The organism is Bacillus aquiflavi (assembly GCF_019915265.1).
GTDB lineage: Bacteria > Bacillota > Bacilli > Bacillales > Cytobacillaceae > Bacillus_BT > Bacillus_BT aquiflavi.
The window spans coordinates 2,537,543-2,652,885 of sequence record NZ_CP082780.1 but is presented as its reverse complement, the minus strand read 5'-3'; the positions used below and the strand labels follow the sequence as shown (position 1 = coordinate 2,652,885).

Below are 115,343 nucleotides of genomic sequence, written 5' to 3'. Positions count from 1 at the left end.
CTTTTCTACATCAACAGAAAAGATTAACCGACCTTAGCTTAACAAATACAGCCACTTAAATACATTTTTACAGGTGGCGGTTTATAGCAGTATTGTGTGTAGGGGTGTGTGGATTACTAGATAAAGTGTGTCGTGGCTATTTAAGCTAGTTGTTTCCACAATTTGAATCAATTCCTTTTTTTACTTTCTAATTTATCCCCGTCAATAAACATTATCTAAACTCTCGGATCACTAACTGTTTATACAGGTAATATCAATAAAATTTCCACATAACTTCCATACATCGTTCTTTTCAGGCGCTTACTATAGTTCTGTTGTTAATATTTAGAGTGGTAGTGGAATGGGATGGTTTTTCCGAATGAGCATAAGGAGTGAAACAGCAACGATCACTTTACTTGATCTAACACTTATGGAATAGTACTTATTATTTCATGAGCTAAAAGAATGAAAGTGTTTATTAACAGTCTGCAGTGCTCAAACGAGCGCTTCTTTTTTTTTTATGAAAAGCATATAATAAAAAAAGTTATGTAAATGGGGGTGAATGCAATCAAAAGTCGTTATATTATATGTTGTTTGCTAGCGGCGTTGATGATTTATTATGCAGTACCGCGTATTTCGATTTTTTCACCTGGTTTAGGGGGGTACTTTGCGATTGCTTGGATTACCTTTGCGTTATTTGTTATCGCAGGTAATTTAACTGGAATCTTATTTGGCACTTCAAATGTTCCGAACAAAAGAGTGAAAACTGAAAAATATGTAAAGAAAAAAATTTATTTACATGATTAACCTTCATTTTTACAGTCTTTTTTTATCGTACGTTGCTTGATACAACTATTCACCTTATAATATAAGGTAACCGAGTGGAAATAACTAATAAAGGGTGAAAGTGTTGGCAACAAAGCATGAACAAATTATACAATATATTGACCAACTCCCTGTAGGTGAAAAAATCTCAGTTAGGCAAATTGCTAAGGCTCTGAATGTAAGCGAAGGAACAGCATACAGAGCAATTAAAGATGCAGAAAATCAAGGATATGTTAGTACGATAGAACGTGTAGGAACAATTAGAATCGAACGTAAAAAAAAGGAAAACATAGAAAAACTTACTTTTGCAGAGGTTGTCAATATTGTTGATGGTCAGGTTCTCGGGGGACGAGCAGGTCTTCATAAGACGCTCAATAAATTTGTAATCGGCGCAATGAAGCTTGATGCGATGATGCGTTATACTGGTGCAGGTAATTTACTGATCGTTGGTAATCGAACGAAAGCTCATGAGTATGCATTAAATGCAGGAGCAGCGGTGTTAATTACAGGTGGTTTCGATACGGAGGAACATGTTAAAAAGCTGGCAGATGAACTTCAGCTTCCGATCATATCAAGCAGTTACGACACCTTCACGGTAGCGACTATGATTAATCGAGCTATTTATGACCAATTAATTAAAAAAGAAATTGTGTTGGTTGAAGATATTTTAACACCTTTAGAGCAAACTGTTTATTTAAAAACAGAAGACATCGCTTCCAAATGGTATAAGTGTAATAAAGAAACAATACACAGTCGTTTTCCTGTCGTTGATAAAAACATGAAGGTTCAAGGAGTCGTAACATCAAAAGATATAGTCGGCTATGACAAGGACACCCCAATCGAGAAATTAATGACAAAACAACCAATGACAGTTGGAGGAAAGACGAGTGTCGCATCCTCAGCACATATGATGGTGTGGGAAGGGATCGAAATGCTGCCGGTTGTTGATGATCATAATCGATTGCAAGGGATTATTAGTCGGCAAGATGTACTAAAAGCATTACAAATGATTCAGCGTCAACCACAAGTTGGCGAGACGATTGATGATATTGTTACAAATCAGCTCGTGCTAACACGTGGAAAAACAAAAGGAGACGATGTTTTTTGCTGCGAAGTAACACCCCAAATGACAAACCATCTGGGAACAATTTCTTATGGAGTTTTAACGACGATCGTTACTGAAGCGGCAAACCGTATGTTAAGAGGTTACAAAAAAGGTGATTTAGTTGTTGAAAATATAACAATTTATTTTATTAAACCAGTTCAAATTGATAGTATTTTGGAAATTTACCCTAAACTATTAGAGGTTGGACGGAAATTTGGGAAGGTTGACGTCGAGGTTTTTAATGAAGGAGTTCTAGTCGGTAAAGCGATGATGATGTGCCAATTAATTGATAGGCAATAAAAAAGCCATTCTCTTTTCAGAAAACGGCAAATTGGGACTAGTCTAGCTCCAACGCTTGTTGATAAAGTTGATTTAAAGCGACTTTCTTAAAGACTTTAATCGCCCCTCAGTCCGAAGTGCGAAGCACGTGGCGGTGGCGGAAGAAGAATAGAACCTTTTGTTCATAAGCTGATAATGAAAAATGCGGATGTGTCTGAGGAACTGGTGTAAACGACCGGTTCCTTTTTTACTTTTACTGTTCTTCTAATTTTTCAGCTTCTTCAATTGCATATGGCAAGTAGTGCTTGTAGGCTTTATATCCAGCCCAAACATTAATAACCCCAAGAAAAATAAATATAGCGGAGACGATATAAGTAAGAACTGTTTGAAATAAAAACAGTTGATTAATCCCAAACAATAATATAAAAAAACCAAGAGCCATGCCTGATTTAGAAGATAGCCACTTTTTTTCAGCAGGAAGTCTGCTTCTAAAAAACCTCATTTTATAAAATAGGTAAAGAGCAAGGGATATTCCGATTAAAACAACAAGTACAAACATTATACAATTCCCCCAAATATTTGTAATAAGACGATTTTTAACTCACTTTTACGCTAGTGTTACTTTTCTTATTTTACCGATTTTTAAGTTTCATTACCACAAAGTACTACGAATTCTTTTTCTTTTTGAATAAATTATGATAATAATTAAGTATGTATAATAAAAAGAGAGAACAATGATAGAAAAAATCTTAACAACAATTCAACAATACCATACGATAATTATTCATCGCCATGTTCGGCCTGATCCCGATGCTTACGGCTCTCAAGGAGGCTTGGCGGAAATTTTAAAAGCTTCCTTTCCAGAAAAACAAATTTTCGCTGTTGGTAAGGAAGAGGAATCACTTCATTATTTACGTCGTCTAGATAAAGTTACAGATGAAGTATATAAAAACTCGCTCGTTATCGTTTGTGATACAGCTAATACGGCGCGAATTTGTGATGAACGTTATAAATTAGGAGATAAGTTAATTAAAATTGACCACCATCCAAATGATGATCCGTATGGAGATATCATATGGGTTGATACTGAAGCAAGTTCAACAAGTGAAATGATTTATGAATTTTATTTATACGGGAAAAATAAAGGTTTAAAATTAACCGATGAAGGTGCACGTCTTTTATATGCTGGAATTGTTGGTGATACCGGCAGGTTTCTTTTTCCTAGTACTACGAAAAAAACGTTTCTATATGCCGGGGAATTAATCCATTACCATTTTTCACGCTCTCAATTGTATGATCAAATGTATGAATTAAAACGTAACGTTGTCAAATTGAGTGGATATGTATTACAAAATTTTTCTATTCATTCAAACGGAGTTGCTTCTATGATGATGACAAAACAATTACTGTGTGAATTTGATGTGAATCCATCTGAAGCTTCTCTATTAGTAGGTACCCTTGGTAATGTAGAAGGAATCAAGGCATGGGTATTTTTTATAGAAGAAGAGGATCAAATCCGTGTTAGAATTCGTTCGAAAGGTCCAATTATTAACGAAGTTGCTAAAAAGTATCATGGTGGAGGACATCCTTTAGCAGCAGGAGCCTCAATTTTTTCTTGGGAAGAAGCGATTAATGTATTACATGATTTAGAAAAAGCTTGTCAAAGTAATTGAGGCTGATGAAATTCAGCCTCAATTACTTTGCGCCTACGCCGCTTCTTTACCTTGTATATTGTTAACTTTTGGTTTACCTTTTAATGATAAATACGTCCACATACGAAGTATTTTCTCGAAAGGGCCCATTCGAAAATATTTTAAGTATAAAGTACTTCCAGCCACTTGGATAGCAAAAATAAAAATAGCTAAAAAGAATCCAGCTATCACTCCCAACTTTTCAAATAATCCAAAGCCGTATCCGTAAAATATCATTGTACAAAGGATTGTTTGCATTAAATAATTTGTCAAGGATAGCCTTCCTATACTTTCGAACCAACTTAAAAAGCGTCTATTTTTGGTGTCTCTATATAGGGAAGCAAATGCAAAAATATATCCAAGAGCTAACAAGCTTGCGCCAAGCGTAAGGGTGATATTTGTATATAGATTATCAGGAAAAAAAACTTATAACATTTTCAAAATGATTCCCGATGGGATGAGGAGCAACATCATCTTTCGATAAAATGGCAGTTCATTTTTAGGATGGTGAAACCACTTATTTTTTGCAGCATACATACCGATTAAAAAGAGTGGTGCACCAATAAAAGGAGTTAAGATTAATAAGAGCAAATATTCCAGCTCATCTATTTCTAGCGGGTCACTATTATTTCGATCATCATAAATCTCGCTATATGTACCACTGCTGTATATGGTGATCGATTTTTCTATATAAGTGATGATATTTTCGTTCACTTTATTTTTTTTATCTATTTCTTTAAAATCAAGTAATAATAAGGGAGATAGTATAAACAATGTGATGCCCCATACGAGAATTGTCTTTTTTTTTCGATTTATAAATAGGAGAAGAAATAATCCGATTGAACCATAAAGGGTTAAAATATCGCCTTCCCATAAAAAAGTTGCATGCAACAAACCTAAGCCAAGTAGAAGAAAGAATCTTCGCACGAGGTGTCTCTTCACCCCCAGCTCTCTCCGTTCTAAACTTTCTTTCATTTTAATCATTCCATAGCCAAAGAGAAACGCAAAAATAGGTACAAAGCTTCCTTCTACTAATATTTTAATGAGATCATTTACAACTAAATCTGCCGTTGTCAACTGAAATAGTTGAAGATGTTCTTTCCCATAAATTCAGAATTGAAAAATAAGCATATTCGCTACTAAAATGCCAAATAGACTTAACCCGCGTATCCCATCAACTGTGTTTATCCTATGTTTGTTTGTATTCACTTTGTTTAACCACCTTTAATGTTGTCTCATTAAATTTTAAGAAAGGAGTATTACATTGTTCGAAACTGTCCCTTACGATTTAATAAATTTAGGAAAGGTTGTTAAACTATTGTTAAGGTTTATATGCTAGCATAAACGAGGGGTGGATTCATATGAATAAAGCAAACATTTTACTTGTTGACGATGAGAAAGCAATTGTAAAAAAAATGATGAAACAGTCCTAAAAAAAGAGGGATTTCGTAATATATTTACGGCACATACTGCACAGGATGCTCTTGATTTAGTTACTAAAAAAAATATGGATATTATCGTTTTAGATGTGATGCTTCCTGATCAAAGTGGTTTTGATATTTGTCCAAAGATAAGGGAAATATGTGATGCGCATATTTTATTTTTAACAGCTAAAGTATCTGATCTAGATATATTAACAGGGTTTGCAATCGGTGCGGATGATTACGTTACAAAACCTTTTAATCCGCTTGAAATTGCAGCTAGAATAAAAGCAAGACTACGGAGAGGAAATTTAACTCAAATAACGCAAAACAATGAAACTACTAAAAAGCGTTATGATTTTGGCAGATTTATTGTTGATGAAATAGCCGGTGAGTTAATCGTCGAGGGGAAAGTAGTTCCATGTCCAGCCCAAGTGTTTTTGTTACTCCTTCATTTTTGCAAAAATCCAAATAGAGTGTTTTCAAAAGCACAATTATTCGAGCAAGTATGGGGGTTTGATAGCTTAGTAGACGATAATACAGTTATGGTACATATAAGGAGAATACGGGAGCGTATAGAGCCAAATCCAAGTAATCCTTATTATCTCTTAACGGTAAGAGGGCTTGGATATAAACTTGTGAAGGAGAGATAGAAAATGAAATCTATAAAAAGAAGGATAGCTTTTCATTTCTCACTTCAGTTTATTTTTGTTATTTTATTTGTAGCTTTTGCGTTTCTCTTTTTAATTATCTATATTATCAGTTCTATCATAAATAACGATTTAGAAAAAAATTTTCCTGCGGGTGTATTAGATGCAATCAGTAGTGAAACAACGATTCAAGATGGTGTTGTATATGTTTTTCCTAGATGGGAAAAGCATTTGAAAGAAAATGAAATGTGGCTGCAAATTATTGATAAAAAAGGAAAAGCGATTTACTCTTTTGCTACTCCGCCTGAGATTCCTTCTAGCTATAAAATTAATGAAATAATTGAGATAGAAGAAACGAAACGGTATCATGATTTTTTTTTACATATCCAGTTAGATACAACTTATGATGATCCATATCTTTTTATTATTGGCTATAAGAATGATTTAGTTCATCAGTTAAACTCAATGGCTGCCAGCTATGGGGAATCTGGTCTAGTTCCTGAAGGATCAATAGGTAAAGTAGAAGAAAAGCTGCAAACACTCGGCGGTTATTTGCATATTATTGATATGGACGGCCGTATCGTCCAGTCAATCGGTGATGATCAAGGAGAGAAGCAATATGCAGCTCTTGAAAAAACAGAAAGTCGTCTCATGCCCGGTGTCTATTCAAATTTTGTTGTACACTATGACTCAGAATCAGAACGAACATGGGTTTTACATAGGTTGAACGAAAAGGAATTAATGAAAAAGCCGGCAATCATGAAAGAAGTGATTATTACATTACTTATTTTAAGTCTCGTTATATTAATACTTGGAATTTTGTTTTCTGCCTGGCACGCATTTCGATATGGCCAGCCGTTGTTACTATTTGTTACTTGGTTGGAAAGAATGGGTCAAGGAAACTATGACTTTATTTTAACCGAAAAGGATCGAAAAAAAGTATATAATAAAAAAAGCAAAATTAAAGCACGGTATCGCTTATATCGGGAAGTGATAAATGCTTTTTACGATATGGCGGAGAAGCTGGATCAATCGGTAAAAGAAAGAACACAGCTTGAAAAAACAAGGGAAGAATGGATGACTGGCATCTCTCATGATCTGAGAACACCATTATCTACAATTCAGGGATATGGACATTTATTAGAAAGTGGCAACTATAATTGGACAGCAGAAGAGCTTCAAGAAATGGGAAAAACAATTCGGGATAAAGGAGCATACATGCTTGATTTAGTTCAAGATTTTTCTCTATCTTTTCAACTAAAAAATAATGCCCTTCCTTTGTCAAAAAAGAAGATGAATTTAAATCAGTTTGTACATCATACTGTATTACGATTTGTAAATGATGCCACGATTAAGGATGTTTTATTTTCCTTTCAAAATGACACCTCAGATATATGGATTGAAGCTGATGAAAGATGGTTAGGCCGTATGCTTGATAATCTCATTTATAATGCAATTAAACATAATCCACTTCCATTGGAGATTGCTGTTACTGTCAAAAAAGATCACCAATATGGGATTGTAATGATTAAGGATAATGGGATCGGAATGGATGAAGAAACGGTTAATAACTTATTTGAACGATATTATCGCGGCACGAATACCGAGGAAAAAGCAGAAGGAGGAGGCCTTGGCATGAGTATTGCAAAAGCTATCGCTGAAGCTCATCGTGGCGAGTTGACGGTTGAATCCGCAATTGGTAAAGGGACAGTCATTACAATAAAATTTGAAATTTGATGAATGATCAAGACCCACCTACTTATCTCAAATTAAAATGAGATGAATAGGTGGACATACTTATCCATCTAAATGAATCACCAATTGAATGAGTAGGCTTGTATACACAACAATCTCTTTTACTTCAAGCCGATATCGCTTATCATTTACTTTAATGACTTTATTTTCTATCATTTTTTTAAATAAATCTCTGCTTTTATAAACAGTATCTAAATCTTTTGCAATCATAATACTAACATCTTCTTTAATTTTCTCCTCAATTTCAAAAATACTAAAAGAATCTAATTTGTATTTATGACCATTCACCAATTGAACTTTAATATCTTGTACTGTAAGTTTTTGCTCATTTTTTTTATTTAATGCTTTAAACTCCTCCTGCCATATTTTAATATTTTCTTTTAAATCACGAATTTCATCCTCCTGTTGCCTAATTAATTTCGTTTGGTTTTCTTGAAGGGAACCGTAAATAAATAAAAATACAACCCAACTAATAATACTTCCTAACACAATTCCTGTTAAAAAACGTTGCCAAACTGGATTGTGATAAAAGGGAGGGATTCTCATTATGAAATATGCTCCTGAGTCAGCCAATTAATAAGTAATGCACCAGTTTGTGCCCCTCCTAAAGCAGCTAAAATTAATAAAAGCTGCTTTACAATATCTCTTGTCTCGCCTTGAAGTAATCCCCTTTCAAAACTATATACTGCGTCAAACGTTCCCCCGATTGCAGCGACAATTGCCCAAATACGAAGTGCGTTAGAAAGTCGAAAAATTTCAGTTAAGGGTGGCTTTCCTGTTAAAAAGGCAGCTAGTCCACCAATTAGTGAACCTCCTAATAAAACACCGAGAGCGATAAAATAACTATCAAATAATGTTGAAAAAAAAGGTGATTCTCTCATTATTCCCCATCCTTATAAAGCATATTGGGTTGTAGTGATCATCAACTAATTATTTTCTACTTTCATCATATGGACAAACAAGCTAGATTATGAGCAGAATGATTTATTGTCATAGATTAAGTTAATCTTGCTTCGTGATAGTGAGAACATATTTTCTTTTTAAAAGTCGATTATCTATAATAAGCTTAAGAAATGTTTATAAAGGTGGGAGTAGAAGTGTCGTTTATTCACCTTCATGTATACAGTGCGTATAGTTTGCTAACAAGTACGGCTACTGTTGAAAAATTAGTAAGTGCTGCAAAAGAAAAAGGTTTTTCGGCGCTTGCACTAACTGATCGCAATGTGATGTATGGATCAATCGCTTTTTATAAAGAGTGTTTAAAACAGTCAATTAAACCGATCTTTGGGATAACAGTTGATGTGATGGCTGAAATGAATGGTAAAGAGGCTAGTTATCCGCTCGTTCTACTGGCGAAAAATAATGAGGGCTATCGTAATTTATTAAAAATTTCTAGCTTAGTTCAAACGAAGTCACCACTAGGTATTCCCACAAAATGGTTAAAACGTTATTCGAAAGGTTTATTTGCATTAACGGCAGGAAAAGCGGGAATTGTAGAGCAATATTTATTAAACCATCAAACAGATCAAGCACTTGAGACTGTAAAACATCTCTCTAGATTATTTGAACCGCAGTCTTTTTTTCTTGCATTACAACAGCACGGAACGAAAGAAGAAAAAATGTTAATGGAACAAGTCATCCATCTTTCGAAAGAAACAGGACTAAATGTAGTGGCGACAAACGAAGTTCATTATTTGGCCCGAGATGATGCTTTTGCTCACGAATGTCTTCTTGCAATTAAAAACGGACAAAAGCTTCGAGATGAAAATCGAGAAAAACTTGATAGTGATCAATATTATTTAAAAACTGCTGATGAAATGGCTCAACTATTTTCAGACTATCCTCATGCAGTAGAAAATACGCTGCATATTGCAAAACAATGTAATGTAACAATTAAATTAGCGGAACAACTGTTACCAAAATATCCTGTTGCAACTGGAAAAACTGCTGATGGCGAGCTTGAATTCCTATGTCAAAAAGGTTTGAAGGAAAGGTACAAGCAACCGAATGAAGAGCATCAAAAGCGTTTGCAATATGAGCTGGATATTATAAAGAAAATGAATTTCAGTGATTATTTTTTAATAGTTTGGGACTTTATGATGTTTGCTCGAAAACGGGGGATTTTAACAGGTCCTGGAAGAGGGTCTGCTGCTGGATCGCTTGTTGCTTATGTTTTATATATTACAGACGTTGATCCAATTAAACATCAGCTTTTATTTGAACGATTTCTAAATCCTGAGCGAATTTCAATGCCAGATATTGATATTGATTTTCCTGATCATCGTCGCGACGAAGTTATACAATACGTTGTGCAAAAATATGGTGCACTTCATGTAGCACAAATTATTACGTTTGGAACGCTTGCGGCAAAAGCAGCTATTAGAGATGTAGGCAGAGTGTTTGGTTTTAATACGAAAGAGCTGGATCAATTATCACGTTTAATTCCGTCAAAGCTTGGTATTTCATTAAAAGATGCCTATAGCCAATCTGAGAAATTGAGATCATTTTTAAAAGAATCAAAAATGAACCATCGTCTTTTTGAGACAGCATTAAAAATAGAAGGACTCCCGCGCCATACATCAACACATGCTGCTGGAGTCATTATTAGTGAACAGCCATTAATAAACAGTGTTCCGATTCAAACTGGACATGACGGGGTTTATTTAACGCAATATTCGATGGATCATCTAGAAGATTTAGGTTTATTAAAAATGGACTTTCTTGGATTAAGAAATCTTTCTTTAATAGAAGCAATTATTGCCTCCATTTACAAAAGAACAGGGAAGAAAATTGATATTCGTGAAATACCTTTTGATGATAAACGAACTTATGAACTATTAAGTCGCGGAGAAACATTTGGAGTTTTTCAACTTGAGTCTGAAGGGATGCGGAATGTTTTAAAAAGACTAAAACCAACGAGATTTGAAGATATTGTTGCTGTAAATGCTTTATATCGTCCTGGTCCGATGGAGAACATTCCCTTATTTATTGAAAGAAAGCATGGCCTGACGGAAATTGAATATTTACATCCAGAATTAAAGCCAATATTAGAAAACACATATGGGGTAATCGTCTATCAAGAACAAATTATGCAAATTGCTTCAAAAATGGCTGGTTTTACGTTAGGAGAAGCTGATTTGTTAAGACGGGCTGTGGGAAAGAAGCAAAAGGAGGTACTAGATAAAGAAAGAGTTCACTTTGTTATCGGGTCAAAAGAAAAGGGCTATGACGAACATACTGCTAATCGAATTTACGATTTAATTGTTAGGTTTGCAAATTACGGTTTTAACCGGAGTCATGCTGTTGCATATAGTTTTATCGCATACCAATTAGCCTATTTAAAAGCTACGTATCCTTTAGATTTTATGGCGGCTTTACTTACATCTGCTATCGGTAATGAGGTGAAAATTAGGCAATATGTTCAGGAGTTAAGAGAAATAGGCTACAATATTTCTCCCCCGTCGATTAATTTAAGCGGTTACTCTTTTTATCCTGAAAATACTCAGGTTCGTTATAGTTTAGCAGCGATAAAAGGAGTCGGGGCTGCTGCATTAAAAGAAATTTTTAAAGCAAGAAGACAAAAGCGCTTTGAAGATTTATTTGATTTTTTTATAAGGGTATCACCTAAAGCTGTTAATCGAAAAACACTTGAATCACTTGTTCATTCTGGAAGCTTCGATGAATTTGGCAAGGATCGTGCAATTCTTCTCGCAAGCATTGACGTTGCGGTTGAACATGCACAACTGCTTCAGCCAAATGAAGGGGAACAATATGACTTCTTTGCAGCGGATGAGTTTTTTATAAAGCCTAAGTATGTCCAAGTTGACCCAATGAGGATTGAAGATAAACTTTTATTAGAAAAAGAAGTACTTGGATTATATTTATCGGATCATCCTGTGTCAATTTATGAAAAAGCATTACAAACAATAGGTGCTAAGTTATTAACAAAAATAACAGTGGATCATAATCAAGAAAAAGTAGGAGTCTATATTTCTAAAGTTAAGGAAATTCGGACAAAGAGAGGAGATTCAATGGCCTTTTTAACGATAAGCGATCAGAGCGAAGAGGTAGAAGCAGTCGTTTTTCCAAACGTATTTCGCAGCTTATCAGTTATCTTAAAAGAGGGAAATATTGTGCTTTTGCAAGGTAAAATGGAATACCGCGAAGGGAGAAAGCAGTTTATCGTTCAAGTTGGAAAAAATATTAAAGAAGCACTTAGTGAGGCAGCAGCAAATAAACGAACATTATATTTGAGAATTACAAAAGAAAAACAATCTAATGAAAATTTACAGCAATTAGAGAAAATCTTAAAAAGTTTTAGAGGAAAAACATCAGTCGTCCTTTACTATGAAATCGAAGAAAAGGCAATACTCCTTTCTAAAGACTACCGGGTTAACCCTAATTCGCAATGTTTACAAGAGTTAATAAACTTTTTAGGTAAAAATAACGTTATTTTAAAACATTAAATCTTTACATTATTCACAGTTCTAATGTATATTGGATAAAGAGACAGATGTGGTCAGACCACCAGAATGGCTTTTTATTCGCCCGAAAGAGTGAGAGGGCTTAAGGTGCTGTTTGTGAAATTTTGAAAGGGTGAACGATTTGACTTTACGTGAAGAGGCTTTACATATTCATCGCATTAATAAAGGTAAATTAGAATCAACGTCAAAGGTACCGGTTAGAAACGCACATGATTTAAGTTTGGCTTATTCTCCAGGCGTTGCTGAGCCTTGTAAGGTAATTCATGATAAACCTGAAACTGTTTATGAATTTACGATGAAAGGAAACATGGTAGCAGTCGTTTCAGATGGAACAGCTGTTCTTGGGCTTGGGAATATTGGACCTGAAGCTGGTTTGCCTGTCATGGAAGGAAAAGCCGTTTTATTTAAAAGTTTCGCTGGTGTAGATGCATTTCCTATTTGTTTAAATACAACAGATGTAGAAAAAATTATTGAAACAGTGAAATGTCTAGAACCAAACTTTGGCGGGATTAACCTAGAAGATATTGCTGCTCCAAATTGCTTTGTTATTGAAGAAAGGCTTAAGAAGGAAGCGAATATTCCTGTTTTTCATGATGATCAGCATGGTACAGCAATTGTAACTGTTGCTGGTTTAGTTAATGCATTAAAATTAGTTGGCAAAAAAATAACAGAAATTAAAGTGGTTGCAAATGGTGCTGGAGCTGCTGGTATTGCAATTATAAAGCTTTTATACAGTTATGGTGTGCGTGATATCATTTTATGCGATTCTAAAGGAGCGATTTACGAAGGTCGTTCATATGGTATGAACAAAGTTAAGGCAAAAGTAGCTAAATTTACAAATAGGGAAGATGAACAAGGAGATCTTGTGGATGCTATTAAAGGTGCCGATGTATTTATTGGTGTATCAGTAGCTGGAGCATTAACTGAAGAAATGGTTCGTTCAATGAATCCTAACCCAATCATTTTTGCAATGGCTAATCCAGAACCTGAAATTATGCCTGATATAGCAAAAGCAGCTGGTGCTAAAGTTGTTGGTACTGGCCGGTCTGATTTTCCGAATCAAGTAAATAATGTATTAGCCTTCCCGGGGATATTCCGTGGTGCACTTGATGTACGTGCTACACATATAAACGAAAAGATGAAAATTGCCGCAGTTGAAGCAATTGCAAGCTTAATTAGTGATGATGAACTTAACGCTGATTATGTTATCCCGGCTCCATTTGATCCGCGGGTGGCTCCTGAAGTTGCGGCTTCAGTAGCAAAAGCAGCAATGGAAACAGGGGTAGCTCGACTAAAAATAGATCCGAAAGAAATAAAGGAAAAAACGAGAAAGCTCGCAATTATTGGAAAAAGTGAGTGAAATAAAAGTGAATTCTTCACAAAGAAATTCAAAAGTTTATTTAGAAATTGTGAAACAGCTTCGAGATATGATCAAAAATGACGATTTAATTGCTGGGGATAAAATCCCATCTGAACGAGAACTTTCAGAGCGTCTAAATGTCGGTCGATCTTCTGTCCGTGAAGCATTGCGCGCTTTAGAATTATTAGGATTAATCGAAACAAGGCGTGGGGAAGGAACTTTTATCCGTGATTTTCGTGAACATCATCTTGTCGAGGTGTTAAGTACTTTTATTTTGCAAGATGACCAAGCGGTTAAAGATGTATCGGAGACAAAGAATTTACTTGAAATGGATAGTATCCGTCTTGTTATTAAAAGAGCAGAAAAAGAAGAGCTGTTTTCATTTAAAAAATGGGCCGAGACAACAAGCTTTACTGATGATGATTTTTTTAAAAAAATTGTCATGCTGTCGAAAAATAGATTAACATTGAGGATTTGGCTTATATTAAAAGAATATTATAACTCATTAAAATTACATAATAATGAATATTCAAAACTGTCGTATATTCAATTAATTGAAACACTCCTATCTAGAAGTGAAAATGAAGCTGTTTCATACTATCAAAATAAAAATGAGGAAATTGTCGATTGATTAGCGACAATTTTAAACAACATTTGTGTAATTTTTTTATAAATTGTTAGGACAAGCTTTTTGAAAAAAATTTAGTCCGATTGTTTTCGAACGAGGGAGGATTCACCTTGCTTAAAGAAATTTTTTCAAAATCTAAAAAGAAAAAATATGCAACTATTCCTACGGAGGCAGCGAAACAAGATTTGCCTGAAGGAATTATGACGAAATGCCCTAATTGTAAAAAAATCATGTATTCAAAGGAATTATCAAAAAATATAAAAGTCTGTCTTCACTGTCATTATCATCATCCGATGAAGGCATATGAAAGAATCGATAGTTTTTTAGATGAGAATAGTTTTAAAGAAATAAATAGTGACATGGTTTCAAAAAATCCACTGAATTTCCCTGATTACTTAGAAAAGCTTGAGAAAGATCAAAAAAGCAGCAGTTTACACGAAGCGGTTGTTACTGGAACTGGGAAAGTAGATGATCATGAAATTGTCATTGCTGTTATGGATTCCACGTTCAGAATGGGCAGTATGGGTTCAGTTGTAGGAGAAAAAATTACGAGAGCTATTGAATTAGCTGATGAATTATCGATTCCATTTATCATTTTTACCGCCTCTGGTGGAGCACGGATGCAAGAGGGTGTTTTAAGCTTAATGCAAATGGCTAAAACAAGTGCTGCTCTAAAAAGATTTAGTGATAATGGGGGATTGATCCTCTCAATTATGACACACCCAACTACTGGCGGGGTTTCAGCTAGTTTTGCCTCTCTAGGAGATTATAATTTAGCAGAACCTGGTGCATTAATCGGCTTTGCAGGACGGAGAATTATTGAACAAACAATACGCGAAGAGCTTCCTGAAGATTTCCAAACAGCAGAATTTTTATTAAAGCATGGACAGCTTGACGCAGTCATTCCGAGATTAGAATTAAAAAAGCAAGTTTCAAATATTCTCGATATACATGAACAAGGTGGTGAGTCGAATTGGTAGGGGAGCTAGAATTTGAACGGCCAATCATTGAATTAAGAGAAAAAATTAATGAGCTAAAAGAATTTACAAAAAATGCAGATGTAGAATTAACTTCTGAAATTGAAAAGCTTGAAGCGCGACTTGAAAAATTAGAAAATGATATATACGAAAAAACTGAAACCGTGGGATCGATTTCAAATTGCTCGTCATACTAACCGACCGACTACGTTAGACTATATTTCCTATCTGTTCAATGATTTTTTTGAATGTCATGGAGATCGAACGTTCCGTGATGATGAAGCAATAGTTGGAGGAATTGGAAAGTATCATGGTTTACCTGTAACGGTAATTGGTCATCAAAGAGGAAGAGACACGAAGGAAAATATTCGCCGAAACTTTGGGATGCCGCATCCTGAAGGGTATCGGAAAGCTCTTCGTTTAATGAAACAGGCTGAAAAATTCAACCGTCCAATTATTTGCTTTATAGATACAAAAGGTGCATATCCTGGTATAGCTGCAGAAGAGCGTGGTCAAAGTGAGGCAATAGCTAGAAATCTCTTTGAAATGGCAGGATTAAAGGTACCTGTAGTTTGTATCGTTATTGGTGAAGGAGGCAGTGGCGGGGCTTTAGCATTAGGAATTGGGAATCGCATTCACATGCTTGAAAATTCAACTTATTCTGTTATTTCTCCGGAAGGGGCGGCTGCATTGTTATGGAAAGACGCTTCTTTAGCAAAACGTGCTGTTGAAACTATGAAAATAACTGCACCAGATTTAAAAGAGCTTGGTGTTATCGATGAAGTGATTCCAGAAGTTAGAGGAGGAGCACATAAAGATGTCGAGAAACAAGCAGCGGCAATTGACGTCGTGTTAAAATCCTCATTAAAAGAGCTGATTAAAATGTCAAAAGATGAATTAGTGAACGAGCGGTATCATAAATTTAAAGCAGTTGGCGAATATGGATTTGTCAATCAATTAATTAATGTAAAATAAAAAGAGTTATTATGCCATTTTTAATACTTTTTAATGAGGATCAATTAAGGTGTGTTCAATTAAGGGCACATCTTTGCTAATAGAAACAGTCAATATTTGAAGCAAGTTGCCTTCTAATGATTGAAAATGCTTGTCAGTCTAGGCGCCAAGAAACGAGACGGTAGTGGATAGAACAGTACTTCATGCGCTTGCAAAGAAGAATGCGAACGTTTATTAACAATATGAGACGTGTTCAATTTAAGAGCACGTCTTTTTTAATGTAAAATAAAAAAATAGTCTATGTAACTTAAATACCATAAAAGCCGAAATGGATAAAACTTCCGGAAAATTGTATCTTTTGATTTCATTTAGATTATGTTGAGATAGAGGATTCTTCGTGTTATGTTAGAAGTAATTAAGAGAGGTCTTACATCTTAAAGGCGATTTCATTAAAGTTTAAAAGACAATGAGGTGAGATAATGAGAAAGATCGGTGTCTTGACAAGCGGTGGGGATTCACCTGGTATGAATGCTGCAATACGTGCGGTTGTACGAAAAGCGATTTATCATGATTTCGAAGTATTTGGCGTATACGGTGGCTATGCAGGGTTAATTACTGGAAATATAAAACAGCTTGAACTTGGTTCAGTAGGAGATATTATTCATCGCGGCGGTACAGTTCTTTACTCAGCTAGAAGCAATGAATTTAAAACAGAGGAAGGCCAGCAAAAGGCAATAGAACAATTAAAGCGTCTAAATATTGAGGGATTAGTTGTAATTGGCGGTGATGGATCCTATCGGGGTGCAAAAGCATTAACGGATAAAGGATACCGCTGTATTTGTGTCCCAGGAACAATTGATAATGATATTTCAGGTACTGAATTTACTATCGGATTTGATACTGCATTAAATACAGTCATCGATGCAGTCGATAAAATACGTGACACGGCAACTTCACATGAAAGAACATTTATTATTGAGGTAATGGGAAGAGATGCGGGTGATATCGCGCTTTGGTCTGGACTTGCCGGGGGGGCCGAAACAATACTAATTCCTGAAGAAGACTACGATATTAATGATATTGTAGCACGGTTACATAAAGGTCAAGAGAGAGGTAAGAAACATAGTATTATTATTGTGGCTGAAGGGGTATGCAGCGGTGTAGACTTGGCAAGAAAATTAAAAGAAGCAACAAATCTTGATACTCGCGTCTCGGTGTTAGGCCATATTCAACGCGGTGGTTCTCCTACAGCTTTTGATAGAGTACTTGCAAGTCGATTTGGAGCCCGTGCTGTTGAACTTCTTCTAGAAGGAAAGGGAGGACGAGCTGTAGGGATTAAGGAAAATCTACTCGTTGACTACGATCTTTCCAAAGCCTTCGAAAAAGATGTTACTTATGATTTAAGTTTAATTAAACTTTCTAAAGAGTTGTCAATTTAAAAACTTAAATTTTTTTAGGAGGTAGCTGTACATGCGGAAAACAAAAATTGTTTGTACCATTGGACCAGCAAGTGAAAGTGTTGAAAAGTTAACACAATTAATGGAGAACGGAATGAACGTAGCCCGCCTTAACTTTTCTCATGGTAATTATGAGGAACATAAGGAACGGATTAAAAATATTCGCGAAGCTTCTCAAATAACGGGCATAAATACTGCTATCTTACTTGATACAAAAGGCCCTGAAATTCGTACTCATACAATGGAAAACGGTGAAATCCAACTAATTGAAGGTAATCGGATTACTATTTCGATGAAAGAAGTAATAGGCACTTCAGAGAAATTCTCCATTTCTTATTCAGGACTGATAAATGACATTACAATTGGTTCAAAAATATTATTGGATGACGGATTGATTGCTCTTGAAGTAACAAAAATTGACAAAATCGAGCAAGAAATTGAAACGAAAATATTAAATAATGGAATATTAAAAAATAAAAAGGGTGTAAATGTTCCAGGTGTTTTTGTAAACTTACCAGGTATAACACAAAAAGATGCGAATGATATTTTGTTTGGAATTGAGCAAAAAGTAGATTTTATTGCTGCTTCATTCGTTAGGAGAGCTTCAGACGTATTAGAGATTCGTGAATTGCTTGAAAAAAATAATGCCCCTCATATTCAAATCATTCCTAAAATTGAAAATCAAGAAGGTGTCGATCATATTGACGAGATTTTAGAGGTTTCTGATGGAATAATGGTTGCACGTGGTGATTTAGGAGTTGAGATTAAAGCCGAAGAAGTTCCGCTCGTTCAAAAAATGCTTATAAAAAAATGTAATACTTTAGGAAAACCAGTTATTACAGCTACCCAAATGCTTGACTCTATGCAAAGAAATCCTCGACCAACACGAGCTGAGGCGAGTGATGTAGCGAACGCTATATTCGATGGTACTGACGCTATTATGCTTTCTGGAGAGACTGCAGCAGGGAAATATCCGGTTGAAGCTGTCCGTACAATGCATAACATTGCTTCTCGTGCTGAACTTGCTCTAGATCATAAAGGTATTTTACAAAATCGAAGCAAGCATAGTGAGCGTGCTATTACCGATGCAATTGGACAATCAGTCGCTCATACAGCATGGAATTTAGGGGTCAACGCAATTATTACACCGACTGAAAGCGGCCACACTGCTAGAATGATTTCAAAATATCGTCCAAAAGCTCCAATTGTTGCTGTAACATCTAATGAGCCGGTTTCGCGGAGACTTGCACTTATATGGGGTGTCTATCCATTAAGCGGACGAAAAGCAACGACGACCGATGAAATGCTTGAAATAGCTGTTTCGGAAAGTTTGAGGAGTAAAATTGTAAAGCATGGTGATCTTGTCGTCATTACGGCTGGTGTTCCTGTTGGAGAAGCTGGCACAACTAATTTAATGAAGATACATGTCGTTGGTGACATTATTGCTAAGGCACAAGGAATTGGACGGAAAACCGCTTACGGAAAAGTCGTTATTGCTAAAAACGCTAAAGAAGCTCTTGAAAAAGTAACTGAGGGAAGTATTTTAGTAACAGTAGGAACTGATCGTGAGATGGTTCCGGCGATTGAAAAATGCAGTGCTTTAATTACAGAAGAAGGAGGATTAACAAGCCACGCTGCAGTCGTAGGATTAAATTTAGGAATCCCAGTAGTTGTGGGGGTTGCGAACGCTACGGATATCTTTAATGATGGTCAGGAGATTACAGTCGATTCTGCTCGTGGCGTTATTTATAATGGGCATGCGAGTGTCTTATAAATGCAATTTTATTTATCACCGCCTCTTACAATATAATTTAAGGTTCAACTCTATATTTTTTATCATTAGTATTACACACAAAAGAAGCTAATAATAAAGGGGCAATATGTCAAGTTTTTTTAGAGGTGTGATATAGTGAGAGTTTTTTTATTATTGTTTATTACTGTTCCGGCTATAGAAATTGGTATTCTTCTTTTGTCAGGTAAAGCGATTGGAGTATTACCGACAGTTTTACTGATTATTTTTACGGGAGTATTTGGTGTTTACTTGGCTAGAAAGCAAGGCCTGGAAACGATGCGAAATGCATTAACACATTTAAAATACGGTCAAATCCCTAATGATGTACTATTAGATGGCATATGTATCTTTATCGGTGGGCTTCTGTTAATAACACCAGGATTTATAACTGATTTGACCGGATTTTTATTGCTAATTCCAGTTACGAGAGAAAAATTTAAGGCTATAATTAGAAGATTAATGCGAAGATGGATTCGCTATCGTTAAATGAGAAATCAACACTTATTGTAAAAGTGTTGATTTTTTTAGTGATTCATATCATTTTTTCTAAATGCTATACTGGGTTTTTTCCGTCTTTCCCTTTAATAAAGTCCCAAATATCATGAAAGACATTTGCACGATGAAGAGTCGTTAGTAGGACGAGGGAAACAGGACCAATTATTAATCCTAAAAAGCCAACCAGTTTAAATCCGACAAAAAGAGCAATTAACGTGGCAAGCGGATCAAGACCGATATTAGATGAAAGAATTTTTGGCTCCATAATTTGGCGTTGAACGATAACGAGCAGATAAATAACCCCTAAACCGATAGCAAGGTTCATTTCACCTGCAATCATTTCATAAATAATCCATGGGACAAATACAAGCCCTGTACCTAAATACGGAAGTATATCGACTAAACCTATTAAAATAGCGATTGTAATTGCATAATCAACTCGTAAAATGAGCAAGCCAATTAAAGTAATGACTGTCGAAATAGAAATTAAGGTTGCTTGTGCTTTAATAAAACCAAATAGGGCCTTTTTTAAATCTGTAAAAACAGTCTTTCCACTTGTTTTCGCTCTTGCAGGTAAGAGACGGCCTCCAAGTTGTGACAGACGGTACCAATCTTTACTAATAAAGAATGTGGCAAGAAGCGAAAAAACTAAAACAGTTGCTGCATTTGGGAACCATGATAATACTGCTGGAATTTTCCCGAAGAAATTTTGAAGAAATGTGCCAACAGTTGTCCCGATTTTTTTACCGACACTCTCAATATTTGACATAATGGTATCTTGCTGTCCCGCATCTAAACTGCTTAATAAGTTTGACAGTTGATTATAAAGCGGGATGATTTGTGCTGCAAAAAACTGTTCAATATAATCAATCACTGTTTCAAGGTGTTTTGGAACAACCTTTGCTAAATAATCAGTACCTGAAACTATTTCTACAACTAATAGAGTAATTAACCCTGCAAAAACTGCGAAAATAATAATTAGCGAGACAAATACTGCAAGCGCCCTTGGCATTCGTCCTTTTTTTTCAAAAAAATTGACGACAGGGTTCATCATAAAAGCAATAATTAAACCGATAATAAAGGGATATGTATACTTTGATAACAAATAAATAGCAACGAGGCTTAAAGCAACTATCCCAATTACAATTAGAAAACGGATCGAGCGGTGTATATACGTCGGGTTCAACTAGTTACCTCCCTTTTAAACAACATTTAAAGATAAAAGTTCATAATAGACGTAAGAGAATGATCCCTTATCTAAACTTTATTTTACCAAATTAAACAAAGAAAAGCATTTAATTTTATATTGAATTACTTTAAATTATATTCTAGAATCCCATGAAAACGCGGGTGAATTTTTAAGTAAATTGTTGCTTGTAAATATAGATTGTAACATTCATAAGGATGGATTTTACCAATATTTTTCCTGAATGGGTTCAGACTGTTAACAAAGAACTTATAAATGCTTGTTCTATTCGCTTTCGCATCAAGTAATTTTTCGAGCAGTTCACAAATATTTACTTTATCAGTATCTCATTTCAAATTAGTTTCTTCAGTATGAATGTTCCATCAATTCCGAATTCCAATTTTGTGAGCTTATCTTTAGTAGAAAAATAAATATTTTGGTACAATAATATTACTTATAGGAGGGCAGTTAGATTGCTAAATCAACCTATTGTTTTCTTAATTTTATTATTATGTGTCGGTTTTTTAGCAAAAAATCAGTCGCTTATAATAGCTGTTTTGTTTTTATTACTAATGAAAGCGATGGGTTTAGATGAAAAGATTTTTTCCTTGTTACAGTCAAAAGGTATTAATTGGGGTGTAACAATTATTACGATTGCTGTGCTGGCTCCTATTGCAACAGGACAGATTGGTTTTAATGATTTATTTACTGCCTTTAAATCACCTTATGCATGGATTGCCTTAATTTCAGGAATTGCAGTCGCATTACTTGCAAAAGGTGGGATTATATTATTAGCTGAAGATCCTCATATTACTACAGCACTTGTATTAGGGACAATTTTAGCCGTATCCTTATTTAAAGGAGTTGCTGTTGGACCGCTGATTGGTGCGGGAATAGCATATTTTGCAATGAAAATTTTACAAATGATAAAATGATCTTTTTTTTGTAAAATAATTTTCGGATTTTATTCACAAAAATCTGATAATTGATTATAATAGGACTTGTAGTCTGGCCAAAAAATATTTAGGGGTATAATATAGGTGAAAATTTCATTTTTAAAGGAAAATGAAAGCATTTTCTTTTATGCAAAATTACCGAGCACTCGCTCAATTATTAAATAAACGATATAGTTAAGTCGCTAAATTTAGCTAGCTTCAAGAATAAATGATAAAATAAATATTTGACTAGCTATTTTAATAAAAAAAAAAAAATCACTAAAAAAATGGGTAATGGGGAAATTATTTTGTAAAAGGAGAGGTTCATTATGACAGTTACACGCGGTCTAGAAGGAGTAGTTGCTACAACATCCTCAATCAGTTCCATCATCGATGATACACTCACATACGTAGGCTACAACATTGATGACTTAGCAGAAAACGCTACTTTTGAAGAAGTTATTTATTTATTGTGGCATCGAAAATTACCTAACGAAGCAGAATTGGAAAATTTAACAAACGAGTTAGCGGAAAATGCTACTTTACCTCAAGAAGTCATTGAGCATTTTAAAATGTATCCAATTAATAAAGTACATCCAATGGGTGCACTTCGTACAGCTGTATCATTATTAGCATTATATGATGAGGAAGCAGATATCATGGAGCCGGAAGCAAATTATCGTAAGGCGATTCGTTTACAAGCGAAAATGCCAACGATTGTAACTGCTTTTGCGCGGATTAGAAAAGGTCTTGAGCCAGTTGCACCTCGCAAAGATTTAGGTTTTGCTGCTAACTTTCTATACATGTTGACTGGCAAAGAACCAGAAGCAATTGCTATTGAAGCATTTAATAAGGCGCTTGTTCTTCACGCAGATCATGAGCTGAATGCCTCTACATTTACTGCACGTGTTTGTGTAGCAACTTTATCCGATGTTTACTCTGGTATTACTTCTGCTATTGGAGCATTAAAAGGTCCTCTTCACGGCGGTGCAAACGAAGCTGTAATGAAAATGCTTTCAGAAATAGGATCATTAGAAAATGTTGAACCATATGTTCGAGAAAAATTAAATAATAGAGAAAAAATTATGGGCTTCGGACACCGTGTTTATCGTAAGGGAGATCCACGGGCAAAACATTTAAGAATAATGTCAGAAAAACTAACAAAATTGACTGGCGAACCTCATTGGTACGAAATGTCTAGAAAAATTGAAAGCATTGTAACTGGTGAGAAAAAATTACCGCCTAACGTTGATTTTTACTCGGCTTCAGTTTACCACAGCTTAGGTATCGATCACGATCTATTTACACCAATTTTTGCTGTTAGCCGTGTATCAGGCTGGTTAGCTCATATTCTTGAGCAATATGATAATAATCGTTTAATTCGTCCACGTGCTGAGTATACAGGACCTGGAAAACAAACTTACGTGCCAATTAGCGAACGCAGTTAATTTTTTGAATTACATTTTTCGCGAAATTTGTTGTAATATATATATGTATGAAACAAAGGTTAGGGGTTTTTTTACTTCTAACCTTTGATCATGTAAAATAGTGAATATGAAGAAATAGTGTCATTTTTGAACAAAATTTCTTCATTGATCATCTTTCACCTTTTTTATGGTGGGGGATGACTAAACTAAAATAAATGGTTTAGTCAAAATAGTTTCATTTAATTGGAGGGAGAAAGACATGAGTCAAGGTGAAAAAATCAAGGTGGAGAGTGGAAAGCTAAACGTTCCAAACAATCCGATCATTCCGTTTATTGAGGGGGACGGAACTGGTCCGGATATTTGGGCTGCAGCTTCAAAAGTTTTAGATGCTGCTGTAGAGAAAGCCTATAAAGGCGAAAGAAAAATTGTTTGGAAAGAAGTGCTAGCTGGTGAAAAAGCATTCAATCAAACAGGTGAATGGCTGCCAGCAGAAACATTAGAATCAATTAACGAATATTTTATTGCAATTAAAGGACCGCTTACAACTCCGATTGGAGGAGGTATCCGTTCTTTAAATGTTGCCCTTTGCCAAGAATTAGATCTATACGTTTGTTTGCGTCCTGTTCGCTGGTTTGAAGGAGTACCTTCACCTGTAAAACGACCACAAGATACAAATATGGTTATTTTCCGTGAAAATACTGAAGATATTTATGCTGGTATTGAATATGAAAAAGGCTCTGACGAAGCTAAAAAATTAATTGACTTCCTGCAAAATGAAATGGGTGTTACAAAAATTCGCTTCCCAGAAACTTCTGGAGTTGGGATTAAACCTGTTTCAGAAGATGGAACAAAGCGCTTAGTACGTGCAGCAATTAACTATGCAATTAAAGAAGGACGTAAATCCGTAACGCTTGTACATAAAGGAAATATTATGAAGTTTACGGAAGGTGCATTTAAAAATTGGGGTTATGAACTAGCTGAACAGGAATTTGGAGATAAAGTGTTTACATGGGCTCAATACGACGAAATTAAAGAAAAAAAAGGCGTTGAGGCTGCAAACAAGGCACAAGCAGACGCTGAAGCACAAGGAAAAATTATTATTAAAGATGCGATTGCAGATATTTTCTTACAACAAATTTTAACTCGTCCGCGTGAATTTGATGTTGTTGCAACGATGAACTTAAATGGCGACTATATTTCAGACGCATTAGCAGCACAAGTAGGCGGTATCGGTATAGCTCCAGGAGCTAATATTAACTATGAAACTGGACATGCCATTTTTGAAGCAACACACGGTACAGCACCTAAATATGCCGGTTTAGATAAAGTAAATCCGTCTTCTGTGATCCTTTCAGGAGTACTAATGCTTCAACACTTAGGCTGGGACGAAGCTGCACAATTAATTTTCAAATCAATGGAGAAGACAATTGCTTCGAAAGTTGTTACTTATGATTTTGCCCGCTTGATGGATGGAGCAAAAGAAGTTAAATGCTCTGAATTTGGTGATGAACTAATTAAAAATATGGATTAATCCCTAATTTATTTTAAGGGCTGTTCATTTGAACTTGAACAGCCCTTAAATAAAATTTTATAAGGAGGGGTTATCATGTCATTAAAACGTAAAAAAGTTTCCGTAATTGGAGGCGGTTTCACTGGAGCAACAACTGCATTTTTACTCGCACAAAAAGAATTAGGAGATGTAGTTTTAGTTGATATTCCACAAATGGAGAATCCTACTAAAGGAAAAGCGTTAGATATGCTTGAAGCAAGCCCCGTTCAAGGCTTTGATGCTAATATTACTGGTACAGCAAACTACGCAGATACAGCTGACTCAGATATCGTAGTAATTACTGCCGGTATTGCACGTAAGCCTGGAATGAGTCGTGATGACTTAGTTCAAACAAACCAAAAAATTATGAAGTCTGTTACACAAGAAATTGTTAAATATTCACCAAACTGCTATATTGTTGTTTTAACAAACCCTGTAGATGCGATGACATATACGGTATATAAAGAGTCAGGCTTCCCTAAAAACCGTGTAATTGGTCAATCAGGTGTACTTGATACTGCTCGTTTCCGTACATTTATTGCCCAAGAACTAAATCTATCTGTAAAAGACATTACTGGATTTGTTTTAGGTGGTCATGGAGATGACATGGTACCGCTTGTTCGTTATTCATATGCAGGTGGCATTCCGTTAGAAACGTTAATTCCAAAAGAGCGCCTTGATGAAATTGTTGAACGTACTCGTAAAGGTGGGGGAGAAATCGTTAACTTATTAGGAAACGGAAGTGCTTATTATGCCCCAGCCGCTTCTCTTGTAGAAATGTGTGAAGCGATTTTTAAAGATCAACGCCGTGTTCTTCCTTCAATTGCTTATTTAGAGGGCGAGTATGGTTATGAAGGGATTTACCTTGGTGTTCCTACAATTTTAGGCGCGAATGGAATTGAAAAAAACATCGAGTTAGCATTAACAGAAGAAGAAAAGGCAGCTTTAGAGAAGTCAGCACAATCTGTTCGTAATGTAATGAAAGTTTTAGCATAAGCTTTTTATTTTATATTATTCGGGGGACAGCCCCCGAATTTTTTCAATGATTTGACGGAGGTGCCCATACTTCATGTTACTTGGGAAAAAAAGAAAGCTTGGTAGACAGATTGAAGAAATATCAGTTGGAGAAAAGCTAACATTAACTGAACAAATTGAAGATAAAGATTTATTGCTTTATTTAGGATTAACAAACGACGCAAATCCACTTTTTATTCAACACGACTACGCATCACAAACCCCATATGAGAAGCCGATTGTACCTAGTTTAATGTTAACAGGTATTATTACTTCAGCTATTTCTAAATATTTACCGGGACCAGGAAGTCATATTTTAAAACAAGAAATTCGTTTCTTAAAGCCTGTATTTCATTATGAAACGATTCAGTTTTTGTTCGAAGTTACAGCAGTAAATATAGACAAACATTCAATTGATATCGATGTATTTGGTACTAATGAAGCAGAGGAAAAAGTAATTGAAGGAAAATTAACGGCTATTCCTCCATACAAAATTGAAGAAATTGATGGGAATTCCTTAGAAAATTTTTTAAATCAATTTAAAGGCTTTGGGTGGCTCAAAGCCTTTCTATCGCCTCTCAAAGATCATGAGAGTAGCAGTGAAAATGGTGAATCCTTCGTAGTTTTATTGTCCTCAAGTTATACTTGTCATTTTCCACAAAAAACGAGATATTTTAAATAGGATCATTTTTAAAAATAATTGCTCTTTAGTTAGTAAATGATATGATAGGGCTAAAACAGTAGTGAGAAGAGATAATGGAGGAAATTATGGAGACAAAAAAAGTACTTGTTGTAGATGATGAACAATCAATCGTTACATTGCTCAGCTATAATCTAGAGCAAGCAGGCTTTAAAGTTGTAACAGCTATGGATGGAGAAGCAGGAAAAAGAATGGCGCTAGAGCAGAAGTTAGATTTAATCATTTTAGATCTGATGTTACCAAAGTTAGATGGAATAGAAGTATGTAAGGAACTTCGTCAGCAAAAAGTTTCGACACCAATATTAATGCTGACTGCAAAGGATGATGAATTTGATAAAGTTTTAGGCCTAGAACTTGGTGCAGACGATTATATGACGAAGCCTTTTAGTCCTAGAGAACTAGTTGCACGTGTTAAAGCAATCTTGCGAAGATCTCACTTCAAACAAGAAGAGTTGGAAAATGAAGGTGAGGAAGGCAGTATCATGATAGGCAAGCTGAAAATTTATCCTGAACAATACGAAGCTTATTATGGGGATGAACAGCTTGAATTTACCCCAAAAGAATTTGAGTTACTTCTCTTTTTAGCGAAAAATAAAGGGAGAGTTTTAACGAGAGATCAATTATTAAGTTCTGTTTGGAACTATGATTTTGCAGGGGATACGAGAATAGTTGATGTACATATTAGCCATCTTAGAGAAAAAATAGAAGAGAATACGAAAAAGCCAGTTTATATAAAAACGATACGTGGTTTAGGATATAAATTTGAGGAGCCTAAAGGGGAATGACAAAATTACGCACGAGGCTTCTTTTTGCACTCATTACGCTTATTATTATCGTGTTAATAAGTTTGGGTCTTATTCTTGGTCAGCTATTTAAAAATTATTATATAAACATTTTTAATGAAAGGGTAGAAAAAGAAAATAGCCTTGTAGCTTTACATATTGAGGAAAATGGCGGTATTCAACAAATAAATAAGACTAAAACAAATGAAATTGGCGAGATTCTTCAGGCTCGAGTGACAATTGTTACAAAGGCTGGTGAGGTTTTACATGATAGCGGCGAGTTTGGCGGTACTAGCTTAACAAAACATAAAGAACTTATCAATAGGATTATTAGAAATAAAGAGGAGCCAATCGTAGAGGTTGCTAATGATGACCAGTATTTACACTATTACTGGACTCCAATATATAAAGATGATACACATGAAGGATATCTTATTATTAGTACAAAGATGGATGAGTTAAAAAAATCTTACAGCCAATTATGGTGGTTATTAATTATTAGTCTTGGTTTGGCTTTATTTGTGATCATTTTATTAGGTACAAGTATTACTACCCGCTATACGAAGCCAATTGAATCGGCAACTAAAGTAGCAATAGAGTTAGCAAAAGGAAACTATCGTGCTAGAACGAATGAAGACAATAAAGAAGCTGCAAGTATGCTTAGTAAGTCAATTAATATTTTGGCTGGTAATCTTCAAGATTTGGCGAAAACACAAGAAATGCAGCAGGATCGGCTTACAACCCTTATTGAAAATATGGGAAGCGGTTTAATTTTAATTGATGGTCGCGGCTTTATTAACTTAGTAAATCGTACATACAAAGAAGTTTTTAATGTAAGTTCTGATCAGTTTCTCGGAAAGCTTTACTATGAGGCTATTGAAGACAAGGAAGTCAGTTCTCTTGTTGAAGAGATTTTTATGACTGAACAAAAAGTAAGAAGGCAAATGCTTTTAACACTAAAAATGGAACGACGTCATTTTGAAGTCTATGGTGCACCGATTATTGGGACAAATAATGTATGGAAAGGAATCTTACTCGTTTTTTATGATATAACCGAATTAAAGAAACTTGAACAAATGAGGAAAGACTTCGTCGCAAACGTTTCCCATGAGTTAAAGACACCTATTACGTCGATAAAGGGTTTTTCTGAAACACTTTTAGATGGGGCAATGAAAGATGAGCAAGCATTACAAGCTTTTTTATCAATTATTTTATAAGAGAGCGACAGACTCCAATCGTTAGTTAAAGATTTACTAGATCTTTCAAAAATAGAACAAGAAGGTTTTACTTTAAATACTCAACTGTTTAATTTTAACTCTCTTCTCGAAGAGATTGTGACACTATTAAACAAAAAGGCCGACGAAAAGATGATCCAGTTAAAATTTGAGTCTAGTGATAAGGAAATAACGATGAATGGAGATATTGATCGATTAAAACAAGTATTTATTAACTTAATTAATAATGGAATTACGTATACACCTCAAGGCGGGGTAGTCAAAGTTAAATTAATTGATGAAAGGGATCAGGTCATTATTGATGTAATCGATACAGGGATCGGCATTGAGGAAAAAGAGTTACCGCGGATTTTTGAACGATTTTATCGGGTTGATAAAGCAAGAAGTCGAAATTCAGGGGGTACCGGATTAGGTTTAGCTATCGTTAAGCATATAGTTGAAGCACATAAGGGAACGATTATCGTTAGGAGTAAAGTTGGAGAAGGCACTGTATTTTCTGTAAAATTGCCAAAATATTAACGTAACAAGGAACCTTTCGCCTATTAAATCGTATAAAAATGTAGGAGTATTTTTAGAAGGGGAAGGTGAGCGGAATGATTAGTTTAAAAAGAATTTATATCATAACCGGCTTAAGTGCACTTGTTATTCTTTTAGGTGTTACAGCTGTTTCCACTTGGTATACAGTTGATGAATCAGAACAAGCTGTTATTTTAACCTTCGGTAAGGCCGGCGAGGCTATTAATGAACCAGGATTACATTTCAAACTGCCTTGGCCGATTCAAAAAGTAGAAAAACTATCTAAGGAAACGTTTAGTTTAAAGTTTGGAAATAATGAGAAAGAGGATGCAGATTTAAAAGGGAAAAAAGCTGATACAAAAATGATTACTGGCGATGAAAACATCGTTTTCGCTGATTTAGTTGTTCAATGGAGAATAACAGACCCTGCAAAATTTTTATACAATACTAACAATCCCGAAGAGATATTAACTGACGCAACATCTGCATCATTACGCAGTATTATTGGCAGTTCGAAAATCGATGATGCATTAACTTCTGGGAAAGCTGTCATTGAGGCAGAAGTTCGAGACCTTTTATCATCGTTAATTGAAAAATATGATATGGGAATATCAGTATTAGCCGTAAAATTAAAGGATGTTGAACTTCCTAATGACGATGTTCGTAAAGCTTTTACAAATGTAACGGATGCTCGCGAAACGATGAATACAAAAATAAATGAAGCTCGTAAGTATCAAAACAAGCGAACAAACGAAGCTCAAGGTGAAAAGGATGCGCTTATTTCACAAGCCCAAGGAGAAAAGGCTGCTCGAATCGAAAGATCTCGCGGAGATGTAGCCGTTTTTAATAAGCTTTATGAAGAATATCGAAAAAACCCAGATGTTACGAGACAACGGCTTGTTCTTGAAACAATCGAACAAGTATTACCTCAAACCGAAATCTATATTATGAATGATGATGGAAACACTATGAAATACTTCCCAATTCGTCCATTGGAGAAAGAGCAAACAAAGCCAACAGAAGAAGGAAGTGAAAAAAATGAGTGATAACATCATTGATATGGATAGGAAAGAAAGAGGTAGTTTTCCTTATAGAAAATATGTTAAGTTAGGGGTATTTATAGTTGGATTGCTTGTTGTATTAAGTTTAACTTTTTCAAATGTGTTTATTGTAAAAGAAGGAGAGTACAAGGTCATACGTCAATTTGGGGAAGTTGTTCGAATCGATAGTTCACCGGGACTCAGCTATAAAATTCCGTTCATTCAATCTATTACAACATTGCCTAAATATCAAATGACATATGATGTTTCAGAAGCAGAAATTAATACGAAAGATAAAAAGAGAATGTTAATTGATAATTATGCAGTTTGGCGAATAGAAGACCCAAAAAAAATGATTTCAAATGCCCGTAATCTCGAAAATGCAGAGTCACGGATGGAGGAGTTTATATACTCTGTTGTGAGGACTGAGCTTGGGCAATTAAACTATGATGAAATTATTAATGATGAGAAGTCTTCAAGAGGCTCATTAAATGACAGGGTTACAGAAAAAGTGAATGAGTTATTAGAGAATGATAAATATGGTATTAAAGTGGTTGATGTGCGGATGAAGCGAACAGATTTACCAGAGGAAAATGAACAATCAGTTTATACGCGAATGATTTCTGAACGTGAATCTAAGGCACAGGAATATTTATCAATGGGGGATGCCGAAAAAAACCGAATTATCCGAATTATCGCAGAAACAGATCGTGAAGTAAAAGAAATGTTATCAAAAGCAAAAGCGGATGCAGAAGCTATTCGTGCAGAAGGTGAAGCAGAAGCCGCACGAGTTTATAACGAATCTTTTTCAAAGGATCAAGACTTTTACCAACTATTTAGAACTCTTGAGTCTTACAAAAAAACAATTAATGGAGAAACAGTAATTGTACTTCCATCCGATTCTCCATATGCCCGCTTGTTAATGGGACATACAAATTAACGAATAAAGTCGTTATTTTCCTTTCTAAACAGTGTCATGCTAAAATAAAGAGAAGGGAAATGGCGACTTTTTATTTTTTAGCTATGTTAAATAATATTGTTGTTTTGCGCTACGGTATGAAATGGAGAAAGTAAGCTCATTTTCCTGTCCGTTTCATAATGATCGAAGGGAAATAAGCCAATAAAAATTTACATGGCCATTTTTTGATAGGAGGTTTTTTGGTGAAAAAAAAGCTAGTGTTAATTGATGGAAATAGTATTGCATATCGTGCATTTTTTGCTCTGCCATTATTAAATAATGATAAAAGTATTCATACAAATGCAATATACGGTTTTACAATGATTTTAATGAAAATACTTGAGGATGAACAGCCTACACATGTGCTTGTTGCATTTGATGCTGGGAAAACAACATTTCGTCATAAAACTTTTAGTGAGTATAAAGGCGGGAGACAAAAGACTCCTCCTGAGCTTTCTGAACAATTCCCGTTTATTCATGAGTTACTGGATGCATACAATATTTCACGTTACGAGTTAGAAAATTATGAAGCGGATGATATTATCGGCACGCTGTCACAACAAGCAGAACAAGATGGCTACGAAGTAAAAATCATTTCCGGAGATAAAGATTTAACACAATTAAGTTCAAAAAATACGACAGTATGTATAACGAGAAAAGGAATTACGGAAATTGAAGAATATACTCCTGCTCATATAAAAGAAAAATATGGACTATCTCCAGAACAAAAAATAGATATGAAAGGACTTATGGGGGATAACTCAGACAATATTCCCGGTGTTCCTGGAGTAGGGGAAAAAACAGCGATAAAACTTTTAAAAGAGTTTGAGACGGTTGAAAAGCTTCTGGAATCGATTGATCAAGTAAGTGGAAAAAAGCTAAAAGAAAAGTTAACGGAGTTTAAGGATCAAGCAATAATGAGTAAAAATTTGGCAACGATTGAACGTAAAGTCCCGCTAGAAATAAATATTGCAGATATTGAATATAAGGACTTTAACAAGGAAAAAGTGATCGCTCTTTTTAAAGAACTTAATTTTAATTCGTTGTTAGATAAGTTTGATCATGGTGGAGAATCAGCAGAAAAGCAACAATTAAAAGCAATTGAATTCACAATTGTTGAGGAGATTACTGAAAGTATTTTTGCAAATGAAAATGGATTTTACGTTGAAATTTTAGAGGATAACTATCACCATGCAAATATTGTTGGGTTTTCAATTGTTAATGAACACGGTTGCTTTTATCTTCGAGCCGATTTAGCTTTAAATTCAGATATCTTTAAAAGATGGGCTGAAGACGATCAAAAAAGAAAAATAGTGTATGATGCAAAGCGATCAATTGTTTCTTTAAGACATCATCACATCCATTTACGGGGAATCGATTTTGATTTACTATTAGCTTCGTACATTAATAATCCATCCGAAACAATTGATGATGTTGCATTTATTACAAAGCGACACAGACTTAACATCGTTCATACAGATGAAGCTGTCTATGGTAAAGGGGCAAAGCGAAAAATACCTGACGAACCTATTTTAGCTGAGCATTTAGTACGAAAAGGTAAAGCTCTTATGTATTTACGAGAAGAGCTTGAGGGGGCTTTGAAGGAAAATCAACAATACGAGCTGTTTAAAGAGCTTGAAATGCCTCTATCTCGTATTTTAGCAAGTATGGAATCACAAGGTGTAAAGATTGATATCGAGCGTCTTCAAGAAATGGGACATGGATTACAAGAGAAGCTTACAAAAATTGAACAGAAAATTTATCACCTTGCTGGAGAAACATTTAATATTAATTCTCCTAAGCAGCTCGGTGTTATTTTATTTGACAAGCTAGGCCTGCCAGTCATTAAAAAGACAAAGACCGGTTATTCTACTTCTGCAGATGTGTTAGAAAAGCTTGAGCCAATGCACGAAATTATTCGAGAAATTTTACATTATCGTCAATTAGGAAAGTTGCAATCAACATACATTGAAGGTTTGTTAAAAGTTGTGTCAACAAAAACAAATAAAGTTCATACAAGGTTTAACCAAGCGTTAACACAAACAGGAAGACTTAGTTCGACAGATCCTAATTTACAAAACATACCAATTCGTTTAGAAGAAGGTCGGAAAATCCGTCAAGCATTTATCCCTTCAGAAGAAGGATGGGTGATTTTTGCAGCGGATTATTCACAAATTGAGCTAAGAGTGCTTGCGCATATTTCCGGTGACAAAAAATTAATAAAGGCGTTCAAAGAGGATATGGATATTCATACAAAAACAGCTATGGATGTATTCCATGTATCTAAAGAAGAGATTACACCAGATATGAGAAGACAAGCAAAGGCGGTTAATTTTGGAATTGTATACGGAATTAGCGATTACGGTTTATCACAAAACCTTAAAATTTCTAGAAAAGAAGCAGGAAATTTTATTGACCGATATTTTGAAAGTTATCCTGGAGTCAAAGAATATATGGAGGAGATCGTTTATGAAGCAAAGCAGAAAGGATTTGTTTCTACGTTGCTTCATCGAAGAAGATATATCCCAGAAATAACAAGCCGCAATTTTAACGTCCGCAGTTTTGCAGAACGAACAGCCATGAATACTCCAATTCAAGGGAGTGCCGCAGATATTATAAAAAAAACGATGATTGATATGGCTGCAAGATTAGAAAAAGAGAATTTGCAGACGAGATTATTGCTCCAGGTACATGATGAGCTTATTTTTGAAGCACCAGAAGATGAAATAGCTGTATTAAAAGAAATCGTTCCAGATGTAATGGAAAATTCGATTGAATTGTTAGTACCATTAAAGGTCGATTTTGCCTATGGACCAACATGGTATGATGCAAAATAATTAAAAGCACGAGGGGGGATAGCGTGCCGGAGTTACCAGAGGTAGAAACTGTTCGAAAGACATTAATTCAGTTAGTCGTTGGCAAAACAATTACTGCAACGACTGTATCATGGCCAAAAATTATTAAGCATCCAAGCGATATCGTACAATTTACTGATGCTTTAAAAGGTGAAACGATCCAAGGGATTGATCGAAGAGGTAAATTTCTCCTCATTTATACAGACAATTATACGCTAGTTTCACATTTACGAATGGAAGGAAAATATGGACTTTTTAGTCAAGAAGAGCTTGTTGAAAAGCATACACACGTTATTTTTCACTTTCATGATCAAACTGAGCTGCGTTATAAAGACGTTCGGAAGTTTGGGACAATGCATTTGTTTAAAAAAGGTTCAGAATTTCATCAACTTCCTCTCTCACAGCTTGGACCGGAACCTTTCTCAGATGACTTTACAGCTGAGTGGCTAGAAGAGAAGTTGTCAAAAACTAAACGGAAAATTAAACCTGTATTGTTAGATCAAAAAGTGATTGTCGGTCTTGGAAATATTTATGTTGATGAAGCTTTATTCCGTGCAAACATTTATCCTGAGAAAATAGCAAATACTTTAACGAAAGAAGAAATTGCAAAGCTCTATCGAGAAATTATTGCTACATTATCAGAAGCAGTTGAAAAGGGAGGCAGTACAATCCGTTCTTATGTAAATAGTCAAGGACAAATAGGTATGTTTCAGTTAGAGCTTTACGTTTACGGAAGAGAAGGTGAACACTGTAAATTATGCAGAAGCCAGCTTGAAAAAATAATTGTTGGCGGAAGAGGAACTCATTTTTGTCCAACATGTCAAGCAAAAGAAAGTTCAATTTAAAAAGGAGCGCTCAGTTGTTCTAGGAATCCCTACACTTATCACCCTTTTTACAACTAAAGACGACGATCATAAAACGCAGCGAAAATTGTGATTTTCAAATTAACAATGGATAGGCTTTTTCCATATACTATCGTAGATTTAACAGGAAGGAGCCCTTTCGATGTTAGTAACGCTCTCAATTTTATTGCTTGCATTCGCTGTTAGTTTAGACAGTTTTACCGTCGGATTCACGTATGGGTTAAGAAATATGAGGATTCCCTTAAAATCGCTTGTGATTATTGCTACATGTTCAGCAATCTCAATGACAGTTGCGATGACAATCGGACATGTCATTGCAACGATTTTTTCTCCTGTATTAGGGGAGCGGGTAGGCGGATTTATTTTAATACTAATTGGAACTTGGGTTATATACCAGTTTTTTCAACCTGAAAAAACTAAAGATCAAGCTCCGCTCGCTCATGAAAAAATGATCGTTAAGTTTGAAATCAAATCCATTGGATTAGCGATTCATATTTTAAGAAAGCCGATGTCAGCTGATTTTGACCGTTCTGGAACGATTACAGGTATGGAAGCTTTTCTTCTAGGAATTGCATTGTCTCTCGATGCATTTGGAGCTGGTATTGGAGCAGCAATGTTGGGGTTTTCGCCTATTTTTTTAGCGGCTTCTGTAGCGATCATGAGTCCCTTTTTTGTTTTTTTAGGTATTAAAAGCGGATCGGCTTTTTCAAAATATAAATGGGTACAAAAGCTTACATTTATTCCTGGAGTACTATTAATTTTAATCGGGGCATGGAAAATATAAAAAAATTAGAAAGGTATGTCAAAATGAGTATAATCATTGGATTAACAGGCGGCATCGCAAGTGGAAAAAGTACAGTTGCGAATATGCTGAAAGAAAGAGGAATGACAGTTATAGATGCAGACATCGAGGCGCGGCTTGCTGTGGAAAAAGGCGAAAAGGCTTATGAAAGTATTGTAGAGCAATTTGGAAAAGATATTTTACAACAAGATGGTGCTATTGATCGAGTTAAGCTAGGATCCATTATATTTCATCATGAAGAAAAACGAAAACAACTTAATAGTATTGTTCATCCAGCAGTAAGAAAAAGAATGATTGAGAAAAAAACATTAGCTGAGACAAGGGGAGAAAAAATAATTGTTATGGATCTCCCGCTTTTGTTTGAAAACAAATTAATGCATATGGTTGATAAAACAATACTTGTTTACGTTAATGAGTCTGTTCAGTTGAAAAGATTAATGGAGCGGAATCAATTATCAAGGGAAGAGGCAATCGCTCGAATTCAATCTCAAATGCCATTAGATGAAAAAAAACATCTTGCGGATGCGGTAATCGATAATAATCAAACTCTTGAGGAAACAGAGCATCAACTAGTAAACATACTGCATCAATGGGGATTAGTTGAAACCCAGGGAGCATAACTCGCTCCTTTTTTTTATTTTTAGGGAGGATCAACTTCCTTGTATAAAAGTCCACATTCAGATTGGTAAATAATTTAAAGTCATCTTATTTATTATTTGTAATAAATAAACACAGACTATAATGAACTTATCTCACAAATAATTGTTCTCATAACTGATGAATTAAGGGAAAAAATCGCACAAATTTGAAGTTTTTCTGTATTTAAAAGATAAAATATAAAAATTCATAATTTAGTTAGCACATTCAATCCGGAATATGCTATACTAATTACTGAAAATGACATTAAGAGTATAACATTAATGTAGGAGGAGCCGTATTATGAAGGCAAAAATAGCAATTAACGGTTTTGGAAGAATTGGAAGAATGGTTTTTAGAAAAGCCATCTTAGAAGATAGTATTGATGTTGTGGCGATAAATGCCAGCTACCCAGCTGAAACATTGGCACATTTAATAAAATATGACACAAATCATGGTAAGTTCGATGGAATTGTGATTCCTGAAGAAAATGCAATTATTGTTAACGGAAAAAGAGTTCAACTATTAAGTGACCGTGATCCGAAAAATCTTCCTTGGAAAGATTTAAATATCGACATCGTGATTGAAGCAACAGGAAAGTTTAATTCTCGTGAAAAGGCAAGTCTTCACCTTGAAGCTGGCGCCAAAAAAGTCATTTTAACTGCTCCAGGGAAAAATGAAGATATAACAATTGTAATGGGTGTAAATGATAGTGAATTAAAGATAGAAGAACATAACATTATTTCGAATGCTTCCTGTACAACAAACTGTCTTGCTCCAGTAGCAAAAGTCCTTGATGAAAACTTTGGAATTGAGAATGGATTAATGACAACTGTTCATGCTTATACAAACGATCAAAAAAATATCGACAATCCGCATAAAGATTTACGTCGCGCTCGTGCATGTGCACAATCAATTATTCCAACTACAACTGGTGCGGCAAAAGCATTGTCACTAGTTCTTCCTCAACTAAAAGGAAAGTTGCATGGTATGGCATTACGTGTACCAACACCAAATGTTTCATTAGTTGATTTAGTTGTGGATGTAAAACGTGATGTAACAGTCGATGAAGTAAATGAAGCGTTCATCACTGCATCAACTGGTTCATTAAAAGGCATTTTAGACTTTTCAACTGAACCGCTAGTATCAATTGACTTTAATACAGACGAACATTCTGCAATTATTGACGGATTATCTACGATTGTAATTGGTGGAAATAAAGTAAAAGTTCTTGCATGGTATGATAACGAATGGGGTTATTCTTGTCGTGTTGTTGATCTTACTAAATATGTTGCAGAAAAGTTAAAAAAAAGCGTTCCAGTTGAAATAGGCTAATTGTTTACGGTATCACTTAAAAACAATTTAATATATTTTTTTTTTTTAACAGAAAGGGAAAATGTTTTCTTTCGGCTTACTAAAATTTTAGTAAGCCGTTTTTCTTTTTAGTCATAAACTGAACAATTGAATGATAAACTCTACAGACTGTTGATATACGCTCGCCTTCATCGTTACTTGCACTTCGCTATAAACTCATGAATTATAGATGTTCTATTCGCTACCGCTATGTGTGGCGCGACTCGACTGAACAGCGTTTTCAAATCTTGTGAAAATCGATTTAATAATAATTTATCTACGAGGTTAATAATAAAATCTATTTAATGAGCCTTAAATTTAATCTCTGATTTTTAAAATTCTCCTAATAAAAAACACTTTAAAATCATATTGCAAAAAAAATTTAAACAAAGTATACTATTTTGCGTAAACTTCTTTACAACGGTATCGTAACTACTTAAAGGGTTAGGACCTCATTGGACTAACTTTCCCCCGTGGTAGTTATGTGCTAAAAAAAATGAGAATTTGGATTTAAAGGGGGAATTTGAATATGGAAACTATGGGAAGGCATGTGATTTCCGAATTATGGGGTTGTGATTTTACTATATTAAATGATCAGGAACAGATCGAACAAATTTTCGTAAATGCTGCATTAAAATCTGGAGCAGAAATTCGTGAAGTCGTATTCCACAAATTTGCACCTCAAGGTGTAAGTGGAGTTGTTATCATTTCTGAATCACATTTAACGATTCATACATTTCCTGAACATGGGTATGCAAGCATCGATGTTTATACATGTGGGGATTTAGATCCTAACATTGCTGCTGATTATATTGCTGTAGCATTAGACTCTAAAGCTTGTGAAAAAATTGAACTGCCCCGTGGCATAGGACCAATTCAAATAAATCAAAAGAAGACGAAGGTACTTTAAGAATAAACGTAACATTCTGAAAGCGATAAAATAAGGGTGTGCTGTCTTTAATAACGGATTCTGCTTTGAAACGCAAATATCTAATAAAGTACATCAAATCGCTTGCTTCATAACTAGTCTGAGGAAATCGATTATAATATTGACTTTATCTATAAAACGCTGTTGATCCCCAACCGCGTTTTTCTTTATTTTTTCCACCATTCTTCGGCTTTCCTTAAAATTTTTATTTTTACAACAGTATTATCTTTATTAAATTCTAAAACATCGCAGGCTAATTTACATCTATTTTCGTATGTTACTCTCGATATGCAACAAGTATTATCACACCCAAAAAACTTTATCTGAATTCAATGATCATTTTATAAAAAAAACATTAGCGTTGATTTATCAACAAAAATAATTGCCTAAAATTAAAGCTAAAAAATTTTGCATCCCCGTGTTGGAACCAGTTCCGTCTTTAGTAAGCTTTTATTAATGACAAATTATCTATTATACACTTGTACTATAATAAGCTTTTTAATAAGATATTAATATGGGTTTCAATTTAATATTTAAAAGGATTATACTAGTGAGCCGAAAGACTTTCATTTTTAAGCAAAGATTCACGAAAAAATCGTTAAGTTTAAACTAACATTTTTAGTGAAATCTCCGCTGATTCAAGTTTCACTATATTCGTTTATTTAAAAAACATACAAAGAAGATGATTCGGAGCTGATTTTAAATGAAATGCCCGGCATGTCAAAATAATAGTTCGCGAGTACTAGATTCAAGACCTGTTGATGAAGGAAGATCTATACGCCGCAGGCGAGAGTGTGAAAGTTGCGGATATCGCTTTACGACTTTTGAAAAAGTCGAAGAAATCCCGTTAATTGTTGTAAAAAAAGAAGGAACACGAGAAGAATTTAGTCGGGAGAAAATATTACGCGGCTTAATTAGGGCTTGTGAAAAACGACCAGTTGCTTTAAAGCAGCTAGATGAAATAAGCTATGAAATCGAAAAAGAGCTTCGCAGCCAAGGAGTTGCGGAAGTAAAAAGCGAAGTTGTCGGAGAAATGGTTATGGATAGACTTGCAAAAGTTGATGAAGTAGCGTATGTAAGATTTGCTTCGGTTTATCGACAATTTAAAGATCTAAACGTTTTTATAGATGAATTAAAAGAAATTATAAAAAAAGAAAAATCATAACGGAGCTAAAAAGATTTATCTTTTAGCTTAAAGCTTATAGACAAAGTAAATATTTCCTCAGACTGAATGAAAACGCTTGTCAGTCGAGGCGCGCCGCATGAGGCGGAAGCGAATAAAACATATCGTTTATGAGCTTACACCGAAGTGCAAGTAACAAAGAATGCAAGCGTTTGTCAATAGTCTAAGAGCTAAAAGACTTATCTTTAGCTCTTTTTTTAGCTAAGAAAGGGTATGAGTGTATATATGACACAACATTGGCAGGAGCTATTACCAGTTGATCATTATCTCGTGTCTTCAGACGGTCTTCTTCATGATTACGATCGGAAAGTATTATCATTTTTATATCAACCGTTAATTGGCTCGACATGTTTTAGTTTATACATGACTTTATGGGCACAGCTCGAGGAAAATCGATTATATTCAACTCCTTCCACGCACCATAGCCTGATGAATTTAATGGATATGAATTTAAAATCAATTTACAATGCTCGATTAAAGCTAGAAGGAATCGGTTTACTAAAAACCTTCGTACGTACTGAAGATGATGTTCGCTCATTTGTATATGAGCTCCGCCCACCGCTTACACCAGAACAATTTTTTTTAGATGGGATGCTAAACATTTATTTATATAAAAAAATTGGTAAAAATCAGTATATGCGTTTAAAACAATTTTTTAGTGATGAAAAAATAAAAAAAGATAAACATTATAATGAAATAACAAAACAATTTCAAGATGTGTTTGCCTCAGCTAATTTACCAAGTATTCAGCATAAAGAAGAAATGATCCAAAAGTTACATTATGAACGGGATATGCAATTTATTGGAAGAAACGAACAAAAAAGTGTGAAAATCACTGAATCTGTTTTTGATTTTGACTTATTATTAGCTGGATTAAAAGAATCACTCGTTCCAAAAAAAACTTTTCATCCAAAGGTAAAAGAAGCGATCAGCAAGCTTGCTTTTTTATATGGAATTGATCCAATCCAGATGAAAAATATTGTAGTTAGTGCTCTTTCCATTGATAATGAAATAGATATTGAGGAGCTCCGTAAATCTGCCCGGGATTGGTATCAGTTTGAGTATCAGGATAATCTCCCGAGTTTAGTAGATCGAATACAGCCGGTTGTTCATCATACACAAGCGAACGAACCAAAGACAAAGGAAGAAGAACTCATTCATTATTTAGAAACAACATCACCACGCCAACTATTGGTTGATATATCAGGAGGAGCAGAGCCGTCAAAAACGGACTTGCAAATGATTGAAAATGTTATGTTTAATCAAAAGCTCCTTCCAGGCGTTGTAAATGTGCTTATTCAATATGTAATGTTAAAAACAGATATGAAATTATCAAAAAGCTATGTTGAAAAAATCGCCAGCCATTGGTCTCGTAAAAAAATTAAAACAGTAAAAGAAGCAATGGAATTAGCCAAAAATGAACATCGCCAATATATGGAATGGGCACAAGGGAAAAAAGAATCAAGAGGAAACAATAAAAAAACTCCAATTCGTATAGAAAAGCTTCCAAGTTGGTTTATTAAACAGAAACAAGAAGTTGACCAACAACAAAGTGTACAAAATGATGAAGCTGACTTTGAAATGAAAAAGCGGAACCTTGAAAAAAAATTAAAAAAAAATAAAAGTGGAGGTGAATCATGATGCAAAAGATTAATGATACGTTACGGAAACTAGCAAATAAAAAGGACTTTCAGCAACGGTATGAAGTAATAAAAAAAAAAATAATGACCAACGAAGAGATTCAATCTTTTTTGAGAAAAAATCAACGTGAAATATCTCAGGAAATGATTGATAGGAGCTTAGGAAAATTATATGAGTACACCGCTCAAAGTAAGGAATGTAACCGGTGCCCAAGTCTCGATGGATGTGTAAATATGATGAAAGGCTTCCACCCTCATATTGTAATTCACGGAAATAATATTGATTTACAATATGAACGGTGCCCTCGAAAAGTTCTGCATGATGAAAGAAGGAAACATGAGCGGTTAATTCAAAGTATTTACGTGCCAAAGGAAATTTTAAATGCCTCTCTAGGCGAAATAGAGCTAAATAAAGGGAGAATAAAGGCTATTGAGCTTGCGGCAACATTTGTAGATAACTTTAATAAAAATGAAAAAGAAAAAGGATTATATTTTTATGGTAAATTTGGAGTAGGAAAATCTTATATACTTGGGGCAATTGCAAATGAACTTGCTAAGAAGGGAGTTTCTTCTTTAATCGTTTATGTACCAGAATTTCTACGAGAGATGAAAAGCGCTATTGGCGATCAAACTATAGATGTAAAGCTGGAGACGATAAAAAAGGCTCCAATTTTAATGCTCGATGATATTGGGGCAGAGACAATGAGCAGTTGGGCTAGAGATGAAGTACTGGGAACAATTTTACAATTTAGGATGTTGGAAAGCCTACCTACTTTTTTTACGTCGAATTTTGATCTTGAAGAGCTCGAGCATCATTTAACATATAGTCAGCGTGGGGAAGAAGAACGATTGAAAGCTGCCCGGATTATGGAACGAATTAAATATTTAGCTAAACCAGTTCATGTAGATGGACCAAATCGTCGCCTTTAAACTAAATTAAAGGACAAATGAATAATAGTAAGGCAGTGATCAACCGCCCTTAACAAGTTTCACTTTATGGCAGGTATTCGATTATTAGATTACCTGTTTTTAATTTGGCTCTGTTTAGCAATGTTATATCGCATAGCTTTAATTAACAATAGTAAAATTTCACACTGAAGTGCTAACCATTAAAAAAATATAAAATAGGCATAAATCTTTCACAAGCTGTTATAACAAGGAAACAACCTGTTATTAGGTGTTTCATTTTGGAAAAGCAACTATATAACTCACTTCTATTTTAAACAAGTCCCCCATATATATAAAATCAGAGATTTAAAAGGGGGGATTTGATTGATCGAGATCACCTTTCAGCATAAAGAGGATGCAAAAAAACTATATAATCAACTTTATAAAAACTTTTCAGCTTTGCAGCAAAAAGATTTTCTTCTTTCAATAGAAGATTCCCATATAGTGAAACTAACAGGACCCCGACCGTTACGAGGAGAAGATTTAAAGCTTGTTAAAGAAACATTTCGAAATTTCATTCTTTATGAAAAGCGAGATGATTGGTTTCGCAACATGATAAGTGAGCTGTTTTTATTTCATGACCCGGAAGAACAACGGCAAATTTTGGAGATTATTTACTCATTGTTAGAAGGGGATCGGGAGGAACTGTTTCCATTTTTGGTGGATATCGGAGTTGAAGAAAATGTTACTGCAACAATTGATGGGATGTTTGAAGACAATATTTCTTTTTCTTTTGATTCATTTATTAAATTTCGGATGCGTTCATTTATGGCTAATTTAGAAAAATACGTAGAAGTTGCGATAGATGAATATAAAATGGAGCAGGAATATCAAATGTTTATCCAAACATTAAGAGACTTTTTAAGTGGACGAGGGGCGAAGCTGACTGAACTGCATCTGTTTATTGATGAAGGTGTAACATTTTTTGATGAATATTTAAATGAAATAAAACGAAGTGTACTTACGAAAATGATTGATCGCAAGCTGCTCTCAAATCATCCAGTTTATGTTGATTCGATAACAATTGCACCATTACTATCGATTGCTCCTCATGTCATTTATGTTTATACAACAGACTCTGAACAACCACTTGTAAGAACGATCCAAAACATATTTGAAGAACGGGTTACAATTCATTCTTACGAAGCATTTTATCAAAAAAAATTTTATTTATCTAAAGTGGAAGAAAATTCGTAAATGCACCCCCTTGATTTTCCTTATTTAAAGAACTATAATAACCTACATAATAAACATTGATTAAATTAAAGGTTATGATAAGGACAAGGGTATTCTTTTACGGTTTTCAGAGAGGGGAGGCATGGCTGAAACCTTCCTAACACGAGATGAATGCCTACCACCTTTAAACTTCAGCTATGAACGTGAAACGAAAGCAAGTATACAACGTGAAACAAGTATTGGCTGACGGAAAAAACCGTTATCTTAGCTAGGAGTCATTAATTGTCGAGCATAAGCTTAAGAAGCCGCTTGAGAACCTAGAGCGTGCCAATAGCACGTGAGGCTTGATCGATTTCAAGCAAGGCAGATCGTCGCTCATTCATATCCTGTCGCCTTTTTGTCGAATGAGAAGCAAGAAGATCAAGGCGCGCAGGAGGAGAGCAACCGGAGCGTGCCAATAGCACGTGAGGTTTGATCGATTTCAAGCAAGGCAGATCGTCGCTCATTCATATCCTGTCGCCTTTTTGTCGAATGAGAAGCTAGAAGATCAAGGCGCGCAGGAGGAGAGCAACCGGAGCGTGCCAATAGCACGTGAGGCTTGATCGATTTCAAGCAAGGCAGATCGTCGCTCATTCATATCCTGTCGCCTTTTTGTCGAATGAGAAGCAAGAAGATCAAGGCGCGCAGGAGGAGAGCAACCGGAGCGTGCCAATAGCACGTGAGGTTTGATCGATTTCAAGCAAGGCAGATCGTCGCTCATTCATATCCTGTCGCCTTTTTGTCGAATGAGAAGCTAGAAGATCAAGGCGCGCAGGAGGAGAGCAACCGGAGCGTGCCAATAGCACGTGAGGCTTGATCGATTTCAAGCAAGGCAGATCGTCGCTCATTCATATCCTGTCGCCTTTTTGTCGAATGAGAAGCAAGAAGATCAAGGCGCGCAGGAGGAGAGCAACCGGAGCGTGCCAATAGCACGTGAGGTTTGATCGATTTCAAGCAAGGCAGATCGTCGCTCATTCATATCCTGTCGCCTTTTTGTCGAATGAGAAGCTAGAAGATCAAGGCGCGCAGGAGGAGAGCAACCGGAGCGTGCCAATAGCACGTGAGGATTGATCGAGTTCAAGCAACGCAGATATTCGCAGCTTATCATTCGACAAAATGAGAACTAGGGTGGAACCACGTGTTGAACCAATAATACAACCCGTCCCTTTTATAGGGACGGGTTTTTTTAATTTTAGAAACTTAAAAGGAGGAGCAAAAATGTCACAAATTATCAACATTTCATTTCCAGATGGGGCAGTAAAGGAATTTCCTAAAGGAACAACAACTGAAGAGATTGCTGCATCTATTAGTCCTGGATTGAAAAAAAAGGCGATTTCTGGAAAAATAAATGGTGAAATGTATGATCTTCGTCGGCCAATAAAAGAAAATGGTGCACTCGAAATTATCACGCAAGACCGAGAAGAAGCTTTAGAAATACTGCGCCACAGCACAGCTCATTTAATGGCACAAGCAGTGAAGCGACTATATAAAAATGTAAAGCTTGGCGTAGGTCCGGTAATTGAAGGTGGTTTTTATTATGATATTGATATGGAAGAATCTTTAACACCAGAAGATTTGCCACTAATTGAAAAAGAAATGGCGAAAATTATAAACGAAAATATAGAAGTTATTCGCAAAGAAGTATCTCGAGAAGAAGCAATCCAACTTTTTGAAGAGATTGGAGATGAATATAAACTTGAATTAATTGAGGCAATTCCCGAAGGAGAGGTAGTAACCGTATACGAGCAAGGGGAATTTTTTGATCTTTGCCGGGGAGTTCACGTTCCGTCAACTGGAAAAATTAAAGAGTTTAAACTGCTCAGTATTGCTGGGGCTTATTGGCGAGGCGATAGTAAAAATAAAATGCTTCAGCGCATATACGGTACTGCATTCTTTAAAAAGGCTGATCTTGAGGAACATCTTCGTCTTCTTGAGGAAGCAAAGGAAAGAGATCATCGTAAACTAGGCAAAGAGCTAGATCTCTTTATGATTTCACAAAAAGTCGGGCAAGGATTGCCTTTATGGCTACCGAAAGGAGCAACAATTCGACGCATAATAGAACGTTATATTGTAGACAAAGAAGTTCGCCTCGGTTATGATCACGTTTATACACCTATTATGGGAAGTGTTGAGCTTTACAAAACATCGGGACATTGGGATCATTATCGGGATGACATGTTTCCTGTTATGGATATGGATAACGAACAGCTTGTTCTCCGTCCAATGAACTGTCCACATCATATGATGTTGTATAAAAAAGGTATCCATAGTTATCGTGAATTACCAATTAGAATTGCTGAACTCGGGACAATGCATCGTTATGAAATGTCAGGTGCATTAGCAGGGTTGCAGCGTGTTCGTGGAATGACCTTGAATGATGCTCATATATTTGTTCGTCCAGATCAAATTAAAACAGAGTTTAAACGTGTCGTTCAACTGATATTGGACGTATATAAAGACTTTGAGATAAATGATTATTCATTCCGTCTATCTTATCGTGATCATGAAGATACAGAGAAATATTATGATGATGATGAAATGTGGGAAAAAGCACAAAGCATGTTGAAAGAGGCGATGGATGAATTAGGGCTTGAATATTTTGAAGCTGAAGGAGAAGCGGCATTTTACGGTCCTAAGCTTGATGTTCAAGTAAAAACAGCTCTTGGCAAAGAGGAGACATTGTCAACTGTTCAACTTGACTTCTTGCTTCCTGAGAAATTTGATCTCACATATATAGGGGAAGACGGTAAACAGCATCGTCCTGTCGTGATTCATCGCGGCGTCGTTTCTACTATGGAGCGTTTTGTTGCCTTTTTAATTGAAGAGTATAAAGGTGCGTTTCCAACTTGGCTTGCACCTGTTCAAGTTCAAGTTATTCCTGTTTCACCATCTGTTCATTTTGATTATGCAAAAGAAGTAGAAAGTAAATTAAAAGCAGAAGGTTTTCGTGTTGAACTAGATAGTCGTGATGAAAAGATTGGTTATAAAATTCGCGAGGCACAAATGCAAAAAATCCCTTACATGCTCGTTGTCGGAAATAATGAAGTAGATGAAAAAACTGTTAATGTTCGTAAATATGGAGAGAAAAAATCTGAAACAATCTCGTTTGCAGATTTCGTTACAGCTTTAAAAGAAGAAGTAACGTTGTAAATGCATATTGTTGTCGTATGTTATAATATGATGTGAAGGAATATCCTATTTGACATTGTCTCAACAATTATGTTATATTAGAAAAAGTGAAAATGGAATACGGGTTTGAGGAAAAGAAGAAGCACCCGCTTCTCACCTGATTAACGCAAAGATTGCAGTTGGCAGGTTCTACGTGAGCAAACTATTATTAATTTCTGTTCGCAAAGTGTGGGTGTTTTGACATCTGCACTTTTTTTATTGATGCGGCTGTCCAACTATAATACGGTGATTCTTAACCCAAACATGTATTCGTTATATAAAACTTGGAGGTGTCTAACTATTAGCAAGGACATGATGGTAAACGATGGTATTCGTGCAAGGGAAGTTCGTCTCATTGATCAAAATGGCGGGCAGCTTGGAATTAAATCCAAACATGAAGCTCTGGAAATTGCTGCACGAGCTAATCTTGATGTAGTGCTTGTTGCTCCAAACGCAAAACCGCCTGTAGCTCGGATTATGGATTACGGAAAATTTAAATTTGAGCAACAAAAGAAGGACAAAGAAGCACGTAAGAAACAAAAGGTTATTAACATAAAGGAAGTTCGCCTCAGTCCAACAATCGAAGAGCATGATTTTAAAACGAAGCTTCGCAATGCTCGTAAATTTATAGAAAAAGGCGATAAAGTAAAAGCATCTATTCGTTTTAAAGGTCGTGCAATTACTCATAAAGAAATTGGTCAACGTGTATTAGACCGTTTTGCAGGGGAATGTGCTGATGTGGCGATGATAGAATCTTCTCCTAAAATGGATGGTCGCAGCATGTTTTTAGTTTTAGCACCTAAAAACGAAAAGTAATAAGGAGGAATACGAAAATGCCAAAAATGAAAACTCACCGTGGCGCTGCAAAGCGTTTCAAAAAAACTGGAACTGGTAAATTAAAGCGTGCTCATGCTTATACAAGCCATATGTTCGCAAATAAAACTCAAAAGCAAAAACGTAAGCTTCGTAAAGGAACACTCGTATCAAAAGGCGATTTCAAACGTATTCGTCATTTATTGGACAACATTAAATAATCTTGAACGATTTGATTTTTAAATAGGAGGGAATTAACATGCCACGTGTAAAAGGCGGTACAGTTACTCGCAGACGTCGTAAAAAAGTTCTTAAATTAGCAAAAGGTTATTACGGATCAAAGCATGCATTATATAAAGTCGCAAATCAACAAGTAATGAAATCTTATATGTATGCTTATCGTGACCGTCGTCAGAAAAAACGCGATTTCCGTAAGCTATGGATTACTCGTATCAATGCAGCAGCACGTATGAATGGTCTTTCTTACAGCCGTTTAATGCATGGTTTAAAGCTTGCTGGGATTGAAGTAAACCGTAAAATGCTTGCCGATCTTGCAGTAAGTGATGAGAAAGCATTTGCTAATTTAGCAAACGCTGCAAAAAGTCAATTAAATAAGTAATGAAAATATTTAGCCATTCTTTTAAGGTAAGGATGGCTTTTCTTATTGATCAGGAATATAAAATCACAATTTTGAATCATGCTCGTAAACGTTCAGATAAATTCAGGGTAGGAGTTCAGATGAATGGGCTATAAAACAGTGGTGTGATTAAGGTGTATTTTAAAGGATCTGATACTTAATTGTTGCAAAACTTTTATCATCTTAACACTTAAGCTTTTACTCTTGTCCTTCAGATAACTTTCATTATCTCTAAATGCTCTCAAAAAACAATGAGATCTCTTATGGGGGGAATCCTCATATGAAATTAATATACAATGTGATAGATTAAATAAATAATAGATAATGAACGTCAAATAAATATTAAAATGCCTCCATATGAAATATCATCTATAATATTTTATGCCTTCGAAAAATTGGTTATAACTCCACTTCTTTCATACAAAAAAGGTTAAAAATCCCTTGAAAGTAATAAAATTTACACTTACTATTAATATACATATATAAAAAATAATTCTATAGATAAATTTTCTATCAAAAGTGGGTGAAATTGAACGTGCTGTTGAAGGAATTATCCAACTAGAAGATTCACTTAAAGGAAAAGGCGGCGAAGCGATTACGTGCTTTTTTTAATACGTACATAAGCCTCTCCTCTTATATCTTCAAGCATTCATTACTGATTATGATACAATTTTAGCAGAAATTAAATATTTGCTTCAAGCGTTTGAGCCAGCAGAAGATGGCTTTATTCACGAAAGTTTTTTAGAAAATGATGTCGCAAATGGATTAGATCGTCTTGAGAGACGAGTTACATCAATAACGAGTGAAATCAACAATGCAATACATAATGTACAAGATATCGTCAGCTTGCCACCTATCCAAGCTGATGAAACAATCTCCCATATCAATCAAGCACGACAACATAATCAACTGACGATCGAAAACCTCCATTCCTTTGATGAGCAAGCAAGTCGTTTACTTGATCGGATCTTAGATGATTTACTAATGATGGCCAGCTTTATGAAAGAAATAGAAGCGATGACTCAAAGTGGTCAATTACCAATTTCTCATTACAGTGTATCAAAAATGATGACAAGCGAGGCTTATCGCAAGCTTTTAGGTAGCTTAGTGCAAAAGGTCGGACTTGAGCCAATCAATACGGTCAAAAGAGATGCATATGGAAATGACAACAGTATCAAATATCACGTATATGCAGACGGCTTGATTGTAATGGAAGCCGATAGATCTGGCAAAAATCATTATGAAGTTGTTCCAGCAATACCCGAAGAAATAAGGGATGGTGCCATTACTTCACCCGTTGATCGTGCATTTGAAGGTGTCATCGATGGAGCGGGAAAAGCTCTTGGTGACACGATAGACGGTCTCGTATCTCTATACAAGTTTGCCGAGAAAAATTTACAACCTGGTCATATCAATTATATTGAAAAAGCCATCTTTTCCTATCAACTCATCCATGACCCAAAGAAAAAGCTAGGGGAAATGAAGGATAAAGCAATCAATTTCCCAAAATATATGTGGGAAGGGATGAAAAACGCCTGGAATCAAGACGTCATCAACGGTGATGCCCACAGCCGCGCTGAATTCTTCTCCTATGGTTTAACAACAATTGGGATTGGCGTAATCGGAGATAAAGGATTAAGTAGAGCAGGTCAGCTTGGAAATGCGGCAAAACTCGGTAATGTTGAAAAGATCGGAAATGTTGTAAATAAGATCCCCCCACCGATACCGATTAATAAAGGATTAACTCCCGCTTTTGCAACAGGCAAAGTTGACAATATTCCATACAACGTCATGGATAACTTGTACAATCGAATCCATCAGGCGAGTAAGGAAGCGTTTGGAGACAGTCGTGGTGGGAAAGCGTCGGTGAGTGTTGGGGGGACTGGTAAAGGAGCCAGTGGTCTCATTAATAAACTTGAAACTGGTGCTAGACAAATTGATCCTTATGAAGAATTTTTGAGGTTTGAAAAAGCTGAGGAACGATATGGGAAAATTAGGGCTAACAATAATGATATAGAGAAAATTGCTGCTAATATCGGTTTACCTAAGTGGAAGATTGCTAGAATTAAAGACCATCTTTTTTATAAAAGTCATAAAAAAGATAATGGAGTAGGTAGATTTGATGCTGATCCTGATATGGCTGACGCATGGGAGAGATTAATTGAGGGGAAGAATATAAAAAGTAATGATATAGATTTATTAAATCATGAATTTTTTGAGTCTCGTTTTGAAGGAATATTTAAAACTAATTATAGAACAGCTCACGATAAAACTATTGAATCTGGTCGAGTATGGTTTCCACCGAAAGGAGAAGAATAATGGCTATATATGTAATGATGAAAAAAATTTTGGAAGATGACAATAAAGTGACTTACTATTTTGGACCTAATGAGTCAACTTTGGGTATACTTGAGTATGATAAAAATACAAAAAAAATCACTATTCATGAGCAAGTAAATGATGGAATTATCCCGAATGAAGCTTATGAGAAATGGGTTGCTCAAAGAATTGGTCAAATAATCTTTAAAGAAGGTGGATTTTTTCCAGAAAAAACGACAATAGAAAGATAGCAAATCACTAAAAAATAATATTTTGACAAATGCTTATATCTTCTTAAAGAAATAAATCTAGTTACTCATTCACATAATAAAAATGTTAAAGGGGCTGGGACAAAACTAGCTTCAAATAGTGGGAAAGGTGAATTTAAGCGTACTCAAATTCACCTTTCTCTATTTTTACGTATATATTCTTGTTGGCAGTGAATTTTCTTAAATTCACTGCCATTCATGCGAGACCCATTTTGTTTTCTACCTTCGATTTTCCTCGTATAGAAAATCGAGCGAAACGCAAATTGGTCTTCAATAATCCCAAAAACCGGATCCACGTCGATTTTGCATTTCCGATAGCTGGCACTCGTTTTCTCTTCTGAAAGCTTCACTCTTACATATTATTTTTGCTGTTCCCATTTTTTATTCACTATTAATTTGCGGTTTTTACCATCTTTTGCTTTTGTACATGATGTACGGAATGGGCATCCAGAACAGTCCTAGCACTCGTAGATTTTAAAAGAGATAATCAACTTTTAAAGGAGAATCTAAATACAATATTTATATAGAATATTCTAAAATGCATGTTAAATTGGAGTTTAAAACATTTTTTAAAAAAATATAAAATTCCCCAATTACGCATGGGCTGTTAATAGATTTCATAGACGTTTAATAATAAAACGTACCATGCGTTTAATGTTCTGTTGAAGAATAAGAATCAACCAAAGGTTTTGTGAAGACCAAAAAGCTTAGGTGTATCCAGTTTTCTCGGGTACTTGTTAAAATACATGCAGAATAAAACAGTAGATAGTTACTTTTAGGAATGTAGTGGGCTATAGATTGCTTTTATTATTAGAGGCGGGTAGATTTTCGAGATTGTTTCAGATCTTAATGTATTAGAGGTTTTAGAGAATGTAATCGAGGAAATAACAAAACCATATATAGATTTTCATCTCGCTAGTTGATCGTGCATTTGAAGGTGTCATCGATGGAGCGGGAAAAGCGCTTAGTGACACGATAGACGGTCTCGTTTCTTTATACAAATTTGCCGAGGAAAATTTACAACCGGGTCATATCAATTATATTGAAAAAGCCATCTTCGCTTATCAACTCATCCATGACCCAAAGAAAAAGCTAGGGGAAATGAAGGATAAAGCAATCAATTTCCCAAAATATATGTGGGAAGGGATGAAAAACGCCTGGAATCGAGATGTCATCAACGGTGATGCCCATAGCCGTGCTGAATTCTTCTTCTATGGTTTAACAACAATCGGAATTGGCGTAATCGGAGATAAAGGATTAAGTAGAGCAGGTCAGCTTGGAAATGCAGCAAAACTCGGTAATGTTGAAAAGATCGGAAATGTTGTAAATAAGATCCCGCCACCGATACCGATTAATAAAGGATTAACTCCCGCTTTTGCAACAGGCAAAGTTGACAATATTCCATACAACGTCATGGATAACTTGTACAATCGAATCCATCAGGCGAGTAAGGAAGCGTTTGGAGAAAATCGTGGTGGGAAAGTGTCGGAGGATGTGGATGTAATTGGTAAGGGAACGGGTAAAGATCTTCTAGCTTCCAAATGGGAGATTTATAGATTCAAATTTAGAATCTAATTATGTAAAATATCTTTCCCGTAAAGCAAAAGAAGGAAAAATTCCGAGTGATAGCTAGAATGGAAAGAAGCAAGAGATTATTGGTTAAACGATTCTCCTATGGCAAGGGGAAACAAGTTTAATAAGACTGTTAGAAAGAGACGTATATATAATTATCATGAGATTCATTTAGAAAATGGGAAAAGATTAGATTCATATGATCATCCTATTGCTAAAGAAATAATTTCAAGGAAAGCAACGGATTTAGATATGATTGATGAAAAAACTTATAGGGCATACCTAAAAGAAATGAATCAGAAATATTCTGCCGGCACGAAAATACATTCAAATCGCTATCCAGAGTTAAATGGTAAGCTATTAGAAAGAAAACTAATATTGGAAATACCAGCGATAAATAAAAATATAACTGATATCGAAAGATACAAACAAATAGCAAAAGAATATGAAGTAGAATTAAGGTTTATGGAGGAATAGAGAATGAGTTTTGAAATGAAACCCGAAATTAAAGCTACCTTGAAAAAAATCGAATTTATAGACAGGTATAAGGAAATGTCTAATCGTTTTAACGGTAATCCCGATGACAGTTTTGAAAACTATGAAATAGAGAAGGTTATTGAAATAATTAATACTTTAGGTTATGATGCATCTTTTGATAAGAAAGAAAATTTTATCAAAGTAGGGGTTGTAGATAATTCACCGAATTATATGATATGGTTTAATATAATTTTAGAATATGGAATGACAGAGTTTATTTGGGTTGTTTATCATAATAATGAGGTAAGATTAGGGAGTCCTTGGAGTGTTTACTCAAGGTTATTAATTGATCCAAGTGAAAGAATACTAGAACCGGTTTTTCGAAATTATATAGAATTAGAAGAGATATTAAAAGAAGCATTTTTAATGTATGAAGATTTTAAATGTGAGTTAATCAATTTGTATAATGAACAATAATATTACTGTACAATTAGATTAAAAAAATACCTTGATAGGCTAAAGTCCTCTTGAGGTATTTTTGTTTTAGGTAATAGCCAATATTTATCGCCCTCTAAATACAACGTATGCACTTTCACAAGATTGTAAATTAAAAACTAGGTATTTATTTTCTCTTCATTCAAGTAAAGAAAAGATCTAACTCTGCATTTGAATGAAGAGGTCGCCAGGCGAAGGCGCGATAGAGAAAAAACTTAAAATAAAGTAACCTTAGTTTGGTGTTGCATTTCTCTGCTAGGGGTTTGTTCAGTGCTACTTTTGAAGTGTTTATGAAATTTCAAGTTTGTGTTCTCGGACGTAATTTTTCACAGAAAAAAGCAATATATCATTATGATTATTGTTAAATAATATAGCCTTGACTAGTCAGCGCAAACTAACGGCAAGTACAAAAAGTATTAGCAAGTTTATAGTGAAAAATATTAAAAGGTTTTTTTGTACTATAAAATGCTGTTGAAGGTTATTGAAACGTATTAATAAAGAATATTGATCCCGTTTTCTTGTTGATCGAGAGTTGATCTAAAGAGATATTTTTTGCTGTTTTTGTCATAACGTTTTGTCCCTTTTTATAAGCTTTAATATCGTGTGAAGCAGTATTTAAGAGGGTGAAATGATGAATGAAAAGCTGTTAATTGCTTTTTATTATGTTGAAGCTGGGGGATTTTTGGCACCAATTGCTTTTATTTTGTTTCATCTTTTAAGACAATTTTTATTTATTCCCGTTGCTATTGTAATCATCTCTGGCGGAGTGCTGTTTGGAACATTATGTGGGACGATATACTCGCTCATTGGATTAATGCTAGTGAACTTATTGTTTTATTTTATGATAAAAAAAATGCCAAATATTCATAAGAAGCTTTTAAAAATTAAAAAAAGATGGTTCGGAGAGTATCGAAATTTAACTGTTTCACAAATTACGATATTAAGACTTATCCCTTTTATTCATTATCATTTATTAAATTTTTGTTTGATTGAACGTAACGGCAGTTTGAAAGAATATATGAAAGGTGCATTGATTTCAAACGTCCCGCTTATCCTCTTTTACACCGTGTTTGGTGAATTTATTAGCAGATTTACCCCGACAATGATTTTAATTATATTGTTTGCTCTCGTTGTCCTCGTCTATGCGTTAAGGGAGAAAGTAACAGTTATTAAATGGCAAGACTTTTTTAAAGCAACTGTTTAAAGTACGTGTTTGCTTGTTTCTTGGCTTATTCCTTGTGAGATTCGGTCTCACACGAATAAGCCAAGAACAATAATACTAAAATCGATCTTTAGGGAATCTGCTTTTTTCCATGAATTCCTTAACCGGGCTTTTCCAATCAATTTTTGCATTATGATAATGTTCATGAATTTTGTTTTCGATAAATTGGAAGTCTTCTTTCACCATTCCTTTTAACTCTGCTGTATTCCGCGGCCATATAAAGATTGAAACAACTTCAAATGCATGGTCTGTAGTTCCTAAATACTTTTCTCCTTCAAATAGCGCTCCTTTATATGTGAGGAAGAAATTTTTTTGGACGTTTTCTTGATAATCTAAAAAATAATATCTTTTTTGCTCATGGGCAAGTTCTAATTTTCTTTTTGGATTCAAAATATATTTTATGATACTGTAAATGAGGAAGATGATGAGTGCAAATATTGTTAAGCGCAACAGCCACATCATAAATATGCCCTCCATATTTCAAGTTTATTATCAACTATACGAATGGGATTCAAAAAGGTTTCACTTTTTTGAAATTTCTTTGTTACATTTTTTAAAACTATTTTCAAGAATTTAAGGATGATACACTTTATGTATTAATTATTTACTACAATAGGGGGATAAATGTGGATTTTAACGAGCTTTTTAAAATGCAGCAAAGCTTAGATAAGCATATTGAAACGCAACATAATCTAACAAAGGAGGATCTGTTCGATCGAAAAGTCCTTGCGTTACTTGTTGAGTTAGGCGAACTCGCAAATGAAACGAGATGCTTTAAATTTTGGAGCCTAAAAGCACCGTCGGCGAATAATGTTATTCTTGAGGAATTTGTTGACGGAATACATTTCATGTTATCTTTAGGTCTAGAACTCGGATTTGAAACCCAAAATAATATAAAAGTAGACGGTCAAGTAAATCAATCTTTAAGTGAACTATTTTTAAATGTGTACGAGGCAGTAGGAGAATTTAAAAGAACCCGACACTTAACAGCATATGAGAATATGTTTAATCAATACATATTGCTTGGAAAAAAACTTGGTTTCAATAGTAATGACATAAAAAAAGCATATATTGAAAAAAATGAAGTTAATTTTGAAAGACAGCAACAAGGATATTAATGAAGTCTTTTATGGAAAATGATGTCAGAATGTTGATCACGTTCGCATTTTTCGTAGTAAACACAAGAACGCTTGTCATACTCGAAGCCTTGAATGACAAGCGTTAATTAGTTTAAAGCGAATGGATTGTCATCTTAACTTTATCTACATCTAAATTTTTTTGTAAAAAATAATGTTCTTTTATATAATAAGTAAGTAATTAATTATTAGGGAGGCGAAATAAATGACGAAGTTAGATGAAACATTGACAATGTTAAAGGATTTAACTGATGCCAAGGGAATTCCAGGAAATGAACGCGAAGTTCGTGAAGTCATGAAAAAATACATAACTCCTTTTGCTGATGAAATCACTACAGATGGATTAGGCGGTTTAATTGCAAAAAAGGTTGGAAAAGATGGCGGTCCAAAAGTCATGGTTGCTGGCCATTTAGATGAAGTTGGTTTCATGATTACTCAAATTGATGAGAAAGGATTTTTGCGTTTCCAAACGGTTGGAGGCTGGTGGTCACAAGTTATGCTTGCCCAACGTGTGACAATTGTAACGGCCAAAGGAGAGATTACTGGAATCATTGGTTCTAAACCACCGCATATTTTATCTCCTGAAGCTCGAAAAAAACCAGTAGACATTAAAGAAATGTTTATCGATATTGGTGCTTCAAGTCGTGAAGAAGCACAAGAATGGGGAGTAAGACCTGGTGATATGGCAGTGCCTTATTTTGAGTTTACTGTCATGAATAACGATAAAATGCTTTTAGCAAAAGCATGGGATAATCGGATTGGCTGTGCAATTGCCATCGATGTATTGAAACAATTAAAAGGTGCGGAACATCCGAATGTTGTATATGGAGTTGGTACAGTTCAGGAGGAAGTAGGGCTGCGCGGAGCTCGGACGGCTGCACAAACAATTGAGCCTGATATCGGATTTGCAGTTGATGTCGGAATTGCTGGTGATACCCCAGGGATATCTGAAAAAGATGCGCTTGGAAAAATGGGAAAAGGTCCACAAATCATTCTTTATGATGCTTCAATGGTTTCTCATAAAGGATTGCGTGATTTTGTTACTGGGGTTGCAGATGAGCTTAACATCCCATATCAATTTGACGCTATTTCCGGTGGGGGAACAGACGCAGGGTCAATCCATTTATCTGTAAAAGGTGTTCCATCACTAGCGATAACAATTGCTACTCGTTACATTCATTCCCCTGCGGCAATGCTTCATCGGGATGATTTTGAAAATACAGTAAAACTGATTACAGAAGTTATTAAACGTTTAGATAAAGATACTGTTAATAGCATTACCTTCGATTAATGTAAAAAAGACTGACTCATCTCCTGTGCTAAAGGAGTTCTATTATTAGAGTCAGTCTTTGTTGTTTGTATTAAAATTGCCGAGCACTTTTTAATGTTTTAAACCATTCTGTAATGTCTCAAGCATTGCACTTTTTTCGTTATTATCAGCATTTTTCCAAATTACTTCAAAAAGTACACCAAGACCAGGCAGCATTTTTTTCTCTCCACTTTGAATCGCATCTACAATTGTATCTTCTAGCTCTGCTTGTGAATTTCCGGAAACATTTTGAATAATGGCCTTACGTAAGTTTAAGTTCATAGTTTGGACTCTCCTTTTACGATGAATAATATTTTTTTGCAAAAGATAGTAGAAGTGTTTGATAATATTTTGACGTCTTCTTTAATTATTATGTACAATGTTTTAAGCGATCATTAATTAATGTAAAAGGAGAATCAATGTTGAATTATATTCACTCGATAAAAAACCCGCGAGTTAAACAGTGGCGAAAGTTACTTGGAAAAAAAGAACGGGATAAAACAGGCACTTTTTTAATTGAGGGCTTTCACCTTGTCGAAGAAGCATTACATGAAGGAAGGATCATTGAAATTATCATTAATGAAAAAATCAAAATACGAGAAGAGTGGAATGTTCAATCGATTCCAGTTTTTATTGTAAGTGATGAAATTATAAGCTTATTAACTGAAACTGAAACTCCTCAAGGAATTTGTGCTGTTTGTAATCAAGATCATCATAACAATTCAATCGAAGATGGCAACACTTTTTTTTTGATCGATGCGGTTCAAGATCCGGGAAATTTAGGTACAATGATTCGAACAGCAGATGCTGCTGGAATTGATTGTGTTGTTGTAGGAGAAGGAAGTACAGATATTTATAATCCAAAGGTAGTTCGTTCAGCCCAAGGAAGTCATTTTCATTTACCAATTGTAAGAGGAAATTTAACCGAGTGGATAAAACAATTAAATCGTCAAAACATCCCAGTATACGGTACAGCACTTGAAAATGGGATGATATATTCTGACATTAAGCGTACTCATTCATTTGCATTAATTGTTGGGAATGAAGGAAACGGAGTAGACAAACAATTATTAACAAAAACAGATTCAAATTTATATATACCGATTTACGGAAAAAGTGAATCTCTTAATGTTGCGGTTGCGACAGGAATACTGCTATATTACTTAAAGGGCTATTAGTTGAATCCTGCTAATCGTGGAAAAACCAATTTGAAACAAAAGATAAAATGTAATATAATAAACATCAAATTGAAAAGATAAAAGCAATGACAGAGGAAAGTAGTTTGTTTCTTACCATGCAGGGAGAAAGTGCCATAGACTGAAAGCATTTTTATGGAAGCACAAATGAAGTTCACCTCTTGAGTTGGCATCGGGACCATTTTAAATGTAATGATGCGCCGGCTTAAAACCGTTATCAGAATGAAGTTAAGCTCTTTCTTGAGCTAAAAAGGGTGGTACCACGACGATATCCTCGTCCCTTTCTATAGGGGACGGGGTTTTTTATTTACAAAAAATCATCATTAAAGGAGGATATAATAATGCAACAACGATTAAAAGAGTTAGAAATGGAAGCACTTCAGAAAATTGAAGCTGCCGAAAACTTAAAACAATTAAATGAGATTAGAGTAGCCTATTTAGGTAAAAAAGGACCTATAACTGAAGTGTTAAGAGGAATGGGCAAGTTATCGGCCGAAGAACGTCCAAAAATTGGCGCACTGGCAAATGAAGTCCGTGGAGTCATTGCAACGAAAATCGAAGAAACGCAAAAAAAACTTGAAGAAGCTGTAGTGCAACAAAAGCTCGCATCTGAAAAAATTGATGTTACATTACCAGGAAGACCAGTTGAAGTTGGCAACCATCATCCATTAACTCGGATCATAGAAGAAGTTGAAGATTTATTTATTGGCATGGGTTATGAAGTAGCTGAAGGACCTGAAGTTGAAAAAGATTTCTACAATTTTGAGGCGTTAAACTTTCCGAAAGGACACCCTGCTCGGGATATGCAGGATTCGTTTTATATTACCGAGGACATTTTACTACGAACACATACTTCTCCAGTTCAGGCAAGAACAATGGAGAAACGTGAAGGGAAAGGACCGGTTAAAATCATTTGTCCAGGAAAAGTATATCGCCGTGATAATGATGATGCGACACATTCACATCAATTTACACAAATTGAAGGACTTGTTATTGATAAAAATATTCGTATGAGTGACTTAAAAGGGACATTTGAAGTATTTGCAAAGAAAATGTTTGGTGCTGATCGTGAAATTCGTCTTCGCCCTAGCTTTTTTCCGTTTACCGAGCCATCTGTTGAAATGGATATTTCATGTTTCATGTGCGGCGGAAGCGGTTGTCATGTTTGTAAAAAAACTGGATGGATTGAAATACTCGGTGCAGGAATGACTCATCCAAATGTGTTAGAAATGGCTGGTTATGATTCAAAGAAGTATACAGGCTTTGCTTTTGGAATGGGGGTAGAGCGGATCGCAATGTTAAAGTATGGAATTGATGATATCCGCCACTTCTACACGAATGATGTCCGCTTTTTAAAACAATTTTTTGTTCATGAATAAAAATATTAAAGAGCAAGTAATAGAACATAAAAGAAATAGTAGGAGGGACTAATATGTACGTTTCATATAAATGGCTTCAAGATTATATAGATTTAACTGATATAACACCCGAAGAATTGGCGGAGAAAATTACGAAAAGCGGTATTGAAGTTGATGTAGTAAAAGCTCTTAATGAGGGAGTTAGCGGTCTTGTTGTCGGTCATGTACTACAATGTGAGCCACACCCGAATGCTGATAAATTAAACAAATGTCAAGTTCATATTGGGGAAGAAGAGCCGGTGCAAATTATTTGTGGAGCTCCGAATGTGGCGAAGGGACAAAAAGTGATTGTTGCGAAAGCGGGTGCCATTTTACCAGGTAATTTTAAAATAAAACGAACAAAGCTCCGCGGGGAAGAGTCTAATGGAATGATTTGTTCCTTGCAAGAGATCGGTGTGGAAGGGAAGTTAGTGCCAAAAGAGTTTGCTGATGGAATTTTCGTGTTTCCTGATGATGCCCAAGTTGGTGTCGATGCCATGTCCTTACTAAATCGTGATGATCATGTGCTTGAACTGGATTTAACACCGAACCGTTCAGACTGTTTAAGTATGCTTGGAGTTGCCTATGAAGTTGCTGCTATTTTAGGAAAAAATGTAAAAATTCCTGAGGTAAATAAACAAGAAAGCTCAGAAATAGCAGCAGATTATATTCGAGTGAATGTAGAGGCAAGCGAAGATAACCCGCTATATGTGGCGAAAGTTATTAAAAATGTAAAAATCGGTTCGTCACCGCTATGGATGCAAGCACGATTAGCTGCTGCTGGTATTCGTCCACATAATAATGTAGTCGATATTACAAATTATGTTTTATTAGAGTACGGACAGCCGCTTCATGCATTCGATTATGAGCGGTTAGGTTCTGAAGAAATTGTTGTTCGCCGTGGAAAAAATGGTGAGGTTATAAAAACGTTAGATGATGTAGAACGAACATTGACTAATGATCATCTTGTAATCACAAATGGAACTGAACCAGTAGCGATTGCAGGTGTAATGGGTGGAGCAAACTCGGAAGTTCAACAAGAGACGACGACAATTTTATTAGAGTCTGCATATTTTAAAGGTGTAACAGTTCGAAAGGCTTCAAGAGATCTTGGACTAAGAAGTGAAGCTAGTGCAAGGTTTGAAAAAGGGGTTGACCCGAATCGTGTCCGTCCTGCAATCGAGCGAGCTGCTCAATTAATCGCTCAATATGCAAATGGAGAAGTATTAGCTGGAACAGTTGAGGCAGATTGTCTAAAAATACAAAATGCTGTCATTACGATTACACTTGAAAAGATAAATCGCGTTCTCGGAACACAATTAACAGTTAATGAAGTTAAAAACATATTTGCAAAACTGCAATTTGAAGCTGTAGTTGAAAATGAGACATTTACTGTTACTGTGCCAACACGCCGCGGAGATATTACGATAGAAGAAGATCTTATTGAAGAAGTGGCACGTCTTTATGGCTATGATCTTCTACCAGTTACATTACCAATTGGCTCTTCTATTCCGGGTAAGCTGTCAATGTATCAAAAGAAACGTCGCGCTGTTCGTCGATACTTAGAAGGAGCAGGTCTTTATCAAGCAGTTACTTATTCATTAACTAGTAAGCAAATGGCGACACAGTATGCACTTGAATTACGACAGCCAATTCAATTATCAATGCCGATGAGTGAAGAACAAAGCTACCTACGATTAAGTATTGTTCCACAGCTTTTAGAAGTATTAAAATATAATTTAGCTCGGAATAATGATCGTGTAGCAGTATATGAGCTCGGTTCAGTCTTTTTAAGTAACGAAGATAACCAACTGCCGGAAGAACGAGAGCACCTAGCAGGAGCTGTAACAGGTTTATGGGAGTCGCACCCTTGGCAAGGAGAAAAGAAACTAGTTGACTTTTTTGTATTAAAAGGAATATTACAAGTGTTATTTGCAAAACTTGGTCTTGGAAACAAAATCGAATATAAGCAAAGCGAAATGGATGGCTTGCATCCTGGAAGAACAGCTTCAATTTATTTGTCGGGTAAAAATATTGGTTTTATCGGTCAAGTTCATCCAACAGTTCAGAAGGAAATGGATTTAAAGGACACGTACGTGTTTGAAATTGCTATTAAGGATGTACTTGAAGCCGAAGCAGCACCGTTACAATATGAATTAATTCCAAAATATCCGTCAATTACTAGAGATATTGCACTCGTCGTCAATTATGATAGAACCGCTGCTGAGCTTGTACAAGTCATTGAAAATGCAGGCGGCAAGCTGTTAAAGGATGTAAACGTCTTTGATTTATATGAAGGCGAGCATATGGAATCTGGAAAGAAATCAATCGCTCTTTCTTTAAAATACTTTGCACCTGAACGAACATTAACAGATGAAGAAGTAACAAAAGTTCATAACAAAGTACTAGAAGCACTACAAGAAAAAACCGGTGCTGTTTTTAGAAGTTAAACGGATACCTTTTGAAACCTCTGCGGAAGCCCGCAGAGGTTTTTCAATTAAAGTTTCGAATATTTATTATAGCTTATCTGGTAAATGGTATTTATACATTTCCAGCGCATCTGTTGAGTCTTTTAATATTTGTAATGTTTTTTCATTAGGTTTGACATAAACAAATGGATATGTTACTTCATCCATATCTTCATCTACAGAGAAAACTCCGCTTTCACTCCACGTTTATTTCCCCTTGCATCCAAACGAATCCACTTTTCAAGCGATTTAATATATACTGCATTAAAAGCATGTAAAGAATAACCTTTTTTAGGCGTATCAAAAATCATTAATCTTTGATAACAAAAGCTACAAGGAATTCCTACTCACCGAAACAACGCTGCAAGTAAATTTGATTTTGCATAGCAAATACCTGTTCCTTGCTCTAAGACTTCGGAAGCTGTTCTAGTAACGGTTGTTGCTTGAATATCCCAAGAGTGTGAAATTTCATCGCGTACAAATTCATAGATAATTTTTATTTTTTCAACATCACTTAAACCTTCATAAAATAATTCTTTTATTTTTTTCTGTATCGTTGGGTGATTAAAATTCACATTTTCAGTCTCAATTAAATAATCTGTTAACAGTTTTGATTCGAAAACTAGATTCAAAAAAACACGTCCTATCTATTTTTAATAAAAAAATGCCAATCGCTGCATATCGGAATATGACGAGCAAGTTTTTAAAGAAAAGTATTGAAAATGACGTTGTCATTACTTACTTGGTGACACTTGTACGAACAATCCAAAACTGAATGGAGCATTGGTTCATGCTTCAGATTGCTGATAAATGCTCGTATTGCTTTATCAACGATCTGAAGCAATATTAAGGCTATTTTTTAATTTTTAAAGGCCAATCATTTTCTAAAAAAGAAATTCATTTATTTTTTTCCGCTATTTGTAAAGCTTTATGTGTGTTTGCAAAATGCAGCTTTACGAATTGCGGGAGGATACTTTTTCCTTTTTCTTTCATTAATCTGGCTGCGGCAATATCGACAGTTGCACCTGCACCTTTCGGGATTGTAAAGCCAGCTTTGTCACTAAGCTTTTCGATATGTCTTATGAAAGCATAGCGAGCGATAATAGACGCCGAAGCAACAGCAAGATGGACGCTCTCAGCCTTTGTACTGAAATATACATTTTCAGTTTGAATGACCGGCTCATTTTTAATATGTCGAAAATATGTTTCCTTTTCAACAAATTGATCAATTAATATTGCTTCTGGTTTCTCTGGTTCAATTTTTTTAAGTACATTGCTGATTGCTTTGTTATGAAGTAAAGCTTTCATTTTTCCTTGTGTCATTCCCTTTGCTTGCAATTCATTATATTTTTCGTTATGTAAACTGAGAAGACTAAATGGGATACAGTGACGCAATTGTTCGCCGATTGAGATAATTTTTGTATCGTTTAAATGTTTTGAGTCTTTCACTCCTAGTTCTTTTAAAAGGGGGATTTGTTTTTTGTTTACATATGCAGCTACAACAGTTATTGGTCCGAAAAAGTCCCCGGTTCCGACTTCATCTGATCCGATGACGGATAAAGTACTAATTGATTTAGGCAAATGAGTGGATTGTCGTTTATTATAAGACGTTTTCTTCATTTCTGTTTGCAAGTGTTCCCACTTTTTTGCCTCAACCTCACAATTATTCCCTTGAAATAGCACTTTTCCAGATTGATAAGCAGTAATTGTACAAGAAGCAGGCTTTGCAACAAATAAACTGCTCGGAGATGCGCTATCTTTGATTACTGATTGATAGTAATGCTTTAATTCATTTATTTGCTGTGAATTCATTTTTAATACGATATTTTTCATTGTGATATAGCTCCTTTTAATGAAGAAAATTGTTATTTATTATGAAAACGTCTAGAATCGGAATGTATCGCTTCCCAATCGATTTTAATTCATGTTATGATATTGAATAGGATTCTTTCGAATGGGGGGTTGATGTGTTGTCAGAAGTTCAAAAAAATAGAACAACTGTTGATATATATGGACAGCAATATACGATCATCGGGACAGAGAGTAGGAGCCACATTCGTCTCGTAGCCTCGATGGTAGACGATAAAATGCGTGAAATCAGCTCCAAGAATCCTACGCTTGATCTAAATAAACTTGCCGTTTTAACAGCTGTAAATGCTGTTAATGACTATTTAAAGCTAAAGGATCGTCTCGAATGGCTTGAGCGTGAATTAAATAAATAAAGGACTGAAAAGTCATGCTTGATCTACTCATTATTGTGTTTCTTATTCTCGGATTTTTTATCGGTTTAAAACGAGGATTTATTCTTCAAGTTATTCATTTTGCAGGCTTTATCATTTCGATCATCGTTGCTTTTATTTATTTCGATGACCTTGCTCCAAAATTAAAAATGTGGGTTCCCTATCCACAATTCAGCGATAATTCAAGTATGAAATTGTTATTTGATCAAGCTAACATAGAAGATATGTATTATCGAGCAATTGCTTTTGTTTTAATCTTTTTTGCGGTAAAAATTTTATTGCAAATGATCGGTTCTATGCTAGATTTTGTTTCCAGTATACCAATATTAAGAAAACTAAATATTTGGGCAGGTGGAATATTAGGATTTATTGAAGTTTATTTTATCATTTTTATTATACTATATATATCTGCTTTACTCCCAGTAGAATCAATTCAAACGCCGTTGAACGATTCGATTATCATGAAGGGGATTGTAGAGCACACACCGTTTTTATCACAGCAACTAAGGGATCTTTGGATTGAATAAAACGACGGATTCACTATTAGGAGTTTTGATTGCAAATATAAGGTGCTCGAATGTTCGATTCTGAGCGCCTTTTTGTCTGTAATCTATTGTTTAGTCTATCGAATTTGGGCAAAGTCTGTACTTCCTCATTTATCTGTTGATTACTATATATAAGGTAGGTGTTTACCTTTGGATATAAATAAGAAGGATATTATCCAGTTATTAGATATCATTGCTATTTACATGGAATTAAAAGGAGAAAATTCTTTTAAAGTTTCAGCATACCGGAAAGCAGCTTTAGCTTTAGAGAGAGATATGAGAAGCTTAGCAGAAATAGCTGATTTTACAAGTATTCCGAATATCGGAAAAGGGACAGCAGGGGTTATTGAAGAGTTTATTAACAATGGTAGTTCAACAATTTTAAATGAACTTCGAGAGGAGGTACCGAAAGGACTGATTCCTTTACTGCAATTACCAGGCTTAGGCGGTAAAAAAATTGCTAAGCTGTATAAAGAACTTGGAATCAAAAATGTAGAGGATTTGAAAGAAGCATGTGTAAACAATCAAGTACAAACGTTACCCGGCTTTGGAAAAAAAACAGAGGAAAAATTATTAGCATCAATTAGAAATATCGGAAGTAGACCTGAACGTCTCTCAATTGCTTACATGCTTCCGATTGCTGAAGCGATTGAAGCTGAACTTAAACAAATTAAACAAGTTAATCAGTTTTCACGCGCCGGTAGCTTACGAAGAGTAAGGGAAACGATAAAAGATTTAGATTTTATTATTAGTACAAAAGATCCATCTATCGTTAAGGAGCAGCTTTTAAAGCTCCCAAATATTAAAGAAACAATTGCAACAGGTGATACAAAGGTCTCGATCATTTTTGAATATGAACTTGATGTGTCCGTCGATTTTCGTCTCGTAAAACCTTCAGAATTTATAAATGCATTACACCATTTTACAGGCTCAAAAGATCACAACGTTCGAATGAGACAGTTAGCAAAAGAACGTGGTGAAAAAATTAGCGAGTACGGGGTTGAAAATATTGAAACTGGAAAAATTCATACATTTGCATCTGAAAAAGATTTTTTTCATCACTTTGGACTACCATTTATACCTCCGGAAGTCCGTGAAGATGGAAACGAAATTGATCGGATGACTAAAGAAACAAACTTCATTACCTTAAATGATATAAAAGGAGATTTACATATGCACTCCACTTGGAGTGATGGTGCATATTCGATTGAAGAAATGGCTGAAGCATGCCGCCAAAGAGGTTATCAATATATGGCAATTACTGATCATTCTCAGTTTTTAAAGGTTGCTAACGGTTTAACACCTGATCGCATAAGAAAACAGCGAGAAGAGATAGACCGATTAAATAAAAAATATGATGATTTTATTATTTTAGCTGGTGTAGAAATGGATATTTTACCCGATGGAACGTTAGACTATTGTGATGAATTATTAAGTGAAATGGATTTTGTCATCGCATCAATTCATTCTTCTTTTTCCCAGCCACGCAGTAAAATAATGGAGCGATTAAAAACAGCGCTTACAAATAAACATGTTGATATGATTGCTCATCCTACAGGACGATTAATAGGTCGGCGGGAAGGATATGATGTTGATATTGATCTGCTGATTGAACTAGCAAAACAGACGAACACAGTATTAGAGTTAAATGCAAATCCCCATCGGTTAGACCTTTCCACTGAACATTTGAAAAAGGCGCATGAAGCGGGGGTTAAGCTTGTCATAAATACAGATGCCCATAAAATTGATACGCTCGCACATATGGAAGTGGGTGTAGCAGCAGCTCGAAAAGCTTGGGTGCCAAAAACAGCCGTTTTAAATGCGCTGGAAACGGAACAATTACTCAGCTTTTTGAAAGAAAAACGGGCGTAGAAAGAGGGAGAGACGCTCAATGCACGAACGAACTTTCAAAGTGTTAGAATTTGCAAAAGTGAGAGAACAGCTTGTAAATCATGTATCCTCTTCTCTAGGAAGAGAGAAAGTAGAGAATTTGTTACCGTCTTCTAAATTTGAAGAGGTGATCAAACTTCAAGAAGAAACAGATGAGGCAGTAAAAGTATTAAGATTAAAAGGCAACGTTCCGCTTGGTGGTATTTTTGATATACGTACTCATATAAAAAGAGCTGAAATTGGCGGAATGCTCAGTCCGCATGAATTAATGCAAGTTGCGAGTACAATCCATTCCAGCAGAATAATGAAACGATTTATCGAAGAATTAGCTAATGAAAAAATAGATATTCCGATATTGTTATCGTTTGCTCACCGGATCGTTGTTTTAGCGGAGCTTGAGGAAAAAATTAAAACGGCTGTTGATGATAATGGTGATGTTCTTGATAGCGCAAGCGATAGATTACGAACTCTTCGCCACCAACTTCGTGGCAATGAGGCACGAATTAGGTCAAAGCTTGAGGGGATGATCCGTTCTGCTAATGCGCAAAAGATGCTATCTGATGCCATTATAACGATTCGGAATGATCGATTCGTCATTCCTGTTAAGCAAGAATATCGCGGACATTATGGCGGAATTATTCATGACCAAAGTTCTTCAGGACAAACATTATTTATCGAACCGCAATCAATTGTTCAATTAAATAATGAATTGCAAGAAATCCGTGTAAAGGAACAACAAGAGATTGAAAGAATTCTAACTCATTTAACGGCAGCAGTCGCTGAAAGTAATAGCTTTTTACTAGAAATCGTTCATATTTTAGCCAGCTTTGATTTTATTTTTGCAAAGGCACGGTACGGCAATTCAATTAAGGGTTCAAAACCGTTAATCAATAATCAAGGCGTCATTAACTTATTTAAAGCACGTCATCCGCTTATTTCAGCTGATGAAGTCATTGCGAATGATTTTTCTTTAGGAAAAGATTATACGACAATGGTTATTACAGGTCCAAATACAGGTGGTAAAACGGTAACGCTGAAAACCGTAGGATTATGTACATTAATGGCTCAAGCTGGATTACAAATTCCTGCCCTCGATGGTTCACAATTAGCTGTTTTTGCTGAAGTATACGCTGATATCGGGGATGAACAGTCAATTGAACAAAATTTAAGTACTTTTTCATCACATATGGTCAACATCGTTGATATTTTACTTCATGCTGATTGTAATAGTCTTGTATTATTTGATGAATTAGGAGCAGGGACAGATCCTCAGGAAGGTGCTGCGCTTGCTATTTCAATATTAGATGAGGTGTATAATCGTGGAGCTCGCGTCATCGCCACAACTCATTATCCAGAATTAAAGGCATACGGATACAATCGTGAAGGAGTAATCAATGCAAGTGTTGAATTTGATATCGAGACTTTAAGTCCTACATTTAAGCTATTAATCGGTGTACCAGGACGAAGTAACGCCTTTGAGATTGCAAAACGGCTCGGTTTAAATGAAAAAGTAATTAAAAATGCTAAAACTTATATAAGTGCAGATAGTAGTAAAGTAGAAAATATGATTGCATCACTGGAAAGAAGTAAACGGCAAGCCGACGATGATTTAACGGAAGCACACGAGCTTTTACAACAGGCAGAAAAGCTTCATCAAGACTTACAAAAGGAATTAAGCAATTATTTTGAACAGAAAGATAAATTATTAGGCAGAGCAAAAAAGGAATCAGTTGAAATAGTTGAAAAAGCGAAAATAGAAGCGGAACAAATTATTAGTGAACTAAGAAAACTGCGATTTGAGAAGCATGCGGAAATTAAAGAGCATGAATTAATTCATGCGAAGAAACGGCTTGAAGATGTTACCCCACAAATTGACACATCAACTAAGCATGTTAAAAGGCCTATAAAGAAACATTCCTTTAGTCCAGGAGATGAGGTAAAGGTATTAAGCTTTGATCAAGTTGGTTATCTCATTGAAAAATTATCAGAACAGGAATGGCATGTTCAAATAGGAATATTAAAAATGAAGGTTGACGAAACAGATATGGAGTTCATCTCCAAACCTAAAAAAGTCGAGACAAAACCTCTTGCTACAGTAAAAGGAAAAGGTTATCACGTCAGCCTTGAGCTTGATTTAAGAGGAGAGCGTTTTGAAGCTGCTTTACAAAAACTCGAAAAATATATTGACGATGCTTTACTGGCAGGATATCCCCGTGTCACAATTATCCATGGAAAAGGAACGGGAGCGTTACGGCAAGGTGTCCAAGAATATTTAAAAAATCATAGAGCAGTTAAGCATATTCGTTTCGGAGAAGCAGGTGAGGGAGGCACAGGTGTTACTGTTGTACAGTTCAAATAAAAATCAGGGAGAAATGAAACGATGAAAGATTTTTGGGAAAACGAGTATATTTATACAGCCGGTAATTATAGTGTTGTAGTTCTATTTGTAGTCGTTTTTTTTAGCTATTTTTGAACTCGTAACAAAATATAATAATTGGGAAGAAATAAAAAAAAGGGTAACATGGCTGTTGCAATGGCTACAGGTGGAAAAATTTTTGGGATTGCAAATATTTTTCGGCATTCTATCATGCGCCACGATTCGTTATTAATGATGATTATTTGGGGAGTTTACGGTTTTGTATTATTACTTATCGGCTATTTTATTTTTGAGTTTTTAACTCCGAAATTTAAAATTGACGATGAGATACAAAATAATAATCGTGCCGTCGGATTTATCTCAATGGTTATTTCAATTGGTTTGTCTTATGTAATTGGGGCTGGTATTTTAGTATAATAACTGTTAGCTCTAAGTTTGTGTAAGATAAGGAGAATTTTTAATGGAAAAATTAGCGAAAATATTGCTCGTCATTTCAGGAGTTTTTATGCTTATCGGAGTTGTATATTTATTATTTTTTGTCTAAAGTATATTTAAGGATCGCTTGCTAATATGCAGCGGTTCTTTTTTTTGGTGCGCCTGGCTGAGCTATAACTTGGTGGTGAGAGTCCACTACAAGCCTGGGCAGTAGGAACTGTTAGCTAAAGGCAAGGATGGGCATCGTAAGGCGGAATCTGAAGGAAGACGAAGGTAAATCCCGAACTGACGATCCGAAACTGCATACAAGGCTGACTTGGAATGGACGAGTCTGCCAAACATGACAAAGTCCGATACTGCACGAGTTCCATACAATAAATACAGCAGTTACATGGGAGGAAGGTTATAGCTCTTAACGGGGGAGGTCTCACGGGCGGAAATAAAGCCGGTTGAAACAAGATTTATCGTGAGAAGTCAGCAGACGCCATAGTTATTTCCAACGGAAACGAAGGGCTGAGCAATCTTTCAATCTTGGAAAACAAGGAAACTATTTAGTTTGAAGATACCTGTTTAGATATTTCCATTTTATGTTTTTTACTCAAAGTTTTGTCCATCAACAACAATATTTTCTGTATTAACTTCTTCATGTATTTGCTCAGCAGATACATTTAACGGTAAACTACTAAACAATAGGATTAAAGCTAGAGGTAAAGCGATTACATTAAAGCTAATTTTTCTCTTCGAAAATTGTTACCCTCCTAATATAATTATTAATAGAAACAATTCCCTTGTCATTTATATACTAAAAAAAATTGGAGAAAGGGGAAATAATACAAATGAATGTAAATAGAGTTAAATATGTGTTTCTTCTTTTCTATTTAATTTTACTTTACTTTACTTGTTCTTAATATTACTGTTGGCGTTAAACATGCTTTTTGGGTACTAATGGTATTAGTCATTACCCAATTCATAGCATATACTATCGCTGAAAAAGTAGATAAAAGTAAGGAGAATTGATTTTTACTGTAGAAGAAGAAATGAAGTGCTCCCTGTCAAGTAGATAATATTAAAAAAGCCCATCTGCAGCCTGAGTCTATATCGATATGGACTCAAGTTGTTATACTGAAAACCCTGATGCTATGAAGGAGGACTCCTTTTATATTCCGTTTTTTCTATGTTTTTTTAGTGTACCAATGACCATTTTCAAAGACATTCCTTTGGCTAATCTGGTAGCAATAATTTCATTATTATATAAAAAGAGGGATTCATGGGACATGGCTAGAAAAAAATTATAGACTTTTTGCTCAAGTGAACACCTTATATTAATAGTTTTTTCAATACATAAACTGTGTCTCTTTTTAGTCTAACATCAGCATATTTATCATTGCTTATACGTTTATTTTTGTCCTCCTTTTATATTCATATATGGCATTGATGAGGGATTTATTTTTATCATACCGGTAGTTTTAATTGGACGTAATGAAACACGATTTAAAAGAAAGTGTGGCTGGAAAAACCGATTTGTTTTGAAAAAGGAACAAATTTGATTCTAATTGTCAAGGATACATCATTATATTATAATAAGAAAGAACAATTTGAATGTTCAAATAATTTTTTAAATAGGAGGATACGGTATGTCTGAAAGAAAACCTTGGCTTAAACATTATCCAAAAGAAATTCCTTCAGTCTTAACAGAAGAGCCTCGGCCGGTACAGCAATATTTAAGGGAGGTGGCAAATGAATTTCCAGATAAAGTAGCCATCCATTTTTTAGGTAAAAAGGTTACTTATCAAGAACTTTATGAAGCCGCATTAAAATTATCACGATATTTAAGGGAACTAGGAATTAATAAAGGAGATCGTGCTGCAATTATGCTGCCAAACACGCCTCAAGCAGTTATTAGCTATTACGGTATACTAATGGCAGGAGGAGTTGTTGTCCAAACAAATCCCCTTTATATGGAACGAGAAATTGAATATCAGATGAAAGATTCTGGGGCAAAAGTGATTATTACTTTAGATGTTTTATTCCCTAGAGTAATGAAAGTCATGCCGAAAACAAATTTAGAGCATATTATTGTAACCGCTATCAAGGATTTTTTACCTTTTCCGAAAAATATTATTTATCCTTTCAAGCAAAAAAAGCAATTTGGACTTGTTGTAAATGTAAATCATAAAGGGAATCATCACTTGCTGACAGAAATATTAAAAAAACCAGTTGGCGAAGAGCCAAAAATTGATTTTGATTTTAACGAAGATTTAGCATTGTTACAATATACAGGTGGGACAACGGGAGCTCCTAAAGGAGTTATGCTGACACATAAAAATCTTGTTTCAAATGCTTCAATGTGTGCAGCATGGATGTATAAATGCAAAAGGGGAGAAGAAATTGTTTTAGGAGTCTTACCATTTTTTCATGTGTATGGAATGACAGCAGTTATGATTTTAGCAATCATGCAAGGCTACAAAATGATACTCCTACCAAAATTTGATGCGGAAACAACGTTAAAAACAATTCAAAAAGAAAAGCCTACCTTATTTCCTGGTGCTCCAACAATATATATTGGCTTATTAAATCATCCGAATTTACAAAAATACAATCTTTCCTCAATTGATTCTTGTATAAGCGGTTCTGCGCCATTACCGATAGAAGTGCAACAAAGATTTGAGGAAATTACCGGTGGAAAGCTTGTTGAAGGCTATGGTCTCACTGAATCTTCTCCTGTTACACATGCAAATTTTTTGTGGGAACGTCCGAGTATTAAGGGGAGTATCGGTGTACCTTGGCCCGAAACAGACGCTGCAATTGTCTCTTTAGAAACAGGTGAACATCTTCCGCCAGGTGAAATAGGTGAGATTGCTGTTAAAGGACCGCAAGTGATGAAGGGATACTGGAATCGGCCTGAAGAGACAGAAGAAGTATTGCGCGACGGTTGGTTATTTACAGGTGATCTTGGATATATGGATGAGGATGGATATTTCTATGTTGTTGATCGAAAAAAGGATATGATTATTGCAGGTGGTTTTAATATTTATCCACGGGAAATTGAAGAAATCCTTTATGAGCATCCTGATGTTCAAGAAGTAGTAGTTGCAGGTGTACCAGATCCGTATAGAGGTGAAACTGTAAAAGCATATATTGTTTTAAAAGAAAAGGCAACAGTTACGGAAAAGGCTTTAAATGAGTTTGCGCGGAAACATCTTGCAGCCTACAAAGTTCCAAGAATATATGAATTTAGAAATGAACTGCCTAAAACAGCTGTAGGTAAAATTTTACGAAGAGCGTTAGTTGATGAAGAGAGAAAAAGACTTGATGATGAACAAAGTAAACAGGCATAGATCATTAAAATCGAGCTAATCGGTTCTTTATTTTGAGATTATTTGCCTTGTCCTATATTATCATACGTGTCATAATTAATTTGATAAGAAAATGACTTGACAGATTTTCATTATGTTAATATCATAAAAATATGAATGATTGCTCATTCATATTTGATCGTAACTAACTAATAATGATGAAATAGATTTGTAGGTACCATTAACATATATGATCGCTGCCTATCTTGAAAGGAGGGAAAACATTGAAAAAAAATAGACCGAAGTATCGCCAAATTATCGATGCTGCTGTTATTGTAATTGCAGAAAATGGATATCATCAAGCACAAGTGTCTAAAATTGCGAGACAAGCAGGTGTGGCGGATGGAACCATTTACTTATATTTCAAAAATAAAGAAGATATACTCATTTCTCTCTTTCAAGAAAAAATGGGCTTCTTCGTAGAAAAAATTGAAGAAAATATTGCAGGAAAACCGGAAGCAACAGAGAAGTTATTAATGTTGGTTAAAACACACTTTAAAATGCTATCTGAAGACCATCATCTTGGAATCGTTACCCAGCTTGAACTAAGACAATCGAATAAAGAACTTCGTTTAAAAATTAACGAAGTATTAAAAGGATATTTATATCTAATCGAACAAATTTTAGAAGAGGGCAAACGAAGCGGGGAGTTCCATAGTTCACTCGATGTGAGACTTGCAAAGCAAATGATATTTGGCACAATTGACGAGACTGTCACAACATGGGTAATGAATGATCGAAAGTATGATTTGGTTTCATTAGCAGAGCCTGTACATCAGCTATTAATTAATGGGTGTGGTCAATAAACAAAAAGGAGTTTATGATCCTTTTTAAATGAATGAGGAGGGGAGTCAATGGAATACTTATATTGGTCTTATGAAAATTCAATCGCAACAATTACCCTAAAACGTCCTCCAGCAAATGCCCTTTCAACAGGTTTGCTAAAAGAATTGTCTACCGTTTTAGGAGAGATTGAAGCAAACGAAGAGATTCGAGTTGTACTTCTTCATGGAGAAGGGCGCTTTTTCTCAGCGGGAGCTGATATTAAAGAATTTACAACCATTCAAACGAGTGAAGACTTTTCGAAGCTTGCTAAAACAGGCCAAGATCTATTCGAACGAATGGAAAATTTCCCAAAACCGATGATTGCAGCTATTCACGGTGCGGCTTTAGGTGGAGGTCTTGAGCTTGCGATGGGCTGTCACATTCGGTTAGTGAGTGAAAATGCAAAATTAGGGCTTCCAGAATTACAGCTTGGTCTAATTCCAGGTTTCGCAGGAACTCAACGTCTTACTCGTTATGTTGGAACAGCAAGGGCTGCTGAAATGTTATTTACAAGTGAACCAATTACAGGATTAGAAGCTGTTCAATACGGTTTAGCAAATCATGCTTATCAAGAAGATGAGTTGCTCGACAATGCATACAAACTTGCAGAGAAGATTGCAAAGAAAAGTCCAATCTCTGTTAAAGCAGCAATACACCTGTTAAGTTATAGTAAAACGACTCAGTTTTATGAAGGAGTCAAAAAAGAGGCCGAGCTTTTCGGGGAAGTATTTATGTCTGAAGATGGCCAAGAAGGAATTAAAGCTTTCATTGAAAAAAGACAACCGAATTTCAAAGGAAAATAATAAATTTATTCACATGCTGGAAATGACGAACAGAGCCTAAGCCATTATCCAATGTAACATCTTGAGAATTTAAATCCCACTCTAGTAACAAATTAGTGTTATTATATAAATATCATTTGAATTGTTTTTATTTTCAAATAATAACAATTACAATCGAGTAGGATAGCTAAAATATTTAGGAGGGGAAAACATGAACATCTATGTACTAATGAAAAGAACATTCGACACAGAGGAAAAAATCACAATTTCTGGTGGAAAAATTAACGAAGATGGTGCAGAATTTATCATTAACCCATACGATGAGTATGCAGTTGAGGAGGCAATTCAAGTTCGCGATGCACATGGCGGTGAAATCACTGTTATTTCTGTCGGTGATGAAGAAACAGAAAAAAAGTTGCGCACTGCTTTAGCAATGGGGGCAGATAAAGCCGTATTAATCAACACTGAAGATGATTTAGATTATGGTGATCAATATACAACTGCCAAAATTTTAGCAGAGTTTTTAAAAGACAAGAATCCAGATTTAATTATTGCTGGAAACGTTGCCATTGATGGCGGATCTGGTCAGGTTGGACCTCGTGTTGCTGAATTATTAGATATTCCATATGTGACAACGATTACAAAACTTGAAATTGATGGCAGCGATGTGAAAATAACAAGAGATGTTGAAGGTGACTCTGAAGAGATTGCAACGAGCCTGCCGCTTTTAGTAACAGCACAGCAAGGTTTAAATGAACCTCGTTATCCTTCTTTACCAGGAATTATGAAAGCAAAGAAAAAGCCGCTTGAAGAGCTTGAATTAGATGATTTAGATTTAGACGAAGATGATGTAGAAGCTAAAACGAAAACACTCGAAATTTTCCTTCCAGCTAAGAAGGAAGCAGGTAAAATTTTAGAAGGTGAACTTGAAGATAAAGTAAAGGAATTAGTACATCTTCTCCATACAGAAGCTAAAGTAGTTTAATTTTACAATTGAGAGAATAATATTGCAGGAGGTAGAAACGAATGGCTAAAAAAACATTAGTGTTAGGAGAAGTCCGTGACGGAGCGTTGCGCAACGTTTCTTTTGAAGCGATTTCAGCTGCAAAAACAGTAGCTGACGGTGGAGAAGTAGTAGGATTATTAATTGGAGATTCAGTAAAAGATTTAGCTAATGAAATGATTTTCTACGGTGCTGATCGTGTAGTTGTAGTTGAGAATGAAAAGCTAAAACAATATACTTCTGATGGTTTCTCTCAAGCTGTTATGGCTGTTATTGATGCGGAGAATCCTGAAGGATTAATTTTTGGACATACCGCAATGGGAAAAGATTTATCTCCTAAAATTGCAAGTAAATTAGATTCTGGATTAATATCTGATGCGATTGCAGTTGAACAAACAGGTGAAAATCTTGTATTTACAAGACCAATTTATTCTGGAAAAGCGTTCGAGAAGAAGATTGTAACTGATGGAATTGTGTTTGCAACAATCCGTCCAAATAATATCGATCCACTTGAAAAAGATGAAGCAAAAACAGGTGAAGTATCCTCACTTTCAGTAGAAATAAAAGATTTACGAACAGTTATTCAAGAAGTTGTTCGCAAAGCGAGTGAAGGTGTAGATCTTTCTGAAGCAAAGGTTGTAGTAGCTGGCGGACGCGGAGTAAAAAGTGAAGAGGGGTTTGAACCGTTAAAAGAATTAGCTGATGTGCTTGGCGGTGCAGTTGGTGCATCACGTGGTGCATGTGACGCCGAATATTGTGACTATTCTTTACAAATTGGACAAACTGGTAAAGTTGTTACACCGGATCTTTATATTGCCTGTGGGATTTCTGGAGCGATCCAGCACTTAGCAGGTATGTCTAATTCAAAAGTGATTGTTGCGATTAATAAAGACCCTGAGGCAAATATTTTTAACGTAGCTGATTATGGTATTGTCGGTGATTTATTTGATGTTGTACCTTTATTAATAGAGGAATTTAAAAAAATAAAGGTGAATGCATAATTTGTAAGTGCTAAAACCTGATTATATGTGCAATTAAAGTTTTTCATAAAGCGGCTCTCGTTAGCCGCTTTCTTGTCATGGTTTGTTTTTGCTAACTATAAGGTAAAAGTAATAGATTGCTGTGAATTATTCAGTGTGAAAAAAGACCTAATGATCTAAAAAACATTATATTTGTACTTGATAAATACTCTAAAAAATAAGGAACATGATCGAAAAGGTAAAGTTGGAGCATGTTCGTGATCATCTTTTTTGAAAGTATTTTTCCTTATAATAAGTGAACGATAAGGGTAAAATGTGTTAGAAACATATTATTAGCATGATTGAATAAACGGTGCTATACTGACGATAGTATTTTTAGTTTTATATTATTAGGGAGGCAATAAAGATGGCTATTACAAATGCAACAGATCAAACTTTTACAGCTGAAACAAGCTCAGGCTTAGTGCTTGCGGATTTTTGGGCACCTTGGTGTGGACCATGTAAAATGATTGCACCTGTTTTAGAAGAGCTTGATGCTGAAATGGGTGAGAAAGTGAAAATCGTCAAAGTTGACGTAGATGAAAATCAAGAAACTGCTGCAAAATTTGGTGTCATGAGTATCCCAACTTTAGTTGTTCTTAAAGACGGAGAAGTAGTTGACAAAGTTATTGGTTTTCAACCGAAAGAAGCACTTGTTGGACTTCTTTCAAAACATGCTTAATTAGACAGACCTTGGACTTATCATCATAGTCCAAGGTCTTTTTAAGGACCAAAGTTCGTGATCTCCTTTTAACAAATAAATCTCTCCCCCCAAATTTCCTTTCAGTGTGATACAATACTTCGAAATGTTTGTTTAAATAGGGATGTGACAAAATGAATGAAAAACTAAAGACAAAGCTTGCCATTCTCCCTGAACAGCCTGGCTGTTACTTAATGAAGGATCGACAAGGAACGGTCATATATGTGGGAAAAGCAAATATATTAAGAAATAGAGTCCGGTCTTATTTTACTGGATCTCACAATGGGAAGACGTTACGACTTGTGAATGAAATTGAAGACTTTGAATATATTGTCACTTCATCTGAAATCGAAGCACTCATTTTAGAAATGAATTTAATTAAGCAGTATGATCCGAAGTATAATGTAATGCTTAAAGACGATAAAAGCTATCCGTATATTAAGCTGACAGCGGAGCGACATCCGCGATTAATAACGACACGAAAAGTAAAAAAGGATAAAGGTAAATATTTCGGACCTTATCCTAATGTACACGCTGCGAATGAAACGAAAAAGCTGCTAGATCGTATGTATCCTCTCAGAAAATGCACAGCGTTACCAGATAGGGTTTGTCTATATTATCATCTTGGTCAATGTATCGCACCTTGTGTAAATGAAATACAAGATCAAACATATAAAGAAATGATTGATGAAATTACTCGATTTTTAAACGGTGGATATAAGGAGATCAAGACAGAGCTGTCAAAGAAAATGATTGAAGCATCTGAAAATCTTGAATTTGAACGAGCAAAAGAGTTGCGAGATAAAATTGCTCATATTGAAGCAGTCATGGAAAAGCAAAAAATGTCAACCAATGATTTTACGAATCGAGATGTTTTTGGTTACACAGTTGATAAAGGCTGGATGTGCGTACAAGTATTTTTTATTCGCCAAGGGAAATTAATTGAACGGGATGTTTCGATGTTCCCAATTTATAAAAAACCAGAGGATGAAATGTTGACGTTTCTCGGACAATTTTATTTAAAAGATCATCATTTTAAGCCAAAAGAAATATTAATTCCAAACACAGTTAATTCACAAATGGCTGAAGAACTACTTGAAGTAAAAGTATTGACCCCGCAACGGGGACAAAAAAAAGATCTTGTCAATTTAGCGATAAAAAATGCTAAAATTGCTTTGAAAGAAAAATTCTCGCTAATAGAACGGGATGAAGAAAGAACAATAAAAGCAGTAGAAAGATTAGGGGAACAGCTTGGAATCTATACTCCGCATAGAATTGAATCGTTTGACAACTCAAATATTCACGGAACGAACCCAGTGTCCGCAATGGTTGTGTTTATTGATGGCCGTTCAGAGAAAAAGGAATACCGTAAGTATAAAATTAAAACAGTAGAAGGGCCCGACGATTATGAATCAATGCGGGAGGTTGTAAGAAGGCGCTACTCTAGAGTATTAAAAGAAGGACTTCCTTTACCGGATCTCATTATTATTGATGGGGGAAAAGGTCATGTAGAGGCAGTAAGGGATGTTCTTGAAAATGAATTAAACCTAAATATACCGATAGCTGGACTTGTAAAGGATGAAAAACATAAAACATCACAGCTATTATATGGAAATCCACTTGAAATGATTCCATTAAAAAAAAATAGCCAAGAGTTTTATCTGCTTCAAAGAATACAAGATGAGGTTCATCGTTTTGCGATTACGTTTCATCGCCAGCTTCGGGGGAAAAATACATTTAATTCCATCCTTGATCATATTCCTGGGATTGGGGAAGTAAGAAAAAAATTATTGTTAAAACATTTCGGATCAATTAAAAAAAAGAAAGAGGCAAAGTTAGAAGAGTTTACTACGATTGGAATACCAAAAAATGTAGCTGAAGCATTAATGAAAAAGTTAACACAATAGGTTGTTTGATAAAAATGGATATGATATAATATTCATTAAAATTTCAAAACATTATCACTTTATAGCGTTAAAGGATAGAGGTGCAAACTTCAATAGTAAAAGCTTTGAGAAGAATGAGCTTCAATGAAAAGCTTTGAAAGGGGAGTTTGCCGAAGTAAAGAAAGACTCATTTATTTCTTTGCTGGTTCTGCTTTGAATAGAAGCAGAATTGTCAAGTTGAACAATAACAACTTGGAGAGCTATCTCTTTGTCTGCGAAATTCGTGTTTATAGCGTTTCACAGCAATGGGATAGAACTTCTCATTGCTGTTTATTTTTTGTTAAACCTTTCGGCTCGTTCGATTGAGACTGCAGTCTCAATCGCCTTTCGGCTATGTTAAAAGGTCCTTTTGTTGATATGAATTAATAAAGCAAGCTAGCTATCTTGTTCGATTCATATCAACAGAAGGAAATGGGCCAATGAATCAATTGAGTTAGATAACTTAGCTTTGTTGATAAGGAAATCGTTTCTGAAAAATGTGAGAAAGAAGGGGAAAATGTGGCGTTAATTGTTCAAAAATTTGGTGGTACATCATTAAGTGATCCCGAGAGAATTTTAAATGTTGCCGAACGAATCAGCGCAGAAAAGATGAAAGGCAATGATTGTGTTGTTGTTGTATCAGCAATGGGCAAAACAACTGATCAGCTTATCTCTTTAGCAAAAGATGTATCAAACCAAGTTAACAAAAGGGAAATGGATATGCTCCTTTCGACTGGAGAGCAAGTAACAATTGCTTTATTATCGATGGCTCTTTCGCAAAACGGGTGGGAAGCTGCTTCCTTTACAGGCTGGCAAGCAGGAATTATTACTGAACCAGTGCATGGTAATGCACGGATATTAAATATTCATACGGAAAAAATCCGCGAACAGCTAAATAAAGGAAAGATAGTAATCGTTGCTGGGTTTCAAGGAGTAACAGAAGATGGAGAAATTACAACGCTTGGAAGAGGGGGATCAGATACGACAGCTGTTGCATTGTCGACGGCTCTAAAAGCGTCTAAATGTGATATTTATACTGACGTAACAGGTGTGTATACAACAGACCCACGGCATGTGAAAGAAGCTCAAAAATTAGCGGCAATATCATACGATGAAATGCTTGAACTTGCTCATCTAGGAGCAGGTGTACTTCATCCTCGTGCTGTAGAGTTTGCAAAAAATCACAATGTGACTCTTGAAGTCCGCTCGAGTATAGAAAAAGAAAGAGGAACGATCATTAAGGAGGAAGTAACGATGGAGCAAAATTTAGTTGTACGTGGTGTCGCGTTTGAAGACGAGATTACAAGGGTTACTGTTTTTGGATTACCCAATTGTTTGACAAGCTTATCGACAATTTTTTCAACTTTAGCAAAAAACAACATCGATGTAGATATTATTATTCAAAGTATGACGAGCAAGGAAATAACTGACATATCATTTTCGATTAAAAATGATACACTAAAAGAGACGTTAAATGTTCTTGAAAAAAATAAAGATTTATTAAAGTATGACCATATCGAATCAGAAACAGGACTTGCAAAAGTATCAATTGTTGGCTCTGGGATGGTTTCTAATCCAGGGGTAGCTGCGGAAATGTTTACTGTTCTTTCAAATAACGGAATTGAGATAAGGATGGTTAGTACTTCAGAAATAAAGATTTCTACAGTTGTTAATCAGCAACAAATGTTACCGGCAGTAAATGCATTGCATAAGGCATTTAAGCTTTCTGCGATTCCAATAAGATCTTAAGGCTGTTTTAATAAAAGGAAATCCAGCATAGGCTAGATTTCCTTATGGGGTAGCTTTAGAGTCCCATTTAATGGTGAACCTTACTTTCGCTACGAGCTTTTTAGGATGTTCATATGCTTCTGCAATAAAGCCTTTTTGCAGTTGAACTTGTTCAGCTAGAAAGCCTGCTTCAAGCTGAAAGGAGCAATTTCGTTTTCGTTTAAAGCGTTCTTTAATAAGTTCACCAGATAACTCAAGCTCCATTTCATGAGGATTTAAATGTCTTAGGGATAAATGTCCCCAGCCAGCTTTTTCAAAAAAATCAATCACGGCTTCTACCGTTTTCAGCGGATATTTTCGGGCTAATCTTTTTCCGGCCCAGTACAAAATTTCAGGTGTGTCTTTGCCGAGTAATTCTGTTAAAAGCACCTCTCGAATCAATTCATATCCAAACAATGGAACCGTTAATGATTCGCTTTGTAATTGTTTTTCTGAAGATGTTGTTTCAATCAATATACTCCCCTCTTTCTATTAATCTATTATATACAAATTGGGAGTAAAATCAGTACACTTTTAAAAAATAAAATGTTAAAGATTAGTACGATTCTTCACGATAGAGATTAGTAATAATTACCTATTTATGATGAATAAACATTCAATTTTATCAAAGGCTATACAATAGAAAATTGTTAAAAACTATAGCAGAAAATAAAGCTAGGTCATATAAATAGAAATTTCATTATTACTGTATCGTGAACAAAATCATGTTCTTACTGCTTAAGCAACTGATATAATAAATAATACAATTTATTAGTTCATACAGAAAATGAAAATTACATTTTATTGTAATAGGGAAAATTCATTTAAGTAAATGTTCTATACAATTCCAGTATATTTTTATAATTTTGTTTATATAAAATTTTTATGTATCCGTTTCCTTGACGCTCCAGCAATGTGGGAGTAAAATGAACATGTCACATAATTGTTAGAAAATGCGCAAACATTTTCTATAATGATGAAAGGTAGATCGTTCCATCAAGGGGGTAATGGGAAAGATACACCTATCCATCATTTTAAAATAATAAGGGGGGTAAATTCATGGCAGGTAATCGAGAATTTTCTAATCGCAGATTGCATTCGCTGCTAGGAGTCATTCCAGTAGGATTGTTCTTAACGCAGCACTTGGTCATCAACCATTTTGCTACTAAAGGGGAAGAATCCTTTAATAATGCTGCTAATTTTATGGGGAATCTTCCTTTCCGTACTTTCTTGGAAATTTTTATTATTTTCCTACCATTAATGTATCATGCAATCTACGGGCTTTATATCGCTTTTACCGCTAAAAACAATGTTAGTAATTTTGGCTTTTTACGAAATTGGATGTTTATGCTGCAACGCTTAACAGGTGTTATTACACTTATTTTCGTTGTTTGGCACGTTTGGGAAACACGTGTACAAGCAGCGCTCGGTGCTGATGTAAACTTCCAAATGATGGAGAACATTTTATCAAACCCATTCATGTTTTGGTTTTATGTAGTTGGTGTTATATCTGCAATTTTTCACTTTGCTAACGGCTTATGGTCATTTGCAGTTAGCTGGGGTATTACGATTACACCAAGATCACAAATGATCTCTACATATGTAACATTGGGTATATTTGTTGCATTGTCAATTGTTGGTATTCGTGCATTAACAGCATTCATTTAATTTTAATTTTAAATTTTAAATTTAACATGCAAAACGTTTTTATAGAGATGAGATCGGACTATTTCGACGACTGATAAAGGAGTGAGTCACGATGAGTAAAGGGAAAGTGATCGTAGTTGGCGGCGGTTTAGCTGGCCTAATGGCAACGATCAAAGTTGCTGAATCAGGAAACCCAGTAGAATTATTTTCTTTAGTGCCGGTTAAGCGTTCTCACTCTGTTTGTGCCCAAGGTGGTATTAATGGAGCAGTAAATACAAAAGGAGAGGGTGACTCTCCATGGGAACACTTTGATGACACTGTTTATGGCGGTGATTTCTTAGCTAATCAGCCTCCGGTAAAAGCAATGTGTGAGGCAGCACCTGGAATCATTCATCTACTAGATCGAATGGGGGTAATGTTTAATCGTACTCCAGAAGGTTTACTAGATTTCCGCCGCTTTGGTGGAACTCAGCATCACCGTACTGCTTATGCAGGTGCAACAACAGGACAACAATTACTTTATGCTCTAGATGAGCAAGTTCGCCGTCATGAAGTTGCTGGCTTAGTAACGAAATATGAAGGATGGGAATTTTTAGGCACTGTATTAGATGATGAAGGTGTTTGCCGAGGAATTGTTGCTCAAAACTTAACGACGATGGAAATTAAATCATTTGCCGGTGATGCAGTAATTATGGCGACTGGTGGTCCCGGAATTATTTTCGGGAAGTCAACAAACTCAGTTATTAATACAGGATCAGCAGCATCAATTGTTTATCAACAAGGTGCTTATTATGCAAACGGTGAGTTCATTCAAATTCACCCAACTGCGATTCCAGGAGATGACAAGCTGCGCTTAATGAGTGAATCAGCTCGCGGTGAAGGTGGACGTGTTTGGACTTATAAAGACGGAAAACCGTGGTATTTCTTAGAAGAAAAATATCCAGCATACGGTAACCTTGTGCCTCGTGATATAGCAACACGTGAGATTTTCAACGTCTGTGTTAACTTGAAGCTTGGTATTAATGGCGAAAACATGGTTTATTTAGATCTTTCTCATAAAGATCCGAAAGAATTAGACATTAAGCTTGGCGGTATCATTGAGATTTATGAGAAGTTTATGGGGGATGATCCGCGTAAAGTTCCAATGAAAATATTCCCTGCAGTTCACTATTCAATGGGTGGATTATGGGTTGACTATGATCAAATGACAAACATTCCTGGATTGTTTGCAGCTGGTGGATGTGATTATTCTCAGCATGGAGGAAACCGTCTTGGAGCTAACTCTCTGCTTTCTGCAATTTATGGCGGAATGGTAGCTGGACCTAATGCTGTGAGATATATAAATGGGCTTGAGAAGAGTGCAGATTCAGTTTCTTCAACGGTGTTTGACAGCTATGTTAAGAAAGAAGAAGAAAAAAGGAATAATATCATGTCTATGGATGGAAATGAAAATGCGTATGTCCTTCACAAAGAGCTAGGGGAATGGATGACTAAGAATGTTACTGTTGTTCGTTATAATGACAAGCTCTTAAAGACAGATGAGAAGATTCAGGAGCTTATGGAGCGTTACAAGAAAATTAATATTAACGATACTGCAAAATGGAGCAACCAAGGTGCAATGTTCACTCGTCAACTTGAGAATATGCTTCAGCTTGCCCGTGTTATTACAATCGGTGCATACAATCGTAACGAGAGCCGGGGAGCTCACTATAAGCCTGATTATCCGGACCGTAATGACGAGGATTTCTTAAAGACAACAATGGCGAAATTTGTTGATGAACAATCTGCACCACAATTCCATTATGAAGATGTGGATGTATCTTTAATTAAGCCACGTAAACGTGATTATACGAAGAAGAAGGGGGAGAAATAAGGAATGTCAGAAAAAAGAACTGTACGTTTTGAAATTACTCGCCAAGATAACCCTGACTCAGCCCCTTATAAGGAAATATTCGAACTTCCTTATCGCCCTAATATGAATGTGATCTCAGCTTTAATGGAGATTCGTCGTAATCCAGTTAATGCTGAAGGCAAAAAAACAACCCCTGTTGCTTGGGATATGAACTGTTTAGAGGAAGTTTGCGGTGCTTGTTCGATGGTTATTAATGGAAAGCCAAGACAATCATGTACGGCTTTAATTGATCAATTAGAACAACCAGTACGTTTAGAACCTATGCGTACTTTTCCTGTTGTAAGGGATTTACAAGTAGACCGGAGCAGAATGTTTGACTCATTGAAAAAAGTTAAAGCATGGATTCCAATTGATGGAACATATGATTTAGGTCCAGGACCACGTATGCCAGAGAAAAAGCGTCAATGGGCTTATGAATTATCAAAATGTATGACTTGTGGTGTTTGTTTGGAAGCTTGTCCAAATGTAAACAGCAAATCAAACTTTATCGGTCCAGCTCCTCTTTCCCAAGTACGATTATTTAACGCTCATCCAACAGGTGAGATGAATAAAGCTGAACGACTTGAGGCGCTTATGGGGGACGGAGGACTTGCAAATTGCGGTAATTCACAAAACTGTGTTCAATCATGTCCTAAAGGTATACCATTAACAACTTCAATTGCAGCATTAAACAGAGATACGACAATACAATCATTTAAAAACTTCTTCGGAAGCGATCGAGTATAAAACTGATAACTCCCTTTTTCCTAATATGGAAAAAGGGAGTTTTTTATGACATCCCCCAGTTTTCAAAACTTTTCAAAACCTATATAATAGAAGGAGAATGAATGTTCATTCATCTTTAGGAGGGAGTTAAATGAAAAAGGTAAATTATATTAAGGATTTCGCTAAGTGGGAGCAAGATTTTAAGTTTTTTCATCCAATTAAAGTCCGTTTTTCTGAAACTGATATGTTTGGACATGTTAACAATACGGTTCCATTTACATATTTTGAAGAAGCAAGAATTGAATTTTTTAATAGCAAAGGAGTCATGCAAAATTGGCTGCTCCAAAATAATGAAACGATTCCAGTAGTTGCTGATTTACAATGTGATTTTATTAAGCAAGTATATTTTGGAGAAAATTTAAAAATTTACGTTAAAGCAAATGAAATTGGGACATCTTCTGTTGATATTCATTACATGGCGAAAAAAATGGATGGCACCGTTTGCTTTGTTGGAAGAGGAACTATTGTACAAATCTCAAAAAAAACTGGAAAAAGCGTTCCATGGTCAGACGAAATAAAAGGACAGTTTATTTTAAGCAACAAATTAAGCATTTAAATATACACATTCGCACATTTTTCATAATAACGTGTTCCTTCAAGGAATATAGTCACTCCATCTCTTTATTTCACATATGATATGATGAGTAAATATATACCCATCCCACGGTTCATAGCTGGCGAAGGCAAGGAGGGTTACAATACTTGAAGGATAATGAATATACTCACAAGCCGTTACTAACGAAAAGAGAAAGAGAAGTATTCGAACTGTTAGTACAAGATAAAACAACAAGGGAGATCGCTAGTGAATTGTTTATAAGTGAAAAAACGGTTCGAAATCATATTTCAAATGCTATGCAAAAGCTAGGTGTCAAGGGGCGTTCCCAAGCTGTTGTAGAGCTCCTTCGCATGGGAGAATTAGAGCTTTAAGAAAAACCGGCTATCCTTTCCAAGGAAGCCGGTTTTGCACTTTATTTATTTTGAATGTAAACATAATGAATCTTGTATAATTAGAGGTAACTTTGTATCATATATAATATTTTTTTTATTTGAAGAGTTATTAGTTAAATTATTTTAGTAATTTAAATTTATCCCCATTATTCCTCTTTTTAAAAATATGTTTATTTCAAAAAACAGAAACACGCCAATTGTAACTCGTTGATGCGGTAGCGAGCTCGGAGACATTGTAAAATATAACCAAAATACAGTAACAATTCTGATAAAGATTCATAAGTAAACATTGGATGTTTATTATATAATTTTTCTGAATTTATACAAATATCCTTTTGTTTTCGCATTTTTCTATGATTCCATTTTTTCCTTTCAAAGATATTTATGTACTAATGATTGAAATTTTAATGTTATGCAATTCCTTATTTAAATTTTTATTTAAAATACAGTTGATGAGGATTTTTACTCTTAATTTACGAAATTAACTCAATTAATCAAATAAAATATTTAAGCAATTAAATTTTTTAATAAGGACTTATGCAATTATATAGTGTCAGAAACGAGGGCTCCACATCTATTTTTTCTGCTTCTATTTTTGATTTTCTTCTTCTGTGGATAGTCGTTCTCGAACCCCCTTATGTTGCTTTTGACTTAACGTATAGATAATATCGAAGACTTATTGAAAAATGATTGTTCCTTTACAGGAGGATGATTCAGTTATTCTATTCCTTTATTAAAACACTTTATTCTCGTATATTTTAATAGATAACATCCAGGAAACACTGTAAATGACTAAGATCACTATGGCTATAACAACTAAAATAGGTACATTAGCAAACGCTAATAAATTCACGACATATTCTCGAATTAAATCATTTAAATTTGGGATGAATAACTTGATTGCTAGAAAGTACGCACCGAATACAAAAATTGTAACAGTAAATAAATACTGGCTTTTATATTTATATGAAAATGGATACATAAACGAGGCAATTAACATAACCGCTGAAATAATGAAAAATAATTGTTTCCACTCTAAAGGCTTTTGATGAATGGCGTATTTGGCAATAAAAATAATGATTATGTAAAAAAGTGTATACATGATTAAACTGAGGTATTTGGAACTCACAATTTCCTTTCTTGTATAAGGAAGTGAGCTCAGCAGTAGCTGAATTGACTTTTTTTCATCTACTGAGAAAGCTGTCATAGCTGTTGCGATTGAAAAAATAATACCTACGAATAAAACTGAAACATCTAAAAACATGTAAGCAATGATCCCTAGTAACATAGTCAGCAACATTTTTTTGTGGATCATCAAATCTTTTCTTATTAACTCAACTTTCGCAGCCCAAATTAGGCAGGTAGGCCTTGATATAATTAGGCAATCCGGCAAACCATTGTTGTAGTTGACTTTTGATTAACTTTTTGAATTTCTTATTTGTTTTTTTTTCAAGGCATCTTCAAGAAGCTCGATAAGTTGTTGAAGTGCAACAGCCCAATCAAGCTCATTTATTTCGTCACAAAGTTCGTAAAACATACCACCAAGTGTGCGGTCATCTGTGCTGCAGCGATTTTGCCATGATAAAAGAATATATCTTGCAAATATACAATGGTTGTATGGCTTATAAGTGAATCATAAGACCTGCCTTGAAATTCCTTTTGTAATTTTAGTAGCGATTTTGTAGCCTTGAAAAAGACTTCAATATCCCAGCGCATCCCATAAATTCGTATGATTTCTGTCTCTGTTAACGTGCAATCTGTGCTTAAAATGGCTAACCATTCACTTCTTTTGTTACGGTTTCGGACGAATACAACTTTTACCTGGACACCATTTGCCATCGTTGTACGAATGGAGCGCAAGATGTTTTTATTTCCTGATGTAGGTGTCGCTAGGCGGTAAAGTTCTTTTAACCCGACTCGCTTTTCATTTACTAGATAACGTTGATTCGTGGCCTTAACCATACCGATGACATCGATGCCTTGTTTCACGATAGATTGAATAAGGGGTTGTTGGGTAAACCAACTGTCCATTAACACGTAAGAAGCATCAATTCCTGCAGAAAGTGCTCGGGAAATCATAGATGGTATCTGTTCTGGCGCAGTTTGTAGTGCTTCTACACGTCTTTTATAACCTAAAGTGCGTTTGTCTACTTTATCCGAGATGTCATTTATTCTAGACTTCTTTGAGCTTAATAACGAGAAATCAATTGGCATGAAGGTAGCACCATCAGACCAGCCTAGCGTAAGCATACGAAAGCCTTTATAAAAACGCATTTTATGAGATGCATGGTCAAAACAGCGCGCAAGCAATTCCACCTTTTTACTACGGTTTCGTTCATATGAAGAATCATCAATGATCAATACTTTTGGACGGTCACTTTTGGTCAAGCGATTGACTTTATAAATAGTTGCTGTGCTTAGTAAAAGTAAAAATCGACGCCAAGAAAATTTGGAATGATTTAAAAAGCCGTAAGTGTTTAAGAATCTGTAATTCATTAAATGCAGATTTCAAATCATTTGGTAGTTGATTATTTTGGTCATTATTCGCTATCATAGTAGGAGGCACCTCATCTATTTGGTAGTTTTTTCTCGACAATTAAACTATACCAAAGGTTGGGGTGTTTTTCTTTTATAAATACTTTTGTCAAGGAACATAATGAAGTACTGAATGTCTTATACCGGATAACGATTATATGTTATTTTTACACTGCGAAAGTTGAGTTATTTATTTTTTGTCATTAGCGTTGCATAAATAAGGACGGAATATTCTGTAAATAGACCAGTGTTATTTTTTGCTAAAAGAACAAGGGCTAAACAAAGGTGCTCTGTCCATTCGGTAAAAATATACATTTAATACTTAGGTGACAGCAACTGTGTATGTGTTTACGGACTTGCTCTATTATCGAATTTGCGAATCCAAATGTAAGCAGGCTTCCAAAGTGCTGCCTTTAACCAACGACTAATCCGGAGTAGGGCTTTTTTGCTTTTCATCTCCAGTTGGATTAGAACATTTAGACAATAGGCAATGAGTGCAAGATAAATTTGATTCTGAATCGCTGTTTCACCCATACCATAAAAGTGTTTGATCTTTACATGCTGTTTTTTAGCCATTTAAAAAACAGTTCAATCGCCCAACGTTGACGATAAATTTCGCTGACTTCGTCAGGTTCTAAATCGAAGCGATTCGTTATTAACCTAAGAATGTTTCCTTTTGTGTCCTCAACTTCAAGGAGGCGGAAGACATTCTCTGTACGATTTTGAGTAGAGCCAATGTAAACCATTCTATCTGATAGAACAGTAGACTTTTCAGGAACCGAAAAGGATTCTACCTCACGAATGACGGCGTTTTTCTTTAATCTTGATACAAAGAAGTAGCCATCATCCATCATTCGATCGAACCGTTCGTAATCAACATATCCGCGGTCAAACACATACATGGCTTCCTTATCATCAACGAGAATTTCCAATTGATTTCTGTCATGTTCTTTGGCTGTTGTAATTACTGCTTTTTCAGGGTATACAGTATCATTATTCATGAACACAAGTCGCAAATGCAGCTTGACACCAGCTTTTGTTTTGCGGAATTTTGCCCACTTATAATTCGTCAGGTTTAATGGAAGTGTACTGGAGTCGATGATTTTTAATGGCATATGCTTTCCGTTTTTAAAGTGAATTTCTTTTATTTGGTGCACAAGCTCCAAAAATAATCGGGAAAGAATAGCTGGATTGACTTCATTGTTTTTTCTTGATAATTGAGATTTACTGATTGATTCAAAACCTAAGGCTTTTTGAAGTTGATCATGAATCAGTGCGTCACTCATTTCTTCCAGACTCTCGAATCCTTGTAATTGAGCAAGCAACATAAGCTTTATGTAGGCTACAGTTGTCAGTTTTTTCGTATAATGATCTTGCTTACTTTCTTCTACTTGTTCAAAAAGTATTTTTGAGTTTATAGGTGTTATCCATTTACCAAATGATGATTTTAGTGTATTCTTGTCCATATCGGTTATCCTTTACTATTGGATTTGGACAGGGAATCACCTGTACTTCCATTGTAAAGGATTTTTTTATTGCTTGAAAATTAATTACTAACTATTAGGAATCTTCATAACTTTCAATATTTATTAATGCAACGCTAGTGATTTTTTGTATTATATATTTATAAACTTCTTTTAACCCCTAAACGTTAATTGGTAACTAAAGATTCTAATAGTTTTAGAAATTGACCTTCATCAATAATTTTAATGCTTTCGCCTTCTTCAATTAGGTAAAATGCCTTTTTTTCTTTAGTGCTTAATCCATCTTTGCCAACAAGTGACTTATCTTGTTCACCAACGATAAGATAATCAGTTTTTTTTCTTACGCCACTTTTTACTAAAGCACCGACATTTACAGCTTTTTGCATCGCTTCTTTACGATCAATCGATTGCAACTCACCTGTAAAAACTAAATTTTTCCTGAAAAATGGATGATTTTCATTAAATTCATGATTGATAGGTTTTATATCATTAATAGAAACTCTATTAAATTTACGGCGTTTTTTTCCAAAGATAGTTTGCGGTTTTAATTCAGCAAACGACTTTACAGGGATGGAGCTATATGTATTAATATAGGATTGAATTGATTTTCGACTCTTTATTTGTACACATTTAATTACTAATTCAGCGACAGCTCTAGCATCAGATAATGCATTGTGATGGTGATCGATTACAATTCCAAATCTATTAGTTCTAGCTGCTAAAGATTTACCTATACCTTCACCTCGACAAGCTCGTGTGCTAATAGGTATACTGCAAACATATTGGAATTCGGGTTCTTTAAGTGAATAAGCCATTAAACAATTTTTCAGTATACTCATATCGAAGCGTGCATTATGGGCAATTATTAAGTTTCCCTGATGAAAATAATGTGAGATCCTATCCCAAACTTCAGCAAAGCTTGGAGCGTTTTCCAACTCATTAGCTGTAATTCCGTGAATCTTTGTAAATTCTTCATCTAAATCTAAAACTGGTGGTTTAATTAAAAAATACTGTTGATCAATGATCGTATTATTTTTTACAAAAACGAGTCCCAATGAGCAAGCACTATTAAGATTCTTGTTTGCAATTTCAAAATCAATTGAAATGAAATCTATTTTTCTCCCCTCCCTTTTTTTATTCAACCCCTTAATTTACTTACAATTATAAGTTCAATTTAAGACTAATGAGAATTTGTTATTAACAGACTAGCTGTTGCGTTGAAAAATAAAGCTATCTATTAAATGGTGATATATGTAATATTAGCAAATTACACGTCATTCTGCTAGTTTATTGAGCTTCATTTAAGTTTGTAGTTGCTCTTATTACAAGTAGTTTCAAATATGAATGAGGAAAAAGAAAATATTAAGAAAATACACCCTAAAATAAGAGCTTATTTTTCATAAGCTCCTATTTTAGGGGCTTTTTTCAGTAGAAAACTAAATTATCTAAATTTAAAAAATATTGACATAATAATCTTGATATTGTATCTTTGTTATTAAATATATATAACATTAAATTGGCAATCGTAATTAATTCGTCATATGAAAATTAGTTATAATTGCTGTTTAATAAAAAAATGCTCTTTTCTACTACTTTTAAAAAAATTAAAGGAGGAAGTTTGATGATTTTACATGAAATCGAAACAGAAAGTAGAGAGAATATTGAAAGGCTTCAGTTAGAAAGGTTAATTAAAACCGTTGAAAGGGCTTACAATTCTGTACCGTTTTATCAAAAAAAATTAATGGAACGCAATGTGATTCCAGAAAGAATTAAAGGTTTGGAGGATATAAGAAATCTTCCGTTTACGAAAAAACAAGATTTAAGAGATAACTATCCATTTGGTCTATTTGCGGTTGATCTTAAGGATCTCGTCCGTATACACGGATCATCAGGTACAAGTGGCAAGCCAACGGTAGTTGGTTATACAAAAAATGATATTAACAATTGGAGTGAGATTGTTGCTAGAGCCATTGTTATAGCAGGAGGAAAGCCGGGAGAAATATTACATAATACTTACGGCTATGGTTTGTTTACAGGTGGGTTAGGTCTTCATTTCGGCAGTGAACATTTAGGGATGGTAACAATTCCTATTTCAGGAGGAAATACGGATCGGCAAATTTCTTTAATTGAAGACTTTGGGCCAAAAGTGATTTGTGGCACCCCATCATATGTATTAACTATTGCAGAACATATGGAAGAGATGGGGATAGATCCGCGAAAAACGAGTTTAAAACATGGCATTTTTGGCGCTGAGCCTTGGTCTGAGGAAATGAGAAAAATGCTTGAAGAAAAGTTTGAAATCACAGCATGTGATATTTACGGCCTTAGTGAAGTAATAGGTCCAGGTGTATCAATGGAATGCTATCAAGCACAAGACGGACTCCATGTTGCTGAAGATCATTTTTTGGTAGAAGTAATTGATTCAAAAACGCTTGAACCTGTACCGGATGGTCAAGATGGAGAGCTTGTATTTACGAGTTTAACGAAGGAAGCCTTTCCAGTTCTTCGCTACCGTACTGGTGATATTGGATCGATAAATAGAGAAAAGTGTAAATGTGGGAGAACGACAATTCGAATGTCACGTATTAAAGGCCGAATTGATGACATGATCATTGTAAGAGGTGTAAATGTCTTTCCGTCTGAAATCGAACATTATTTACTGAAAGTAAATGAAATAGCACCACATTTTCAAGTACATCTTCTAAAAAGAGGTTATTTGGATTGTATGGAATTAAATGTTGAAGTAACAGAAACATTCTATAAAGAAATCAAAGGTGATATGGGGAATGAAAAAATTTTCCAACTTGAAAAGTTTATTTCTAATTTAATGAAAAGTAGTTGCTTAATATCGATGGATGTTAAAATTCACCCTCCAAAATCAATTCAAAGATCAGAAGGAAAAGCAGTTAGAGTTGTGAATAAAAGAAGTATGCCAATAAATATCTGAATATTAACACTTTAGTAAAAATTGAGTTAACTCCTTGCAAATAATATTACATGATATTATAATAACGTTATAAATACGTCATATTAATTGGGGGTTAAAATTAAATGTCGGTTCAAATAATGGATTTATCTGATCAAGCTAAGCATCAGGAATTTATGGAAAGAATAGAATCAGGGGAAAAAATTGAAGCTGATGATTGGATGCCTCATGAATACCGCCAAGTATTAATTAAATTAATATCAATGCATGGCATAAGTGAAATAATGGGGGCCCTACCCGAAAAAGAGTGGACACCTAAGGCGCCTACTTTATATCGAAAGCTTGGAATTATGGCTAAAGTTCAAGATGAAATGGGACATGGACAATTACTTTTACGAGTAGCAGAAGATTTAATAAAGCCATATGGAAAAACGAGAGAAGATTTAATGGAAGATTTATTTCAAGGAAAGTTAAAGTTTCATAACGTTTTCCATTGGAAAACAAAATCATGGGCTGATGCAGGATTAATTGGATGGTTAGTTGATGGTGCAGCAATCATTACACAAACCAATATGTTAGACGCTTCGTATGCACCGTATGCCAGAGCGTTAAAACGAATCGCTGCTGAAGAAGTATTTCATGCGCAGCACGGTGAAGCAATTTCGGTTGCGCTTGCACAAGGAACAATGGAACAAAAAGAAATGCTTCAAGATGCTTTAAATCGCTGGTGGCCAGCACTACTTATGTTTTTTGGACCCCCAACAATGGAAACAACAGGAGCTTCAAAGCAGGAATTAACCATTAAATATAAAATCAGGAAAAACACAAATGAAGATTTAAGGCAATTTTACCTTACGAAATATGTTCCGAGAATAATAGGAATTGGTCTAACGATTCCAGATGAAAATCTTCGATACGACGAGAAAAAAGAAGAGTGGATCTACAAGCAGCCAGATTGGAATGAGTTTCTGAAAATTATTCGAAATGAAGGCCCGATGTCAAAAGAAAGATTGCGAATTCGAAAATTATCATATGAAAACAATGCTTGGGTACGAAAAGCTTTAGGACTAAATAATACGAATTAGTTTTATATAAATTAAAAAATTATTGAAATGAGAGGATGGAATATGGAACAAAACGAAAAAGCATCGTTTTATGAAGAGTTTGTTGTTTTTAGCCGAAAAACGCCAATATCTCATAGTCAAGAACAGTTTACACTTCTTGCACCAAATCATGAAATCGCTTTAGTAATGGCGCAAGAGAATTTTATTAGACGTGAAAGTGTTTGTGATATATGGGTTGTTAAGCGTTCGGATATACGAATGATGAATCCAGAAGAACGTGAAACTTTGAAACGGATCGATAATAAAAACTATCGAACAACTAAAGGTTATGGTTATTTAGCAAGAATATGGCGGAAAGCTGATCAAGGGATGTTAGACGAAAAAGAAATCTTGTCGTGGAGTAAGGGGCGTGTGAAACGATGAACATTGAATATAAAGAGATATTAGTAGATTTATTGTACCAGCTTGCAGATGACGATCTATTAGTTTCCTATCGAGGTTCTGAGTGGCTTGGATTAGTCCCGCATATTGAAGAGGATGTCGCTTATTCATCTATCGCACAAAATGTAATGGGGCATGCATCAATGTTCTATCAGCTGCTTGAGGAACTTGGGGAAGGAAAAGTGGATGATTTAGCACATTTGCGTTCAGCAGCGGAAAGAAAAAATGCCATTCTTTTAGAAGAAGTAAATGGTACTGGGCATTGGTTATATGATGAACCATGCTACGATTGGGGCTTTACAGTTGTTCGTAATTATTTTTATGAATTAATTAAAAAGGAAAAAAATAAATTCATTAAAAAAAAAAATTCTTATATGCCACTTGCTCAAGTAGCCGTTAAGGTTGATGGAGAAGCTCTTTATCATCTTATGCATTGGAGAACTTGGTTTCAACAATTAGTCAGTGCAGAAGGGGAAGCAAGGGACAGGATGAAGAAAGCAATTACAAAGGTTTGGAAAGATATTGGGGGTGTTTTTTCACTAGGTCCAAAGAGAGATGACATCGTTGCTGCTGGTTTAATAGAAAGTGAATCAGTATTAAAAGAGCGGTTTATTTCAGAATTAAAGGAGGAATTTAAAAAGTTAAATTTAGATTTTCCAGGTGAACCAAAAATGGAGCGCGGTGATGGAAGAGCCGGCATTCATACTGATGATTTACATCAAGCGATTGCGTTACTTTCAGAGGTATATAACATCAATCCTGCTGTTCCATGGTAAAAGAATGAATAGTTTTCAAGTAAAAAGGAGGATAGGCAATTGGCATCTTCAAACTCATATTTAGAAAGCAAAGTAAAGAAACAATTAGAAACAGTTTTCGATCCAGAAATCAATACCGTTAATATTTTTGATTTAGGAATGGTTGAAAACGTTTCTATTTTAGAAAACAAAGTGATAGTTGAACTATTGCCAACATTTTTAGGCTGTCCAGCTTTAGGAATTATTAAAGACAATGTTATTCAAGCTATAAGTGAAATAAAGGGAATAAAAGAAGTTAAGGTTACGTATAGAAAAACCCCCCCTTGGACATCGGATAGAATTACAGATAATGGGAAGGAGGGGTTAAAGGAATTTGGAATTGCTCCTCCGCCAAATCAACTTGAAAGTGATGGTTCATGGCAAGTTGAGTGTCCGTATTGTGGCTCCAAATATAATACATTAGAAAATATTTTTGGACCTTCTGCCTGTAAAAGTATTTTATACTGCAAAGGATGTAAAAATCCATTTGAAGCAATGAAACCAATTTCTATAGGTAATTAATTGTATATAGTTCGTTTTAAATGTGACATGTTTTTGTTGAATATTTAGATAAAAAAAAGAATTAATTTAAAATTTTTGGAGGGTGTAAAATGATTAAATTAATAGCTTTATATAAAGAACCTAAAGATAAGGAAAAATTTGATGAACATTATTTCTCTATCCATGTACCAATTACTAAAAAAATACCCGGTCTTTTAAAAATGGACGTTACTAAAATAATAGGTAGTGGTATGGGAGGTAAAAGTGAGTATTATTTAATGTGTGAAATGTACTATGAGAATATGCAAACATTCAAAGCAGCAATGAAGACAGAGGAAGCAAAAGCGTCCTCAAAAGATCTTATGTCTTTTGCGGGAGATATCGTTACTTTAATGATTGGTGAGGATCATAATGAGTAATTACGAATTTATTAAAGTTAAAAACGATCACCAAATTGGATATATTACTCTCAATCGCCCTGAAGTTTTGAATGCCCTAAATCGCGCTATGATAAAAGAAATTGTAGCAGCAATGGAATTGTTTGATCAACATAATGAAGTAAAAGTGATTGTTTTATCAGGGGAAGGACGTGCTTTTGCTTCAGGTGCGGATATTAATGAGATGACTGAAGATGACCCGATAACATTAGAATTATTAAACCAATTTGCAGATTGGGATCGGATTGCTTTAATTAAAAAACCAATTATTGGGGCTATACAAGGATTTGCATTAGGGGGCGGATTTGAATTAGCCCTTTGCTGTGATATCTTGCTTGCGGCAGAGAACGCTCAGTTTGGCTTTCCTGAAATAAATATTGGTGTAATGCCCGGAGCTGGAGGAACACACAGCGTTTAAACAAAATTAATGGGAAAAACTAAAGCATTGCAATGGCTTTGGTTAGGTGAACCAATGTCTGCAAATGAAGCATTGCATTATGGTATTGTCAATCGGTTGATTGCTCCAGAAGTATTAATGGAAGAAACGATAAGATTAGCTAGTACAATCTCAAAAAAACCATCCCTTTCCATTCGGTTCATTAAAGAATCTGTTTTAAAAGCAGTAGATTATCCTTTAGATGAAGGAATGCAATATGAAAGAAAAAATTTTTCTCTATTATTCTCATCCCTATGATCGGAAAGAAGGCATGAAGGCATTTATCGAAAAAAGAAAAGCAAATTTTCAAGGGAGGTAGGAGAATATATGTTTGAAACGATCAAATTAGAAGTAAATAATGGTGTAGCTTGGATCACATTAAATCGCCCTGATAAATTGAATGCTTTTAATGAACAAATGAATAGAGAAATGATTCGTGTACTAAAAAATATCACAAAAAATCCCGAGATAAGATGTTTAGTAATCACAGGCGAAGGACATGCATTTTGTTCCGGAGAAGACCTCGCTGGAATTGGTCAGGAAACGAATCACGGGGAAATACTTCGCAATCGCTATAATCCAATGGTAAAGCAATTAGCTGCACTAGAAAAACCAATTATTGCTGCAATTAACGGTGTAGCTGCTGGAGCTGGTGTAAGCCTTGCGTTAGCATGTGATTTTAGATTAGCTTCTGAGAAAGCCAGTTTTGTAGAAGCATTTATTCATATAGGTTTAATTCCTGACTCAGGTAATTTGTATTACTTGCCTCGATTAGTTGGTCAAGCCAAAGCATTAGAATTATCTGTTTTAGGAGAAAAAATTTCCGCTGAGGAAGCAAAATCAATTGGATTAGTAACAAAAGTAATGAGTGCTGACAATTGGAAAGCAGAAATTACTTCATTTGCAGAACGCTTAGCAAATATGCCTACAAAAGCAATTGGCATGATCAAACGATATATCAATGACAGCTGGAATTGCAATTTAAATGAAATATTAGAAAAAGAAGCAAACGGACAGCGTGCAGCTGGTTTAACAGAAGATCACAAGGAAGGGGTCGCAGCTTTTTTAGAAAAACGAAAACCACAGTTTAACGGTTATTAATCTAAAGTGAGGAGTGATTATTTTGTCAACCGTAAAAGTTGAAAAAATGGAAAAATTAAATATTAAGCGTGATTACTATCAAATGGTTATTAATGGGGAACGTGTTGATGGAACTTTAAAAGAAACGTCACCGACATATAATCCGGCAACGGGCGAGTTACTTGCTCAAGTTGCTAAAGCCTCTAAGGATGATGTTGATAAGGCAGTTAAAGCAGCACGATATGCATTTGAATATGGGAAATGGAGGAAATACCCAGTCGGTAAAAGGGCTCGAGTATTAAATAACATAGCTACAATTATGAGGTCTCAATTCAATGAATTAGTAGAATTAGAAGTATTAAATAGCGGTAAGTCACTATCGGCTGCTGAAGGTCAAGTGCTTCAAGCAATAGAAGATTTTGAATTTTATGCTGGTGCAATTGTTGGACATCGCGGAGAAGTAAACAATATGCCATATGGATTTTTTAATTATACTCAAAAAGAACCAGTAGGTGTATGCGGACAAATCATTCCTTGGAATTATCCATTGATGATGGCAGCTTGGAAAATTGCGCCTGCTATTGCAGCTGGATGTTCAGTAGTCTTAAAGCCTGCAAGTTTAACACCTTTAACTGCTATTGTATTAACAGAAATTTGTCATGAAGCTGGTGTACCAGAAGGTGTTGTTAATGTTGTTCCAGGTCCGGGTTCTTCAGTTGGAGATGCCATTGTAGAGCATCAAGATATTGATAAAGTTGCATTTACCGGTTCTACTCCCATTGGAAAAGATATTATGGAAAAAGCCTCACATACTCTTAAGCGGATTACACTTGAACTGGGTGGAAAATCACCGAACATTGTCTTTGATGATGCCGATATTGACGCGGCTGTTTACGGCTCGATCTTTGGGATTTTCTATAATACTGGCCAATCGTGTGAAGCACGATCCCGTCTCTATGTGCACGAGAATATTTATAATGAGTTTATGGAAAAATTTATTAAAAAAACAAAACAATTACGTTTAGGCAATCCACTTGATCAAGCGACACAAGTAGGGGCAATTATTAGTAGAAATCAGCTTGAAGTGATCGATGGCTATATAAAATCAGCTATTAAAGATGGAGCAACAATTGTAACAGGCGGACATGAAGTGAAAGTTGAAGGATATGAAGATGGTTTTTGGTATGCACCAACTATTATAACAGATGTTAATCATAACATGAAAATAGTGAGAGAGGAAATTTTTGGACCAGTTGTTGTCGTCATGAAGTTTAATGACGAAAAGGAAGTCATTAAACTTGCAAATGATACAGATTATGGATTAGGTTCAGCCGTTTGGACAAAGGATCAAGGACGAGCAACCCGTATCGCTCATAAAATGCGTGCTGGAATTGTCATGGTAAATTGCCCATTTTCCGCTTTCCCTGGCACACCTTTTGGAGGATACAAAAAATCGGGTTTTGGTAGGGAGCTTTCGATTGAAACGTTAAATCTTTATACAGAAACAAAAAGTGTACTCTCGTATTATGGAGGAAAGCCACTAAATCCATTAGGTGTGTAATTCAATTAAGTTGATTGTTATTGTAACGAGCACTTGCTCGTTCTTTTTTGAATAAACAAGTATCGGGAAAATTGGAGGTGACTTTTAGTAATACAATAGTTGCAATATTCCTAATTTACTAGTATAAATTCAAAAAATATATTCATTATTTTGGATTAACCGGAATTTTAAACTGTTAATTTAAAAGTATTTTTTCAGCACTTTTCGAGGAGTGAACTGTAATGAGAAATAATTTAGTAGTCATTGGGTCTGGAACGATGGGTAGGGGAATTGCTTATGTAGGAGCTGTAGGGGGCTTACATGTAAAAATAGTTGATATTAAGAAAGAAGCGTTAGAAAGTGCAGAAGCAGAAATGACTCATGTTTTTAAAAAAGCAGTAAAACGAGGAAAGCTATCAAGTACACAAGTAGAAGCGGCAAAAAGGCGTCTCTCATACGATGTCGATCTTGTTGAAGCTGTCAAAACAGCAGATTTGGTTATTGAAGCTGTACCAGAAATAAGAGAAATAAAGAAGAAAGTTTTTGAAACCATTGATATTCATGCTCCTGAGAGTTGTTATTTTGCAACAAACACCTCAACGATGAGTCCAACTGAAATAGCTTCTTTTACAAAACGGCCCGAAAAAGTAATTGCAATGCACTTCTTTAATCCAGTTCACAAAATGCCCCTTATTGAAATGATTCGTGGATTAGAAACTGCAGATGAAACGGTTGAAATAGTAAAACGCATTTCCGGCATAATGGGGAAAGAAACAGTAGTGGTAAACGAATTCCCTGGATTTGTGACAAGTAGGATTAGCACATTAGTTGGAAATGAAGCTTTTTACATGCTTCAAGAAGGGGTCGGTACACCCGAAGAAATTGATAAAGCAATTAAACTTGGATTGAATTTTCCGATGGGTCCTTTTGAACTCGTTGATCTTGTGGGGTTAGATGCACGTTTAAATAATTTAAAATATTTACATGAAAAGTTAGGTGAGAAATATCGTCCGGCACCATTGCTTGAACAATATGTGAAAGCTGGTCGATTAGGGCGAAAGGTAGGTAAGGGTGTTTACGATTATACTGAAAAATAAAGTGAGGTTGTAAGAAGTGAGAGAGGTTTATATTGTTGATGCAGTAAGAACACCGATTGGAAAATATAAAGGAGCGTTAAAATCAATTCGTCCAGATGATTTAGCTGCTATTGCAATTAAAAAAGTGATTGTACGAAATCCAAATGTACCAGTAGAACAAATTGAGGACGTCGTTTTAGGAAATGCAAATCAAGCAGGAGAAGATAATCGAAATGTAGCTAGAATGTCAGCGTTATTATCAGGTTTTCCAATAAATGTTGGGGGGACAACTATTAATCGCCTATGTGGATCTGGATTAGATGCAGTTAATTATTGTGCTCGAGCAATATTAGCAAATGAAGGAGATATTTTTTTTGCAGGTGGAACAGAGAGTATGACCCGTGCTCCATTTGTAATGGCCAAGCCAGAAATAGATTATCCGCGCGGTCATTTGGAAATGTTTGATACAACAATTGGTTGGCGTTTTATAAATTCGAGATTACATGAAATGTATGGTTCAGATTCGATGCCGCAAACTGCGGAAAATGTAGCACAAAAATATAATATCTCCCGTGAGGCGCAAGATTATTTTGCTTATGAAAGTCAAATAAAGGCTAAAAAAGCTATCGAAGAAAATCGGTTTGCCGAAGAAATTATTCCTGTAGTATATCATGATAAAAAAGGAAATGAAATTCAAATTAATGATGATGAACATCCTAGAGCCGATACGACAATGGAAAAGCTTAGTAAGTTAAAACCACTCTCTGAAAATGGAACCGTAACAGCAGGAAATGCGTCAGGAGTAAATGATGGTGCTTCTGTCCTTTTATTAATGTCTGGAGAAAAAGTAAGGGAATTAGGTATAAAACCTCTCGTGAAATATAAAGTTTCTGCTACCGCAGGTTTAGAACCAGCAATAATGGGACTTGGGCCAATATTTGCAACAAAAAAGGCATTATCACGAGTTGGATTAACAGTAAATGACCTTGGTCTTATTGAACTGAATGAAGCATTCGCTTCTCAAGCAATTGAATGTATTAAACAATTAGAGTTAAATAACGATATTGTGAATGTAAATGGCGGTGCAATTGCATTCGGCCATCCTCTTGGAGCAAGTGGGGCAAGAATTTTAACTACACTTATTTATGAAATGAAAAAACGTAATGTAAAATATGGACTTGCCACTATGTGTATCGGAGTCGGACAAGGAATTGCAACGATTGTAGAAAATGTAGATTAATCACACTTGTCAACTAAAAACGACTGTTTTTGTTGTTTGACTTCGTTTTAAAAATACTGAAATGAATCCATAATATTCATAATAATTTTTTCTTCAAGCGATAGGCTCAATTTTGAGCCTTTTTTTACGGATAAAAAACGGTACATGTAGTCATGTTACAGCTTTATCAGAATGGAAAAGTAAATAAGTAACGTTAACATTATTACTAACAATTGATATAATCTATTGGGTATAGTAATATTATTATGAAAATTTAGATAGAAAACATCTCTTCGCCATTTATATAAGCAAGTGAAGAGACTATTCGAAAAGAACTTAAAAAAGCAGAAGGATGAATAAGTGTGGCAAATTTAAATACACGCTCGATGATTTTTACGTTATATGGTGATTATATAAGCCATTATGGTAATGAAATATGGATTGGAAGCCTCATTCGGTTATTGGAGGAATTTGGACATAATGAACATTCGGTTAGGGCTGCAATTTCTAGGATGGGCAAACAAGGGTGGGTAACTTCTAAAAAGAAAGGAAATAAAAGCTATTATTCTTTGACCAAAATGGGTGTAGCTAGAATTGAAGAAGCATCAAAAAGGATTTTTAAATTAAATCCTTTACAATGGGATGGTAAATGGAGAATGTTAATGTATACCATACCGGAAGAAAAACGTAATATAAGAGATGAGTTACGTCAGGAATTAGTATGGAGCGGATTTGGCATGTTGCTAAATAGCTGCTGGATTTCTCCAAATAATTTAGAAAAAGAAGTGAATCTCCTCATTGAAAAATATGATATTAAATCTTATGTTCACTTTTTTGTGTCTGATTATAAAGGACCTTGTGAGAATGAAAAGCTTGTAAAAACATGCTGGGATATTGATGAAATTAACTCCAAGTATGAAGAATTTATTACTGAATATAGCAAAAAATTTGTCGTAGATAAAAGTAAAATAATGAATGAACAAATGTCAGATGCTGAATGCTTTGTTGAAAGAACGAAGTTAGTTCATAAATATCGCAAATTTTTATTTATAGACCCAGGATTACCTGAAGAATTGCTTCTAGACAAATGGCTTGGAAGACATGCAGCTACTTTGTTCAGTGATTATTATAAAACGTTGGCTGGTCCTGCAAACCGTTTTTTTGAAACAATTTTTGAAAAGGATAATGAAATCGATCGCAAAGATAGTAAGTATGAAGTTCTTAACCATCCATTTATGAAAAAAAACAACCGCTGACTATAATCAACCCAAGAGTATAAAAGCTGAAGTGACCTTAAAAAAATTAGACATAAATTATTTTTTTGAAGCAACTTCCAAGGTCTGAACTCGCTATTCTACAGGACTCAGGCCTTTTCTACTCTATTGTATATTTGGCATTAAAAAACCACACCCCCCAATGTTAAACTGTGTCTAACAATTGGGGCGGAGTTCAAAGCTTGGCTGATTTTAATTTCATATTCTAGGAGTTAAATTATGAAGTTGGATTAAAAGACTTTGAAATGAAATCTAAGATTTTTTGTACAGTTATGCCATATTCTAATGAATCCGGCATTAGGTTTTGATATTAGTCTCTTTTTGCATGATTATGATGGATGAAACTGCATCAGCAACCCTTTTTTCGTTTTGTGTCAAAACAGCTTGTACATAAGCGATTGACTTGCCTAACTTTTTAATGGCAGCTTCTATTTCCACTTTGCCTGTAAACACTGGGCGATGAAAAGTTGTGTCTAAATTAATCGAAGCAAATGTTTGATGTTCATTTAAACGAGTTGTCATCGCATACGCCATGATAATATCAGCAGCAGCAGATACAAATCCCCCCATCACGACACCGTTCCCATTTAATAGATGATCCTTAATGTTCCAATATCCTTTTGCATATCCTTCATAAGCTTCCGAAATTTTTATACCAAGTGAAACATCACATGCAGGTGGAGGAATTTCTTGATGGATGACTTTATTTAAATCTACTATTTTCTTCATTGTTATTAGTCTATCCTTTCATAAGGTGTTCTAAGGAGAAAATTGACATGTCGGTCTTACTAATATGATATAAAAAGATTGCAAAACAGTTAAGCGGATTATTTTAAAATTTTGAAAATTGTTCTTTATATTCAATTCCTTTTTGTACATATGTTGTGATAGATAGCTGGATAAGCTCAAAATCTTTTTCAGTTAATTCTCTGATAACTTTCCCAGGAGAGCCAACAACGAGCGATCTTGCTGGGATTTTCTTACCGGGAGGAATTAAAGTGTTTGCTCCGATAATAGTATATTCTCCTATTTCAGCATCATCTAAAATCGTTGATCCCATTCCGATGAGTGCAGCTTTTCGTATTTTACAGCCATGAAGAATAACATGATGACCTACTGTAACATCGTTTTCGATAATGAGGGGATGCTCTTCATACAAATGGCAAGTTGTATTATCTTGTATACTGCATCTTTCACCAATGATAATAGGTGCCTCATCTCCCCTTAAAACTGCATTGAACCAAATACTAGAGTGTTTACCAACCTTAACATCACCGATAATTTTAGCACCAGGTGCAATAAAAACAGTTTCATCAATTTGAGGTAATTTATTTTTATATGGAAAAATCATTTTAAAACCCTCCCTAATATGGTAATTTATATATAATATTATTATAACACTTTTTTAACGGAGGGCAATAAAATGGATACATTATGTAAGATGTTTAAAATTAAATATCCAATAATCCAAGGAGGTATGGGGAATATCAGCAATGCAAAATTAGCAGCAGCAGTATCTGAGGCAGGAGGGATGGGAACGATCGGCGCAGGTACAATGACTCCGGAAGAATTAGATACGATTATTTTAGAAACAAAGAGTATGACGAATAATACATTTTCCGTAAATATAGCGATTAATGTTAATCCGTATTTAGAGGAAATGATCTCTTTAGTCATTGAACGGAAAATTCCTATTGTTTCTTTGTCAGCTGGTGATCCCACAGCGTACATAAAGAGACTCCATCATGTTGGGATAAAGGTAATTACGGTTGTAGGATCGGTTAAGCATGCATTAAAGGCGGAGGCCGCCGGAACAGATGCGATAGTAGCAGAAGGATATGAAGCAGCGGGAATAAATTCAAATTATGAAAGTACATCTTTAACATTAATACCTCAAATTGTTAGCAAAGTAAAAGTTCCAGTAATTGCAGCTGGTGGTATAGGTGATGGTCGTGGTTTAGCTGCAATGCTCGTATTAGGAGCTAGGGGAGTACAAATCGGTACTCGTTTTATTGCAACTCAAGAAGCTCCCTTTAGTGATGAATATAAACATAAAATCATATCAGCTACAGATATTGACACTGTTATTGTAGGACGCTCTGTAAATCGGATAAGACGGGTATTAAAAACTCCTTATGCTAAAAAATTATTAGAAGCTGAGGGCAATCATTTTACATTAGAAAAATTTAATGAATTAACGAGTGAAAAATATCATAAAATCGGAGCTATAGATGGAAATTTTTAGCAGAGGATTTATAAATGGGGACAAATTTCTGGATTAATTAATGATATACCTACTGTAGAACAGTTGTTATGCCGCATGATGAGAGAAGCAAGTCATGCAGCTAATCTGTTTCATGAATATATCCAGCCTGCTTCACACATAAAATGAGAAGAACTCATTTAATAAAATAAAACATTTAATCCTAAAACGTTTCTAAAACGTGATAATTAATATAGAAAATATTTGGGAAAAGAATGATTATAAAAAACTAATGAGCAGGAAAAACCAACCCTTTTTGACAGTAGTAAGTAGGGGAACGAGTAAAGTGGAAAGCTATAAATAGAGTAAAACATGATGAACGGACAGCTATTGTCCGTTTTTTATATAGAATATTTGTAAATTTTCGAAATATTCTTGACAATATTTATTAAAGTGATTACCATATAATTATACTAAATTAAACACAAACGTAATAAAAACGTCATATAAATTAGAGGTGATATTATTGGAGGATTTACTGCAATTTTTGATGACTGGATTAACGATTGGAAGTATTTATGCAATCGTTGCATTAGGGTTTGTAACAGTTTATAGCGTAACGAAGGTCATTAATTTATCTCAAGGGGAATTCGTTATGCTAGGTGGAATGACAATGTTCTCAATGCTTTCTCTAGGGGTCCCTTATTTTATCGCATTTATTTTGACCATTGGCATTGTTGTTATATCAGGATATTTACTAGAATTTATTATTATTAGAAGGGCAAAAAGGGCTGATGCAATCAGCTTAATTATTCTAACGATTGGAGCTTCAATATTTATACGAGGTATTGCACGGATAGTGTGGGGAAAAAATCCAGTTAAGGTAGAATCATTTTTGAATAGTGAACCTATTAATATATTCGGAGCCGCTATCACACCTCAAAGTATTTTTATCATGTTAATCTTGTTTATTTGTCTAACAATACTATATTACATTATGGAAAGGACAATGGTAGGAAAAGCTTTTCGTGCATGTTCAGCTAATCCATTAGCTGCAAGGTTAATGAGTATTAGTCCTGCTAAAATGTCTTCATTCTCCTTTATAATGAGTGCCACTTTAGGAGCTGTTGCAGGACTTGCTATTGCACCAATCATTTTTCCTACATATGACATGGGCGGAATGCTAGGAGTGAAAGGATTTTCTGCAACTATACTTGGAGGATTAGGCAGCGCACAAGGAGCGGTAATTGGCGGCATAATGATTGGGTTAATTGAATCATTAGGCGCTGGATATGTGAGCTCTGGTATAAAAGATGCGATCGTTTTCGGTTTCATTCTTCTCATTTTACTAATTCGACCATATGGAATTATGGGTGAAAAAAATGTTGGGAAAGGAGGCCTTTAATATGTTTCAATTGAAGGGACTTCAAAAAAAGAGTTGGATTGGTTTTCAAGTGTTTGCCCTCTTAGTTATTCTTTTCCCAATCGTTTTTTCTGAATCGTTTTATATAACGAAAGCAACTTATGCAGGAATTCATGCGATCATTGCAGTGAGTTTAGGATTATTAATGGGATTTGCGGGACAAATTTCATTAGGCCATGCAGCTTTTTATGGTGTAGGAGCTTATACAACAGCTGTACTATCAACTACATATCAATTAAATCCATGGATAGGATTAATTTTCTCATTTATAATTCCAGGTGTTATTGCCTATATGATTGGTTTTACAATGGCTCGGCTAAGCGGTTATTATCTTGCGATGGCGACACTTTCGTTCGGTATTATTATTCATGTTTTGCTGGTGGAATGGAAATCTTTAACTAAAGGTGCATCAGGTTTATATGGGATTCCAAAAATAGAATTATTCGGCTTAGCCTTAACACAAGGAATTCAATATTATTATTTCGTTTGGTGTTTTGTACTTTTAATGACTATTTTATCTTTAAATATTATTAAATCTAGAATAGGGCGTGCACTTCGTTCAATTCATGGGAGTGAGATTGCGGCTAGTTCAATGGGGGTTGATGCAGGTAAATATAAAATACAAATATTTGTTCTAGGAGCGATGTTTTCAGGACTAGCTGGATGGTTAATGGCTCATATGAGTTATAGTATTTCACCGACATCTTTTACACTTGATGCATCAATTATATTTCTTGCAATGGTCGTTTTAGGTGGAAGTACAAGTGTATGGGGGGCAATTATAGGTTCCGTACTTATTACAATAGTTGGAGTAATTGTAGATTTTCTCGGAGAACATATTCCCTTTATTACAAGTGATTTTGAACATGTCATTTACGGATTAATTTTAATGCTGGTTGTCATATTTCTCCCTCAAGGAATATTTCCAGCAATAACAAAAGTCTATCGTTCGAAAATAATCAATATTAGAAAATCTAGAGCCTCTGAAAATATCTAAATTTCTAATCGAGAGGGGAATGTGGAAGAATTGAATATTTTATTAGAAGCAAAGAACATCACTAAAAGTTTCGGAGGAGTTGTTGCTAACAAGGATGTATCTTTTAAGATCGAAGAGGGATCAATAGTTGGTTTAATAGGTCCAAATGGTGCCGGTAAAAGTACAATGTTTAATATATTGTCAGGTGTTTTTCCGCCTACTTCAGGAAGAATAGATTTTGAAGGAAACAGAATTGACACACTTTCATCCTATAAAATATGTAAGTTTGGAATTTCAAGGACATTTCAAAATTTACAAATATTTAATAATATGACGGTATTAGAAAATGTTATGGTTGGTCATCATTCAAAAACATTTTCAGGAATGTTAGCTGCTGCTTTGCGTTTTCCTAATGCTCTAAGGGAAGAAAAAATTATTTGTGAGGCCGCAATGGAGCAAATTAAATTAGTCGGACTTGAAGATGTTTATGATGTAAATGCTGAAGGCTTGCCTTTAGGCAAACTGCGTTTGTTAGAGTTAGCAAGAGCACTTGCATCTGAACCTAAGTTGTTATTATTAGATGAAATTGCGGCTGGTCTAAACGATCGAGAAACATTAAAAATAAATAAGTTAATTAATCAAATCCGTCAAAAGGGGATGACTATTTTTGTAGTCGAACATGACATGAATCTTGTTATGGGTATATGTGATAAGATCATCGTTCTTGATCAAGGCGTGAAAATTGCAGAAGGAACACCGAAAGAAATCCAAAATGATGAAAAAGTAGTAGAGGCCTACTTAGGCAGCGATGCTATTGATGAATTGGTGAGGTGACAAAATGATAAATAGAAAAGATTCATTACTAGAAATTAAAGGGTTAAGTTTCAGTTATGGGCCAATTATCGCTTTGAAAAAATTGTCTTTTCATGTGAATGAAGGTGAAATAGTTGCGTTGCTTGGTGCAAATGGTGCAGGTAAGAGTACGTTGCTTAAAGCAATTTCAGGATTACAAAATAGTTCATCAGGACAGATATTTTTTTATGGTGAGGATATTTCAGCCCTTCCTGCAGAACAAATAGTAAAACGGCATCTTATTCACGTACCAGAACATCGCCAAGTATTTTCTACATTAAGTGTAATCGAAAATATGTATTTAGGTGCGTATCATCACTTTAAAAAAACAAAAAAGAAAAAGATTGAAAAGGAAATTAAAAAATTATTCGAGATATTCCCGATTCTTGAAGAAAGGAAAAATCAGCTTGCTGGAACTTTATCGGGAGGTCAGCAGCAAATGTTAGCCATTGCCAGGGCGATTATGGCAAAGCCTAAGTTGTTACTTTTAGATGAACCATCGTTAGGATTGGCACCTTTGCTTGTGAAGGAAGTATTAGAGTTAGTGAAAGTTTTACGCGATCAATATAATACGACTATATTATTGATTGAGCAAAATGTCTTTGCATCTTTAAAAATATCCGATCGCGCATACGTTATTCAACAAGGTGAAATTGTAAAAGAAGGTTTTTCAAAGGAACTTTTAAATGATGAATACGTGAAAGAAGCATTTTTAGGCCATGCTGTTAGCTAAAAAATATATTAAAAAATTTGAAATTTGAAGCTCTGTTTTTTAAAAAACTATTAAGTATCTCATTGGGCTATTATACTAACAATGCGAGGAGGATGAATGATGAAAAAGTTTCATTTTTTTGGTGCAATTATACTACTAATTTGCATCCTTACGGCCTGTAAAAGTGAACAAGCTGGAAGCGATAAAGAAGAGACTACAAAAAAAACACAGTCTTATAAAATTGGTGTTATCTATTCAAAAACAGGTTCGGCAAGTCCGCTAGGAGAACCAGAATGGAATGCTACTTTATTGCTAGAAGAGGAAATTAATGCTGGTGGTGGAATTGATGGCGTTTCAGTTGAAATAATCTTTGCTGACGATGAATCATCGCAAGAAAAGGCGATCGAAGAGATGAATCGATTCATTCATGATGAAAATGTTTTGCTTGTTTTAGGTTCTTCTACTACAGGGGCAAGTTTAGCTATGAAAGGATTAGCAATGGAAAACGAGGTGCCAATGATTGCAGCTGCTGAAGCATCACAGTTAGTTGAACCTGCTGAAGAAGCTAAATGGGTTTTTAAAACACCGCATTCTAACGTCCATGCAGTTACTCGTATTTATATACACTTGCAAGAAGAAGGGATCAAAAAGATAGCTACATTAACTGACTCCAATGCTTACGGTGCTGCTGGACTAGAGAAACTTGAGGAATTAGCGGATGAATATAATATAGAGATTATGACATCTGAATCATATCATACGAACGATACAGATATGAGTGCACAATTAACAAAGATTAAGAAATCTGGGGCTGAAGCTGTTATTGTATGGGGAACAAATCCTGGTCCAGCAATAATAGCAAAAAAAATGAAGGAATTGGGAATTGACCTTCATTACATTGGAAGTCATGGCATAGCAAACCACAAATTTATTGAACTTGCAGAAGGCGGAGCGGAAGGAGTAGTAATTCCAACGGGAAAACTACTAGTTATTGATCAAATTGTTCAAAACGATCCTCAATACGAGATTATTACAAAATTTTATAACAATTATACAAAAAAGTTTAAAGGGGAAGAACCGACCCAATTTGGTTCATATGGATATGACAATGTTTTGTTAGCAGTTGAAGCAATTAAAGCTGCTGGGGCAGACCGTGCGGAAATACGAGATTATCTTGAAAATAAAATTAAAGATTTTATAGCAACTACAGGGAAATTTACATTTTCTAAAAATGATCATAATGGATTAGAAGCTGAAAGTATGGTTCTAGCTGAAGTTAAAGATGGCAAGTGGGTTCTGAAGGAATAGGAGGAATTTAAAAATGGATAAAGGAATTTTAGAAAAAGTTTCTAATGACCCATATGCTAAGGCTTTAGGAATATGTATAGATGAGATTGGGAAAGGATATGAAAAGTATCAATGGGCATAACAAATGATCTGTTGAACATACATGATACAGTAAACGGAGGAGTGATCTTTTCACTAGCTGATATTGCATTTGCGATTGCAAGCAACACCTATGATCAAATTGCGGTAGGTATTAATGCAAACATCAATTTCATAGAAGCAGTAAAGTTAGACGACCACTTGGAGGCAACAGCAAGGGAAATTTCCAAAAATCAAAGGTTAGGTTTGTACCATATGGAAGTAAAAAATAAACAAGGTCAATTAGTGGCAACAGCAGGGGGAACGGTTTATCGTAAGAAAAATAAATAAAACTGTGTTTCCCTATAGAGTCCATTGTTCGATTAGGTTCCTCTTTTTTGTCAGTTGAGTAAGCAGATCTTTTTTTGTATGATATTATTTGTATTCTGAAAATTTAAAAAGAGGAGCTGTAATAAAGATTTATGGAAATTAAAAACAGTTATATTTTAGTTGCGGGATTTGCTCAATTGCCGAAGGGCACACCAGTTTTTGAATTACAAAAAACAATCGGTTGTGTTTTAGTAGTAGATACAGAGACTGATTCAATTATTAAAGCAACATTCACTTTTTTGCAAGATTTAACAAACGAGTTTATAAGTAAATTACTTAAAGGAAAATCTTTAAAAAAAATAGAGGAAGTAATTCAAGATATAGAAAGGAAATTTATTGTTCCACCGCAAAAGGCTGTTATTCAAGCATTACTAATGGCAAAGAAAAATTATGAAGAAAGAAAAAATTTTTAAAACTAAAAGAAAGCGGTTGCAAATATCAGAAAATTAAATATAATAATATTAACAACATAAAATCAGTGTTTAACTGGACTATCTATCGAGCTAGGACATGGGCCGAACCTCAATACGTAGATAAGAAGCCAGTAGTAATAGAAGGAATTTAAATGAAGGTGGAATTTCATTTACTTTTCTATTACTACTGGTTTTTTTTTTTTGTAAAAACAATAAATTGGAGGGATTTTTAGATGGAATTTAGTTTATTTACGGTGTTTGACAATTATAAAAATTACCAGGAATCATTTGAACGCACTCCGGAACGGTTTTTGAATGAAGTTTTAGAACAAACAGTAATGGCAGATCGTTTAGGCTACAATTCAGTTTGGTTCGCTGAACATCATTTTAGTGAATATGGTATTTTAACTTCGCCGCATGTGTTCATGGCAGCTGCTGCTCAACGAACGAGTAAAATTCGTTTAGGCGTGTCTGTTAAAGTGTTGCCTTTTCATCATCCATTAAATGTTGCTGAAGACTATGCATTAGTAGATGTATTGAGTAACGGACGGCTTAACTTAGGACTAGGAAGTGGTTACCTTCCACATGAATTTTCTGGATTTAATCTCGATGGAAAAGATAAGGCACTAAGATTTAATGATGCCTTAGCTGTAATTGAAAAAGCGTGGAAAGGTGAAAAGTTTTCACATTTAGGAGAGTACTATCAATTTACAGATGTAAAGCTAGAAGTTACCCCAAAACAGAAAGAGGTTCCGACTTGGATTGCTACTTTAAGTCAAAATGGAGCCAACTATGTTGCAAAAATGGGCTATAACATGATGGGGATTCCTTACGTTGCTTGTAATTCAATTTCTGAATTGAAAGAAATTATCGATAGTTATAAAGATACGTATCGCAAAGCAGGTCATGATGAGAAGAGAGTGAAAATTCCACTTGCTCTTCATACTTATGTAGCAGAAACAACTGAAGAAGCTGAGGCGACTGCGAAGCCTCATCTTGATTTATATCTTGATACACGTATGTACGGAAAAAATGCGAAATATGAGGATTTAAGAGATAGAGAGCAAGTTCTAATTGGTTCACCAAAGGATGTTATTACAATGCTGAAAAAATATGAAAATGTTGGTTGCGATCATATTATGATGCTTATGAATTTTGGCGGATTACCATATCATAAAGTTTTGCAATCAATGGAATTAATTGCAAAAGAAGTGATGCCGGCTTTCAAATCTACTCATAAAGAAGAGCTAGAAGTGTGATTAGCCTCTAGAAAAGAGGAAATGAATACGAAGTTTCTAAATATATGAGAACAATTCAAATTTAAAAAATAGGTTGAATGAATGTATGAACTAAAAGGAAGTGTTTGAAATGAAAAGTAGTCCTAGTCTCCACGTTTTGTTAGAACGTTTAATCGATTATGCAGGGTTATTTCCGCCCGCTAATCTGTCTTTAATTAAGGCTATTGAAAATTATGCAAACTATATTAATAGCAATGATTCCTGGATGTTAGGACCTTTTATCATACCCGTTGCAAAAATAAACGAACTTCCACATTATCGTGAATTATTTTTAAATAAAAAAGCTTTAGAACTCTCAGTTGTTGGTAGAAAAAGTAGTGATGAAGAGCAATGTTTTGTTCAGTTTCGAGAAGATTTAAAGCTAATTCATCATTTTAGTAGAGAAAATTCCGATTGGTCTAATGTCAAAGTATATGAAATCCCATTGCCGCCCATTGTACCAACTAACAATTTAATAAAGGAAGCTTCAACAGGTGCAAAAGAATTAGGAATGAAAGTGTACTGTGAGTTAACAATGCTTAACGGCGACAATTGGCTAAATAATTTGTCTAGTACGCTGGATGTAATTTCGGAATTCAATTCAAGACATAAAGAAAAAGTGGGGGTAAAACTGCGAGCCGGCGGAATAAAAGCAGAAATGTTTCCCAGTACCGAAAAGGTTGCTTCTGTAATTGCTTTATGTCGTGATCTCAATTTGCCAATAAAATTCACTGCTGGATTACATCATCCGGTTCGAATGTACCGGGAAGAAGTAAAGACAAAAATGCATGGATTTCTTAACATTTTCCTGTCAGGTATGCTTGCTTATCATTTTAATCTAAATAAAAAAATAATAGAGGAAATCATATCAGATGAAAATATCGAGCACTTTATGATTAAGAATGACAGCTTAGCTTGGAAACATTTTTGTATAACAGCACAAGAGATGAAAGAGCTTCGAAATCATTCATTATGTTCATTTGGCAGTTGCAGTTTTGATGAACCAAAAGATGAATTATTAGATTTAATTAATCGACAGGAGGTCTTTAAGTGAAATCATTTATAAAAGTGGCTCCGGACTCTCATTTTCCTATTCAAAATTTGCCATATGGAGTATTTAGTACAAGTAACGAGGATAATCCTCGAGTTGGAGTTGCTATTGGTGACTATGTGTTAGATTTATCAATTTTAGAAGAGAAAGGGTTTTTCAAAGAAATTATCGCTAGGGAAAATGCTGTTTTTAACAAGTCTTCGCTAAACAGTTTGATGCAGCTAGGAAGAGACAGTTGGGTTGGCGTTCGAAAAAAAGTTCAAAAGCTATTGTCAGAGGACGAACCACAATTAAGAGACGATGAAGAGATTCGCAAGCAAGTGCTGTTTCCGATGAAAGAAGTTATACTTCATCTGCCTGTAGAAATTGGAGATTATACAGATTTTTATGCATCCAAAGAACATGCAACAAATGTTGGGATGATGTTTCGGGGGAAAGAAAATGCTTTAATGCCAAATTGGACTTATTTACCAGTAGGTTACCATGGGAGAGCTAGCTCGGTTATTTTGAGTGGTACGAGTATTCGACGTCCGCTAGGGCAAATAAAGCTGCCTAATCATTCGCCAATTTTTCGCTCAACTAGACAATTGGATTTTGAATTAGAGATGGGGTGCTTGATTGGTGTTGGGAATAAGCGCGGTGAACCGATTCCAATTGAAGAGGCCGAACAGCATGTTTTTGGAATGGTTTTAGTAAATGATTGGAGTGCTCGTGACATCCAGTCGTGGGAATATCAGCCGTTGGGACCATTTCTAGCGAAAAATTTTGCTACTTCTATTTCCCCATGGGTCGTGCCAATGGAGGCATTAGAACCTTTTCGGGTAACAGGACCAATTCAAGATCCAAAGCCGCTTGAATATCTTGAACAGAGTATTCCGAGTTCATTTAATATACAACTTGAAGTCTATTTGCGAAGTAAAAAGATGAGTGCACCGAAGCGAATCTGTTTAAGCAATTATCGCTATTTATATTGGAGCATGGCTCAGCAAATTGCCCATCATACGATTGGGGGCTGCGATTTAAATCCCGGAGATTTACTTGCTACAGGTACAATTAGCGGTTCTGAAAAAGATTCGCGAGGCTGTTTACTAGAACTAACGTGGAGAGGTAAAGAACCGATTTCTTTATCTGAACAAGAACAAAGAGAGTGGTTAGAAGACGGGGATGAGGTAACGATGACAGGCTGGTGTCAAGGTGATGGTTATCGAGTTGGTTTTGGGGAAGTTACTGGAGTAATTGAGCCAGCGCTAGATGCTGAACATGTACTACAAAGAAAACATCAGAGAATTTAGCTTTAAAAGATTGATAAAGGAGGAAGATTACGATGACATGGTACCGAAAAATGGGAAAAATCCCTCGTAAGAGACATACGGTATTTCGTAAGGAGGATCATTCCTTATTTAATGAACAAGTGATGGGGACTAAAGGGTTTTCCGGGATCCAATCAATTTTGTACCATCATAATCCCCCTACACAGTTTTATAAATCAAATTTAATCGGAGATTGTGGCGTGAAATATGAGGAGCAAGGCACGCTTCGCCCGCGACATTTTTATACGAACAAGGGGAATAAAGAACGAAGTGATGCTGTAATGGGAAGAGAATATATTTTAGGAAATGAAGACTTATTAATAGGCGTAGTAA

General features: G+C 35.1%; 97 protein-coding genes, 11 pseudogenes, 1 riboswitch and 2 other annotated features (1 of these 111 cut by a window edge). Of the genes and pseudogenes, 90 read left to right on the top strand and 18 right to left on the bottom strand.

Annotation, left to right across the window (positions count from 1 at the left end; all coding sequences use genetic code 11):
* Positions 1-588: 588 nt before the first annotated feature.
* Together K6959_RS12820 and K6959_RS12815 are read left to right on the top strand one after the other, a co-directional pair.
* Positions 589-786, top strand: a complete 198-nt coding sequence (locus K6959_RS12820; protein WP_262421991.1) for a hypothetical protein — start codon at positions 589-591, stop codon at positions 784-786.
* Positions 787-889: 103 nt separating this feature from the next.
* Entirely contained in the window at positions 890-2,209 is a 1,320-nt protein-coding gene (locus tag K6959_RS12815) for a CBS domain-containing protein (RefSeq protein WP_223086689.1), read from the top strand.
* A 232-nt stretch (positions 2,210-2,441) separates the two neighbouring features.
* Here the strand turns inward: K6959_RS12815 and K6959_RS12810 are convergent, their stop codons facing one another.
* On the bottom strand, positions 2,442-2,747 hold the full coding sequence (locus K6959_RS12810) for a YtpI family protein (RefSeq protein ID WP_163241802.1): 306 nt from the start codon (positions 2,745-2,747) through the stop codon (positions 2,442-2,444).
* Between the two features lie 175 nt (positions 2,748-2,922).
* Between K6959_RS12810 and K6959_RS12805 the strand changes: the two genes are divergently transcribed.
* Complete coding sequence (locus tag K6959_RS12805; RefSeq protein ID WP_163241801.1) at positions 2,923-3,861, top strand: DHH family phosphoesterase; 939 nt, start codon at positions 2,923-2,925, stop codon at positions 3,859-3,861.
* Between the two features lie 33 nt (positions 3,862-3,894).
* Here the strand turns inward: K6959_RS12805 and K6959_RS19245 are convergent, their stop codons facing one another.
* A complete protein-coding gene (locus K6959_RS19245; RefSeq protein WP_262421787.1) occupies positions 3,895-4,251 on the bottom strand; it encodes a DUF418 domain-containing protein in 357 nt (118 codons plus the stop codon).
* 54 nt (positions 4,252-4,305) lie between these two features.
* The gene (locus tag K6959_RS19240; protein WP_246234663.1) at positions 4,306-4,956 is read right to left on the bottom strand and encodes a DUF418 domain-containing protein; all 651 of its coding nucleotides are present in this window, start codon (positions 4,954-4,956) and stop codon (positions 4,306-4,308) included.
* A 284-nt stretch (positions 4,957-5,240) separates the two neighbouring features.
* Here K6959_RS19240 and K6959_RS12795 point away from each other — a divergent pair.
* Both K6959_RS12795 and K6959_RS12790 read left to right on the top strand, forming a co-directional pair.
* A pseudogene (locus K6959_RS12795) lies at positions 5,241-5,953 on the top strand (response regulator transcription factor).
* A 3-nt stretch (positions 5,954-5,956) separates the two neighbouring features.
* The gene (locus K6959_RS12790) at positions 5,957-7,687 is read left to right on the top strand and encodes a sensor histidine kinase (RefSeq protein ID WP_223086688.1); all 1,731 of its coding nucleotides are present in this window, start codon (positions 5,957-5,959) and stop codon (positions 7,685-7,687) included.
* Positions 7,688-7,747: 60 nt separating this feature from the next.
* Here the strand turns inward: K6959_RS12790 and ytrI are convergent, their stop codons facing one another.
* Together ytrI and K6959_RS12780 are read right to left on the bottom strand one after the other, a co-directional pair.
* Entirely contained in the window at positions 7,748-8,251 is a 504-nt protein-coding gene (gene ytrI, locus K6959_RS12785; RefSeq protein ID WP_163241798.1) for a sporulation membrane protein YtrI, read from the bottom strand.
* Complete coding sequence (locus K6959_RS12780) at positions 8,251-8,586, bottom strand: sporulation membrane protein YtrH (protein WP_163241797.1); 336 nt, start codon at positions 8,584-8,586, stop codon at positions 8,251-8,253. Before K6959_RS12780 ends, ytrI begins: the two co-directional genes overlap by 1 nt.
* A 216-nt stretch (positions 8,587-8,802) precedes the next feature.
* On the opposite strand from K6959_RS12780, the gene dnaE reads away from it, so the two are divergent.
* From dnaE to K6959_RS12740, 8 genes and pseudogenes are all read left to right on the top strand, one after another.
* Positions 8,803-12,171 (top strand): DNA polymerase III subunit alpha, encoded by a 3,369-nt coding sequence (dnaE, locus tag K6959_RS12775; RefSeq protein ID WP_223086686.1) that lies wholly within the window; start codon positions 8,803-8,805, stop codon positions 12,169-12,171.
* A 139-nt stretch (positions 12,172-12,310) separates the two neighbouring features.
* Complete coding sequence (locus K6959_RS12770; RefSeq protein ID WP_223086684.1) at positions 12,311-13,549, top strand: NADP-dependent malic enzyme; 1,239 nt, start codon at positions 12,311-12,313, stop codon at positions 13,547-13,549.
* Between the two features lie 67 nt (positions 13,550-13,616).
* Positions 13,617-14,180, top strand: coding sequence for a FadR/GntR family transcriptional regulator (locus K6959_RS12765; protein ID WP_394373038.1), 564 nt, complete (start codon positions 13,617-13,619; stop codon positions 14,178-14,180).
* 107 nt (positions 14,181-14,287) lie between these two features.
* Positions 14,288-15,157 (top strand): acetyl-CoA carboxylase, carboxyltransferase subunit beta, encoded by an 870-nt coding sequence (accD, locus tag K6959_RS12760; RefSeq protein WP_223086681.1) that lies wholly within the window; start codon positions 14,288-14,290, stop codon positions 15,155-15,157.
* A pseudogene (gene accA, locus K6959_RS12755) lies at positions 15,151-16,129 on the top strand (acetyl-CoA carboxylase carboxyl transferase subunit alpha). The gene accD and the pseudogene accA overlap by 7 nt, the downstream one beginning before the upstream one ends.
* A 458-nt stretch (positions 16,130-16,587) precedes the next feature.
* The gene (gene pfkA / locus K6959_RS12750) at positions 16,588-17,547 is read left to right on the top strand and encodes a 6-phosphofructokinase (protein ID WP_163241791.1); all 960 of its coding nucleotides are present in this window, start codon (positions 16,588-16,590) and stop codon (positions 17,545-17,547) included.
* Between the two features lie 31 nt (positions 17,548-17,578).
* The gene (pyk, locus tag K6959_RS12745) at positions 17,579-19,339 is read left to right on the top strand and encodes a pyruvate kinase (RefSeq protein WP_163241790.1); all 1,761 of its coding nucleotides are present in this window, start codon (positions 17,579-17,581) and stop codon (positions 19,337-19,339) included.
* A 135-nt stretch (positions 19,340-19,474) separates the two neighbouring features.
* Positions 19,475-19,843: an FxsA family protein gene (locus K6959_RS12740; RefSeq protein WP_163241789.1), complete on the top strand. Its 369-nt coding sequence runs from the start codon at positions 19,475-19,477 to the stop codon at positions 19,841-19,843.
* 67 nt (positions 19,844-19,910) lie between these two features.
* Here K6959_RS12740 and ytvI read toward each other — a convergent pair whose 3' ends face one another.
* The gene (gene ytvI, locus K6959_RS12735) at positions 19,911-21,038 is read right to left on the bottom strand and encodes a sporulation integral membrane protein YtvI (RefSeq protein ID WP_163241788.1); all 1,128 of its coding nucleotides are present in this window, start codon (positions 21,036-21,038) and stop codon (positions 19,911-19,913) included.
* 473 nt (positions 21,039-21,511) lie between these two features.
* Here ytvI and K6959_RS12730 point away from each other — a divergent pair, with 473 nt between their 5' ends.
* The 25 genes and pseudogenes from K6959_RS12730 (at position 21,512) to K6959_RS12600 (ending at position 50,805) form a co-directional block, all read left to right on the top strand.
* Positions 21,512-21,973: a DUF441 domain-containing protein gene (locus K6959_RS12730; RefSeq protein ID WP_163241787.1), complete on the top strand. Its 462-nt coding sequence runs from the start codon at positions 21,512-21,514 to the stop codon at positions 21,971-21,973.
* Between the two features lie 329 nt (positions 21,974-22,302).
* Positions 22,303-23,421 (top strand): citrate synthase, encoded by a 1,119-nt coding sequence (gene citZ, locus K6959_RS12725; RefSeq protein ID WP_163241786.1) that lies wholly within the window; start codon positions 22,303-22,305, stop codon positions 23,419-23,421.
* 238 nt (positions 23,422-23,659) lie between these two features.
* The gene (icd, locus tag K6959_RS12720; RefSeq protein ID WP_223086680.1) at positions 23,660-24,931 is read left to right on the top strand and encodes an NADP-dependent isocitrate dehydrogenase; all 1,272 of its coding nucleotides are present in this window, start codon (positions 23,660-23,662) and stop codon (positions 24,929-24,931) included.
* A 75-nt stretch (positions 24,932-25,006) separates the two neighbouring features.
* The gene (gene mdh / locus K6959_RS12715; protein WP_223086679.1) at positions 25,007-25,945 is read left to right on the top strand and encodes a malate dehydrogenase; all 939 of its coding nucleotides are present in this window, start codon (positions 25,007-25,009) and stop codon (positions 25,943-25,945) included.
* Positions 25,946-26,018: 73 nt separating this feature from the next.
* Positions 26,019-26,492, top strand: a pseudogene (locus K6959_RS12710) (MaoC/PaaZ C-terminal domain-containing protein); the annotation flags it as partial.
* A 239-nt stretch (positions 26,493-26,731) separates the two neighbouring features.
* Complete coding sequence (locus tag K6959_RS12705; protein ID WP_163241782.1) at positions 26,732-27,448, top strand: response regulator transcription factor; 717 nt, start codon at positions 26,732-26,734, stop codon at positions 27,446-27,448.
* Positions 27,445-29,199, top strand: a pseudogene (gene pnpS / locus K6959_RS12700) (two-component system histidine kinase PnpS). The gene K6959_RS12705 and the pseudogene pnpS overlap by 4 nt, the downstream one beginning before the upstream one ends.
* A gap of 74 nt (positions 29,200-29,273) precedes the next feature.
* Entirely contained in the window at positions 29,274-30,242 is a 969-nt protein-coding gene (gene hflK, locus K6959_RS12695) for an FtsH protease activity modulator HflK (protein WP_163241780.1), read from the top strand.
* Complete coding sequence (hflC, locus tag K6959_RS12690) at positions 30,235-31,176, top strand: protease modulator HflC (protein ID WP_223086676.1); 942 nt, start codon at positions 30,235-30,237, stop codon at positions 31,174-31,176. Before hflK ends, hflC begins: the two co-directional genes overlap by 8 nt.
* A 221-nt stretch (positions 31,177-31,397) precedes the next feature.
* Positions 31,398-34,031 carry a DNA polymerase I gene (gene polA, locus K6959_RS12685; protein WP_223086674.1) on the top strand — a complete coding sequence of 878 codons (2,634 nt, stop codon included), beginning with the start codon at positions 31,398-31,400 and terminating at the stop codon, positions 34,029-34,031.
* A 23-nt stretch (positions 34,032-34,054) separates the two neighbouring features.
* Positions 34,055-34,894 carry a DNA-formamidopyrimidine glycosylase gene (mutM, locus tag K6959_RS12680; RefSeq protein WP_163241774.1) on the top strand — a complete coding sequence of 280 codons (840 nt, stop codon included), beginning with the start codon at positions 34,055-34,057 and terminating at the stop codon, positions 34,892-34,894.
* 160 nt (positions 34,895-35,054) lie between these two features.
* A complete protein-coding gene (ytaF, locus tag K6959_RS12675) occupies positions 35,055-35,696 on the top strand; it encodes a sporulation membrane protein YtaF (RefSeq protein ID WP_163241772.1) in 642 nt (213 codons plus the stop codon).
* A 23-nt stretch (positions 35,697-35,719) separates the two neighbouring features.
* On the top strand, positions 35,720-36,334 hold the full coding sequence (gene coaE, locus K6959_RS12670) for a dephospho-CoA kinase (RefSeq protein ID WP_163241770.1): 615 nt from the start codon (positions 35,720-35,722) through the stop codon (positions 36,332-36,334).
* 319 nt (positions 36,335-36,653) lie between these two features.
* Complete coding sequence (locus K6959_RS12665) at positions 36,654-37,685, top strand: glyceraldehyde-3-phosphate dehydrogenase (protein ID WP_163241768.1); 1,032 nt, start codon at positions 36,654-36,656, stop codon at positions 37,683-37,685.
* Positions 37,686-38,232: 547 nt separating this feature from the next.
* Complete coding sequence (gene speD / locus K6959_RS12660) at positions 38,233-38,613, top strand: adenosylmethionine decarboxylase (RefSeq protein ID WP_163241766.1); 381 nt, start codon at positions 38,233-38,235, stop codon at positions 38,611-38,613.
* Between the two features lie 721 nt (positions 38,614-39,334).
* Positions 39,335-39,796, top strand: a complete 462-nt coding sequence (gene nrdR / locus K6959_RS12655; protein ID WP_163241764.1) for a transcriptional regulator NrdR — start codon at positions 39,335-39,337, stop codon at positions 39,794-39,796.
* 243 nt (positions 39,797-40,039) lie between these two features.
* Entirely contained in the window at positions 40,040-41,455 is a 1,416-nt protein-coding gene (locus tag K6959_RS12650) for a replication initiation and membrane attachment family protein (protein ID WP_223086672.1), read from the top strand.
* Positions 41,455-42,384: a primosomal protein DnaI gene (dnaI, locus tag K6959_RS12645; RefSeq protein ID WP_223088385.1), complete on the top strand. Its 930-nt coding sequence runs from the start codon at positions 41,455-41,457 to the stop codon at positions 42,382-42,384. Before K6959_RS12650 ends, dnaI begins: the two co-directional genes overlap by 1 nt.
* A gap of 342 nt (positions 42,385-42,726) precedes the next feature.
* Entirely contained in the window at positions 42,727-43,599 is an 873-nt protein-coding gene (locus K6959_RS12640) for a putative sporulation protein YtxC (protein ID WP_163241760.1), read from the top strand.
* Between the two features lie 1,236 nt (positions 43,600-44,835).
* A complete protein-coding gene (gene thrS / locus K6959_RS12635; protein ID WP_223086670.1) occupies positions 44,836-46,767 on the top strand; it encodes a threonine--tRNA ligase in 1,932 nt (643 codons plus the stop codon).
* Between the two features lie 107 nt (positions 46,768-46,874).
* Positions 46,875-47,008: a sequence feature (ribosomal protein L20 leader region), on the top strand.
* Between the two features lie 41 nt (positions 47,009-47,049).
* Positions 47,050-47,601 carry a translation initiation factor IF-3 gene (infC, locus tag K6959_RS12630; RefSeq protein WP_163241812.1) on the top strand — a complete coding sequence of 184 codons (552 nt, stop codon included), beginning with the start codon at positions 47,050-47,052 and terminating at the stop codon, positions 47,599-47,601.
* Positions 47,602-47,618: 17 nt separating this feature from the next.
* Positions 47,619-47,819, top strand: coding sequence for a 50S ribosomal protein L35 (gene rpmI, locus K6959_RS12625; RefSeq protein WP_163241756.1), 201 nt, complete (start codon positions 47,619-47,621; stop codon positions 47,817-47,819).
* Positions 47,820-47,857: 38 nt separating this feature from the next.
* Positions 47,858-48,217, top strand: coding sequence for a 50S ribosomal protein L20 (gene rplT / locus K6959_RS12620; RefSeq protein WP_163241754.1), 360 nt, complete (start codon positions 47,858-47,860; stop codon positions 48,215-48,217).
* A 537-nt stretch (positions 48,218-48,754) separates the two neighbouring features.
* Positions 48,755-50,554: pseudogene (locus tag K6959_RS19235) on the top strand (LXG domain-containing protein).
* Positions 50,554-50,805 carry a hypothetical protein gene (locus K6959_RS12600; protein WP_163243595.1) on the top strand — a complete coding sequence of 84 codons (252 nt, stop codon included), beginning with the start codon at positions 50,554-50,556 and terminating at the stop codon, positions 50,803-50,805. The pseudogene K6959_RS19235 and the gene K6959_RS12600 overlap by 1 nt, the downstream one beginning before the upstream one ends.
* A gap of 214 nt (positions 50,806-51,019) precedes the next feature.
* Here K6959_RS12600 and K6959_RS19230 read toward each other — a convergent pair.
* Positions 51,020-51,305, bottom strand: a pseudogene (locus K6959_RS19230) (transposase); the annotation flags it as partial.
* A gap of 619 nt (positions 51,306-51,924) precedes the next feature.
* On the opposite strand from K6959_RS19230, the gene K6959_RS12595 reads away from it, so the two are divergent.
* The 4 genes from K6959_RS12595 (at position 51,925) to K6959_RS12580 (ending at position 54,571) form a co-directional block, all read left to right on the top strand.
* Positions 51,925-52,398: a hypothetical protein gene (locus tag K6959_RS12595; protein ID WP_223086669.1), complete on the top strand. Its 474-nt coding sequence runs from the start codon at positions 51,925-51,927 to the stop codon at positions 52,396-52,398.
* Between the two features lie 99 nt (positions 52,399-52,497).
* Positions 52,498-52,872 carry a hypothetical protein gene (locus K6959_RS12590; protein ID WP_163243052.1) on the top strand — a complete coding sequence of 125 codons (375 nt, stop codon included), beginning with the start codon at positions 52,498-52,500 and terminating at the stop codon, positions 52,870-52,872.
* Between the two features lie 3 nt (positions 52,873-52,875).
* A complete protein-coding gene (locus tag K6959_RS12585; RefSeq protein WP_163243051.1) occupies positions 52,876-53,349 on the top strand; it encodes a hypothetical protein in 474 nt (157 codons plus the stop codon).
* 649 nt (positions 53,350-53,998) lie between these two features.
* Positions 53,999-54,571 carry a TVP38/TMEM64 family protein gene (locus K6959_RS12580; protein WP_163243050.1) on the top strand — a complete coding sequence of 191 codons (573 nt, stop codon included), beginning with the start codon at positions 53,999-54,001 and terminating at the stop codon, positions 54,569-54,571.
* Between the two features lie 75 nt (positions 54,572-54,646).
* On the opposite strand, the gene K6959_RS12575 is transcribed toward K6959_RS12580, so the two are convergent.
* Entirely contained in the window at positions 54,647-55,051 is a 405-nt protein-coding gene (locus K6959_RS12575) for a sigma-w pathway protein ysdB (protein WP_223086667.1), read from the bottom strand.
* Positions 55,052-55,215: 164 nt separating this feature from the next.
* Between K6959_RS12575 and K6959_RS12570 the strand changes: the two genes are divergently transcribed.
* Both K6959_RS12570 and K6959_RS12565 read left to right on the top strand, forming a co-directional pair.
* A complete protein-coding gene (locus tag K6959_RS12570) occupies positions 55,216-55,707 on the top strand; it encodes a dUTP diphosphatase (protein ID WP_163243048.1) in 492 nt (163 codons plus the stop codon).
* A 223-nt stretch (positions 55,708-55,930) separates the two neighbouring features.
* Positions 55,931-57,016: a M42 family metallopeptidase gene (locus K6959_RS12565; protein WP_223086665.1), complete on the top strand. Its 1,086-nt coding sequence runs from the start codon at positions 55,931-55,933 to the stop codon at positions 57,014-57,016.
* A gap of 90 nt (positions 57,017-57,106) precedes the next feature.
* On the opposite strand, the gene sspI is transcribed toward K6959_RS12565, so the two are convergent.
* A complete protein-coding gene (gene sspI / locus K6959_RS12560) occupies positions 57,107-57,316 on the bottom strand; it encodes a small acid-soluble spore protein SspI (protein ID WP_223086664.1) in 210 nt (69 codons plus the stop codon).
* A 140-nt stretch (positions 57,317-57,456) separates the two neighbouring features.
* On the opposite strand from sspI, the gene K6959_RS12555 reads away from it, so the two are divergent.
* The 3 genes from K6959_RS12555 to pheT all read left to right on the top strand — a co-directional run bounded on the left by K6959_RS12555 (position 57,457) and on the right by pheT (position 62,077).
* Positions 57,457-58,212, top strand: coding sequence for a TrmH family RNA methyltransferase (locus tag K6959_RS12555; RefSeq protein WP_223086662.1), 756 nt, complete (start codon positions 57,457-57,459; stop codon positions 58,210-58,212).
* A gap of 77 nt (positions 58,213-58,289) precedes the next feature.
* Positions 58,290-58,515: a binding site (T-box leader), on the top strand.
* Between the two features lie 56 nt (positions 58,516-58,571).
* Entirely contained in the window at positions 58,572-59,609 is a 1,038-nt protein-coding gene (gene pheS / locus K6959_RS12550; RefSeq protein ID WP_163243044.1) for a phenylalanine--tRNA ligase subunit alpha, read from the top strand.
* Positions 59,610-59,662: 53 nt separating this feature from the next.
* Entirely contained in the window at positions 59,663-62,077 is a 2,415-nt protein-coding gene (gene pheT / locus K6959_RS12545) for a phenylalanine--tRNA ligase subunit beta (protein WP_223086660.1), read from the top strand.
* A gap of 66 nt (positions 62,078-62,143) precedes the next feature.
* Here the strand turns inward: pheT and K6959_RS12540 are convergent.
* Positions 62,144-62,727 (bottom strand): annotated as a pseudogene (locus K6959_RS12540) (transglutaminase-like domain-containing protein).
* A gap of 265 nt (positions 62,728-62,992) precedes the next feature.
* Positions 62,993-63,928 carry a ribonuclease HIII gene (gene rnhC / locus K6959_RS12535; RefSeq protein ID WP_163243042.1) on the bottom strand — a complete coding sequence of 312 codons (936 nt, stop codon included), beginning with the start codon at positions 63,926-63,928 and terminating at the stop codon, positions 62,993-62,995.
* Positions 63,929-64,065: 137 nt separating this feature from the next.
* On the opposite strand from rnhC, the gene zapA reads away from it, so the two are divergent.
* From zapA to K6959_RS12470, 14 genes and pseudogenes are all read left to right on the top strand, one after another.
* Positions 64,066-64,317 carry a cell division protein ZapA gene (zapA, locus tag K6959_RS12530; RefSeq protein WP_163243041.1) on the top strand — a complete coding sequence of 84 codons (252 nt, stop codon included), beginning with the start codon at positions 64,066-64,068 and terminating at the stop codon, positions 64,315-64,317.
* 14 nt (positions 64,318-64,331) lie between these two features.
* Complete coding sequence (locus K6959_RS12525) at positions 64,332-64,862, top strand: CvpA family protein (RefSeq protein WP_223086658.1); 531 nt, start codon at positions 64,332-64,334, stop codon at positions 64,860-64,862.
* 168 nt (positions 64,863-65,030) lie between these two features.
* Entirely contained in the window at positions 65,031-66,752 is a 1,722-nt protein-coding gene (polX, locus tag K6959_RS12520) for a DNA polymerase/3'-5' exonuclease PolX (protein WP_163243039.1), read from the top strand.
* Between the two features lie 19 nt (positions 66,753-66,771).
* The gene (locus tag K6959_RS12515; protein ID WP_223086656.1) at positions 66,772-69,129 is read left to right on the top strand and encodes an endonuclease MutS2; all 2,358 of its coding nucleotides are present in this window, start codon (positions 66,772-66,774) and stop codon (positions 69,127-69,129) included.
* 21 nt (positions 69,130-69,150) lie between these two features.
* Positions 69,151-69,564: pseudogene (locus K6959_RS12510) on the top strand (DUF350 domain-containing protein).
* Between the two features lie 1,652 nt (positions 69,565-71,216).
* Positions 71,217-72,920, top strand: coding sequence for a long-chain-fatty-acid--CoA ligase (locus tag K6959_RS12505; RefSeq protein WP_163243036.1), 1,704 nt, complete (start codon positions 71,217-71,219; stop codon positions 72,918-72,920).
* 242 nt (positions 72,921-73,162) lie between these two features.
* Complete coding sequence (locus tag K6959_RS12500; protein ID WP_163243035.1) at positions 73,163-73,744, top strand: fatty acid metabolism transcriptional regulator FadR; 582 nt, start codon at positions 73,163-73,165, stop codon at positions 73,742-73,744.
* Positions 73,745-73,792: 48 nt separating this feature from the next.
* Positions 73,793-74,566, top strand: a complete 774-nt coding sequence (locus tag K6959_RS12495) for an enoyl-CoA hydratase (RefSeq protein WP_163243034.1) — start codon at positions 73,793-73,795, stop codon at positions 74,564-74,566.
* 190 nt (positions 74,567-74,756) lie between these two features.
* Positions 74,757-75,530, top strand: a complete 774-nt coding sequence (locus K6959_RS12490; RefSeq protein ID WP_223086655.1) for an electron transfer flavoprotein subunit beta/FixA family protein — start codon at positions 74,757-74,759, stop codon at positions 75,528-75,530.
* Between the two features lie 41 nt (positions 75,531-75,571).
* Complete coding sequence (locus K6959_RS12485) at positions 75,572-76,549, top strand: electron transfer flavoprotein subunit alpha/FixB family protein (RefSeq protein WP_223086653.1); 978 nt, start codon at positions 75,572-75,574, stop codon at positions 76,547-76,549.
* A gap of 385 nt (positions 76,550-76,934) precedes the next feature.
* Complete coding sequence (gene trxA, locus K6959_RS12480; RefSeq protein WP_163243031.1) at positions 76,935-77,249, top strand: thioredoxin; 315 nt, start codon at positions 76,935-76,937, stop codon at positions 77,247-77,249.
* Between the two features lie 152 nt (positions 77,250-77,401).
* Positions 77,402-79,174, top strand: coding sequence for an excinuclease ABC subunit UvrC (uvrC, locus tag K6959_RS12475; protein ID WP_223086652.1), 1,773 nt, complete (start codon positions 77,402-77,404; stop codon positions 79,172-79,174).
* A 67-nt stretch (positions 79,175-79,241) separates the two neighbouring features.
* Positions 79,242-79,424: riboswitch (Lysine riboswitch) on the top strand.
* The gene (locus tag K6959_RS19225) at positions 79,422-79,553 is read left to right on the top strand and encodes a hypothetical protein (protein WP_258561195.1); all 132 of its coding nucleotides are present in this window, start codon (positions 79,422-79,424) and stop codon (positions 79,551-79,553) included. It overlaps the preceding riboswitch by 3 nt.
* A gap of 158 nt (positions 79,554-79,711) precedes the next feature.
* Positions 79,712-80,941, top strand: a complete 1,230-nt coding sequence (locus K6959_RS12470) for an aspartate kinase (protein WP_163243029.1) — start codon at positions 79,712-79,714, stop codon at positions 80,939-80,941.
* A 42-nt stretch (positions 80,942-80,983) separates the two neighbouring features.
* On the opposite strand, the gene K6959_RS12465 is transcribed toward K6959_RS12470, so the two are convergent.
* A complete protein-coding gene (locus K6959_RS12465; protein WP_218944023.1) occupies positions 80,984-81,433 on the bottom strand; it encodes a YslB family protein in 450 nt (149 codons plus the stop codon).
* A 585-nt stretch (positions 81,434-82,018) separates the two neighbouring features.
* On the opposite strand from K6959_RS12465, the gene K6959_RS12460 reads away from it, so the two are divergent.
* The 5 genes from K6959_RS12460 to K6959_RS12440 all read left to right on the top strand — a co-directional run bounded on the left by K6959_RS12460 (position 82,019) and on the right by K6959_RS12440 (position 86,210).
* Positions 82,019-82,627, top strand: coding sequence for a succinate dehydrogenase cytochrome b558 subunit (locus tag K6959_RS12460; RefSeq protein ID WP_163243028.1), 609 nt, complete (start codon positions 82,019-82,021; stop codon positions 82,625-82,627).
* 91 nt (positions 82,628-82,718) lie between these two features.
* Positions 82,719-84,479 (top strand): succinate dehydrogenase flavoprotein subunit, encoded by a 1,761-nt coding sequence (sdhA, locus tag K6959_RS12455; RefSeq protein ID WP_223086650.1) that lies wholly within the window; start codon positions 82,719-82,721, stop codon positions 84,477-84,479.
* Between the two features lie 3 nt (positions 84,480-84,482).
* Positions 84,483-85,244 carry a succinate dehydrogenase iron-sulfur subunit gene (gene sdhB, locus K6959_RS12450; RefSeq protein ID WP_163243026.1) on the top strand — a complete coding sequence of 254 codons (762 nt, stop codon included), beginning with the start codon at positions 84,483-84,485 and terminating at the stop codon, positions 85,242-85,244.
* Positions 85,245-85,374: 130 nt separating this feature from the next.
* On the top strand, positions 85,375-85,839 hold the full coding sequence (locus K6959_RS12445; protein ID WP_163243025.1) for an acyl-CoA thioesterase: 465 nt from the start codon (positions 85,375-85,377) through the stop codon (positions 85,837-85,839).
* 146 nt (positions 85,840-85,985) lie between these two features.
* Positions 85,986-86,210: a helix-turn-helix domain-containing protein gene (locus K6959_RS12440; protein ID WP_163243024.1), complete on the top strand. Its 225-nt coding sequence runs from the start codon at positions 85,986-85,988 to the stop codon at positions 86,208-86,210.
* 754 nt (positions 86,211-86,964) lie between these two features.
* Here the strand turns inward: K6959_RS12440 and K6959_RS12435 are convergent.
* From K6959_RS12435 to K6959_RS12420, 4 genes and pseudogenes are all read right to left on the bottom strand, one after another.
* Complete coding sequence (locus K6959_RS12435; RefSeq protein WP_163243023.1) at positions 86,965-87,546, bottom strand: ABC-2 transporter permease; 582 nt, start codon at positions 87,544-87,546, stop codon at positions 86,965-86,967.
* Positions 87,547-87,565: 19 nt separating this feature from the next.
* Positions 87,566-88,785: pseudogene (locus K6959_RS12430) on the bottom strand (IS4 family transposase).
* 329 nt (positions 88,786-89,114) lie between these two features.
* A pseudogene (locus K6959_RS12425) lies at positions 89,115-90,232 on the bottom strand (IS4 family transposase).
* Between the two features lie 185 nt (positions 90,233-90,417).
* Positions 90,418-91,392: an exonuclease domain-containing protein gene (locus K6959_RS12420; protein ID WP_262421786.1), complete on the bottom strand. Its 975-nt coding sequence runs from the start codon at positions 91,390-91,392 to the stop codon at positions 90,418-90,420.
* A gap of 479 nt (positions 91,393-91,871) precedes the next feature.
* Between K6959_RS12420 and K6959_RS12415 the strand changes: the two genes are divergently transcribed.
* The 12 genes and pseudogenes from K6959_RS12415 (at position 91,872) to paaX (ending at position 103,020) form a co-directional block, all read left to right on the top strand.
* Positions 91,872-93,197: a phenylacetate--CoA ligase family protein gene (locus K6959_RS12415; protein WP_163242166.1), complete on the top strand. Its 1,326-nt coding sequence runs from the start codon at positions 91,872-91,874 to the stop codon at positions 93,195-93,197.
* Positions 93,198-93,301: 104 nt separating this feature from the next.
* Entirely contained in the window at positions 93,302-94,261 is a 960-nt protein-coding gene (gene paaA, locus K6959_RS12410) for a 1,2-phenylacetyl-CoA epoxidase subunit PaaA (RefSeq protein ID WP_163242165.1), read from the top strand.
* A 42-nt stretch (positions 94,262-94,303) separates the two neighbouring features.
* The gene (gene paaB / locus K6959_RS12405; RefSeq protein ID WP_163242164.1) at positions 94,304-94,663 is read left to right on the top strand and encodes a 1,2-phenylacetyl-CoA epoxidase subunit PaaB; all 360 of its coding nucleotides are present in this window, start codon (positions 94,304-94,306) and stop codon (positions 94,661-94,663) included.
* Positions 94,660-95,457, top strand: coding sequence for a 1,2-phenylacetyl-CoA epoxidase subunit PaaC (gene paaC / locus K6959_RS12400; protein ID WP_223086648.1), 798 nt, complete (start codon positions 94,660-94,662; stop codon positions 95,455-95,457). Before paaB ends, paaC begins: the two co-directional genes overlap by 4 nt.
* A 39-nt stretch (positions 95,458-95,496) precedes the next feature.
* Complete coding sequence (paaD, locus tag K6959_RS12395; RefSeq protein WP_163242162.1) at positions 95,497-95,997, top strand: 1,2-phenylacetyl-CoA epoxidase subunit PaaD; 501 nt, start codon at positions 95,497-95,499, stop codon at positions 95,995-95,997.
* Between the two features lie 89 nt (positions 95,998-96,086).
* Positions 96,087-96,395 carry an EthD family reductase gene (locus tag K6959_RS12390; RefSeq protein WP_163242161.1) on the top strand — a complete coding sequence of 103 codons (309 nt, stop codon included), beginning with the start codon at positions 96,087-96,089 and terminating at the stop codon, positions 96,393-96,395.
* Positions 96,388-97,168 (top strand): annotated as a pseudogene (locus K6959_RS12385) (enoyl-CoA hydratase/isomerase family protein). The gene K6959_RS12390 and the pseudogene K6959_RS12385 overlap by 8 nt, the downstream one beginning before the upstream one ends.
* Positions 97,169-97,176: 8 nt before the next feature.
* Entirely contained in the window at positions 97,177-97,950 is a 774-nt protein-coding gene (locus tag K6959_RS12380; RefSeq protein ID WP_163242159.1) for an enoyl-CoA hydratase-related protein, read from the top strand.
* Between the two features lie 22 nt (positions 97,951-97,972).
* Positions 97,973-99,490: an aldehyde dehydrogenase family protein gene (locus tag K6959_RS12375; RefSeq protein WP_223086647.1), complete on the top strand. Its 1,518-nt coding sequence runs from the start codon at positions 97,973-97,975 to the stop codon at positions 99,488-99,490.
* A gap of 221 nt (positions 99,491-99,711) precedes the next feature.
* Positions 99,712-100,566 (top strand): 3-hydroxyacyl-CoA dehydrogenase, encoded by an 855-nt coding sequence (locus K6959_RS12370; protein WP_163242157.1) that lies wholly within the window; start codon positions 99,712-99,714, stop codon positions 100,564-100,566.
* 16 nt (positions 100,567-100,582) lie between these two features.
* Complete coding sequence (locus tag K6959_RS12365) at positions 100,583-101,785, top strand: acetyl-CoA C-acyltransferase (RefSeq protein ID WP_223086645.1); 1,203 nt, start codon at positions 100,583-100,585, stop codon at positions 101,783-101,785.
* A gap of 365 nt (positions 101,786-102,150) precedes the next feature.
* Entirely contained in the window at positions 102,151-103,020 is an 870-nt protein-coding gene (paaX, locus tag K6959_RS12360) for a phenylacetic acid degradation operon negative regulatory protein PaaX (protein ID WP_223088382.1), read from the top strand.
* A gap of 315 nt (positions 103,021-103,335) precedes the next feature.
* Here paaX and K6959_RS12355 read toward each other — a convergent pair whose 3' ends face one another.
* Together K6959_RS12355 and K6959_RS12350 are read right to left on the bottom strand one after the other, a co-directional pair.
* On the bottom strand, positions 103,336-103,767 hold the full coding sequence (locus K6959_RS12355; RefSeq protein ID WP_163242155.1) for a PaaI family thioesterase: 432 nt from the start codon (positions 103,765-103,767) through the stop codon (positions 103,336-103,338).
* A gap of 103 nt (positions 103,768-103,870) precedes the next feature.
* A complete protein-coding gene (locus tag K6959_RS12350; protein ID WP_163242154.1) occupies positions 103,871-104,389 on the bottom strand; it encodes a gamma carbonic anhydrase family protein in 519 nt (172 codons plus the stop codon).
* Between the two features lie 72 nt (positions 104,390-104,461).
* Between K6959_RS12350 and K6959_RS12345 the strand changes: the two genes are divergently transcribed.
* The 12 genes from K6959_RS12345 to K6959_RS12290 form a co-directional block, all read left to right on the top strand.
* Positions 104,462-105,283, top strand: a complete 822-nt coding sequence (locus K6959_RS12345) for an NAD(P)H-dependent flavin oxidoreductase (protein ID WP_394372996.1) — start codon at positions 104,462-104,464, stop codon at positions 105,281-105,283.
* A gap of 484 nt (positions 105,284-105,767) precedes the next feature.
* Positions 105,768-106,646, top strand: coding sequence for a branched-chain amino acid ABC transporter permease (locus K6959_RS12340; RefSeq protein ID WP_163242152.1), 879 nt, complete (start codon positions 105,768-105,770; stop codon positions 106,644-106,646).
* Between the two features lies 1 nt (position 106,647).
* The gene (locus tag K6959_RS12335; RefSeq protein ID WP_223086643.1) at positions 106,648-107,661 is read left to right on the top strand and encodes a branched-chain amino acid ABC transporter permease; all 1,014 of its coding nucleotides are present in this window, start codon (positions 106,648-106,650) and stop codon (positions 107,659-107,661) included.
* Between the two features lie 30 nt (positions 107,662-107,691).
* Complete coding sequence (locus K6959_RS12330; protein ID WP_163242173.1) at positions 107,692-108,474, top strand: ABC transporter ATP-binding protein; 783 nt, start codon at positions 107,692-107,694, stop codon at positions 108,472-108,474.
* A gap of 4 nt (positions 108,475-108,478) precedes the next feature.
* On the top strand, positions 108,479-109,225 hold the full coding sequence (locus tag K6959_RS12325) for an ABC transporter ATP-binding protein (RefSeq protein ID WP_163242150.1): 747 nt from the start codon (positions 108,479-108,481) through the stop codon (positions 109,223-109,225).
* Positions 109,226-109,324: 99 nt separating this feature from the next.
* Positions 109,325-110,512, top strand: coding sequence for an ABC transporter substrate-binding protein (locus K6959_RS12320; RefSeq protein WP_223086642.1), 1,188 nt, complete (start codon positions 109,325-109,327; stop codon positions 110,510-110,512).
* Between the two features lie 111 nt (positions 110,513-110,623).
* Positions 110,624-110,920: a hotdog fold thioesterase gene (locus K6959_RS12315; protein WP_262421785.1), complete on the top strand. Its 297-nt coding sequence runs from the start codon at positions 110,624-110,626 to the stop codon at positions 110,918-110,920.
* A gap of 131 nt (positions 110,921-111,051) precedes the next feature.
* Positions 111,052-111,372 (top strand): DUF3870 domain-containing protein, encoded by a 321-nt coding sequence (locus K6959_RS12310; RefSeq protein ID WP_223086640.1) that lies wholly within the window; start codon positions 111,052-111,054, stop codon positions 111,370-111,372.
* A gap of 233 nt (positions 111,373-111,605) precedes the next feature.
* Entirely contained in the window at positions 111,606-112,631 is a 1,026-nt protein-coding gene (locus tag K6959_RS12305) for an LLM class flavin-dependent oxidoreductase (RefSeq protein ID WP_163242147.1), read from the top strand.
* Between the two features lie 109 nt (positions 112,632-112,740).
* Positions 112,741-113,703: a hypothetical protein gene (locus K6959_RS12300; RefSeq protein WP_163242146.1), complete on the top strand. Its 963-nt coding sequence runs from the start codon at positions 112,741-112,743 to the stop codon at positions 113,701-113,703.
* Positions 113,700-114,992, top strand: a complete 1,293-nt coding sequence (gene fahA, locus K6959_RS12295; RefSeq protein WP_163242145.1) for a fumarylacetoacetase — start codon at positions 113,700-113,702, stop codon at positions 114,990-114,992. Before K6959_RS12300 ends, fahA begins: the two co-directional genes overlap by 4 nt.
* 32 nt (positions 114,993-115,024) lie before the next feature.
* Positions 115,025-115,343: the beginning of a homogentisate 1,2-dioxygenase gene (locus K6959_RS12290; RefSeq protein WP_223086638.1), read on the top strand. The gene runs 854 nt beyond the window's last position; the window shows 319 of its 1,173 coding nt (coding positions 1-319); it begins with the start codon at positions 115,025-115,027; the stop codon falls past the right edge of the window.

Excerpts from the sequence above, each read along its gene's own strand:
- K6959_RS12820 (WP_262421991.1), top strand. The coding sequence starts at position 589 with ATGATTTATTATGCAGTACCGCGTATTTCGATTTTTTCACCTGGTTTA.
- K6959_RS12810 (WP_163241802.1), bottom strand. The coding sequence starts at position 2,747 with ATGTTTGTACTTGTTGTTTTAATCGGAATATCCCTTGCTCTTTACCTA.
- K6959_RS12805 (WP_163241801.1), top strand. The coding sequence starts at position 2,923 with ATGATAGAAAAAATCTTAACAACAATTCAACAATACCATACGATAATT.
- K6959_RS12790 (WP_223086688.1), top strand. The coding sequence starts at position 5,957 with ATGAAATCTATAAAAAGAAGGATAGCTTTTCATTTCTCACTTCAGTTT.
- ytrI (WP_163241798.1), bottom strand. The coding sequence starts at position 8,251 with ATGAGAATCCCTCCCTTTTATCACAATCCAGTTTGGCAACGTTTTTTA.
- K6959_RS12780 (WP_163241797.1), bottom strand. The coding sequence starts at position 8,586 with ATGAGAGAATCACCTTTTTTTTCAACATTATTTGATAGTTATTTTATC.
- K6959_RS12765 (WP_394373038.1), top strand. The coding sequence starts at position 13,617 with ATGATCAAAAATGACGATTTAATTGCTGGGGATAAAATCCCATCTGAA.
- pfkA (WP_163241791.1), top strand. The coding sequence starts at position 16,588 with ATGAGAAAGATCGGTGTCTTGACAAGCGGTGGGGATTCACCTGGTATG.
- pyk (WP_163241790.1), top strand. The coding sequence starts at position 17,579 with ATGCGGAAAACAAAAATTGTTTGTACCATTGGACCAGCAAGTGAAAGT.
- citZ (WP_163241786.1), top strand. The coding sequence starts at position 22,303 with ATGACAGTTACACGCGGTCTAGAAGGAGTAGTTGCTACAACATCCTCA.
- icd (WP_223086680.1), top strand. The coding sequence starts at position 23,660 with ATGAGTCAAGGTGAAAAAATCAAGGTGGAGAGTGGAAAGCTAAACGTT.
- mdh (WP_223086679.1), top strand. The coding sequence starts at position 25,007 with ATGTCATTAAAACGTAAAAAAGTTTCCGTAATTGGAGGCGGTTTCACT.
- K6959_RS12705 (WP_163241782.1), top strand. The coding sequence starts at position 26,732 with ATGGAGACAAAAAAAGTACTTGTTGTAGATGATGAACAATCAATCGTT.
- hflK (WP_163241780.1), top strand. The coding sequence starts at position 29,274 with ATGATTAGTTTAAAAAGAATTTATATCATAACCGGCTTAAGTGCACTT.
- hflC (WP_223086676.1), top strand. The coding sequence starts at position 30,235 with ATGAGTGATAACATCATTGATATGGATAGGAAAGAAAGAGGTAGTTTT.
- ytaF (WP_163241772.1), top strand. The coding sequence starts at position 35,055 with ATGTTAGTAACGCTCTCAATTTTATTGCTTGCATTCGCTGTTAGTTTA.
- coaE (WP_163241770.1), top strand. The coding sequence starts at position 35,720 with ATGAGTATAATCATTGGATTAACAGGCGGCATCGCAAGTGGAAAAAGT.
- K6959_RS12665 (WP_163241768.1), top strand. The coding sequence starts at position 36,654 with ATGAAGGCAAAAATAGCAATTAACGGTTTTGGAAGAATTGGAAGAATG.
- speD (WP_163241766.1), top strand. The coding sequence starts at position 38,233 with ATGGAAACTATGGGAAGGCATGTGATTTCCGAATTATGGGGTTGTGAT.
- nrdR (WP_163241764.1), top strand. The coding sequence starts at position 39,335 with ATGAAATGCCCGGCATGTCAAAATAATAGTTCGCGAGTACTAGATTCA.
- K6959_RS12650 (WP_223086672.1), top strand. The coding sequence starts at position 40,040 with ATGACACAACATTGGCAGGAGCTATTACCAGTTGATCATTATCTCGTG.
- dnaI (WP_223088385.1), top strand. The coding sequence starts at position 41,455 with ATGCAAAAGATTAATGATACGTTACGGAAACTAGCAAATAAAAAGGAC.
- thrS (WP_223086670.1), top strand. The coding sequence starts at position 44,836 with ATGTCACAAATTATCAACATTTCATTTCCAGATGGGGCAGTAAAGGAA.
- infC (WP_163241812.1), top strand. The coding sequence starts at position 47,050 with ATGTATTCGTTATATAAAACTTGGAGGTGTCTAACTATTAGCAAGGAC.
- rpmI (WP_163241756.1), top strand. The coding sequence starts at position 47,619 with ATGCCAAAAATGAAAACTCACCGTGGCGCTGCAAAGCGTTTCAAAAAA.
- rplT (WP_163241754.1), top strand. The coding sequence starts at position 47,858 with ATGCCACGTGTAAAAGGCGGTACAGTTACTCGCAGACGTCGTAAAAAA.
- K6959_RS12600 (WP_163243595.1), top strand. The coding sequence starts at position 50,554 with ATGGCTATATATGTAATGATGAAAAAAATTTTGGAAGATGACAATAAA.
- K6959_RS12595 (WP_223086669.1), top strand. The coding sequence starts at position 51,925 with ATGAAGGATAAAGCAATCAATTTCCCAAAATATATGTGGGAAGGGATG.
- K6959_RS12590 (WP_163243052.1), top strand. The coding sequence starts at position 52,498 with ATGGCAAGGGGAAACAAGTTTAATAAGACTGTTAGAAAGAGACGTATA.
- K6959_RS12585 (WP_163243051.1), top strand. The coding sequence starts at position 52,876 with ATGAGTTTTGAAATGAAACCCGAAATTAAAGCTACCTTGAAAAAAATC.
- K6959_RS12580 (WP_163243050.1), top strand. The coding sequence starts at position 53,999 with ATGAATGAAAAGCTGTTAATTGCTTTTTATTATGTTGAAGCTGGGGGA.
- K6959_RS12575 (WP_223086667.1), bottom strand. The coding sequence starts at position 55,051 with ATGATGTGGCTGTTGCGCTTAACAATATTTGCACTCATCATCTTCCTC.
- K6959_RS12565 (WP_223086665.1), top strand. The coding sequence starts at position 55,931 with ATGACGAAGTTAGATGAAACATTGACAATGTTAAAGGATTTAACTGAT.
- sspI (WP_223086664.1), bottom strand. The coding sequence starts at position 57,316 with ATGAACTTAAACTTACGTAAGGCCATTATTCAAAATGTTTCCGGAAAT.
- pheS (WP_163243044.1), top strand. The coding sequence starts at position 58,572 with ATGCAACAACGATTAAAAGAGTTAGAAATGGAAGCACTTCAGAAAATT.
- pheT (WP_223086660.1), top strand. The coding sequence starts at position 59,663 with ATGTACGTTTCATATAAATGGCTTCAAGATTATATAGATTTAACTGAT.
- rnhC (WP_163243042.1), bottom strand. The coding sequence starts at position 63,928 with ATGAAAAATATCGTATTAAAAATGAATTCACAGCAAATAAATGAATTA.
- K6959_RS12525 (WP_223086658.1), top strand. The coding sequence starts at position 64,332 with ATGCTTGATCTACTCATTATTGTGTTTCTTATTCTCGGATTTTTTATC.
- K6959_RS12515 (WP_223086656.1), top strand. The coding sequence starts at position 66,772 with ATGCACGAACGAACTTTCAAAGTGTTAGAATTTGCAAAAGTGAGAGAA.
- K6959_RS12505 (WP_163243036.1), top strand. The coding sequence starts at position 71,217 with ATGTCTGAAAGAAAACCTTGGCTTAAACATTATCCAAAAGAAATTCCT.
- K6959_RS12495 (WP_163243034.1), top strand. The coding sequence starts at position 73,793 with ATGGAATACTTATATTGGTCTTATGAAAATTCAATCGCAACAATTACC.
- K6959_RS12490 (WP_223086655.1), top strand. The coding sequence starts at position 74,757 with ATGAACATCTATGTACTAATGAAAAGAACATTCGACACAGAGGAAAAA.
- K6959_RS12485 (WP_223086653.1), top strand. The coding sequence starts at position 75,572 with ATGGCTAAAAAAACATTAGTGTTAGGAGAAGTCCGTGACGGAGCGTTG.
- trxA (WP_163243031.1), top strand. The coding sequence starts at position 76,935 with ATGGCTATTACAAATGCAACAGATCAAACTTTTACAGCTGAAACAAGC.
- uvrC (WP_223086652.1), top strand. The coding sequence starts at position 77,402 with ATGAATGAAAAACTAAAGACAAAGCTTGCCATTCTCCCTGAACAGCCT.
- K6959_RS12460 (WP_163243028.1), top strand. The coding sequence starts at position 82,019 with ATGGCAGGTAATCGAGAATTTTCTAATCGCAGATTGCATTCGCTGCTA.
- sdhA (WP_223086650.1), top strand. The coding sequence starts at position 82,719 with ATGAGTAAAGGGAAAGTGATCGTAGTTGGCGGCGGTTTAGCTGGCCTA.
- sdhB (WP_163243026.1), top strand. The coding sequence starts at position 84,483 with ATGTCAGAAAAAAGAACTGTACGTTTTGAAATTACTCGCCAAGATAAC.
- K6959_RS12445 (WP_163243025.1), top strand. The coding sequence starts at position 85,375 with ATGAAAAAGGTAAATTATATTAAGGATTTCGCTAAGTGGGAGCAAGAT.
- K6959_RS12435 (WP_163243023.1), bottom strand. The coding sequence starts at position 87,546 with ATGATCCACAAAAAAATGTTGCTGACTATGTTACTAGGGATCATTGCT.
- K6959_RS12415 (WP_163242166.1), top strand. The coding sequence starts at position 91,872 with ATGATTTTACATGAAATCGAAACAGAAAGTAGAGAGAATATTGAAAGG.
- paaA (WP_163242165.1), top strand. The coding sequence starts at position 93,302 with ATGTCGGTTCAAATAATGGATTTATCTGATCAAGCTAAGCATCAGGAA.
- paaB (WP_163242164.1), top strand. The coding sequence starts at position 94,304 with ATGGAACAAAACGAAAAAGCATCGTTTTATGAAGAGTTTGTTGTTTTT.
- paaC (WP_223086648.1), top strand. The coding sequence starts at position 94,660 with ATGAACATTGAATATAAAGAGATATTAGTAGATTTATTGTACCAGCTT.
- K6959_RS12390 (WP_163242161.1), top strand. The coding sequence starts at position 96,087 with ATGATTAAATTAATAGCTTTATATAAAGAACCTAAAGATAAGGAAAAA.
- K6959_RS12380 (WP_163242159.1), top strand. The coding sequence starts at position 97,177 with ATGTTTGAAACGATCAAATTAGAAGTAAATAATGGTGTAGCTTGGATC.
- K6959_RS12370 (WP_163242157.1), top strand. The coding sequence starts at position 99,712 with ATGAGAAATAATTTAGTAGTCATTGGGTCTGGAACGATGGGTAGGGGA.
- paaX (WP_223088382.1), top strand. The coding sequence starts at position 102,151 with ATGATTTTTACGTTATATGGTGATTATATAAGCCATTATGGTAATGAA.
- K6959_RS12355 (WP_163242155.1), bottom strand. The coding sequence starts at position 103,767 with ATGAAGAAAATAGTAGATTTAAATAAAGTCATCCATCAAGAAATTCCT.
- K6959_RS12350 (WP_163242154.1), bottom strand. The coding sequence starts at position 104,389 with ATGATTTTTCCATATAAAAATAAATTACCTCAAATTGATGAAACTGTT.
- K6959_RS12345 (WP_394372996.1), top strand. The coding sequence starts at position 104,462 with ATGGATACATTATGTAAGATGTTTAAAATTAAATATCCAATAATCCAA.
- K6959_RS12335 (WP_223086643.1), top strand. The coding sequence starts at position 106,648 with ATGTTTCAATTGAAGGGACTTCAAAAAAAGAGTTGGATTGGTTTTCAA.
- K6959_RS12325 (WP_163242150.1), top strand. The coding sequence starts at position 108,479 with ATGATAAATAGAAAAGATTCATTACTAGAAATTAAAGGGTTAAGTTTC.
- K6959_RS12320 (WP_223086642.1), top strand. The coding sequence starts at position 109,325 with ATGAAAAAGTTTCATTTTTTTGGTGCAATTATACTACTAATTTGCATC.
- K6959_RS12315 (WP_262421785.1), top strand. The coding sequence starts at position 110,624 with ATGGGCATAACAAATGATCTGTTGAACATACATGATACAGTAAACGGA.
- K6959_RS12310 (WP_223086640.1), top strand. The coding sequence starts at position 111,052 with ATGGAAATTAAAAACAGTTATATTTTAGTTGCGGGATTTGCTCAATTG.
- K6959_RS12305 (WP_163242147.1), top strand. The coding sequence starts at position 111,606 with ATGGAATTTAGTTTATTTACGGTGTTTGACAATTATAAAAATTACCAG.
- K6959_RS12300 (WP_163242146.1), top strand. The coding sequence starts at position 112,741 with ATGAAAAGTAGTCCTAGTCTCCACGTTTTGTTAGAACGTTTAATCGAT.